The following is a 113,769-nucleotide window of genomic DNA, read 5'->3' as shown; positions in this document are numbered from 1 at the left end:
CAGCCGGGGGTGGGCGCGGAAGAACTCCAGGTTGTCCACGCCCTCCTTCTCCTCGATCGAACCGGGGTCGACCGGGAAGACCTTGGCCATGTCCACCTGGGTCCAGGAGGTCAGCCGGGGATCGCCGACGGACTTGAGGAACCGCTCCGCGCTGTAGGCGTCCACCTTTTCCATGGTGCGCAGGAAGTCCGGCGGCAGCAGGCCGCGCTCGTAGGCCGACACCGCGCCGACCCGGTCGAGCTCCTGGTTGTGCGCGGCGGGGAAGTCCACCGGCACCACCTCGGCGCCGAGCTTGCGCAGGTCCGCGGCCGCCTGCTGCCACAGGGCGCGGACCGACGGCCGGATCTCGATCGGATCGGTGCCGCCGAGGTCCTCGCCGATGTAGATCTTCGGCACGCCCAGTCGCTTGCCGCGCAACGCGTCCGGGTTGCGCAGCGAGTTGTGGTCGGCCGGGCGCACCTGCTCCACCGAGGGCAGGGCGACCGCGCGCTGGTCCCGCCAGAAGTCGGTGGCGGTCTCCTCGTCCTTGACCGCGATCGTGTTGAGCAGGGTGAGCAGGTCGTCCATGCCGCGCGTCTGCGGGACGATCACGTCCATCACCGGCCACAGTGGCCAGTTGCCGCGGATGGAGAGCAGGCCGCGGGAGGGGGTGTAGGCGACGAGTGCGTTGTTGGAGGCGGGGGAGCGGCCGGAGGAGACGGTCTCCTCGCCCATGCCGAAGACCGCGAAGTTGGCCGAGGTGGCCACCGCGGAACCGTTGGAGGAACCGGAGTTCCAGGCCGCGGCCAGGTAGTCGCGGTTGTACGGGCTCTCCGGGCGGCCGTACAGCCCGCGCTGCATGCCACCGGCGGCCATCGGGGGCATGTTCGTCTTGCCGATCAGCACCCCGCCGGCCTCGCGGATCTTGCGCACGGTGAAGGCGTCACCGCCGGCCACCAGGTCCTTGAACGCCGGTGATCCCGAGGCCACGGTGAGGCCCTTGACCATGTAGCTGTCCTTGACCGTGAACGGGATCCCGTCCAGCGGCCCCAGCACCTTGCCCGCCGCGCGCCGCTGGTCGGCGGCCGCGGCCTCGGCGAGGGCTTCCGGGTTGGCCACCACGACCGAGTTCAGCCTGATCCCGTTGGCGTCGTAGGCCTGGATGCGGTTGAGGTACATCGCGGTCAGCTCGACACTGGTCAGCGCGCCCGAGCCGAGCGCGCGCCCGATCTCGGCGATCCCGGCGTCCTGCAGCGTGAACGGCTTGGGTGGCTGGCTGGGTTCCGGCCCGGTGCAGCCGGTGGCGAGCAGGGCCAGGCCGAGACCGAGGGCGAGCAGGGCCCGGCCGCCTGGCGGCGACGACCGGGGCAGGTGATGGTGCATGGTGCGGTTCCTCCGTGGTGCAAGGCGGGCGGGCCACGAAGCACTTTTCCAGCAACATCATCGCGACGAGGTGGTCGCGCCGGGAAAACCTCCGGTGAAACTGCCGATCAGGACGGAGCGGCTGCGATCAGGCCGGTGAGCAACAGGTCCAGCGCCCGCTCGAAGTCCTGCTCGGGACGGGGCGCGCCCAGCGCGGGCAGCGCCCGGCTGAAGTGCGGCAGCTTGGCCGGATCGACCCGCCGGAGGTAGATCTCGGTGTGCCCGGTCTCGGCGGGTTCGCTGTGCGCGCGGGCGAACCCGGCGGTGGTCAGCAGCAGTGAGCCGAAGATCAGGCCGTTCAGCGCGCCCAGTGCCTGGCGCACCCCGTCATCGTCGAGACCGGCTTCGTAGAGCGCGCCGATCAGGTCGTCCATCGGTTGCAGCGCGCGCAGCGTGGTGGGGTTGGCCTGGTCGGTGACCAGGGCCAGCGGCACCACCGGATGGCGGCTGAGCACGCGGTAGAAGCTCAGCGCGGTGGCCCGGACCCGCTCGGCCCAGGGCAGGGCCGGGTCGGGGCGCTCGATCTCGGCGTACACCCGCGCGGCGATGCCGTCCAGGATGTCGGTCTTGTTCGCCACGTGGTTGTACAGCGCCATCGCCTCGACGCCGAGGGACTTGGCCAGCTTGCGCATGGACAGCCCGTCCAGGCCCTCCTTTCCGGCCAGCGCCAGGGCCGCGTCCAGGACCTTCTCCCGGTTCAACGGCTCCCTGCGCGTCATCTGGGTCTCCCTCGCTTGACAGGTTTACGGTGTACATATCATATTTACAGCGTACATATACGCCGTAAGTGGGGGTGTTCGCGCTGACTGACGTCATCGTGGTGGGGGGCGGGCCGACCGGACTGCTGCTGGCCGCTGAGCTGCGCCTGGCCGGGGCCGATCCGCTGGTGCTGGAGGCCGCCGACGGGGCCCTGCGCCGGACCCGCAGCCTGGGCCTGCGCGGACTCAACGGCCGGACCGTGCAGTCGCTGCGGCTGCGCGGACTGACCGACCGGTTGGCCGAGGTCCAGGCCGAACTGTTCGAGATGCTGGCCTTCGACGCCAAGAGCGAGGACCCGACCCGCGAGATGGTGCGCCTGCTCGCGGAGAACCGGGCCAAGGGGCACTTCAGTGGCCTGCCGCTGATCGAGGACGCGGCCGATCCCGAGGACCCGTCTGCCCAGTTCGTGCTCCAGCAACACGTGCTGGAGCGGCTGCTGGCCGATTGGTCGGCAGAGCTGGGCGTGCGGATCCGTGCCGGCTGCCCGGTGGTGGACGTGCGGCCGGAGGACGGCGGGGTCCGGGCGGTGCTGGCCGACGGGAGCTCGGTACGGGCGGCCTACCTGGTGGGCTGCGACGGCGGCCGCAGCACCGTGCGCAAGCGGGCCGGGATTGCCTTCCCCGGCACGGAAGCCACCATGACCGGCCGGACGGCGGTGGCCCAGCTCGCCGATCCCGGCGCGATCACCTCCGCCCTGCACGGCCCGCGCGGGCTGCTGAGCCTGTCGATGGTGCCGGGGGAGATCGCCACCATCGAGTTCGACGGCGGACCGGCCGACCGGGACGAGCCGGTGACCGCCGAGGAGATGGCGGCCAGCATCAGCCGGGTCAGCGGGACCGAGGTGACCATCACCGAGCTGACGGCCGCCATCCGGTACAGCGACAACACCAGGCAGGCCGAGACCTACCGGCGGGGCCCGGTGCTGCTGGCCGGGGACGCCGCGCACGTGCACTCGCCGATCGGCGGGCAGGGCCTCAACCTCGGGTTGCAGGACGCGATGAACCTCGGCTGGAAGCTCGGCCTGGTGGTGCGCGGCCTGGCACCGGAGTCGCTGCTGGACAGCTACACCGCTGAGCGGCATCCGGTGGGGGAGCGGGTGTTGCGCAACACCAGGGCCCAGGTGGCGCTGCTGCGGCCCGGCGCCCAGGTCGCCGCGCTGCGCGAGGTGCTGCGGGAGACGCTGACGATCCCGGCGGCCAAGCGCCACTTCATCGAGATGGCCAACGGGATCGACATCGACTACGCCCCCAACGCCGCGCATCCCCTCGTCGGTCGGTTCGCGCCGCGGCTCGAACAGACGGATGCCGACCCGCTGCTGGCCGAGGGCGGCGGAGTGCTGTTGGACCTGTTGGGCTGCAAGGAGATCCGGGATATCGGGGCGGGCCACGCCGACCGGGTCCGGGTGGTCGGCGCGGCCTGCCCGTCCCAGCCGGAACTGGCCGCGGTGCTGCTGCGCCCGGACGGCTACGTCGCCTGGGCCGCCTCGGACGCCGAGCTGACCGGGTTGCCCGAGGCGCTGGCGGACTGGTTCGGCCCCGCGCGCAACGGGCTCAGCCGCTGACCTGCCTCGCCTTCTCGTTGCGGGCCACCGAGGACCAGGACTTGTCCTGGCACAGCAGGCAGTCCGCGCCGAAGAAGATCTCCCGGGCGTTCGCGTCACCGGAGAGCCAGTACCGGAACCAGGCGGTCAGCACACCGGCGGCCCGGATCCGGGTCTCCCCGGGGAAAAAGTGGTCGGCTCCCTTCAATTCGGCGAACACCGCAGGCACGTGCCCGGCCCAGGAGTAGCGGCCGCGGACGTAGACCGAGGGCACGATGAGGTCGAGCTGCCCGGCCAGGAACAGGCTCGGCCCGTGCAGCGCGGGCACCGAGCCCTGCGGTCCCGGCATCAGCGGAACGGTGGTGTCCACCAACGGATCCGCGCCTGCCGCGATCGCGCCACCACCGCCCTGGGAGTGACCGGCCGCGCCCACCCTGGTCTCGTCGATCTTGCCGTGGAACACGCTGCCGGGCCGGGCGTCCTCGGCGATCAGGAAACGCGCGCCGGCCAGCATCTCCCGGCCGGAACCCGCCTGCGTGGTGTTCGCCGCCGCGACCACGAAGCCCCAGGAGGCCAGGTGCCGCAGCTGCCCGTCATAGGGTTCGGGGGAGACGCCGGTGCCGTTGCCCCAGATCACCACCAGGTGCTGGATGCCGCCGCGGCCCAGGTCGGTCGGGTAGTAGAGGGTGTGGTCGGGGCCGCCCTTGACCTTGGTGACCGCGTGCGGCCCCGGCGCCTCGAAATGACCGGGCGGGGCCGCGGCGGCCTGGACGGGGGGCCAGGAGCAGGGCCGCCGTGATGAACGCCAGCCCTGCCATCCGCCTTGGTCGGTACGCCATTGTTCCTCCTCGTGGCCGGATGCCCGACATCATCACAGCGGGCGGTTCGGCTGAGTACGGAACAGGATCCAGACTTTTCGACGGTGGGTTGTGACCGGCCACAAGGGGGCTAGCGGGGCTGCTCCGGCGGTGCGCCGGGATCGTCAGCGGCGGGGGAGCCGGGCGGTGGTGGGGCGGCTGCGGCGCGTACGCCCCCCGGCGGCGGGGTCCGTACGGCCCCTGCGGCGGGGGCGGCCAGTACCCGGGCTGCTGCGCGAACTGCACCTGCTGCCACCGCTGGTGCTCGGCCAGCCGCGCCTGCCGCGCCGTGTTGCGGTCGCCGAGCTCGACCATGTGCGCCAGGCTCAGCTCCGGCGTGTAGGACCGGTCGGCCTCCGGTCGGCGGGCCCAGAAGTGCCCGATGGTGGTGCTGCGGTTGGTCCGTTCGCCTGGCGTGTGCTGCCATTCCGCCGGTGCGGAGCGGCGCAGCACCTCGCCCCAGTACCAGCTGGCGCCCTCGCTAAAATCGTTGTGCCCCTGGAACTTCGCCATGGTCGACGTCTCCCGGAACACCGCTTCGGTGAGCGCGTCGAGCGACCCGGCGGTGAAGTCCCAGTCCTCCCCGGCGCCGTAGCGGGCGAGCCAGGCCGGGAACTCCTGCTCGCGCCGGGCCAGTCAGGCGTCGAGCTCGGCTTACGGCTCGGGGCGGGGCACGTCGAGACCGGGGGTGTAGTCCTTCTCGGGCGTCCAGCCGGGGTGGGTCTGGCGGTACTCGCGCACGGCCTCCTGCCAGGCGCGGTGGGTCCGGCGGAACTCGGTGCCGTCCCGGCGCTGGATCGCGGCGGCGACCAGGGCCAGCGGCGCGGTGTCGTCGAGGCCGAGCTCCTCTGCCGGGCGGATGACCGGCAGCCCGCTCGGCGGGGCGGCCCAGCGGCCACCGGCGACCCGGAGCAGCATCTCGCCGAGGTAGGCGACCACGCACTCCAGGAACGGCAGTTGGTCGGGATCGGCCAGCTCCTCGGTGTCCTCGATCCGGTCCAGCAGTTCGGCTTCCAGCGCGATCAGGGACTCGGGGGAGAAGTCCAGGTCAGCGCGGCTGGAGAGGAGGTCGTCGAGCACGTCGATCTTGATGTGCACGTCCTCGACCCAGTCACTGATGTCCACCGCGCCAGCCTACGGCGGGGGGTCGACGGCACGCAGTTCCGCGCTGGTGAACGGTGGTTTACGGAGTCCTTTCCGGCGCGGCCCGGTGAGCGCGGCGAGCAGCACGTGCCGGTTCACCGACCGACTGGCCGGCCGGGACAGGTCGTGCTGGAGGTCGGCGATGGGCCGGGAGTGGGCGCCGACCGCACTGATCCGGTTCCGCAACCGGTCGCGCAGCCGGCCGAGGCGGCCGGTGGCGTCCACCACCAGGTCGGCGGCCAGGGCGCCGGGCTGGCCAGGTGACATCGGCGGGCTGAGCTGGGCAAGATCGGAATTGTCGGTGGCCACCACTACGTTCTGCCGAGTCCCCGTCACGGTGGTGTGACCGGGACTCGGCAGAAGGAGATGGTGCGTTGTCCGATTGGCAGAGGTCGAGCACGGCCCGGGTGCTGGCGCCCGCCCGGCCGCGCAAACTGGCCAAGGTCCCGTTCGTCGAACTGGCCGACGGACGGGTGCAGGGGGTGGTCTCCAGCGGCTCGGACATCGGGCGGGTGTACGTCTCCTCGGTCGCGGCCGGCACGTACGCGTTCACCTGTAGCACCAACAACAACCGCCCGTGCGGCGGCGCCCGCGGCTACTTCTGCAACCACATCCTCGCCCTGATCACCGAGGCGGTCCTGCAGTACGGCGGCGAGCGGGTGGCGCGCTACCTGCGGGTTGAGCCAGGTGAGCTGACCGCGCAGGACATCGCCGCGACCATGAGCCACGCCGACCCGCCGCAGGGGGACAGCGCCGCGGCCGCGCCGGTGTTCAGCCAGTTCCTGCGGCACCTGGCCTACCTGGAGCTTGCCCCGAGCACCGCGCCGCTGCCGGAGATGCAGTGGTTCCCCGCCACCAGGGCGGTGGTGTGATGCGCGCCGACCTGCTCGCCGATCCCGTCGCCGGACTTGACGAAGCCCTGGCCGCGATCGACGCCTTCGACGGGGCGCTGGTCGCCGGGCTGCTCCGTCCGCAGCCCGCCGGTCTGACCGAGCTCGCCGACGCTCTAGCGGGTTCGCCGTTGGCGGACCGGGTCGCCGAGGCGGTGGAGAAGACCGCGGCCGGCGCGGCGGGGGAGGAGCACTTCCTCGTCCTCGCCGCGGCCCGCACCGCGCTGTTCGGCTCGGTGCACGACGCGCTGCTGGCCCGCGTCACCGAGGCCACCGGCCGCGGCCTCGACGAGGACACCGCGTCCACGCCGGGTGCGCCCGAATCGCCCAATCTGCTTGCCGCCGCCCGATCCTGGCTGGCCGACCTGGCCCGCGCCGGGTGGCAGGGCATCGACCACGACCTGGTTTCCGGTGCCGCGCCGGTGATTTCCGCGCTGCTGCCGGAACCCGGCCTGCGCCGACTGGCCGCCCTGCTGGACGGCTTCGCGGCCGAGTTGGCCGCGTCCTGCCCCGGCGCGGCCCTGGACCGGATCCCGTTGCGGCGCTGGGCCGACCTGTGGTCCCGGGCCATGCTGCTGACCCTGGCCGGCCCCGCTCCCGCCACCGGCACGGCCACCGGCCGCCTGCTGCCGCTCGGGGTCGACCTGCACGAGCACCCGACCGCCGCGCAGGCCCAGGTGCACGCGGTGTTCGAGCCCGTCAACGGACCGGCCCGGCTGGTGCGGGCCAGTGTGTCCGCGCCCAAGCCGGACACCATCATCGGCGCGGGGATCTGGCAGCTGCTACGCCCGCACCTGTCGCTGCTGACCGCGGTCAGCGAGGGCCGCGCGATGGAGCTGACCGACATGCCGCTCACCGCCGAGGGCGACCTGCTCTGGCAGGACGAGCACGCCCGGCTCGGCGAACCGGCCGACGCCTTCGCCACTGCCAGGGTCGCGTTACCCACCGCGCTCACCCCGGCGACCGCGCCGCTGGACCGGCATCCGGCCCGCATCGCCGTACCGGTTTTCCTTGAGGGCTATGCCATCGAGCGGGACGAGGACACGCTGACCCTCACCATCGCCGGGCACCGGCTGGCCGTGGACGCCGACCGCATCCCGGTCGCCGGACCGCTCACACCTGAGGCCGTCGCGACCTCCACCGCTTGCATCGGTTTGCTGCGTTGGGAATCTGGGGACTTCCGCGTGCAGCCGCTGGCCGTCGAATCCACTGTGCGCAAGAAAACCGTTGCCCTGCAAGCGGGTGCGTGGGCCGGGGGCACCACCGACAAGGCCGGGGTCAAGGCGGAGAAAGCCGCCACCGACGCCGCCGCGGTGCTGCGCGAGCGCGCCGGAAGGCTGTTGCGGAAATGACTCAGGCGCAAGAGAACCGCCGCCAGGTGCTGTACTGGCGGCTGCTGGCCAGGCTGTTCGACCAGGAGGAGCAGGCCGCGCTGGAGTCGGCCAGCCTCGCCGTGGTCGAGGACATCGGCCTGCCACCGGCCCTGCTCGATCCGCAGGCCGGGGTCGACTCCGTGGTGCAGCGGCATCCGGAACTGGCCGCGGAGTTCGACGGCCTGATGCTCGTCGACCCTGAGGCGGACCGGGACCAGGCGGCTGAGGTGCGGCGGGCGGCGCTGGTGTCCAAGGTGCTGCTCAACGTCTTCGCCACCGGCTCCGGCACGGTCAGCGCCGGGCAGCTGTCCCGCTGGCAGGCCGACGCGGCCTGGCTGGAACGCGCGCTGGGCTGCAAACCGGGGGAGCTGCGCGGTGGCCGAGCAGGTGGCCGAGGAGTCAGCCCGACCGGCACCGGGGGCGGCGGTCCCACGCCCGACCTCGGCAACCTGATCCCGGAGATCGGGCCGGAACTCGCTGCCCTGGAAGGGGACCTGGTCAAGCGGATGCACCTGCGCGAGGTGCTCGCCGACCCGGCGCTGGCCGCGCGGCTGACGCCGAGCATGTCGCTGATCGAGCAGCTGTTGCGGGACAAGGACAACCTCTCCGGGGTGGCGCTGGCCAACGCCAAGTCGCTGATCCGCCGGTTCGTCGACGAGGTCGCCGAGGTGCTGCGCACCCAGGTGGAAAAGGCCACCGTCGGCGCGCTGGACCGCTCGGTGCCGCCCAAGCGGGTCTTCCGCAACCTGGACCTGGACCGCACAATCTGGAAGAACCTGGTCAACTGGAGCCCAGACGAGGAACGGCTCTACGTCGACCGGCTCTACTACAAGCACACCGCGCGCAAGAACGCCCCGCAGCGGCTGATCGCGGTGGTCGACCAGTCCGGGTCCATGGTGGACTCGATGGTCAACTGCACCATCCTGGCCTCCATCTTCGCCGGACTGCCCAAAGTGGACGTTCACCTGATCGCCTACGACACGCAGGCGCTGGACCTCACGCCGTGGGTGCAGGACCCCTTCGAGACCTTGCTGCGCACCAACCTCGGCGGCGGCACCGACGGCACGGTCGCCATGGCGCTGGCCCAGCCGAAGATCGCCGAACCGCGCAACACCGTGGTGGTGTGGATCTCCGACTTCTACGAGTGGCAGAGCGAACCGCTGTTCGAGAGCATGGCCGCCATCCACCGCTCCGGGGCCAAGTTCATCCCGGTTGGCTCGGTCACCAGCGCGGGCCGGGGCAGCGTGAACCCGTGGTTCCGCGAGCGTTTCAAGGACCTCGGCACCCCGGTGCTCTCCGGTCACATCAGCAAGCTCGTGCACGAGCTCAAGACCTTCCTGACTTCCTGAAAGGCACGACATGTCCGACCTGTTGCGCGCCCCCGCCGAGCTCAAGTACGCCGAGGAGCTGGACTGGCTGGAGTCCATCGACGACAACCCCAAGCCGTTCGCCTGGCGGCTCTCGCCGAAGATGGTGCGGCTGTTCATCCTCGGCGCCGAGCGGGCCGACGGCCTGGACCGGGAGATCGCGCAGAAGTGGTACGGGGACCGCAGTTTTGTCGAGCGGTCCATCGTCACCCTGGCCTCCGACCGCGGCCTGCTGCTGATCGGCGATCCCGGCACAGGCAAGAGCTGGCTGGCCGAGCTGCTGGCCGCGGCGATCTCCCGGAACTCCACCCTGGTCGTGCAGGGCACGGCAGGCACCACCGAGGACCACATCAAGTACTCCTGGAACGTCTCCATGGTCATCGCCAAGGGCCAGTCCAGGCAGTCCATGATCCCCTCGCCGATCATGACCGCGATGGAGCAGGGCGCGATCGGCCGGTTCGAGGAGCTCACCCGCTCCACCAGCGACGTGCAGGACGCGCTGATCTCCATCCTGTCCGAGAAGTACATCTCGGTGCCGGAGCTGGACAGTGACAACATCGTCTTCGCCAAGCCCGGCTTCTCCATCATCGCCACCGCGAACAGCAGGGACCGGGGCGTCAACGACCTGTCCTCGGCACTCAAGCGGCGGTTCAACTTCGTCCGCATCCCGGTGGTGACCAACAAGAAGAGCGAGACCCAGATCGTCCGCTTCCGCACCGAGGAGCTGCTGCGCCGCCACCAGATCGAGCTGGACGTGCCGCCCACCCTGCTGGACGTGCTGCTGCGCAGCTTCGCCGACCTGCGCGCGGCCGCGGCCGCCGCGGGCAGCGACGACGAGAAGCTGGAGTCCGCGCTGTCCACCGCGGAGCAGATCGGCGTGCTGGAGGACGCCATCCTGCACAGCAACTTCTTCGGCGCCCAGCAGCTGACCGCCCGCACACTGGCCTCCTCGCTGGTGGGTTCGCTGGCCCGGCGCGCGCCGGAGGACCTGGCCATCCTGAACAAGTACCTGCACGGGGTGATCGAGCCGCGCAGCAAGGACGAGGGCGGGAACTGGCCGGAGTTCCTCGAAGGCGGCCGCGACGCGATCGCCACCCTGTCATGAGCGGTGCCTTCGACACCCTGCGCGGCCGGCTGAGCGAGGCCGCCGCCGCGTTCGCCGACGGACCCGCTGCGCTGGAAGGCATCCTGCTCGGCATCGTGGACGACGTGGACCGGGCGGTGCGTGAGCCGCTGGAGATCTTCCCGGTCTGCCACCACTCCCCGGCCTCGGCGGTGGCGATGGCGCGGCGACTGCGGGAGAAGCAGCCCAAGGTGGTCTACCTGGAGCTGTGTGAGGACCTGGCCCCGCTGCTCACCGAGCTGCGCAACTGCCGGCTGCCGGTGGCGGTGCAGGCGTTCGCGTCCGAAGTGGACGGTTTCCCGGCCGAGTGGTCGCCACTGTCGGTGGTCGCGCCGATCACCGAGGCATCCGCGGAGTACCAGGCGATCGCCTACGCGCTGGACACCCCTGGCGTGGAACTCGTGCTGGTGGACCGGTCCGCCGACCACGTCTTCCAGTGGGACCGACCGGAAACCCCGGCCGCCGAACCCGCCGAGGAGGAGGCCGCGCTGCACGGCGACGCGGTCGGCGTGGACATCGGCGACCTCCGGCCGCGCTTCGCCGAGCTGGAGGAGCACCTGCTGCACCACGGCAAGGTGCGGCACTGGTCGGAGTGGTGGCACCAGTACGTCGAGCTGCCGCTGGGCGACACCGACCACGACAGCTACCGGCAGGTGATGTTCCTGATCGGCAGCCTGTTCCGCCGCCTCGCACCCGGCGACCCGCACCGGGTGCGGGTGGATGAGGACCGCGAGCGGTACATGTGGACGCGGATGCGCGAGCACCTGGCCGCCAGCGGCGCCGATCCCGCCGACTGCCTCTACGTCTGCGGCGCCTTCCACGCGGCCAGCCGGGTCGCGGAGTTCGGTGTGGCGGGCAGCGACGGCTTCACGATCAGCCCGCGCAGTGCGAGCACCTGGCAGTACGGGCTGATCCCGTCCAGCAACGCGGCGATCGAGGCGCAGTTCGGGCTGGCCGCCGGTTCGGTGTCCATCGCGGCCACCGAGTGGGCGAAGAACCTCAAGCGCACCAAGGTGAAACCCTTCCAGCTGGACGGACAGTCCGGGACGAAGCGGAAGAAGCCCGCGGCCCTGCCCGCCCCGGTGGCCACGACCACGACCGCGGACCAGCTTTCCGGGTTCCTGCAACGGCCACCGGTGCTGGACGGGCTGGACGAGGCCGAGCTGCTCGGCTGGTGCGTGGAGATCGTGCGCGCCGCCCGCCGCAACGGCTACCTCGCCTCCACCGCCGACGCGATCGCGGTCTTCGAGACCTCGATCTTATTGGCCGGTATGCGCGATAGGGCGAGGCCGACGCCGTACGACTTCCAGGATGCCGCGGTCACCTGCATCGAGAAGGACGTGGTGCCGGGCAGGCGGGACGTGCGCCGCCTGGTCGAGATCATGATGGGCGGCGACCGGATCGGCCAGGTCGGTTACGAGGCCCTGCCGCCGCTGGCCCGCGATGTGCACGACCGGCTCGCGCCGCTGAACCTCAAGCTGGACCAGCGCGGGGTGCGCCGGGCGCTGCTGGACATCGCCGGGCAGCCGGAGCTGGCGCTGTGCTCGGACGTGCTGTGGATGCTGCGGTACCTGATGCCGCAGGGCGCGGCGCGGCCGATCATGGGGCAGCGGCGGCTCGGTGAGCGGCCGATCCAGGAGTCCTGGGACCTGGCGCTGGGCACCCACCAGCGGGCGCTGATCGAGCTGGGCTACGAGGGCGTCAGCATCGAGCAGGTGCTGGAACAACGCTTGCGGCGCAAGGCTTATCACCCGCAGGCCACCGCCGCCTCGGTGCTCGCGGCGGTCGAGGACGCCCTGCTGTACCTGCGCAGCGCCCGGCTGGCCGGGGAGCTGGGCGTGCGGGCGCTGGAGGTGCTGACCACCGAACGCACCGTCGACGGCGCGCCGGAGGTGCTGCGGCGGGTGCGCGGGCTGCTCGCGCACTATCGCACCAGCGAACCCGTGCTGCCGCAGTGGATCGAGGCCTTCGTCAAGGCGGGCTACGCGCACTACTGCACCCTGCTGCCCACCGCGTTCACCGACGAGGACGCCGGGGTCGGCCAGGTCGCGGCGATGCTGGGCTTCCTGTTCAGCATGGAGTCCCTGGCGCTGTCCCTCGGTTGCGACCGGACCCAGCTGGAACTGGCCATCACCCAGTCCCACCCGCAGGAGCCGTCGAAGGTGGCGCTGCTGTGGGCGGCGCAGGTCCAGCTGGGCCGCCTCTCCCGCGCGGAGCTGCGGTCCCGCTGCGACGAGCTGCTGGCCAACCCCTTGGTGCTCAACGCCTATCCGCGTTACCTCAGCGGGTTCGTGCACGCGCTGGAACCGGCGCCTGCGCTGGCCGACTTCGTGGTGGAGGCGGTGTCCAACGCCTTCGCCCGGCTGCCGGACCCGGTGCTGCTGCCCTGGCTGCCGACGCTGATCACCACCCTGCGCGCCCGCGGCGCGGAGCTGGTGCCGCTGCTCATCCGGGAGGCGGGCCGCCTGTTCCCGGGCAGGCTCGCCGCGCTGGATGAGTGGGTGCCGCCGTGGCTGGCCCCGGAACCCGTTGCGGCACAGCCCCGGCGGGCCACCCAGGGCCTCCCGCTGCTGGCCGCCCACCCGGCCACCTGTGACGCGGTGGCCGGGCTGCTGGGCTGCGACGGCGACTGGGCCGCCGCGGCTCCGGCCGGGGTGGCGCTGCTCGGCCGCTACCCGGACACCGCGCTCGCGGTGACGGAGGTGCTGGCCGGGGTCTGAGCGGCTGGTGGGGCGGGGCGTTCGGCCCGGACGGCGGCGATGCCGCCGAGGATCAGCGCTCCGCCCACCAGTTGCAGTGGCGTGAGCTCCTCGCCGAGCAGCAGCCAGGCGAACACCGAGGCCGAGACCACTTCCAGGAGTCCGACGAAGGAGGCCAGCCGCGAGCCGAGCAGGCCGGAGGCGGCGATCCCGGTCGCGTAGGCCACCGCGGTGGAGATCACCGCGACCACCAGCAGCGGCACCCACCACGGGGCGGGCGAACCCAGCAGCGGCACCTCGCCGAAGGTCGCGGTGAACGGCAGCAGACCCACCGCGCCGGTCAGCAGCAGCACGACTCCGGCCAGCAGCAGCCCGGACCCGGCCAGCGCCACCGGCGAGAGGCCCTCGCTGGGCCGGGCCGCGATCACGAAGTAGGCCGCGCAGCCGATCGCCGCGCCGAAGGCGATGAGCAGGCCGACCGGGTCCACCGCCCGCACCGCGCCAGGTCCGATCACCAGCACCAGCCCGCCGACCGCCAGCACCGAACCGGCCAGCACGCTCAGCCCCGGCCTGCGCCGGGTCAGCACCCAGGTGAGGCCGACCAGCAGCAACGGGGCCAGGAACTCCACCAGCAGCGCGGTGGCCACCGGGATGCGCTGGAGCGCGGCGAAGTAGGTGAGCTGGGTGAAGGCGACCCCCACCAGTCCCATGCCGAGCACCCGCCAGCGGGCGCGCCACAGCAGCTCCCAGCGCCCGCGCAGGGCGGCCAGGGTGAACGGCAGCAGCACCAGCCCGGCCACCAGCGCCCGCGCGGTGACCGCGGCCGCGGGTGACCAGCCCGCGCTGAGCAGGGGTTTCACGAACGGCCCCGAGGTGCCGAAGGCGACTACGGAGACTAACGCCACGGCAAGCCCCGCGGACGTCGGCGACAACTTCATGGCGCCTCCCGGCTGTGTGTCATGGGCTAACGTTGCTTCAGTCCTGACGCTAGGTCCGGGGATGTGAGGAGTCAAATTGCGTTTTGCCCCTGACACGGAGGAGTCGCTGGAGTTCGTGGTGATGCTCGGCAACACCGACCCCGGTGCCTCCCGCAGCGGCGCGGACGAGCTGGCCACCATCGAGCAGCTGGCCGAGTTGCTGGCCCGGTGCACCTACTCCGGTCGCATCGACCAGGACGAGGCCGAGCTGCGCGAGGTCCGCGCCACCAGGGACCTGCTGCGGCAGGTGTGGACACTGGGCCGGGACGAGGCGGTGGAGGTGGTCAACCGGATGCTGCGCGAGGCACGGGCGCTGCCCCGCCTGGCCCGCCACGACGGCCTGGACTGGCACATCCACGCCACCGCGCCGGACGCCCCGCTGGCCGAGCGCATCCGGGTGGAGGCCGCGATGGCGCTGGCCGACGTGATCCGGATGGACGAGATGCGCAGGCTCCGGGTGTGCGCCGCGCCGGACTGCACCGGACTGCTGCTGGACCTGTCCCGCAACGGGCTCAAGCGGTTCTGCGGGGTGCGGTGCGGCAACCGGATGAACATGATCGCGTTCCGGGAGCGCAAAGCAGGGCAGTGACGGCCTAGGGCCCCAACAGCTTCCACCACGGCACCACCGGCGCGGGCGCGGCCACGTCCACCCGCTCGCCGGGCCGGGGCACCGCCACCGCGACCTCGCGCGCCTTCGCCTCGGCCCACAGCCGGTCCACCGGCTCGGACCAGTCCTGCACGCCCAGCACGAACGTGGCCCAGTGCACCGGCACCAGCAGCCCGCCGCGCAGGTCCAGGTGCGCGGCCACGCCCTCCTCCGGCGTCATGTGGATGCCGGGCCAGTCCCGCACATACGCGCCGATCTGCACCAGGGTCGCGTCGAAGGGCCCGTGCTCCGCGCCGATCTCGGCGAAGCCGGGGAAGTAGCCGGTGTCGCCGGTGTAGAACACCCGGTGCGCGGGGCCGATCAGCGCATACGAAGCCCACAGCGTGTCGTCGCGTTTGAGCGCGCGCCCGGAGAAGTGCTGCGCCTCGGTCGCGATGATCTGCACCCCGGCCACGGTGGTGGACTCCGACCAGTCCAGCTCGATGATCCGCTCTGCCGGCACCCGCCAGCGCCGCAGGTGCGCCCCGACGCCCAGCGGCACCACGAACGGCGCGGTCTGGGTGCGCAGCAGGGCCCGCACGGTGGCCAGGTCCAGGTGGTCGTAGTGGTCGTGCGAGATGACCACCGCGTCCACTGTGGGCAGTGACTCCACCGGCGCGGGGGCCTCGTGCAGCCGTCGCGGCCCGCCGAAGGGCAGCGGCGAGACCCGTTCGCCCCACACCGGATCGAGCAGGATCAGCGCGCCGTCGAGCTCGACCAGCGAGCTGGAGTGCCCGTACCAAGTCAGGTGCACGCCCTGCCCGACCGGCGGCTCCGGCTCGACCAGCGGGACCGCGCCCGCCGGCTTGCGCCGCTGCTTGCCGAAGAACAGCTCGCGCGCCAGCCTGGCCCGCGCGCCGGGCGCGGCCGGCGCGTCCACCCGGTTGCGGAACAGGCCGTCGCGATAGTGCGGGGAGCGGGCCAGGCGATCCGCGGAGGCCCGGCCGCCCAGCTGGGCCGGTAGATCCCGCAGCGTCCACGCCAGGGCGGCGGCGAGCGCGCCGAGCAGGTATCGGGTCATGCCGCTGATTCTCCCCGGTCGAGCTGTGAGCGTTCTCAGCAGCGCGCGGCGCCCGGTGGTTGTCGGTGGTCGGCGGTAGTTTGACCACTGTGAACGCTGGGGAACGCATCCAGGAACTGGCCGACCGGATCGTCGCGCTGCGCGACGCCTACTACCGCGGCTCGCCGCTGGTGGCCGACGCCGAGTACGACGGGATCGAGGACGAGCTGCGCGCCTTGATCGAGGCGAATCCGGAGCTGGCGCCGGATCCGAACCCGCTGGAGCAGGTCGGCGCGCCCACGGTGCTGCACGCGCCGGTCCGGCACGCCCGCCCGATGCTCTCGTTGGAGAAGGCGACCAAACCGGAGCAGGTGGCCGCGTTCTTCGACCGGTTCCCCGGCCAGCCGGTGGTGGTGATGCCCAAGCTGGACGGGCTCTCGCTGTCGGTGGTCTATGAGAACGGACGGCTGGCGCGGGCGGTCACCCGTGGCGACGGCAGCACCGGCGACGACGTGACCCCACTGGTGCGCGCCCTGGTCGACGGCGTGCCCGAGCGGGTGGACGCGCCCGGCCGGGTGGAGGTGCGTGGCGAGGCGGTGATGCTGCGCTCCACCTTCGCCGCCTACAACACCGCGCACCCGGACAAGCCGCTGATCAACCCGCGCAACGCCGCCGCGGGCACCCTGCGCGCCAAGGACCCGGCCACCGTGGCCGAGCGCCGGCTGCGCTTCTTCGGCTTCGACCTGGACACCTCCGCCGGTGGCGCCGCGGTCGACCTGGAGCAGGGCCTGCGCGACCTCGGCCTGGACGGCGCGGACATGCGGCTGTGCACCGACGCCGAGCAGGCGCAGGCGGTGATCACCGAGATCGAGCAGGGCCGCAACGACCTGGACTACGACCTGGACGGCGCGGTGCTGCGGCTGGCCAACCGGGACGCCTACGGGGCCGCGGGCACCCGCTCCAGCTCCCCGCGCGGCGCGCTGGCGTTCAAGTTCGCCGCCGAGGAGAAGACCACGGTGCTGGCCGATGTGGTCTGGGACGTCGGCAAGACCGGCAAGATCGCCCCGGTCGCGGTGCTGGAGCCGGTGTTCGTCGGCGGCACCACGGTCACCCGCGCCACCCTGGCCAACCAGGAGGTGATCCGGGCCCGCGGCATCCGGATCGGCGACACCGTGCTGGTGCGCCGGGCCGGCGATGTGATCCCGTTCGTGGCAGGCGTGCTGGACGAGTCCAAGCGGACCGGCGCGGAGAAGGAGATTCTGCCGCCCCGCCTGTGCCCGTCCTGCGCGCAGCCGCTGACCGAGCAGGGCAACAGCCGGGAGTTGTTCTGCACCAACGCTTCCTGCCCCGCCCAGTCCGTACGCAGGCTCATCCACTGGGCCTCCCGCGCGGCCGCCGACATCGAGGCCGTCGGTCCGGTGTGGATCGAACGGCTGGCCGAGTCCGGTGACCTGGAGCAACCCTCGGACTTCTACACCCTGACCGCGGAACGCCTGCTGGAGTTCGACCGCATCGGCGAGGTCTCCGCCGCCCGCATGATCGACTCCATCGACAAGAGCCGCAACGTCGGCCTGCGCCGGGCCCTGATCGGCCTGGCCATCCCGATGGCCTCCGAGGGCACCGCCACCCGGTTGTGCCGCGCGGGTTTTGGCTCGCTGGAGGAGGTCGCCGACGCGGGCGAGGAACGACTGGTTGAGGTGGAGGACATCGGCCCGAAGGTGGCCGCCTCGCTCATCGAGCACCTCGCCCGGCTGCGCCCCGAGCTCGAGCGCCTGCGCGAACGCGGTGTCTCCCTGGACGTGCGCGAGGAGGACCTGCCGCCGGTGGTCGCCTCGGACGCGCCGCTGGCCGGCAAGACCGTGGTGGTCACCGGCGCGATCAGCGAGCCGCGCTCCGGGGAGAAGGTGCCCAGGCCCACTTTCCAGCGCCTGTGCGAGAAGGCGGGCGCGACCATCGCCTCCTCGGTCTCGGCCAATACCGATCTGCTGATCACCGGGGCTGACGTCGGCGCGAGCAAGCTGACCAAGGCGGAGAAGCTCGGCGTGGAAGTGGTGGACCAGAGCGAGATCTGGCGGCAGCTGATCGAGGCGGGCATCGCCTAGCGGCGGGGCCGATACCCGGGGGCGGGCGGGGCCGGTAGGGCATTTATGCCACCATTGACGCGTCAATTCTGACGGGTTTTTGTGGCCGCTGCCGTACGCCGTCCGATTGGTCGGTTCGGAGTATTTTCCGTGCGGTGTCCGCTCCTATACGGTCGGTGCTGTCGGGGGCGTTTGGTCTGCGTCATTTCGTTTTCCTCGACCCCCGTACTCGTGAGGGGACAATCCGATGAGAACAAAGTCCAGCTGGCCGAGAACGGCCAGAATGCTCGCGGCGGTGGCCGGAATGGTCGTCCTCGGCGGCATCATCGCCGCCGGGCCGGCCAACGCCGCCCCGGCGCCCGCGGCGAGCGCCGGCATCGTCGAGGCAGCCAAGTCCGCGCCCGCGAAGGCCGCGCCGGCCGGTCCGGCGTTCACCGGCTGGGTGTGCGCGGGCTCGCCGATCCCGGACAACCACGTGATCACGATGCTCAACGGCAACGGGTGCGGCGGGGGCGGTTCCTGGTACCTGGAACCGGTGCGCAACGGCATGTGGACCTGCCTGGGCTCGCCCGTGCCCACCCCGTACGTGATCACCATGCTCAGCCCGAACGGCTGCGGCGGCACCGGCCGCTACCTCGAGCTGCCGCGCAACGGGCAGTGGATCTGCCTCGGCTCGCCGCTGCCGGACGGCTACGTCATCACCATGCTCAGCGCGAACGGTTGCGGCGGCACCGGTCAGTACATCGAGCTGCCGCGCAACGGGCAGTGGACCTGTCTCGGCTCGCCCATTCCGGCGGGCTACGTCATCAGCATGCTCAGCCCGAATGGCTGCGGCGGCACCGGCCGGTACATCGAACTCGCCAGAAGTGGTATGTGGGTCTGCCTCGGTTCACCCATTCCGCCCGGTTACGTCATCACCATGACCAGTCCCAACGGCTGCGGTGGTATGGGCCAGTACATCGTGCGCGCCTGAAATTCGTGAGGAGCTGAACTGGTGAACATCAAGTCCCGCTGGTCGGCAATGTTCAGAAAACTCGCCGCGCTCACCGGCATGGTCCTGCTCGGCGGTGTGCTGGCCGCCGGACCGGCCGCCGCGGCCCCGGTCCCGGCTCCGGCGAGCCCGGCCTTCACCGGCTGGGTGTGCGCGGGTTCGGCGATCCCGGACAACCACGTGATCACGATGCTCAACGCCAACGGGTGCAGCCGGGGCGGTTCGTGGTACCTGGAGCCCGCCCGCAACGGTCAGTGGACCTGTCTGGGTTCGCCGATCCCGGTCCCGTACGTGATCACCATGCTGAACGGCAACGGCTGTGGTGGCATGGGCCGCTACATCGAACTGCCGCGCAACGGGCAGTGGACCTGCCTCGGCTCGCCCATCCCGGACGGCTACGTGATCACCATGCTGAACCCGAACGGCTGCGGCGGCATGGGGCGCTACATCGAACTGCCCCGCGACGGGCAGTGGGTCTGCCTCGGCTCGCCGATCCCGCCGGGCTACGTCATCACCATGACCAACCCCAACGGCTGCGGCGGTATGGGCCAGTACATCGTGCGCGCCCGTGCCTGACACTGGGTGAGCACACCGGGTTCGGCCCGTTCGCCCGTCGCGCGAACGGGCCGTTCCGGTGTCAGGGCTCGATCCGCACCCGGTTGCTTTCCTTGTCCGAGAGGAACAACGCCAGCTGCTCCGCCTCCTCGGCCACCGCGGTCCGGTCGGCCTTGGTGAAGCGGTCCAGCGGTGTGACCACCACGGTGTCGGTCTGCACGGTCCAGGTCGCGGCGACCCGGCCGTGCACCAGCACCACGCGGGCGCCGGCCACGGACAGGTTGCGGTGCGCGTCGTCGATGATCCGGGTGCGGTCCTGGTAGCCGAGGATCGCGTTGTCGAAGGCGGGCAGGAACCGCACCGGGGCCGGGGTTTCCGGGTCGGGCAGTGGCGCGCCGGGCAGGTCCAGCAGCTCCCGGCCCCGCTCGTCCCGGTAGCTGACCAGCTCCGGGCGCAGCGCGGCCACCGCGGCGGGCAATCCGGCCGCACCGCTCCAGGCCCGCAGGTCGGCGGTGGCCGCGGGGCCGAAGGCGGCGAGGTAGCGCCGGAGCAGGTTCTGCCCGGCCGGATCGGCCGGATCCGGGTCCAGCGGGTCGATCTCGCGGCCCACCCAGTCGGAGAGCAGCGCGTAGCGCGCGCCGCCCTTGGCCCGCCACAGCCCTCGCGGCGGGGTCTGCACCATGGTCAGCAACCCGGCGACCAGCATCTCGCCGAGCGCCCTGGTGTCCGCCGAGGGCCAGCGCGCCAGCACCGCCCTGGCCAGCTCGGGCATCGAGCGGTACGCCCCGTCGGCCATCGCCGCCCGGCCCGCGGCGGCCAGCTCGTCCAGGTCCACTCCGGCGAGCTCCCTGCGGTACACCCCGGTCACCCGCTGGCGCAGCATCGCGTTGTGCCGGGCCCGCCAGGCGAGGGTGTCCGCGGCGGTCAGCAGGTGCACGGTGCGGCGCATCAGGTGGGTGCGCACCACCTGCCGGCCGGTCAGCAGGTCGGAGAGCACGGCGGGGTCGAAGGCCCGCAGCCGCGACCACAGCCCGATGAAGGGTTCCTGCGGTTCCTGGGCCTGTAGGCCGCCCACGTGCGCGACGGCGTCCAGCACCGGCAGCTCGGCGCGGTCGAGCAACAGCTGCCGGGCCAGCGTCGCGCGGTTGAGCGCCCGGGTGTCGAGAACGGTCACCGTGCTGACCTTAATGACCGCACCGACATCGGCGGTCAGCCCACGGTGGCGCGGATGGTCTCGCGCAGCCAGCGCTGCGCCGGGTCGGCGTCCAGCCGCGCGTGCCAGCACAGTCGCACCCCGGTCCCCGGCAGCCGCGCCGGAATCGGGAACCAGTGCAGGTTCAGCGCCTCGCCGAACTGCTCGGCCAGGCGTTGCGGCACCAGGCCGACCTGGCGGCTGGCCGCGACCAGCAGCACGGCCACCGCGGCGGTCGGCACCACGGTGGCCACGTGGCGGCGCAGGCCCACGGCCGCCAGCACCTCGTCGAGCGGACCGCGGGCGAGGCCGCGGCGGGAGGCCGAGACGTGCGGATGTTCGCACAGTTGAGCCAAGGTCGGCCTGCGGACGCGGGCCAGCGGGCTGTCGGCGTGCACGATGCCGACCGCGCGTTCCCGGTACAGCAGGGCGGTGCGCAGGTCGGGCGCGGTGGCCTCCTGGTCCGCGCCGATGTCCATGTCGACCGAGCCGTCCCGGAGCGCCTCGATGCTCTCGCTGCCCTCGGTGACGAAGCGCAGCACCACCCCCGGCGCGAGGGCGGCGGTGGCCTCGACCACCGCGGTGGCCAGGGTGGCGGCCACGCCGTCGTTGATGCGGATGGTGAAGGTGCGCTTGAGCTCCCCTGGGTCGATCTCCCGGTCGGCGCTGATCAGCGCGGCAGCCTCCTCCAGCAGGGAACGCACCCTCGGCGCGGTGCGCAGCGCGAACGGGGTGGGCGCCAGGCCGCGACCGGCGCGCACCAGGATCGGGTCGCCCATGGCCCGCCGCAACCGGCCCAGCGCCCGGCTGGTCGCCGGGATGGACAGGTGCAGGCGCTCGGCGGCCGCGGTGACGCTGCCGTCCTGGAGCAGGGCGTCGAAGACGCGCAGCAGGTTGAGGTCGAGCTGGTCGGGCATGGTTTGCATGCTACGCAACTCTGGCTTGCTCAAGTTGCGTGGCGCGCAGGGATGAGCGGTCTCTAACTTCGGTGGCACAGCACATCAAGAAGAAGGAGAAAGCGATGCCCGAAGAGGCGTTCGAGCCGGGCTTGACGGCGTTCATGCTGGTGAAGACCTCGCCGGAATGGCTTGGCATGTCGGTGGAACAGCGCGTGCACGCGTTCACCACCGAGGTCCTGCCCGCGATCAACGAGCGGGCCAAGGGCGTCCGGTCGCGGTTCTTCGACACCGAGTTCTACTCGGCGCGGGTCACCGACGTGTGGCTCTGGGAGGCCCGGGACCACGAGTCGTACCAGCTGCTCATCGAGGCGCTGCGGGACACCCCGTTCTGGGACCGCTACTTCGAGGTGGTGGAGATCCTGGTCGGCGTGGAGAACGCCTACGCCAAGAACAACAACCTCGACACCTTCGCCACGGTCAACGCCTGAGCCGGGGCGGCACGGGCGCTGACCCTCAGCCGAGCACGAACGGCAGCCGCTCGGCCAGTTCGCCGAGCTCGGCCAGCTCCGCCGGGGTCGGCGCCCGCCGCCCGGTGCCCACCAGCAACGCGTCCCGGTCGCTGAACGAGGCCGGGAACCTGGCCCCGGCCAGCTGCTCCAGCATCGCCCTGGTCCGCGCCAGCCCGGCCTCGGGCGGCCCGGCCACGCCCGGCAGGTGGGCCACCAGGTCGAGGTGGTGCAGCGTCCACTCCAGCACGTACGCGCCGAGGTAGTCGCCAGCGGTGAGCACCTGGCCCTGGGTGCCGACCGGGCGGCCGGGATCGGCGAGCAGGGCCGCCCGGCCCGCGGCCGCGCCGACGTCGTCCAGGTGGAACTTGAGCAGTGCGGGGTCCTGGTAGGCCGCGGCCAGCCGGACGATCAGCGCGTCCAGCGGGTCCTCGCCGGTGGGCGGGGTGTGCCCGACCGACCAGTAGGTCACCGCGTCCCTGGTCGGCTCGGTGTCCGCGGGCGTGACCAACGTGATCAGCACGTCCTGGGCGTCGATGACCAGGTGGCACACCAGGTCCCGCACCAGCCAGCCGGCGCAGCCCGAGGGCCGGGCGAAGTCCTCGTCCGCGAGGTCGGCCACGGTCGTGCGCAGCGCCGTCCAGGAGTCCGTGAACAGATCCATGGCGGCAAGTTACCGGCGGGCCGGACCACCGTGCTCGCTCGAAAGTTTCCGAAACTTGTTGTTACGTTTGGTGGACGCTCCCTACATTCGGTCTTCCGGCCCGGAAGGAGCTGTCCTTGTACCCCTTCGCCGCCCGCCCCCGCCGGGGCAGACCCGCCGCCCTCGTACTGGCCGTGCTCGCACTCGTGCTGGCCACCTCCTCCGGAGCCGCCGCCACCCGGCCGGACCGCGCGGGCGCGCACTGGGTGCACACCTGGACCGCCATGCCGCAGCAGGCCGCCACCGCCGACCTGCCACCGCCGCCGTTCACCCAGGACGGCGTGGTGCTGGCCAACGCCACGCTGCGCCAGACCGTGCACGCCTCCCTGGGCGGCACCCGGATCCGGCTGCGGTTCTCCAACGCCTTCGGCACCGCGCCCCTGCCGATCGCCGCGGTGTCGGTGGCGCTGCCCCAGGGTGGCGCGGCCGGGGTCAGCGCTGTCCAGCCGGGCTCCGTGCGGCCGGTTACCTTCCAGGGCAAGGCGTCCACCATCGTGCAGCGCGGGGCGCAGACGGTGTCCGATCCGCTGGACTTCCCGGTGGCCGCCCAGGCGAACCTCACCGTGACCGCGTACCTGGCGCAGGGACTGCCGTCGAACTCGGTCACCGCGCACCCCGGCTCCCGCACCACCTCGCACCTGGCGCAGGGCAACGAGGTCATGGCCACCGACCTGACCCGGCCGACCGCCACCGACCGCTGGTACCTGCTCAGCGGGATCGAGGTGTGGTCGGGGGCCTCCGCCGCGGCTGTCGCGGTCGTCGGCGACTCGCTGACCGACGGGCGCGGCTCCACCCACAACCTGAACAACCGCTGGCCGGACCGGCTGCTCGCCCGGTTGCAGGCGAACCCGGCCACCGCCGCGGTCGCCGTGCTCAACCAGGCCGCGGGCGGCAACCGCGTGCTCAACCACGGCATCGGCCCCAGCGCGCTGTCCCGGCTGGACCGGGATGTGCTGGCGCACAGCGGGGTCGCCTGGCTGGTGCTGTTCGAGGGGATCAACGACATCGGCGGCTCCGCGCTCACCGAGCAGGCACAGCAACAGATGTCCGAAGAGCTGATCGCCGCCTACGACCAGATCATCATCCAGTCGCACGCCCAGGGCATCCGGGTGTACGGGGCGACCCTGCTGCCCTTCGGCGGCTCCAGCTACGACGACCCCGGCAACCTGCGGGAAGCCACCCGCCAGCGCGTCAACGACTGGGTCCGCACCAGCAACCGCTTCGACGCGGTGATCGACCTGGACCGGGCGGTCCGGGACCCGCGCGACCCGTCCACCCTGCTGCCCGCCTACGACACCGGCGACCACCTGCACCTCAACCCGGCCGGTTACCAGGCCCTGGCCAACGCCGTGCCGGAACGCCTGTTCACCGGTGTGAACGGGAGCCCGCGATGACGGCCGAAGGCGTGCAGCGCAGGGACTTCCTCCGGCTGCTCACGGCGCTCGGCGCGGCCAGCGCGCTCACCCCCGGCGTGGCCTCGGCCGGGACCGAGGAGTACGTCACCGCGCAGCGTGGTGGTGGCCGGTTCCCCTTGGTGGCAAAGGGAAAGGCCGCGACGCTGGTGGTGAGCTCGGCGGACGCGCCCGGGGTGCGCCGGGTGGCCGCCGACCTCCAGGCCGACGTCGAGCGGGTCACCGGCATCCGGCCGGAACTGGTGACCGACCGGATCCCGCCCGGCCCGGTGGTGCTGATCGGCACCATCGGCGCCAGCCCGCTGGTGGACGAACTTGTTGCGTCCCAACGGCTTGACGTCACCGGCATCGCGGGTGCGTGGGAGACCTCGCTGAGCCAGGTCGTCGGCGGCCGGCTGGTGCTCACCGGCAGCGACCAGCGCGGGGTGATCTACGGCGTCTACGAGCTGTCCCGGCGGATCGGCGTCTCGCCCTGGTACTGGTGGGCCGACGTGCCGCCGGTCCGGGCCGCCGAACTGCACGTGCGGGGCCAGCGGCAGAGCCTGGGCACGCCGGTGGTGAAGTACCGCGGGTTCTTCATCAACGACGAGAACCCGGCGCTGGGCACCTGGGCCCCGGCCTACTTCGGGCCCGGCCTGGCGCCCGGACACCCCGGTGGGTTCAACCGCCACTTCTACGCCAAGGTCTTCGAGACGATGCTGCGGCTGCGCGCCAACTACCTGTGGCCCGCGGTGTGGGGACGCGCCTTCGCCGAGGACGACCCCGGCAACCACGCCATGGCCAAGGAGTACGGCGTGGTCATGGGCACCTCGCACGAGGCGCCCATGATGCGCGGCATCGAGGAGTGGAACCGGCACGCGGTGCCCGCGGTGCGCGACCAGGACGGCAAGATCGTCACCCCTGGCCGGGATCCCTACGGCGGCACGGGGGAGTGGAGCTTCCGGCGCAACGCCGAGGCGGTCAAGGCGTACTGGGCCGAGGGCATCCGCCGGATGGTGCGCGAGGACTTCGAGGGCGTGGTCACCATCGGCATGCGCGGCAACGGTGACACCCGCCTGCCCGACGGTGACGGCATCGAGCTGATGCGGGAGATCCTGGCCGCCGAGCGGGAGATCCTGGCCCGCGAGACCGGCCGCGACGTGACCACCGTGCCGCAGGTCTGGACCCTGTACAAGGAGGTCCAGCGCTACTGGGACAAGGGTTTGCGCCCGCCCGACGACGTGACCGTGGTGTTCACCGACGACAACTGGGGCAACATCCGCAAGCACCCCGATCCCAAGCTGCCACCGCGCGCCGGCGGGTACGGGCTGTACTACCACTTCGACTACGTGGGGCTGGGGCGCAACTACAAGTGGGTGGACACCACCCTGCTGGCCAACACCTGGGAACAGCTGCACCAGGCCATGGCCTACGGCACCGACCGGCTCTGGGTGGTCAACGTCGGGGACATGAAGGGCCAGGAGCTGCCACTGCAGTTCTTCCTGGACTACGCGTGGGATCCGCACGCGTGGCCGCTGGAGCGACTGTCCACATGGGAGCGTCAGTTCGCCGGGGAGAACTTCGGCCGGGGACTGGCGGCCGCGGTGGCCGAGGTGATGCACACCTACGGGTCGTTGCAGTCCCGCCGCAAGCCGGAGCTGCTCAACCGGCGGATCACCCTGGACCCGGCCAAGGACCCGGCGACCGACCCCGACGCCGTGGTCTACGACGACCAGGCGAGCCCGTTCAGCCTGGTGCACTACCGCGAGCTGGACACCGTCACCGAGCAGTGGCAGGCCCTGGCCGCCCGCGCCGAGCGGCTCGCCGCCCGGGTGCCCGCGGCCTGCCGGGACGCCTACTTCGAGCTGGTCGGCTACCCGGTGCAGGCCTCGGCCAACCTCTACGCCCTGCGCCGCGCGGAGTTCACCAACCTGCTGCACGCCGCCCAGGGCCGGGCCTCGGCCAACGAGCTGGCCACCGTCACCGAGGCCCGCTTCGCGCAGGACCAGGCGCTGGCCGAGCGCTACAACACCGGGATCGCCGGCGGGAAGTGGCGGGGGTTCCAGACCCAGCCGCACATCGGCTACGGCGACATCGCCCGCTACGGCCCGGACGCGCCGTGGCAGCAACCGGAACGCGACCACATCGCGCTGCCGGATGAGGTCTTCCCCCCGGTGCGCAGGCTCACGTTGCCGGTCGCCGCCGAACTGGGGGTCGCCGTGGACGGCGACGAACGCTGGTGGCCCGCCGCGCCCGGAAACCCCGTGCTGCCGGAGTTCAGCCCGTTCCAGACCACGCCGGGGCAGTACCTGGACGTGTTCAACCGCGGCCGCACACCGTTCCACTGCACGGTGACCACGGGCGCGCCCTGGCTGCTGGTCGAACCCAGGGGCGGCAAGGTGACCACCGAGCTGCGGATGACCGTGCGGGTGGACTGGGCGCGGGCGCCGAAGGGCACAACCCGTTTGCCGATAACGGTTTCCGGCGCTGGGCGGCAGGTCACCGTGCAGGCCGTCATCGCCAACCCCGAGCTGCCCGCGGCCTGGCGGCGCGGCTTCATCGAGGCCGGTGGCCACGTCTCGATGGCGGCGGAGCACTGCTCGGCCAACATCGGCACCGCGGCCGCGAAGTGGCGGCGCATCCCGGACCTGGGCCGGACCGGCGCCGGGATGACCCCGTTCCCGGTCACCGCGCCGAGCCAGGCCGTGGGCGCGGGACCGCGGCTGGAATACCGGATGACGCTGTTCACCACCGGCCCCGTGAGGGTGTGGGCCTACCTGTCACCGCGGTGCAACGTGCTGCCGGGCAGCGGGCCGCGCTACGCGGTCGGCTTCGACGGGGAGCGGCCGCAGGTGGTCAACACCACCACCGCCTCCGGCAGCGACGACATGACCATGAACCGCCAGTGGGCCCGGGCCACCTCGGACAACGTGCACCGCCTCGCGACCCGGCACGTCATCGCCGAGCCGGGGCCGCACGTGCTCACGGTGTGGATGGTCGACCCGACCGTGGTGCTGCAACACCTCATCGTCGACACCGGCGGACCGCGACCGAGCTACTTCGGCCCACCCGAAAGCCTGCGCCTCTGAGCGATCAGTTCAGCATGGGTTTCCGCTTGACCAGCAGCGATGACTTTTCGAGCGGCACAGGGCGGAAGGGCTATCGGACCTTTGTCCTCGACATCCGGGCGAGATGCCAGGTCACCGCGGGAATGGCCGCTGCGGCGAGGATCGTGATGGCCGCCATCAGGTAGGCGAAGGACCGGTCGCCGGTCGCGCGCGCGTCGTCGACATCCGACGTCGGGTCGGCGGGGTCGTAGACGATCTCGATCTCCTCACCTACCGCGACCGCGGGACCGGACAGCCGCTGCCCGATCAACGCCCGCACCTGCCTGCCGTCCTGGGTGCGGAACTCCACTTCGTCGCGCTTGTGCGTGTCCACCACCTTGGCCATCGCCCGCCGGCCGCGCTCGGCCAACGCTTGGTCGTTGCTCCACACCTGGTAGGTCGCCCAAGCGAAGCCCCCGATCACGATCGCGCCGACCAACCCGAACAACCACGCCGGCGGACGCCGGGACGACAAGTTCCCCATGGGTGCGAGGTTCCTCGCCGCGCACTTCCCCAAACCCGCCATGACGCGCCGCGCCCCGGCGTTGCGCCTGCCGATAACGGACGCGCTGATCTTGGAACACCTTGCCGCACCGGCAAAGCCGACACGCGAGCTCGTTCTGAACTGACTACTAAGACCGCAGGTACGAAGCCCCGTTGAGATCCACGATCGTCCCGGACGCCCAGGCGGACTCCGGCGCGGCCAGGTGCAGCACGGTGTGCGCGATCTCCTCGGGTGTGCCGACCCGGCCGAACGGGCTCTCCCGGCGCAGCGCGTCCCCGGTCTCGCCACCGAGCTTGGCCTGCTGCCGCTCGGTGGCGACGAACCCCGGCGCCACCGAGGTCACCGCGATCCCGTGTGGTGCCAGCGCCACCGCCAGCGACTGGCCGAGGGCGTGCAACGCGGCCTTGCTCGCGCCGTAGGCCGGGTGGGCCGGTTCGCCGCGGAAGGCGCCGCGCGAACCGATGTTGACGATGCTGCCCGGCGCGCCGCGGTCGATCAGGTGCCGGGCCACCGCCCAGGACACGTTGGCCGCGCCCAGCAGGTTGACCTCGATCATCTGCCGCCAGGCGGCGACCCAGTCCGGGTAGCCGACCTCGGCGGGGTCGTGCCGGTTGGCCGCGGTGGGGGCCACGGCGGCGTTGTTGACCAGCACGTCCACCCGGCCCAGCGCGGCCACCGCGTCCGCGGCGATCCGTTGCGCGGCAACCGGATCACCGAGATCACCGGTCACCAGCGCATGCCCGTCGCCCGGCAGTGCGGCCAGGGTCGCCTCGGCGTCCTCGTGCGCCCTGGTGCTGTGCACGGCCACCCGCTCGCCCGCGCCGGCGAAGGCCACCGCCACCGCCCGGCCGATGCCCCGGGACGCCCCGGTGACCAGCACCCCTCTGCGCTCCACCACCGCGCCACCCCTCCCGAACCCGTACGCCCTCGTCCGGGAAGTACACCAGGTGCCGCCCCGGTGTTCAGGCGCGGCGCACCGTGAGCTCGTCGATCAGCGTGCCGCCCTCGGCGAGCGCCCGCACCGTCATCCGCGCCGGTGCCACCTCGACCGCCACCAGGCCGTACCCGCGGTAGCGCACCCGGGACCAGCCGACCCTGGTGCCGGTGTGGCGGTCGCTGTTCTTCTTGAAGCACTTCATCAATCGGCCTGCGCCAGGGCTGTGACTTCCCGCAGTGCGCGGGCGGTCGCCCGCTAGACTCGGGCCGGTGCTCACCATCAGCCAGCTCGCGGCCACCGCGGGCGTGACCGTGCGCGCGGTCCGGCACTACCACCAGGTCGGCCTGCTGCCCGAGCCCGAACGCGACTCCTCCGGCTACCGCCGCTACCCGGCGCAGGCGGCGGTGGACCTGATCCGGATCAAGACCCTGGCCGAGGCCGGGGTGCCGCTGGCCCGCATCGACGCGCTGCGGCACGCCCAGCCTGCCGAGTTCGCCGAGGCCGTGGCCGACCTCGACGCGGAGCTGCGGCGCAAGATGGACCAGCTCGCCGAGCACCGCCGCCGGATCGCCGCACTGGTCAGCGGCGACGGGCTGGTGCTGCCGCCGGAGGTGGTCGCCAACCTGGACCGGATGCGCGCCCTCGGGGTCAGCGAACCCACGCTGCGGCTGGAACGCGACACCTGGATCCTGTTGCAGGCACTGGACCCTGAGGCCGTGCCGGAGTGGGCGGCGGCCAAGAAGGCCAGCTTCGAGGACCCGGAGACGGTGCGCCTGTTCCTGCGCTGCGACGAGTCGCTCAGCTGGGAGCCGGATGATCCCCGGGTGGACGAGTTCATCGAGGAGCTCTACGCCTGGGAGCTCCAGCGCGGCCACGACGTCAGCGAGGCGGACCAGGCGCGGTTCGCCTTCTCCCGGGTCGCCGAGGCATCCCCGACCTGGCAGCGCATCTTCGCCGAGCTGGACCACCGCCGCAAGGCCGCGGCACAGGCGGCCCGGACATGAGGCCGGCGCTGCTGATCGTGGACATGCAGGAGGTGCTGATCCCGCTGATCTGGCGCGGGGCGGCACTGGCCGACCGGATCGCCGCGCTGGCGCGCACCGCCCGCGACCGGGGTGTGCCGGTGATCGCGTTGCGGCAGACCGGCGACCCCGGCACGCTGTTCGACCCCGAGTCGCCGGGCAGCCAGTTGAGCACGCGGCTGGGCCTTGCGCCAACGGACGTGGTGGTGCCCAAGACCGCCACGGATGCCTTCTACCGCACCGATCTCGCGGCCCTGCTCGCCGAGCGGGGCGTGGACACCGTGGTGCTGACCGGCGTGGCCACCGACTACTGCGTGGACGCCACCGCCCGGTCCGCGCTGAGCCACGGCCTGGACGTGCTGCTGGTCGGCGACGGCCACGCCCCGGCCGCCGAGGGCGACCCCGAGGCGGGGCTGAGCGCGGAGCAGATCGTCAACCGGCACAACCGGATCCTCAGCACCGGCATCCACCCCGGCGGCACGGTGCGGGTGTGCGCGGCGGCGGAGGTGTTCCGGGACTGACCAGGAGGCCGGCCGGAGCTCGCGCCGTGGACTCCCGCACCACCAGCCGGCCCGGGTGCCGCACCGCGCCGGTGGCCGGTGCGCCGCGGAGCGCGGCCAGCAGGTGCCGCACGGCGGCCGTGCCCAGCTGGGGCAGATCCAGGTCGATCGTGGTCAGCGAGGGATCGCCGTCCTCGGCGAAGATCTCCCAGTTGTCGTAACCCACCACCGCGACGTCCTCGGGCACCCGCAGGCCCAGCTCCGGCAGGACCTGGGTGACCCCGGCCGCGATCTGGTCGTTGCCGCAGAAGACCGCGTCGACGTCCTGGGTGTCCGTGACCAGCTCACGTGCGGCCTGCCTGCCCCAGCGCTGCGACCACTCGCCGTAGCGCGGTTCGCCACCGGCCAGCGGCAGCCCGTGCTCGGCCAGCACCTGGCGGACGGTGACGGCGCGCACCCGCGCGGCCTGATAGCCCTGCGGGCCGGTGATGTGCGCGATGTGCCTGCGCCGCAAGGAGATCAGGTGCTCGATGGCCAGCCGCGCCCCGCCCGCGTCGTCGGAGACCAGGCAGAGGTCGGCCGGATCGGCGCTCTGGCAGTAGGCGTACACCACGGGCACCGGGATGTCGGCGGTCACTGACGGGCGGATGTCGTTGCTGTGCCCCACGATGAGGAAACCGTCGACCTGCCGGGCCAGCAGCGTGCGGATGTGCTGCCTGCGCCGGACCGGATCGCCGCGGGCATCGCAGAGCAGCACCGACATCTCCTCGTTGGCCAGCGCGTTCTCCGCGGCCAGCAGGATCGGCATGGCGAACCGGCCGCCCAGGTCGTCGGTGAGCAGGCCGATGGCGCGGGTGGTGCCGGAGGTCAGGCTGCGGGCCAGGGCGTTGGGCTGGAAGGACAACTCGGTCGCCGCGCGCAGCACGCGGGCCCGGGTGGCCGCGGCCACCTCGTCCCGGTCGTTGATCGCCTTCGACGCGGTGGCGATCGAGACACCCGCCAGCCTGGCCACATCCGCCAGTGTCACCGCCTCCGACCGGCGCCTGCCCATCAAGATCCTTTCGACGCGGTATCGACTGCGTGTTCGACGGCCACTGCCTCGAATGGTCCATTGTCGAAATCGTTTTCGGCGTCCATGGTGCGTGATGTGGCTATGCGAGGCAACACCCACAGCGGCATCGGGCCGGTAGTCCCGTCCCGGGGCGCGCTCCGTCCACTTGGGATGGACGAGGTGCGCCTCACCGGTGGCTTCTGGGCGCAGCGCCAACAGGTCAACGGCGCGGTGACACTGGAGCACGCGCTGAACTGGATGGACAAGCTCGGCTGGACCGGCAACTTCACCACCGTGGCCGCGGGCGCGGGCTCACCGCAGCGGCGCGGGCGGGAGTTCTCCGACTCCGAGGTCTACAAGATCGTCGAAGCGATGTCCTGGGAACACGGCCGGACCGCCGCGGCCGATCTGGACACCCGGATCGAGGCGCTGACCGGGATGATCGGCGCGGCGCAGTCCCCGGACGGCTACGCGCACACCGCCTTCGGCAGGCACGGGCAGCCGCCCCGGTACAGCGATCTCGCCTGGGGCCACGAGCTCTACTGCACCGGGCACCTGCTGCAGGCCGCGGTGGCGCGCACCCGCACCGGCGGGGCCGGGCCGCTGCTGGAGATCGCGCGCCGCGCCGCCGACCACGTCTGCGCGACCTTCGGCCAGGGCGGCCTGCCCGGGGTGTGCGGACATCCGGAGATCGAGACCGCGCTGGTCGAGCTGGCCAGGGTGACCGGGGAGCAGCGCTACCTCGACCAGGCCGCGCTGTTCCTGGCCCGGCGCGGCTTCCGCAGCCTGCCCGCGCACGAGTTCGGCTGGTCCTACTTCAGCGATGACGTGCCGGTGCGCGAGGCGAGCACGCTGCGCGGGCACGCGGTGCGCGCGCTGTACCTGGCCAGCGGCGCGGTGGACGTCGCGGTGGAGACCGGTGACGAGGACCTGCTGGGCGCGGTGATCGCCCAGTTCGACCACGCCTGGGCCCGGCGCACCCACCTCACCGGCGGCATGGGCTCGCGGCACCAGGACGAGTCCTTCGGCGAGGACTTCGAGCTGCCCGCGGACCGGGCCTACGCGGAGACCTGCGCCGGGGTGGCCGCGATCATGCTGGCCTGGCGGCTGCTGCTGGCCACCGGCGAGGGCCGCTACGCCGAGGTGGTGGAACGCCTGCTGCACAACCTCATCGCGGCGGCGATCGGCGACGACGGCCGGAGCTTCTTCTACACCAACACCTTGCACCAGCGCGCGGCCGCCCGCTCAGTGCCCGGTGACGGCGAGCGGCTGGGCGTCGGCGGCGGATCGCGGGCGCCGTGGTTCGAGGTCTCCTGCTGCCTGCCCAACCTGGCGCGGCTGCTGGCCAGCCTGGCCTCCTACGTCGGCACCGCGGACCAGACCGGGCTGCGCCTGCACCAGTACACCGACTGCGAGATCTCCGCGCGGCTGGCCGACGGGCGCCAGGCCGGCCTGGAGGTGCGCACCGCCTACCCCGAGCAGGGCACCGTGACCGTGCGGGTGACGCGGACCGGCGGTGGTCCCTGGTCGATCACGTTGCGGGTGCCGGCCTGGGCGAGCGGGGCGGTGCTCGTGGTGGGCGAGGAGCGCCGCCCGGTCGAGCCGGGGGAGGTCGTGGTGCACCGGGACTTCGCGGTGGGGGAGCAGCTCCGGCTGGAACTGCCGATGCGGCCCCGCTTCACCTGGCCGGATCCGCGCATCGACGCGGTGCGCGGCTGCGTCGCGGTCGAACGCGGCCCGCTCGTGCTGTGCGCCGAGTCGCTGGGCGAGGTTGATCTCGACGCGCTGCGGGTCGACACCGGGTCCGCCCCGGTGGCCGACGGCGACGGCGCGCTGGTGCGCACCCGCTCCGGCCTGCCGGAGGACCGTTCCTGGCCCTACGGCGACCATGCCGGGCTGCCTGGCCCGCCGGCCGCGCTGCGGCTGGTTCCCTACCACCGCTGGGCCCGCCGGGGCCCGGCCACCATGCGGGTCTGGCTGCCCACGGCCTGATCCGCGCCACGTCTCAAAGGAGAGACCGTGAAAGCGATGCTGGCGGCGCTCGCGCTGGTGCTGGCCACCGCGGCCTGCGGTGCCGACGGGACGGACGCCGCGGGTGACGGGGTGACGCTCACCCTGTGGACCCGCGCGGCGACCGAGTCGGTGAGCAAGGCCTACGCCGAGGCCTACAACGCCACCCACCGCGACAAGGTCCAGGTCACCGCCTACCCGAACGAGGAGTACCCGGCCAAGCTCGCCTCGGCAGGTGGCGCGCGGGCCTTGCCGGACCTGTTCGCCGCGGACGTGGTGTTCGCGCCGCAGTACAGCGCGCAGGGCCTGTGGGCGGACATCACCGACCGGTTCGCCGCCCTGCCGCACAAGGACTCGATCGCGCCCTCGCACGTGCGGGCGGGCACTGCCGAGGGCCGCAACCACGCCCTGCCGCACACCATCGACGTGTCGGTGCTGCTCTACAACAAGGACCTCTACGCCAAGGCGGGCCTGGACCCCGAGCGGCCGCCGCGCACCCTGCGCGAGTTCGCCGAGCACGCGCACCGGATCGACCGGCTCGGCGGTGAGGTGCACGGCACCTACCTCGGCGGGAACTGCGGTGGCTGCGTGGAGTTCACGCTGTGGCCGTCGGTGTGGGCCGCCAACGGTGACGTGCTGGACGCCGAGGGCCGCACCGCCAAGGTGGACTCACCCGAGATGGCCGAGGTGTTCGCCCTCTACCGCGGGCTCTACGAGCAGGGCGTGGCCGCGCCCGCTTCCAAGGACGAGGCCGGACCGACCTGGCTCGGCGCGCTGCAGAGCGGCAAGGTCGGCATCGCGCCGGGACCGTCGGTGTGGCTGGACCCGATCGAGAGCAAGGGCACCAAGCTCGGCGTGGCGCCCATCCCCGGCCTGGCGGGCGGTGAGTCCACCTTCGTCGGCGGCGACGCCATCGGCATCGGCGCGACCAGCCGGAAAGCCGAGCAGGCCTGGGAGTTCCTGGCCTGGACGATGTCGGAGCAGGCGCAGGTGGAGGTCATCGCCAAGGGCAAGGGCGTGCCCGCACGCACCGACCTCGCGACGAACAAGTACGCCACGGCGGATCCCCGGCTGGTGACGGTGAACAACCTGGTGGCCAAGGGCCGGACGCCGTATGCCCGCAACTTCAACGCCTCCTTCAACGATCCGCAGAGCCCGTGGCTGCGCACCGTGCGCGGGGCGCTGTTCGGCGATGCCGCGCGGTCGCTGGCCGAAGGGAACTCGGCCATCACCAAGTCGCTGCGGCAGGGCTGAGATGTCCCGCCTGGCCGGAGCCCTCTACGCCACGCCGACCGCGGTCCTGGTCGGGGTGTTCTTCCTGGTGCCACTGGGGCTCCTGGGCTGGATGTCGCTGCACCGGTGGCCGCTGCTGGGCAAACCGGCGTTCAACGCGCCGGACAACTACACCGCGCTGGCCGCCGACGAGCTGCTCGGCAACGCGGCCTGGTTCACCCTGAAGTACACGGTGATCATCACGGTGCTGCTGTTCGCGGTGGCGTTCGGGCTCGCCCTGCTGGTGCAGCACCGCAGGCCGGGCGTGGGGTTCTACCGGACCGCGTTCTTCCTGCCCACGGTGCTCGGCTTCGCCAGCGCCTCGCTGCTGTTCCTCGGCCTGCTGAGCAACGAGATCGGCCCGCTGGCCCGGCTCGGCCTGGTGGCCGGGGACGTGTCGCTGACCAGTGGCAGCCCCGATTCCGCGCTGGGATCGGCGGTGCTGCTGGTGCTGTGGCGGTTCGCGGGCTTCAACATGCTCATCCTGCTCACCGGGTTGCAGGCCATCCCGGTGGAGGTCTACGAGGCCGCGCGCATCGACGGCGCCTCCGGCTGGCAGCTGTTCCGGCGGATCACCGTGCCGCTCATGCGCCCGACGATCGCGCTGGTGCTGACCATGATGACCACCGGTTCGCTGCTCGCCTTCGACCAGTTCTGGATCCTCACCAGGGGCGGGCCGGACAACAGCACCACCTCGCTGGTGATGGTGATCTACCGGGAGGCCTTCGTGCGGCTGGACCTCGGCTCAGCCGCCGGGATCTCGGTGGTGCTGCTGGCCGTGCTGCTGGTGGTGAGCGCGGTGCAGCTGCGCGTGCTGCGCAGGAGGTCCACATGAGACGGTCGAGCTGGGGCTACCACCTCACGGGCGCGAGCCTGGCGATCCTGTTCCTGTTCCCGCTGGTGTGGAGCGGCTGGGCGTCGGTGCACACCGAGACCGGCTTCGGCACCGAGAACTACCAGCGGCTGTTCACCTCGGCCAGCGGGATCAGCCCTCGGCACATCCTCAACAGCGTGCTGGTCAGCCTGCTGACCGTCGGCGGCACGCTGCTGGTCTCCACGCTGGGCGGGTACGCCTTCGGCCGGTTCCGCTTCCCCGGCCGCGACCTGCTGTTCCTGCTCACCCTGGCGATCCTCATGGTGCCATACGCCACCATCCTGATCGCGCTGTACGTGCTGCTGGGCTGGTTCGGGCTACAGGACTCGCTGATCGGGCTGAGCGTGGTGCTGGTGGTGTTCCAGCTGCCGTTCGCCACCTTCATGATGCGCAACAGCTTCGCCGCCGTGCCGGTCGAGCTGGAGGAGTCCGCGCGGGTGGACGGCTGCTCCAGCTTCGGCACGCTGGTGCGGATCATGCTGCCGGTGGTCCGGCCTGGCCTGCTCACGGTGGGCCTGTTCGCCTTCCTGTCCTCGTGGAGCGAGTTCTTCGCGCCGCTGATCCTGCTCAACTCGACCGAGAAGTTCACCGCCACGCTCGCCGTGGTCAACATGCGCACCGCGAGCCACGGCTCAATCGACTACGCCGCACTGGAAGCGGGCGTGGTGGTCATGGCGGTGCCCTGTCTGTTGCTCTTCGCCGTCCTGCAGCGCAGCTACGTGCGGGGGTTCGCCTCCGGCGCGGTGAAGGGCTGAGAATAGAAGGAGGAAAGATGATCCGGCTCTGGAAGGGTTATGTGGCCGCTGTCTTCGCGGCGGTGCTGGTGCTGACCGGGACGACCCCGGCCACCGCCGCGGACTCCTGGTCACCGCCCGCGCACCTGGTCACCCCGCTGAACCAGGTGTGGCAGCACCAGGAAAGCACTTACCCGAACCTCTACGGCTTCCGCAACTACGGCTGGGACCAGATCTTCGCCAACCGCGGCTACCTGAACTTCTGCGTGCGCTGGGACTCCCCGGCGGCGGTGACCGTGGCGCAGCGCGACGCCATCCACGCCCAGCTGGCCCGGCAGTACAAGAAGTGGATGGACGCCATGGCAGGCCACAACAACTGGCCGTACGCCAGTGTGCCGGTCAAGGTGGTGGGCTGGGCGGTGCGTGACCGCAACCAGCTGAAGTGGAACGACAACTCCGTCGACATCTACGTCAACGACATCCGCGAGAACGCGCCGCAGTGCTCGGAGGGTTGCGGGCGCTTCTTCAACCGCAACGGCAGCTACCCGCGCTGCCCCGGTGGCGTGGCGCGGCACTACGACCAGTCGCTGTGGCTCACCGCCGGGATGGGCGGGGGAGCGGGCGGCGACTGGGGCCAGCGGATGGGCAGTGAGTACTTCATGAACTCCCTCAACGCCTCCGACGTGACCATCCTGCTGCACGAGATCGGCCACACCTTCGGCCTGGACGACTTCTACGACTGGACACCCACCGGGGTCGACCGCTTCATCATGAAGGCAGGCAGCTCCGCGGTGATCACCGAGTTCGACCGCTGGATGCTGCGCGACTGGTGGCGGCACCTGAAGAACCGCTACGGCTACTGACCCCGCCCGCGTTGCCTCCCCTGCTCTGAAAGGTGATGCGCATGATCCCCCCGCCCTCCCGGCGCACGGTGCTGCGCGCGGGCGTCCTGGCCGCCGCGGCCGCGGCCCTGCCCACGCCGGCATCGGCCAGTCCCGCACCGGCCACCCCGGCAGCGGCCGCGGCCCGTCCCGACATCGGTGTCTCGGCCGAGCTCTTCCCGCTCGGCGCGGTGTCCCTGCTGCCCGGCCCGTTCCAGGCCAGCACCGCCCGCACGCACGCCTACCTGAAGTTCCTCGACCCCGACCGGCTGCTGCACACCTTCCGGCTCAACGTCGGCCTGCCCAGCTCGGCCACCCCCTGCGGCGGCTGGGAGTCCCCGGCGACGGAGCTGCGCGGCCACTCCACCGGCCACCTGCTCACCGCACTCGCCCAGGCCTATGCCAGCACCGGCGACGCCGCGTTCAAGGCCAAGGGCGAGTACCTGGTGGCGCAGCTGGCGATCTGCCAGGACCGGGCCGCGACCGCGGGCTTCAACACCGGTTACCTGTCCGCGTTCCCGGAGAGCTTCATCGACCGGGTCGAGGCCAGGCAACAGGTCTGGGCCCCCTACTACACCCTGCACAAGATCATGGCAGGCCTGCTCGACATGCACGTGCTGGCGGGCAACGCGCAGGCGCTCACCGTGCTCACCCGGAAGGCGGCCTGGGTGGGCTGGCGCAACGGCAGGCTCAGCTATCCGCAACGGCAGGCCATGCTGCGCACCGAGTTCGGCGGCATGAACGAGGTGCTGGCCAACCTGTACCAGCTCACCGGCACGCAGGCGCACCTGACCAGCGCCCAGTACTTCGACCACGCCGAGATCTTCGACCCGTTGGCGGTCAACCGTGACGCGCTCGACGGCTACCACGCCAACACCCAGATCCCCAAGGCGATCGGCGCGATCCGCGAGTACCACGCCACCGGCACCACCCGGTACCGCGACATCGCGAGCAACTTCTTCGACATCGTGGTCGGCGCGCACAGCTACGCCATCGGCGGCAACTCCAACGGCGAGTACTTCAAGGCGCCCGGCCGGATCGCCGCCGAACTCTCCGACAACACCTGCGAGTCCTGCAACTCCTACAACATGCTCAAGCTCGCCACCCAGCTGTTCCGCACCAGGCCGGGCGAGGCGCGGTACTTCGACTTCTACGAGAAGGCGCTGTACAACCACCTGCTGGGCGCGCAGGACCCCGGCTCCAGCCACGGCCACCACAGCTACTTCACCCCGCTGCGGCCCGGCGGCATCCGCACCTACAGCAACGACTACCACAACTTCACCTGCTGCCACGGCACCGGCATGGAGACCAACACCGGGCACTCCAGGCAGATCTACGCCCACGCCGGCACCACGTTGTGGGTCAACCTGTTCATCGCCGCCACCCTGCGCTGGCCCGGCCGCGGCATCACGGTGCGGCAGGACACCACCTTCCCGGAGACGCCCGGCAGCAGGCTGACCATCACCGGCTCCGGGCCGATCGACCTGCGGGTGCGGGTGCCCGCCTGGGCGACGGGCGCGCGGATCCTGGTCAACGGCGCACCGCACACCCCGGTCACCCCCGGCTCCTACGCGCGGATCAACCGCTCCTGGGCCAGTGGCGACGTGGTGGAGATCAGCCTGCCGATGGCGCTGCACCGGGAGTCCACACCGGACAACCGCGCGGTGCAGGCGGTCAAGCACGGCCCGATCGTGCTGGCAGGCGCCTACGGCAACACGAACCTGACCTCGATGCCCGCGCTCCGGCCGGCCACGATCAGGCCCGCTTCGGGCCCGCTGCGGTACACCGCGACGGCCAGCACCGGCCCGGTGACGCTGATGCCGTTCTACCAGCTGCACGGGCAGCGCTACACCGTCTACTGGCAGGTCACCGAAGGCACCACCGGTCGTTGAGGAGGACCCATGCGAGCCACCCGCCGAGCGCTGATCCTCGGCGCCGCGGTCACCGTCGCCGTCAGCACCGTGGCGACACCGGCCGCGCACGCCGCCAACCCGATCATCACCTCCGTCTACACCGCCGACCCCGCGCCACTGGTCGTCGGCAACACCCTCTACATCTACGCGGGCCGGGACGAGGCCGCGCCCGGCCAGACCAACTTCCACATGCGGGAGTGGCGGGTGCTGTCCTCCACGGACGCGGCCACCTGGACCGATCGGGGCGCCCGCGCCAACATCGGCACCTTCCGCTGGGCCGGCGCGGACGCCTGGGCCAGCGAGGTGGAACCCCGCAACGGCAAGTACTACTGGTACACCTCGGTCAACGGCAACGGTCCCGGCTGGATGAACATCGGCGTCGCGGTCGGGGACAGCCCGCTGGGGCCGTTCACCGACGCCAAGGGCGGGCCGCTGGTCAGTGACAGCACCCCCAACTCCTCCGGGCTCAACATCGACCCCACCGTCTTCACCGACGACGACGGCCAGGCCTACCTCTACTGGGGCAGCTACTGGGCGCCCAGGGCGGCCAAGCTCAAGCCGAACATGATCGAGCTCGACGGCCCGGTGGTCACCCCGCAGGGGCTGACGAACTTCTGGGAAGCGCCGTTCATGTTCAAGCGCAACGGTCTCTACCACATGATCTACGCGGCCAACGACACCAACGGCTGCGTCAGCTCGACGAACTACGCCTGCCAGCGCTACGCCACCGCCACCAGCCCGATGGGACCGTGGACCCACCGCGGCGTGGTGCTCGACCAGGTCTCCTCGACCACCAACCACGCGGGCGTGGTGCAGTTCAAGGGGCAGTGGTACATGGTCTACCACAACGCCAACGCACCCGGCGGCGGCAACTTCCGGCGCTCGGTCGCGGTGGACCTGGTGCACTTCAACGCCGACGGCACCATGCGGCGGGTCCAGCAGACCACCACCGGCCCGCCGCCGAACCCGGCAGGCCCACACCTCTCGCGGGAGGGATGATGCGCACCCGCCACGCACTCGCCGCCGTGCTGCTCGCGGCGACGCTGACCGTGCCGACCACCGCGCTGCCCGCGCACGCGGCGCAGACCATCGGCTATCCGACCTTCTCCGGACCCGCGATCCCGGCGCCACCGGTGGGGTACAACACCGGCAGCACCATGCGGGCGATCTACGACGCGGAGAGCTCCGGCACCGACTTCTGGCTGGACCGCCTGCTCGCCCGCCCCGGCAACGACCCGGCAGGCTCCTTGCTGATGACCCGCGGCCGCGGGCTGTTCATGTACACCCACGATCCCGCGGTCATCGGCTTCGGCGGCAAGGCCGCCTACTGGGACGACCTCAGCGGCCAGCACGCCTACTCGATCGCGGTGTCCCCTGGCACCTTCACCGAGCAGGTGAACAGCAGACTGCAGAAACCCAGTCACTACAAGGCCGTCTTCACCAGCGGCACGATCCGGCTGGAGCTGACCAAGTTCATCACGCACAACAACGTGGCGGTGACCAACCTGGCCATCGTCAACACCGGCGGCGCACCCGCCACCCTGCAGCTGCGCGCCACCTCGCCGTACGCGACCACGGTCGCCGGGGACGAGCTGACCGGCAGCAGGCCGGTGAAGAACAACCTGACCACCATCCAGCCACGCCTCTCCGGCGACGGGTTCGCGGCCGGCGCCGGCGGCCTGAGCAGGTCGGTGACCGTCGGCGCGGGCCAGACGGTGACCACCAAGGTCGTCATGGGGTTCCCCGCCACCGAGATCCCGGAGTCCCGCACCGAGTACCAGGCCTACCGGGGGCACTCGCCCGCGACGGCCTTCGCCACCCACGTGCGTGAGTACAACCGTTGGTGGGCCGACAACATCCCGTACATCGACGTGCCAGACGCGGCGATCAAGAAGAGCGTCTACTACCGCTGGTGGCTGATGCGGTTCAACCACCTCGACGTCGACATCCCCGGCCAGGACTACCAGTTCCCGGTCTCCATCGAGGGTGTCACAGGGTACAACAACGCGATCGCGCTGACCCAGCCGATGCACATCGACGACCTCAAGTACCTGCGCAACCCGGTCTACTCCTACGGTCCCTGGCTCTCGGCCGGGCAGACCTCGCGCGGCGGCCGGTTCATGGACAACCCCGGTGACCCGGAGAACTGGTCCAACTCCTACACCCAGTACATCTCCGAGGCGGCCTGGCGCAGCTACCAGCTGCACGGCGGCCAACCGGCCATCGCCGGGCTGCTGGCCCGCTACGCCGAGGGCGATGCCAAGGGACAGCTGTCCTTCTACGACACCAACAACAACGGCGTGATCGAGTACGACTGGGGCGCGCTCACCGGCAACGACGCGGACGCGGTGTCCTTCGACTGGCGGCCGGGCCGCCTCGACCGCGCCGAAACCGCGTACGTGTGGAGCGGAGCCATTGCCGCCCAACGGGCCTACGCGCTCATCGGCAACACCGCCAAGGCCAACGAGATGCAGGCCCTGGCCGACCGCATCCGCACCGGTGTGCTCAACACGCTGTGGAACCCCGACCGGCAACTGCTCGAACACAAGCACGTGCCCACCAACACCCACGTGCCGTGGAAGGAGATCAACAACTACTACCCGTTCTCGGTCGGCATGATGCCCAGCACCGATCAGTACAAGCAGGCGCTGCGGCTGTTCGCCAGTCCGGCCGAGTACCCGGTGTTCCCGTTCTACACCGCCAACCAGAAGGACAAGGCCGAGGCCGCGGCCGCCGGGCACCCCGGCTCGAACAACTTCTCCACCATCAACTCCACCGTGCAGTTCCGGCTCTACGCCTCGGTGCTGCGCAACTACCCGAACCAGTGGATGACCGCCGAGGACTACAAGAAGCTGTTGCACTGGAACGCCTGGGCGCAGTACGTCGGCGGCAACACGCAGTGGCCGGACGCGAACGAGTTCTGGGCCAACTGGAACGCGGGCGCCCAGCGGATCGACTACCGCTCCTGGATCCACCACAACATCCTGGGCAGCAGCAACTGGACCGTGGTGGAGGAGGTGGCCGGCCTGCGCCCGCGCACCGACGCCAAGGTCGAGCTGTGGCCGATCGGCATCGGCTGGTCGCACTTCGCGGTGAACAACCTGCGGTACCGCAACATGGACCTGAGCATCGTCTGGGACGACCCGGCCGACGGCATCACCCGCTACCCCGGGGTGCCGCAGGGGTATTCGGTCTACCTCAACGGAACCCGCGCCTTCACCGTGGACCGGCTCACCCGCGCGGTGTACGACCCGGCGACCGGCTCGGTGACGCTGCCCGCTGGCGGAAACCTCACGCACAGCACGGCGGTGGCCGGTTTGCAGGCCGCGCAGGAGGTGGTGCAGAACAGCGCGCGCATGGTCGACGTGTTCGCCAAGGCAGGCGTCGACCTGACCTCCACGCGGCCCAACCTGGCCCAGGGCGCCACCGCCTCGGCCTCGCACACCGCCGCGGACACCTCGGCAGGCGCCGCGGTGGACGGGTTCCCGATCAACGCGCCGATCTGGGGCAGCTCCGGCTCACCCAACGGCACGGACTGGTACCAGCTCGACTTCGGCCGGTCCCAGAACGTCCAGGAGGCACGGCTGTACTTCCGGGACGACCGGGCGGGCAACAAGTACCGGGCCCCCGCCTCCTACACCGTGCAGTACTGGAACGGCCAAGCCTGGGCCGATGTCTCCGGGCAGGCGAAGACACCGGAGATACCCAGGGCCAACTACAACCGGGTGCGGTTCACCCCGGTCAGCACCGACCGCCTGCGGGTGCGGCTGACCCACGCGACCGGCTTCCACACCGGTTTGACCGAGCTCAAGGTCTACGGCCCATCTACACTCTCGACCACCGGCCGTTGATGTGATGCGAGGTTGACGTGCTGCTGGACTACCGGCTCGACGAGTCGTACGAGTCCTACCAGCGGCACGTCAACCTCGCCACGGCGGACGAATGGGTGCTCGGGTCGGACTGCTTCCTCGGCGAGGTCGACTTCACCGTGGACGGCCAGGACCTCCGGGTCGGCCCGGCGCTCGTGCCGGTCCTCGCCGTGGCCAGGGGGCTCTACCTGGCGGTGGCCCAGGGGCATTCCTACGCCGAGGACTTCGAGGTGGGGCGGCTCGTCGAGTTCGCCTTCCAGAACGACGACGTGGTGCTGCGTTCCCGGTTCACCGGCGGCAGCGCCGAAGCCCGCCGCACGGTGCTGCACGTGGCGCTGCGGGAGTTCTGCGCGCGGGTCGTCCGCGAACTGGGGGAGCGGCATCCCGCGTTGCTCGGCAACAACATCGTCACCACCCTGCTGGACCGCATCCGCCGCGACGACACCGCCGCGCCGGAACTGGTGCGGGTGCTGCCCAAGGACCCGGACGGCATCGGCGACCAGGTGGCCGCCCTGCTCTGGTCGGGCGGCGGCCTGGTGGACACGTCGTTGGCCAGGGTCGACGTGGAGCTGATGCCCGCTCCCGAGCCGATCCTCGACGAGCAGCCCGACCTGTCGGACTTCAGCCGCCCGCTCTTCCTGGCCGGCGGCCCCGCGGCGGCGGCACCCGGCCTGGTTCGCCGTGCCGTGCGCCTCGCGCTCACCCTGCACGGGCTGGCTGGCCACCCGGCCGCGCGCCTGCTCGGCTGACCCCGCCCCCAGCCGGCCCGCCGCTGGCTTGGCCCTGGCCGGGCCGGGTATTCCGAGGCCATGAGCAGGATGGGACTTGCCGCGGCGGCCGTGGTGGCGGTGCTGGCCGCGGGGTGCACCGCGCAGACCGGTCAGCCGCAGGTGACCACCACCTCGGCGAGCACGGCCGTCCCGGACAGCGGCTACGCCGACCTGGTCGAGCGGGTGGCACCGTCGGTGGTCACCGTGCGCGCCGGGGAGAGCCAGGGCAGCGGGGTGGTCTTCGGCGCCGATGTCGTGGTCAGCAACCAGCACGTGGTGGGGGAGCAGCGGCAGGTCAGCGTCCGGTACGCCGACGGCAGCGAGTCCGGCGGCACCGTGCTGGCCACCGACCGGATCACCGATCTCGCGGTGGTGCGGACCGAACGGAAGAACCTGCCGGTGGCGGAGTTCCGCCGCGAGCTGCCCAGGGCGGGGGACCGGGTGCTGGCCATCGGCAGTCCGCTGGGCTTCGCCAACACCGTCACCGCCGGGATCGTCTCGGGCCTGCACCGGGAGATCCCCGGGGCGGCGGCGCAGAACCGCGCGCTGGTCGACCTGATCCAGACCGACGCCTCCATCTCGCCGGGCAACTCCGGTGGCGCGCTGGTGGACCTGGGCGGCCGGGTGGTCGGGATCAACGAGGCCTACATCCCGCCCAGCGCCGGAGCGGTGTCGCTGGGCTTCGCCATTCCCGCGGCCACCGCGGCCTCGGTGGCCGAGCAGCTGCTGGCCGACGGCACGGCCGAGCACCCCTACCTCGGGGTGTCCCTGTCTCCGCTCACCCCGGCCATCCGGGACCGCCTGAGTATCCGGGCCGAGTCCGGCGCGCTGGTCATGGCGGTGGTGGCGGGCGGTCCGGCGGCCGGCGCGGGGGTGCGTCCGGGGGATCTGATCGTGCGCATGGGGCAGAGCGAGGTGCGGGTGGTCGAGGACGTGCTCGCGGCGCTGCGCCGCACCGCGCCAGGGACCGTGGCCGAGCTGGCGGTGCTGCGGGGCGGGGAACGGCGAACCGTTCAGGTCACGGTCGGCGCACAGCCCGGTTGAGCGGAGCCGCGGGCCGACGGCTGATCGCTGCTTCCCGCTCGGCCCAGCGGTCAGCCCAGGCTTGGAAGGCGGGAAAGGCGAGGAGCAGCTCCGTTCCTTCCGTGGTGAGCCGGTATCCGTTGCCGTCCTGCTCCACGATCCAGGCCGCGCGCAACTCGGCGAGGCGCTGGTTGAGGACGGAGGAGGACATCCCGTCGCAGCGCGCCTGCAGGTCGCGGAAGGTCAGCGGGTCCTCGCGCAGCTCCCAGATGACGCGCAGCGCCCAGCGGCGGCCGAGCAGGTCGAGCAGGGCCATGATCGGCTTGCCCGTTTCGGAGCCGCGGACCGGCTGTCCCGGACGAGGGATCTGAGACACCGGCTCCTCCTTGTGCTTCTGTTTCCGAAGCGATACGGTGCGCTTCGATTACCGAAGCAGGAGGGTAGCCCATGGCCACCACCGCTCCCCGCATCCCGCCCCTCGAACCGCCCTACCAGCCGCACATCCAGGCGATGCTGGACAAGTGGATGCCGCCGGACTCGGCGATCGAGCCGCTGGCGCTGTTCCGCACGTTCGGTGTGCACGACGAACTGTTCTCCCGGATGCTGCCGCTGGGCGCGGGCATCCTCGGCCACGGCCGGGTCGAGCCCCGGCTGCGTGAGGTGGTCATCCATCGGACCTGCGCGCTCTGCGGGGCCGAGTACGAGTGGGGAGTCCACGCCGTCGTCTTCGGCAAACCCCTTGGCCTGACCGACGCGCAGCTCTTCTCCACCGTGCACGGCAACGCCGAGGACCCGGTGTGGTCGCCGCCCGAGGCGCTGGTCTTCCGCCTGGCCGACGCACTGCACACCACCGGCGGGCTCTCCGACGAGCTGTTCGCCGAGCTGGCCGCGCATTTCCCGCCGGATGAGATCCTCGAACTGGTGATCACCGCGGGCTGGTACCGCACCATCTCCACCGTCATCAACGTCGCGGGCGTCGAGCTCGAGCAGTGGGCCGCGCGCTTTCCCGAGGCGGACCAGCGGCAGGTCCTTGTTTAGCTGGGACGACGCGGGAGAACTCTGCGCGGTATGGCGCTCTCGCTGAAGCGGTCCGTGACGACCCCGCTGCTGTTCCTGTTCATCCTGGGGGACATCCTCGGCGCCGGGGTCTACGTGCTGGTGGGCAAGGTGGCCGGGCAGTCCGGCGGGGCCGTGTGGGCGCCGCTGGTGCTCGCCTGGTGCCTGGCGATGCTGACCGCGGGGTCCTATGTGGAACTGGCCACGAAGTACCCGCGGGCCGGTGGCGCGGCGCACTACGCACAGCGCGCGTTCGGGCCGTTCGCCGCGTTCCTGGTCGGTTTCTGCATGCTCGCCGCCGGGGTGGTGTCGGTGGCGGCCCTCGCGCTCGGGTTCGCCGGGGAGTACCTGAGCCAGTTCGTCACGCTGCCCACCGTGCTGGTGGCCGGGGTCTTCCTGGCCGCGCTGGGCCTGCTCAACGCCCGTGGCATCAAGGACTCCTTGCGCGCCAACATGGCCGCCACCGTGGTGGAGGTCGGCGGGCTGCTGCTCGTCATCGTGCTCGGCATCGTGGTGATCGCCAGGGGAGAGGCGGACCCGGGGCGGCTGGTGCAGTTCGGCACGGCCGAGCACGGGCCGCTGTCGGCGGTGCTGGCCGGCGCCGTGCTCGCCTACTACTCCTTCGTCGGGTTCGAGACCTCGGTCAACGTCGCGGAGGAGACCAAGGACCCGCGCCGGGCCTACCCACGCGCCCTGTTCGGCGCGCTGGCCTTCGCCGGTGTGGTGTACGTGGCGGTCGGCTCGATCGCGGCCGCGGTGGTGCCGCCCGAGGTGCTCAGCGCCTCCAGCGGCCCGCTGCTGGAGGTGGTCCGCCTGGCCGGTGGCGTGCCGCTGTGGCTGTTCGGGCTCATCGCCCTGGCGGCGGTGGCCAACGGGGCGCTGCTGACCGGGATCATGTCCTCGCGGCTGGCCTACGGCATGGCCAGGGACGGTCTGCTGCCCGCGGTGCTGGCCCGGGTGCTGCCGCGGCGGCGGACGCCGTGGGTGGCCATCGTGGCGACCACGGTGACCTCGCTGGGACTCGCGCTCACCGGTGATGTGGCCTCGCTGGCCTCGACGCTGGTGCTGTTGCTGCTGGTGGTGTTCTTCGCGGTGAACATCGCCGTGCTGGTGCTCCGGCGCGACGAGGTCGAGCACGACCACTTCCGCATCGCCTCGGTGTTCCCGGTGCTGGGCGCGGTGTCCTGCGTGCTGCTGGCCTCGCAGGTCGAGGCCGGGGTGTGGCTGCGCGGCATGCTGGTCCTGGCCGTCGGCCTGGTCCTCGCGGCCGGGGTGGCGCTGCGGGCGCGCCGCCGGGTCGGGTGACACCACATCGGCCACCCGCCGTCGCCGGCAGGTGGCCGATGGGCCTGGCGCTCAGGAGCGGAAGAACGCCCGCAGATCGTCGGCCAGGACCTCGGGGCGCTCCATCGCCGCGAAGTGCCCGCCCTCGGGAAACTCCGACCAGTGCACGATGTTGGAGTTGTCCCGCTCGGCGAAGGTGCGGATCGTGGTGAAGTCGTCGGCGAAGACCGCCACCCCGGTGCGGGAGGGGTTGACCTCCGGCTCCCGCGCGGCTTTGGCCTCCTCGAAGTAGTAGCGGCTCGCGGTGGCCTGGGTGTTGGTGAACCAGTACAGCGACACCTGGGTCAGGATCTGCTCGGTGCTGACCAGGCTGGTGCCGTTGCCGAAGTTGGTGAACAGCTCGCTGTAGGCCAGCTGCCCGACCGGCGAGTCGGCGATGGCCGCGCCGATGGTCTGCGGGCGGGTGGCGTTCATCTGGTTGTAGCCGCCCACGGACTGGAACCACTGCAGGTGCTCCAGCGCGGCGTAGTCCTTGGGCGCCAGCTTCTCGAACTCCGCCGGATCGCCGGAGGGGAAGGAGAACAGCTGCTGCACGTGCAGGCCGAGGAAGCCGTCCGGCTGCAGCAAACCGAGCTCGCGGGAGATCATCGCGCCGCTGTCGCTGCCGTGCACGCCGTAGGAGTCGTAGCCCAGGCGCCGCATCAGCGCGTCGAAGGTCTCCGCGACCTTGCGCATGGTCCAGCCGCGGCCGGTCAGCGGCATGCTGAAGCCGGTGCCGGGGATCGAGGGCACCACGACCGAGAAGGCGTCCGCGGCCTCGCCGCCGTGCGCCACCGGGTCGGTGAGCGGGCCGATCAGGTCGAGGAAGTCGGCGAAGGAGCCCGGGTAGGTGTGCAGCAGCAACAGCGGGGTCGCGCCGGCTTCCTTGGACGGCACGTGGATGAAGTGCACGGTCTGGCCGTCGATCTCGGTGAGGTGGTGCGGGAACTCGTTCATCCGGGCTTCCTGCGCACGCCAGTCGAACTCGGTCCGCCAGTGCTCGACGGTCTCCCGCAGGTAGCTGTTCGGGGTGCCGTACTCCCAGTCGTCGGTGGGCGCGGGCTGCGGCAGCCGGGTGCGGGCCAGGCGCTCGTTGAGGTCGTCCAGCTCGGCCTGGGCGATGTCGATGCGGAAGGGGCGGATCTCGGTGGCGTTCGTGGAGTTCGTCATGAGGCAGACTCTAGGTACCTATTAGGCACGTTCGGTTCCTATAGCCTGAAGTTCATGTTGGACACCTCGTCGAGGCTGCTCGCCCTGCTCGCGCTGATGCAGTCCCGGCCGCAGTGGACGGGCGCCCAGCTGGCCGAACGGCTGGCGGTCAGCGGCCGCACGATCCGCAACGACATCGAGCGGCTGCGCACCCTGGGCTACCCGGTGGAGGCCGAGCGCGGGCCCGCCGGGTTCTACCGGCTGGGCGCGGGGGCGAAGCTGCCGCCGCTGCTGCTCGACGACGAGGAGGCGGTGGCGGTCGCGATCGGCCTGCGGGCCGGCCGGGGCGTCACCGGCATCGAGGACAGCGCCGCCCGCGCCCTGAGCAAGCTCGAACAGGTGCTGCCGCACCGCCTGCGCAGGCAGGTGACCGCGCTGCACCAGGCGGTCTCCGAAGGCCCGGACAACACCGGCACCAACGTGGTCGCCCCGGTGGTGGACGCCGCGGTGCTCGCCACCATCGCCGGGGCGGTCCGGGACGCCGAACTGCTCCGCTTCGACTACTCCGCCCCGGCCCGCGCGGACGACACCCCGCGCCGCAACGACGCCTCGGCGCCCTTCGGCGACTGGCCGGTGCTGGTCGAGCCCTACCGCCTGGTGAGCTGGGAACGGCACTGGTACCTGGTCGCGCGCGGCCCCGAGACCGGCGCCTGGCACACCTACCGGGCCGACTGGATCACCCTCCGGATGGCCACCGGCCGCCGCTTCACCCCGGTCGAGTTCCCCGGCGGCGACTACGCGAGCTTCGTGCTGCGCGATGTGGCCACCGCGGGCTGGCAGGTGCACGCCCGGATCACCGTGCGCGCCCCCGCCGAGGACGTGCTGGCCCGGATCAACCCGGCCGTCGGCGTGGTCGAGGCGGTGGACGAGTCCACCTCGGTGCTGGTCACCGGCGCGGACAGCCTGGAGATGATCGCGGTCTACATCGGCATGCTGGGCCTGGACTTCCACGTCACCGAGCCACCCGAGCTGGTCGAGCACCTCCGCGTCCTGGGCCGCCGCTACGCCCGCGCCGTGGAGTAGGCCCGCGGACGTACGCTGTGGTCATGTCGGCAGGATCGCGCCGGGCGCGGGTGCGGGACGTGCACGAGCTCGCGCTGGGGATGCCCCACGTCACGGTGGTGCTGGGCACCGCGGACAACCCGGTCTACCAGGTCGGCCGGAAGTCGTTCGTGTTCTTCCGCAACCCCCGCCCCGATGCCGTCGATCCCGAGACCGGTGAACGCTACCCGGACGTGATCGTGTTCTGGGTGCCGTCCGAACACGACAAGCAGGCCCTGGTCCAAGATCAAGGATCACCGTTCTTCACCACGTCGCACTTCAACGGTCACCCGTCGGTGTTGTTGCGGGCCAGCCGGATCGGCGAGCTCACCCTGCGGGAGCTGACCGAGGTCGTGCAGGACGCCTGGCTCTCCCGCGCCTCGCCGACCAGGGCCGCCGCCTGGCTGCGCAGCCGCGCGGCGCAATGACCAGCAGCGCCTGAGCGCGCTCCGCGCTGGGCCGAAGCGAGGGCGCGCACTCCCTGTGCGGCAGAAGCGCTTCTGCGGCAAGGAGATCCGGCACCGGCGCGGCAACTGCTCGCCCAGCAGTGTGTGTTCACCTGTCGTCACCCTTAGCGCTGAGCATTGATGCTCGCCACACTCCTGGGTGTCACTCGATCTGATGGGGGTTCACTGTGGAGCGACGCAGCTTCTTATGGGTCGCCGTGGTCGGCGCCGCGGCCGCGGCTTTCGGCGGGGCGGCCTGGCGGGAGGCCTTCGCCGAGGGCGCCCAGCCCGGCCCCAGCCCCTACGGCGCGCTGTTGTCCGCTGACGCCAACGGGATCCAGCTGCCGCAGGGGTTCACCAGCCGGGTCATCGCGCGCACCGGGCAGCAGGTGGCAGGCACCGGCTACACCTGGCACCCGGCGCCGGATGGCGGGGCCTGTTTCGCCGACGGCAGCGGCTGGATCTATGTCTCCAACAGCGAGGTGCCCAGCACCGGCGGGGTGGGCGCGGTCAAGTTCGACAGCACCGGCAAGATCACCGGCGCTTACCGCACCCTGGCCAACACCAACGTCAACTGCGCCGGGGGCGCGACCCCGTGGCAGACCTGGCTCTCCTGTGAGGAGGTGGACCGCGGCTACGTCTATGAGACCGACCCGTGGGGCGTCAAGGCCGCCATCCGCCGCCCGGCGATGGGCCGGTTCAAGCACGAGGCCTGTGCCACCGACGCCGACCACGGCTACATCTACCTCACCGAGGACGTCTCCGACGGCTGCTTCTACCGCTTCAAGCCCACCACCTGGGGCGATCTGTCCAGCGGCACCCTCGAAGTGCTCAAGGGCGGCAGCTCCCAGACCAGCGGCCCGGTGACCTGGGCCCGGGTCCCGGACCCCGCGGGCTCCTCGACCGCGACCCGCAACCAGGTCAGTGGCGCGAAGCGCTTCAACGGCGGTGAGGGCTGCTACTACGCGGGCGGGACCTGCTGGTTCACCACCAAGGGGGACAACCGGGTCTGGGCCTATGACGCGAAGACCAGCTCGATCAGCCTGACCTACGACGACGACCTGGTCACCAGCGACACCGCGCCGCTGACCGGCGTGGACAACGTGACCGGGACCAGTGGCGGGGACCTCTTCGTGGCCGAGGACGGCGGCGACCTGGAGATCTGCATCATCACCAAGGCTGGGGTGGTGGCCCCGTTCCTGCGGGTCAATGGGCACAGCGATTCGGAGATCTGCGGCCCGGCGTTCAACCCGGCGGGCAACCGGCTCTACTTCTCCTCCCAGCGCGGCACCAGCGGGAGCAGCAGCGGCGGCATCACCTACGAGGTCACCGGCCCGTTCCGGGCCTGATCCGGGCCTGCCCGCCCCGCGCTGGGCCGCACGTGCGCGCGCACCCCCTGCGGGTCGAACAGCACCAGCAGCTCCACCGCCTCCCCGTCGGCGCTGCCCAGCCAGTGCGGCACGGAGGTGTCGAACTCAGCGGCCTGACCGGGCGGCAGCACCAGGTCGCGGTCGCCGACCAGCAGGCGCAACTGGCCGTTGAGCACGTACAACCACTCGAAGCCGGGATGGGTCTGCGGGGTTGGTTCGACCGGTTCCCGCCGGGCCGGGATGAGCATCTTGAACGACTGCACCCCACCCGGTCGCCGGGACAGCGGCACGAAGGTCAGGCCGAAGCGGTGGATCGGCTTGAGGTGGATGCGGGGGTCGCCGGTGCGGGGCGCGCCGACCAGGTCGTCCAGCGGCACGTCGTAGGTGCGCGCCAGCGGCAGCAGCAGTTCCAGGGTCGCCTTGCGCTGCCCGCTCTCCAGCCTGGACAGGGTGCTCTCCGAGATGCCGGTGGTCACCGCGAGGTCGGCCAGGGTGATGCCGCGGGCGTTGCGCAGCGCCCGCAGCCGCGGTCCGACCGCCTCCAGCACGTCCTCCATGTCGTCCACGGGATCAGGTTGCCAGAACGGCAAGAATCCGTGCCAGTCGATCTGGCCGCTGGCGAGACTTGGCCGCATGAACAGCACCGATCCGGTCGCCTTCTGGGACGACCTCTACGCCGCCCGACCGGCCGCCGGCGACCCGCGGCCGAACAGCACACTCGTCGACCTGACCGCCGACCTGCCGCCCGGCCTCGCACTGGACCTGGGCTGCGGCAGCGGCGGCGACTCGCTGTGGCTGGCTCGCCGGGGCTGGCAGGTCACCGCGGTCGACATCTCGGCCGTGGCGACCCAGCGACTCGCCGACCGCGCCCAGTCCCTCGGCCTCGGTGAACGGCTCACCGCCCAGAGTCACGACCTGCGCGACTCCTTCCCCAGCGGCTGCTTCGACCTCGTCTCCGCGCACTACCTGCACACCCCGTTCGACCTGGACCGGGCGAGCGTCCTGCGCACCGCGGCGCACGCGCTGCACCCTGGCGGGCGGCTGCTGGTCGTGGACCACGGCTCGACCGCGCCGTGGTCCTGGAACCAGGACCCGGACGCGCATTTCCCGTCGCCACAGGAGGTCGCGGCCGAGCTTGACCTCGATCCGGCGCAGTGGGCGGTGGCGCGAGCCGAGTCGCCGCGCCGGGTCGCCACCGGGCCGGGCGGGCGCACCGCCGAGGTCATCGACCACGTCCTGCTGCTCCGGCGGGCCGCATGACCCGACGCCGCGACCAGCCACCGCCGCGCACCGGCGGCAGTGAAGCCGAGACCCTGCGCGGGTTCCTGGACTACCTCCGCGACTCGATCGCGGCGAAGGTGCGCGGCGCGCCCGAACCGCGGGTGCGCACCGCCGGGGTGCCCTCGGGCACCAACCTGCTCGGCCTGCTCAACCACCTCACCCACGTCGAGCGCGCCACTTTCCTCGGCGCGAAGGTCACCGACTGGCAGGCCACCTTCCACGCCGCGCCGCAGGACAGCGTCGCCGAGGTGCTCGCCCGCTACCGGAAGACCGTGCAGCGCGCGAACAAGGTGCTCGACGGCTGCACCGACCTCGGCGCGCCGGTTCCGGGTGGCCGCGCCAGCGCTCGCTGGGCGCTGACCCACCTGATCGAGGAGACCGGCCGCCACGCGGGCCACGCCGACATCCTGCGCGAGCTCATCGACGGCGCCACCGGGCGCTGACCCACCGTCTACATAGGACAGAGAGCATGATTTCCACATCCAGGTTCGCCCGTGCGGCAACGACTTTCGCGCTGACCCTCCTGCTCACCGGCGCGGCCTGTGCCGCACCCGCCCCCGCCCCCGAGGTGCCCGCCTACGCCACGGTCACCCAGGCCGACCCGAAGTTCACCGGCGCCTTCCGGCACGAGTTCACCGAGGTCGACGGCGTCCGCATGCACTACGTGACCGGGGGCCGCGGCACGCCGGTGGTGCTGCTGCACGGCTGGCCGCAGACCTGGTACGGCTGGTGGCCGATCATGCCCGCGCTGGCCGAGCACCACACCGTCTACGCCGTCGACCTGCCAGGACTCGGCGACAGCACCGGCAAGCCAACCGGTTACGACAAGGCCACCCTGGCCCGCTACGTGCACACCCTGATCGCCGACCGGCTCGGCCTGCGGGACGCCCGCGTGGTCGGGCACGACCACGGCGCCGCGGTGGCCTTCCAGTACGCCGCCCAGTTCCCGGCCGACACCGCGCGGCTGGGCTACCTCGACCTGCCGCTGCCCGGACCCGGCATCGACGGGGCTGCCTACCGCTCGCTGAGCTGGCACATCGCCTTCCACTCCCAGCGGCGGGTGCCCGAGGCGGTGGTCGGCAACGACGTCCGCGAGTACCTGAAGCTGTTCTACCCCCAGGTTTCCTTTGGCGGCACGGCTTTCGGCGGCACCTCGGACCGGTCCCCGTTCACCGAGGAGGAGATCAGCGAGTACGCGCGGACCTACTCCCGGCCCGAGGCGCTCTCCGGCGGCTTCGAGCTCTATCGCGCCCTGGACAAGGACGTCCGGGACACCGTGGCGACCGCGCCGGTGCGGGTGCCGGCCCTGGTGATGGCCGCGCAGGGACAGGCGGAGGCGATCAAGGCCACGGTGGCTCCCCGGCTGACCGACATCGTGCGCGCGGTCGACGTGCCCAAAGCCGGACACTGGCTTGTTGAGGAAAACCCAGGGTTCGTCACCGAGGAGCTGTTGCGCTTCCTCAAGGGGTGATCAGTCCTCGGTCAGTCCGGCGGCGGTGCCGGGGGCGTGGTCCGCGCGCATGATCGCTTCCCGCCTATTGTCGAGCACAGCCGCCGCCCGCCCGGAGAGGAACAGCATGACCACCAACGACCCCGCCACCCGGCCCACCGAGAGCGCGGAACGGATCGAGGTGTCCCGGCTCATCCCCGCCCCCGCCGGCGCGATCTTCGCGGTCCTGACCGATCCGTTGGGGCACGTGGACATCGACGCCTCGGGCATGCTCATGGACGCCGAAGGCGAACCGGTCACCCAGGCAGGCGACCGGTTCCGGGTGCACATGGACCGGGAAGCGCTCGGCGACCTCCCCCTTGGCAAGTACCAGGTCGAAGTGATCATCACCAAGCTCGTCCCGGAGCAGGAGATCGCCTGGACCGTGGAAGCCGGGGTCCGCCCGCACCTCCGGCACATCTACGGCTACCGCCTGGCCCCCACCGAGGACGGCACCCTGGTCACCTCGTACTACGACTGGTCGGAGCTCCCCCCGGAGTGGAAGCAGCGCCTGGACTTCCCGGTGGTGCCCGGGTCCGCGCTCAAGGCCACCCTCGGCATCCTGGCGCGCGTGGTCCGCAGGCGAGCAGCCTGATGCCGATCTCCGCACGTCAGCGCGAGGTGCTGCACCGGGAGCTGCCCGGGGCGGACCTCGACGAGCTGGTGGTGCACCAGGGTCAGTTCCACGAGGTGGTCCTCGGCGCGGACCGGGTGGTGTGCTTCGCCCGCACCGCCTCGGCCGCGTCCCGGCTGCCCGCCCGCGCGGCCCGGCTGCGAACGGTGGCGGACCTGGGTCTCGGCTTCACCACCCCCGTCCCTCTGTCCGAAGTGGACGGTGACCCGGCCTGCCTGGTGCTGAGCCGGGTGCCCGGCGACCCACTGGCAGCGGATCGGCTGGCCGCGCCACCGGAGTTCGAGGCCGTGGCCGCCGGTTTTGGCGCGCTGCTGCGGGAGCTGGCCGGGGTGCGGGCCGGACTGCCGTCGGCGGGCCGCTGGCCGGAGTTCGCGGAGGGCGTCCGGGCCGAGCTGTTCCCACTGATGTCCGCGTCCGGCCGGGCCAGGGCGGAGGCGGAGCTGGCCGCGATCACCGCTCTGCCGCACCGGGTCACCGGGCTGGTGCACGGCGACCTCGGCGGCGAGAACGTGCTGTGGTGCGAACAGGATGGCCTGCCGCGACTGTCCGGGGTGGTGGACTGGGACGAGGCCGGGCTGGGGGACCAGGCGGAGGACCTGGCCGCGATCCGGGCCAGCTATGGCGAGGAGATGGCGCGTGCCGTGGTGGCGCACCTTCCTCCGGACGAGAGTCTGCTGGACCGGGCCAGGGTCATCGGCGGCACTTTTGCCTTGCAGCAGGCGCTGTCCGGGCTGCGCGATGGCGACGAGGAGGAGCTGGCGGACGGGCTGTCGGGGTATCGCTGAGCCGGTCAGCGGGGGTAGGTGTGGATCTCGGTTGCCTTCACCGAGGCCCACAGGGTGTCGCCGGGGTGCAGGCGGAGGTCGGCGACGGTGGCGGTGGTGATGTCAGCCAGCACGGCGGGGGTGCCGTCCAGTTCGATCCTCATGGTGTGCGCGTGCTGCTCGATCCCAGCGACCGTGGCCTGCCAGGTATTTCGTGGGCTGCCAACGGGTTTCTCCGGGTACAGGCTGACCGCGCTGGGCGGGAACACCACGTGCACCGGGCCGGTGGCCGGTTCGGCGACGGTGAGGGTGCCGCCCTCGTCGAGGTGGATCTCGGTGTTGTGGGCGGTGCCGCGGTAGAAGTTGAGGCCGACCAGGTGGGCGACGTAGTCGGTGCGGGGCTGGCGGACCACCGCGCGCGGACTGCCCTGCTGCACCACGCGGCCGTGTTCCAGGATGACCAGGCGGTCGGCCAGCACCATCGCGTCCAGCGGGTCGTGGGTGACCAGCAGGGTGTGGCCGGGGTAGTCGCGCAGGTGCCTGCCCAGCTCGGCGCGCACGCGCAGGCGGGTGCTCGCGTCCAGGGCGGCCAGGGGTTCGTCGAGCAGCAGCAGGGCGGGATCGGTGGCCAGGGCGCGGGCCAGGGCGACCCGCTGGGCCTGGCCGCCGGAGAGGGTGCGGGGCTTGGCTCCCGCGTGGTCGGCGAGGCCGACCTTGGCCAGCCAGTGCGCGGCCCTGGCGTTGGCCTCGGCCTTGCCCCGCCCTCGGGCGCGCAGGCCGAAGGCGACGTTGTCCAGTGCGGTCATGGTGGCGAAGAGCAGGTGGTCCTGGAACACCACGCCGATCGGGCGCAGCTCGGTGGGCAGACCGTCCCAAGTGGACTCACCGAGCCGGATCGTGCTGTCGGAGGCCAGGAGTCCGGCCAGGGCACGCAGCGCGGTGGTCTTGCCCGCGCCGTTGGGGCCGAGCAGGGCGACCACCTCGCCGGGCTCGATGGTCAGGTCCAGGTCCAGGGCGAAGGTCTCGCGGGTGACCCGCAGGCAGGCGCGCAGGGTCATGAGGCGCCACTGATCCAGCGGTCGCGCAGGCCCGCCAGCACGCCGACCGAGACCAGCAGCAACACCACGCTGAGCACGATCGCGGCGTCCGGATCGCTTTCCAGCGCCAGGTAGACCGCCAGCGGCATGGTGGTGGTCTCGCCGGGGAAGTTGCCGGCGAAGGTGATGGTGGCGCCGAACTCGCCCAGGGCGCGCGCCCAGCACAGCACGGTGCCCGCGACCACGCCGGGCATGATCGAGGGCAGGGTGACCCGGCGGAAGGTGAGCCAGCGGGAGGCGCCCAGGGTGGCGGCGGCCTCCTCGAACCGGGGATCGGCCGCGCGCAACGCGCCCTCCACCGAGATCACCAGGAACGGCATCGCCACGAACGCCTCGGCCAGCACCACGCCCGCGGTGGTGAACGGCAGCGAGATGCCGAACCACTGGTCCAGGTACTGCCCGAGCAGCCCGCGCCTGCCCAGCACCAGCAGCAGCGCCACCCCGCCGACCACCGGCGGCAGCACCAGCGGCACGGTGACCAGCGCGCGCAGGAACCCCCGGCCGGGCACCTCGCCGCGGGCCAGCAGCCAGGCCAGCGGGATGCCGAAGAGCAGGCACAGCACCGTGGCCAGGCTCGCGCAGACCACCGACAGCCGCAGCGCCTGGCCGACCTCGGGGCTGAACAGCCTGCCGGGCAAGGTGGTCCAGGGCGCGGTGACCAGCAACCCGGCCAGCGGCACCAGCAGGAACACCAGCCCGATCACCGCGGGCAGCACCAGGATGAGCGGCCGCCGTCCCCGCGCCCTGCGCGTCTTGGTCATGGGGCCGCGAAGCCGGCTTCGGCGAGCACCGCGCGGCCCTGCTCCGAGCGGACGAAGTCGACAAAAGCCTTGGCGGCCATGGTGTTGGGGGCCTTGGCCAGTGGCGCGATCGGGTAGTCGTTGACCGCCTGGGCGGCCTCGGCGAAGTCCTTGCCCTCGACCTTGCCGCCCGCGGCCCGGACGTCGGTGCGGTAGACCAGCGCGGCGTCCACCTCGCCGAGGGAGACCTTGGTCAGCACCGCCTTGACGTCCTGTTCCAGGGTGTCCGGCCGCGCGGTGGTCCCGGCCGCCTCGAACACCTTCTTCGCGGCCGCGCCGCAGGGCACCTGCTCGGCGCACAACGCGATCTTCAGCTCGGCCCTGCCGAAGTCGGCCAGCCCGGTGACCTTGGCCGGATTCCCTTGGGGCACCGCGATCTGCAGCGTGTTCCTGGCGAAGGTCACCGGCGTGGCGGTGACCGTGCCGGTGTCGGTCACCTGCTTCATGTTCGCCGGGGCGGCCGCGGCGAACACGTCGGCCGGCGCGCCCTGGTTGAGCTGCTGGGCCAGCGCCGAGCTGCCCGCGAAGTTGAACTTCACCGTGGTGCCGGGGTTGGCGGCCTCGAAGTCCTTGCCCAGCTTGGTGAAGGACTCGGTCAGCGAGGCGGCGGCGAACACGGTGAGCGTGCCGCCGGTGGGGGAGGAGCCCGGCTGCGCGGTGCCACAACCGGCCAGTGCCAGCACCACGAGCAGTGCGGTCAGTGTGCGCACTTCAGGCCTCCGGGATCTCGACGACGACGTGGGTGGACTTGATCGAGGCCACCGCGACGCTGCCGACCTCCAGGCCCAGCTCCTCCGCGGACTCCCGGCTCATCAGCGACACGATCCGGAACGGCCCTGCCTGCATGTCGACCTGCGCCATCACCCCGTCCTTGACCACCCGGGTGACGATGCCCTTCATCCGGTTGCGCGCGGAGGCGGCCACCGTGACGCCGGGCTCGGCCGACTCGGACAGCTGCTGGGCGAAGGCGGCCAGCTCGGTGCCTGCCACGCCCTTGCGGCCGTTGTCCAGCGTGATCGCGGCCAGCCGGCCCTGGTCGATCCAGCGGCGCACGGAGTCATCGCTGACGCCCAGCAGCGCGGCAGCCTCGCTGATCCGCAGATTCGGCATGAAACGGAGTCTAGAGCCGCTTCAGCGGATCCGCGATCGGCATCGCCTAGCCAAACTTCGCCCTTGACAGCCCAGGTCAGAGCGGATTGTATGACAGTCATACCGTCATTCAATCGACTCGAGGAGGTGGTCTCGTGGCCCCGACACCGGGGAGACCCGCCAGATCGCGGGCGGCCAGACGGGTGCTGCTGGCGGCGGGGTTCGGCAACTTCATGGAGTGGTTCGACTTCGCCGTCTACGGCTTCCTGGCCACGACGATCGGCAGCGTCTTCTTCCCGGCGGCCGACGCCACCGGCCGCCTGCTCGCCGCGCTCGGCGTCTTCGGCGTCGCGCTGCTCATGCGGCCGCTGGGCGGCGCGGTCTTCGGCATCGTGGGCGACCGCTACGGCAGGCGGGCGGCGCTGTCCGGTTCGGTGATCGTGATGGCGGTGTCCACCACCCTGATCGCGTTCCTGCCCGGCTACGCCACCGCCGGTGTGCTCGCGCCGGTCCTGCTCGTGCTGCTGCGCTGTGCCCAGGGGTTCTCCATCGGCGGCGAGTGGGCAGGCTCCTCGGTGTTCCTGGTGGAGCAGGCGCCGAGGCACCGGCGAGCCCTGTGGGGCAGCGTGGTGCCTGCCACCGCGGGAGCGGGCGCGCTCGCGGGGGCACTGGTCACCCTCGGGCTCTCGGTCTGGCTCTCTGGGGAGGCCATGTCCTCCTGGGGGTGGCGCGTGCCGTTCATCCTGGCCGCGCCACTGGGGGTGGCCGGGTTCTACGTCCGGACGAAGCTGGAGGACACGCCGGAGTTCCAGGCGGTGCGGCGTGCGGACTCGATCGCGGAAGCCCCGCTGCGGGAGGCCCTTCGGGAGAACCGGCGGGCCATCGCGCTGGTGTTCTTCGCCACGGCGACCGCGGCGGTCGGGTTCTACTACCTGGTCACCTCGGTGCCGAACTTCCTGACCTCCGCCAGGGTCGGGCTGAGCGAGCCGGCCGCGCTCGCGGCCACCGCGGGCGGGCTCGCGGTGTACTCGGCGCTCTGCCCGCTGGCGGGGGTGCTGGCGGACCGGTTCGGCAGGCGACCGACGATGCTCCTCGGCGCGGCCGGGCTCGTCGTGGTCGCGGTGCCCGCCTTCCTGCTGATGGCCACCGGCAGCGTCCCCGCGGTGCTGCTCGGCATGGCCGTGCTCGGTCTGTTCGAGGCCATGGTGAACGTGACCATGGTGGTGCTGCTGATCGAACTGTTCCCGGCGCGCACCCGGATGAGCGGCTGCACCACCGGCTTCAACCTGGCCGGGGCGCTGCTCGGCAGCCCGGCTCCCGCGGTCGTGGCCTGGCTGGCCGCCGGGTTCGACTTCGCGGGCAGCGGCGCGCTGTACCTGGTGGCGGTGGCGCTGATGACCTTCCTCGCGCTGGTCCGGATGCTGCCGGAGACCCGTGGCCGCGACCTCGCCGACCACCAGGCGGCCTCCGCATCCGTTCCCGTGCCAGCCATGGATCGCAAGACAGGAGCACCGGCATGACCATCGACAACGACACCGCGCTCGACGTGGGCTCGCGGGTACGGCGGGAGGTGCTCGGCGATGCCCACGTGGAGCGCTCGCTGGCCAAGGCGACCGCGTTCTCCCGGCCCTTGCAAGAGCTCGTCACCGAGTACTGCTGGGGGACCGTCTGGGCCCGGCCTGGCCTGCCCCGTGGCACCCGCAGCCTGCTCACGCTGGTGATGCTCACCGCGCTCGGCCGCGGCCAGGAACTGCGGCTGCACGTCAGGGGCGCGTTGAACAACGGCGTCACCCCTGGCGAGATCCGGGAGGCGTTGCTGCAGGCCGCGATCTACTGCGGAGTGCCGGCCGCGCTGGAAGCGTTCCGCGGGGCGGAGGAAGTGTTCGCCGCCGAAGGTGTGGACCTGTCCGGCCCCACCGTGCACAACGACTGAAACCACAAGGGAGACAAGACATGACGACAGATATCGAGCTACTGCGCGATCGCTCCTATGTGGACGGTCGATGGGTCGGCGCGGCCTCCGGGGCCGAGTTCGAGGTGCGGAACCCGGCCACCGGGGAGGTGGTCGGCCGCGTTCCCTCGATGTCCGGGGCGGAGACCGCCCAGGCGATCGAGGCGGCCGACCGGGCGCGCGGCGGCTGGGCCGCGCGGACCGCGGAGGACCGGGCCGACGTGCTGCTGCGGTGGCGCGAACTGGTGCTGCGGCACCAGGACGAGCTGGCCCGGCTGCTCACCCTTGAGCAGGGCAAGCCGTTGGCCGAGGCGCGCGGGGAGATCGCCTACGCCGCCTCGTTCCTGCGCCTCTACGCCGAGGAGGCGCGCAGGCTCAACGGCGAGACCATTCCGGCCAAGACCGCCGACACCCGGATCGTGGTGCTGCGCGAGCCCATCGGCGTGGTCGCCTGCATCACCCCGTGGAACTTCCCCGCGGCCATGATCACCCGCAAGGCCGCGCCCGCGCTCGCCGCCGGGTGCACCGTCGTGCTCAAGCCGGCCGAGGACACGCCACTGTCCGCGCTGGCACTGGCCGCGCTGGCCGAGGAGGCCGGGATGCCTGCCGGGGTGCTGAACATCCTGACCGGCGACCCGAAGGAGATCGGCGCGGTGCTGTGTGCCAGCCCCGTGGTGCGGGCGCTCTCCTTCACCGGCTCCACCCAGGTCGGCAGGCTGCTCGCCGCGCAGTGCGCGCCGACGCTGAAGAAGCTGACGCTGGAGCTCGGCGGCAACGCGCCGTTCCTGGTCTTCGACGACGCGGACCTGGACGCGGCGGTGGCGGGCGCGATCGTGGCCAAGTTCCGCCAGACCGGGCAGAGTTGCGTTGGCGTGAACCGGTTCCTGATCCAGGACAGCGTCTATGACGCCTTCGTCGAGCGGTTCGTCGAGCGCGTGCGCGGGCTGCGCGTCGGCGAAGGCACCATCGACGGAGTCACCATCGGTCCGCTGATCAACGAGGCCGCTGTGGCGAAGGTGCACGCGCACGTGCTGGACGCGCTGGGCAAGGGCGCCACACTGCTCACCGGCGGCACGGCCCCGGAGGGCGGCACCTTCTACCCGCCGACGGTGCTGGGCGAGGCCAACACCGACATGCTGCTGGCGCACGAGGAGACCTTCGGCCCGGTGGCGGCGCTGTTCCGGTTCAGCGAGGAGCGCCAGGCCGTCGAACTGGCCAACAGCACCGAGTACGGGCTGGCGGCCTACTTCTACAGCCAGAACCTGGCCCGGGTGTGGCGGGTGGCCGAGCGGATCGAGGCGGGCATGGTCGGGATCAACACCGGGTTCCTCTCCGTGGAGGTCGCGCCCTTCGGCGGCACCAAGCAGTCCGGCCTCGGCCGGGAGGGCTCCCGGCACGGCATCGAGGAGTTCACCGAGCTGAAGTACCTGGCCTTCGGCGGGTTGCGGTGAGCACCGCGCGGCTGTCGCTGCCCTGGGGCGGGCACCTCGCCTACCGGATGACCGGGTCCGGGCCGCCGCTGCTGTTGCTGCACCCGGTCGGCCTGGACGGATCCTGGTGGTGCGACTACTCGGCCGCGTTCGCCGACCGCTACCAGGTCATCGCCGTCGACCTCCGTGGTCACGGCCGGTCCAGCCCGATCGACGGACCGGTCACCCTGGACCAGCTCGCCGCCGACGTCTCGTTCCTGCTCGCCGAGGTGGCCACCAGCCGCGCGCAGGTCATCGGGGTGTCCCTGGGCGGCATGGTCGCCCAGCACCTGGCGCTGCGCGACCCGGGATCGGTGGCCGCGCTGGTGCTGTGCGCCACCGCCGGAGGCTTCCCCCAGGACCTGCGGCCGGCCCTCCGGGACCGGGGCCGGCTCGACCACCAGGGCATGTCCGGGGTCATCCCGGCCACCCTGCGACGGTGGTTCTCACCCGCGGGCCGGGCCGCCGCGATCGGCCGGAGCTGCGAGCGCACCCTCAGCGCGGCCGACCCGGCGAGCTGGACCGCGGCCTGGGCGGCGATCGCGGAGCTGGACACGCTCTCCCGGCTGCCGCAGGTGGCCGCACCGGCACTGGTGATCACCGGGGCGCAGGACACCGCGACTCCGCCCGCGGCGGCGCGGGAACTGGTGGCGGCACTGCCGTCCGCGCGGCTGAGCGTCGTCGAGCAGGCGTGGCATCTGGGCGTGTTCGAGCGGCCGGATCCGTTCCTGGCCGCGTTCACCGCGTTTCTCGACGAGGTCCGGGGGAGGTGTGCGCGTGCCTAGTATCGTCAGCCGAATGGCAGACCCGCGGGGTTCCTCAGTCGGCGCGTTCTCGATGCGCGTGAACCGGGTCGCCGCGCCGGTTCGCGAACAGGTGCTCGACCAGCTGCGCCAGGCGATCGTGGAGATGCGCCTGGAACCGGGGAAGCGGCTGGTGGAACGGGAGCTGATCGAGCAGACCGGGGTCTCCCGCACCACGATCCGCGAGGTGCTGCGCCAGCTCTCCGCCGAGGGCCTGGTGGAGACGATCCCGCACCGGGGAACCGTGGTGGCCTCGGTGTCCCGCGAGCGGGCCGTCGAGCTGTACGAGGTGCGCGCCGCGCTGGAAGGCATGGCCGCCCGCGCGTTCGCCGAGCGCGCGAGTGAGCAGCAGGTGGCCGAGCTGCGGCGGGCCTTCGAGGAGATCGAGTCCTGTTTCGCCGCGGGCGAGCTGGGCGCGCCCATGCTGGCGGCGAAGGCGCGGTTCTACGACACCCTGCTGGCCGGCTCGGGCAACGAGACGATCCGGGAGATCGTCGAAGGCCTCCAGGCCAGGGTGACGGTGCTGCGGACGATGTCGCTGGGACAGCCCGGCCGGGCGGTGCACAGCGTCGCCGAGATCCGGGAGATCGTCGAAGCGGCCGAGGCCCGGGACGCCGAGCGGGCGGCGACCGCCTGCGCCCACCACGTCCGGCAGGCCGCACACGCGGTGCTGGCGGGGATGGACGCGGCCGCCGCCTCCGCCTGACCAACTTCGCACGGTCCCGGGGCGAACCCTTGCGACCATCAATTGTATGACGATCATACGAAGGAGCTGTCATGCCGTACGCCGACGTCAACGGGACGAGGCTGTACTACCAGGACGTGGGCACGGGCGAGCCGATGATCCTGATCCCGGGGCTGGGCCTGGACCACACCTACTACGCACTCGGCGTGCCCGCGCTCTCCGCCGAACTGCGCACGATCGCGGTGGACCTGCGCGGGGTGGGCCGCTCGACGAAGGATGAGGACGTCGAGTACTCCGTGCGGCTGTGGGCGGAGGACATCGCCCTGCTGATCGAGCACCTCGGCCTGGCCGGCGCGCACGTGCTGGGCACCTCGCTGGGCGGTTCGATCGCGCTGGCCCTGGCCGCCCGCCACCCCGCCAAGGTCCGTTCGCTCATCGCGGTCGGCGCGTTCTCCGAGCTGAACCTGTCGGTGGAGCTCAACTACTCGCTGCGCAAGCGCCTGATCGCCAAGCTCGGCATGAGCGAGGACGTGGCCGACTTCATCGCGTTGTGGATCATGACCCCAGGCTTCCTGGAGTCCGAGGCGGGCCGCGAGGTCGCCGCGAACATCCGGGCCGGGGTGCGCGAGAACTCCCCGGAGATCTACCGCGCCTTCCTGGACGCGATCCTGGCCCTCGGCAGGCGCGAACCCGGCGGGGCGGTGCCGCCGCTGACCGCGGCGCTGAGCTCGATCACCGCGCCCACCCTGGTGGCCTGCGCGGACAACGACCACTTCATCCCGGCCGAGCTGAGCGCCCTGATCCACCGGGCCATTCCGCACTCGAAGTTCGTGGAGGTCTCCGGCGGCGGGCACATCCCGTTCATCGAGGCCCCTGACCGCATCACCCGGGAGGTCCTCGACTTCGTCCGCGCGCTCGGCAACGCCTGATCGGCGTGGGGCTCGGCAGCGGTGCGCTGCCACCGGGCCGAGCCCCTCGTCTAGGCTCGCGGGCATGCTGGACACGCAGTACGAAGACCTGCTCCGCCAGGTACTCGACACGGGCGCGCGCAAGCAGGACCGCACCGGCACGGGCACCCGGTCGATCTTCGGTCACCAGCTGCGCTACCGCCTGGCCGACGGTTTTCCGCTGATCACCACGAAGAAGGTGCACTTCCGCTCGATCGCCTACGAGCTGCTGTGGTTCCTGCGCGGCGAGGCCAACGTCACCTGGCTGCAAGAACACGGCGTGACCATCTGGGACGAGTGGGCCGCGCCGGACGGCGACCTCGGCCCGGTCTACGGGGTGCAGTGGCGGTCCTGGCCGACCCCCGACGGCGGGCACGTCGACCAGATCAGCGAGGTGCTGCGCACGCTGCGGGAGAACCCGGACTCCCGGCGAATCATCGTCTCCGCCTGGAACGTGGCCGACATCCCGCGGATGGCGCTGCCGCCCTGCCATGCGTTCTTCCAGTTCTACGTCGCCGACGGCAAGCTCTCCTGCCAGCTCTACCAGCGCAGCGCGGACCTCTTCCTCGGCGTGCCGTTCAACATCGCCAGCTACGCGCTGCTCACGCACATGATCGCCGAGCAGGTGGGCCTGGGCGTCGGCGACTTCATCTGGACCGGTGGGGACTGCCACATCTATGACAACCACGAGGAGCAGGTGCGCACCCAGTTGGCCCGCCAGGCGCGGCCGTTCCCCAGTCTGAGCCTCAAACCGGCGGACAGCCTGTTCGACTACACCTACGAGCACATCGCCCTCGACGGTTACCACCCGCACCCCGGCATCAAGGCACCGGTGGCGGTGTGATCGGGCTGGTCTGGGCGCAGTCGGCCAACGGCGTCATCGGCCGCGACGGCACGCTGCCGTGGCACCTGCCGGAGGACCTCAAGCACTTCCGCACGCTGACCGCGGGCGCGACCGTGCTGATGGGCCGCCGCACCTGGGAGTCGCTGCCGCCGCGGTTCCGCCCGCTGCCGGGCAGGCGCAACCTGGTGCTCTCGCGCACCCCGCAGGAGAACGTGGAGACCTTCCCCGACCTGGCGACGGCGCTGGCCTCGGTCACCGGGGACGTGTGGGTGATCGGCGGCGCGGCGGTGTACCGGGCGGCGCTGCCGTTGGCCGACCGGATCGTGGTCACCGAGATCCGCGAGTCCTTCGAAGGGGACACGCACGCGCCGGGGGTGGGCCGCGCGCCGGACGCCGCAGGGGACTGGCAGGAGTCGGCGACCGGGCTGCACTACCGCTTCCTGACCTGGGACACCGCGGCCCTCGTTTCTGGCAGCATCACCAGCGGGTAGGCCAACAGCCGAGCCACTGTCGACGCGCCGGAACGGAGCACTTGGTGAAGGTCCACCTCAGCCGCACGCCCTCGCTGGCCGTCGCGCTGATCGTCCTGCTCTGCGGCGGACTGCTCACCGCGCCGGCCTCGGCCACCACCGATCCGCTGCCCTACCCCGCTCGCGACGGCTACCGGATCAAGTCCATCCAGCCGGACTCCTGGGCCGACAAGGACACCATCGCGGGCAACAACACCGGCGGGGTGGCGCTCAACCTGGTCTGGGCGGAGTGGGAACCGAGCCGGAAACCGGCGCCCTGCGCCGAGGGCGAGGAGCTCTTCGACAACCACTGCTTCCGCGTCCCGGCCGAGGTGGACAGCGCGATCAAGGACTGGTCCGCGCGCGGGCTGGTGGTCACCGGCGTCACCTACGGGACCCCGGCGTGGGCCCGCTACGCCAAGCCGTGCTCCCCGGCCGAACCGGGATTCGAGGTGCACTGCACGCCGAACCAGGCCGCCGACTACGCCCGGTTCGCCGGCATGCTGGCCCGCCGGTACAGCGGGCTGCGCGGGCACGGGCGGGTGGCCGACTTCGTGGTGCTCAACGAGGTGAACACCAACACCTGGTTCGACATCGGCTGCGGCCAGGGCGTGCCCTGCGACCGGCAGCGGTGGCTGGAGGAGATCAGCGAGCTGTACGTGGCCGCCTACGACCGGGTCGTCGCCGAGCAGCCGCACGCGAAGGTGCTGATCTCGCTGGACAACCGGTTCGGCGCGGAGCTGGAAAGCCCCTCGGCGCGGGAACCGGTGCTGGCCGGGCAGAACGTGCTGCGAGCGCTGGCCGCGCGGGCCGGGGCACGGCAGTGGCGGGTCGCCTTCCACCCGTACCCCAAGGACCTGCGGCGACCGGAGATCAGCGCGGACGACTTCCCGTACGTCACCTACGGAAACCTCGGCGTGCTGGCCGGCTGGCTGGCCGCGGAGTTCCCCGGCAGCGTCGCGGCCACCGACATCCAGCTCACCGAGAGCGGGATCAACTCCAGCGCGCCGTCCACCCCGGAGCGGCAGGCCATCGCGGTCTGCGACTCCTTCCGCGCGGTGCTGGGCACCCCCGGCGTGACCAGCCACGTCTACCACCGGATGCGCGACCACCCCGACGAGACCGGGGCCGGGCTCGCGCTGGGGCTGTGGCAGGACAACGGCGCGCCCAAACCGGCGTGGACGACCTGGGCGCTGGCCAACCGCGCCGACCTCGGCCGGGGCGGGCTGTCCTGCGGGTTCGAGCAGCTGCCGCACACCAGGCTGGTGCGCGGGTTCAACCCGGCCCGCGGCCACTGGGCCACCTCCCGGCTGCTGCCGCCCGGCTTCACCGCCCAGCAGTCCTGGTTGCTGCTGCGCGAGCCCGCGGCCGGGACCGCGGTGCTCTACGAGTGCGGGGTGGGCGGGCACAACCTGCTCACCGTCGATCCGCGCTGCGAGGGGCTGCCGCCGCTGGGTCCGGTCGGGTCGGTGCACACCGCCCCCGCGCCGGGCCGGACCGCGCTCTACCGCTGCCTGGTGCCGCGGACCGGCGACCACTTCGTGGCCGCCGATCCGCGGTGCGAGGGTCACCGGGCCGAGGCGCTGCTCGGCTACACGGCGGCCTGAGCTCGGCTCAGCCTGCCGGGACGGGCAGCGGCATGCCGGGCACGTTCTGGTCCGCCGGGACCACGCCGTCGACCAGGTAGGCGTTGACGATCTTGTCCACGGCCGGGTTGCCCCTGCCGTAGACGCCGTGGTCACCCTCGCCGGTCACGGTCAGCAGCCGGGAGTTCGCGAAGCCCGCGCGCGCCCGGCGCGCGCCCTCGATCGCGGTGGACCCGTCGTGCTCGGCGTGCACGATCAGCACCGGCGGCACGCCCTTGCCGTCCAGCTTGGGCAGCGGGTGCGACGGCTTGCCCCAGAACGCGCACGACTGGAAGCCCATCCAGCCGCTGTGCAGGGTCTGGCCGCGGTCGAGGAACTGCTGCGAGCGGCGGATGATCGACTCGCGGTCACCGGTCCACGGACCGTCGTTGCACAGCGTGTTGAACAGCGTGGCCAGCAGCGCGTCCGGCGCCTCGGCCCGCTGCCTGGCCACGCCTTCCTTGAGCCCGTCCCGCGCCTCCGCTTTGGCCTGCTCCGGCGTGCCCGGCTCGGTCAGCGTGCGCAGCCGGAGGAGGTCCTCGGCCAGCGCGGTGAACCGGGCCTTGGACTTGAGCTCACCGATGGTGCGCAGGTCCAGCTCGGTCGGACCGACCTTGATGCCGTCGATGACCACCGGCTTGCGGCGCAGCGCCTGCCGGATCCGCTCGTAGTTCTGGCGGGCCGCCTCGGCGGTGGCGCCGAAGTGGTACTTGCCGTCGTAGCGGGCGATCCAGGGCAGGAAGTCCTGCCGCCAGCGCCGCTCGAAGGACATCGGCTGCCAGTCGAAGGACTGCTGCCAGCTCGCGGTGAACTCGGTCGCGGAGTCCAGCACGAACCGGCCGACCCGGTTCGGGAACCGCTGGGCGTAGTGCGCGCCCAGCCAGGTGCCCGCGGAGTAGCCGATCCAGTTGATCTTGTCCCGGCGCAGCAGCACCCGCAGCAGGTCCAGGTCCTTGGTCATCTGGAAGGTGTTGATGAACGGGCCCAGCTCGCCGGAGGCCTTCTGACAGTCGGCCGCTTGGCGCCGGACCGTGTCCACGACCAGGTCCAGGTTGGCCGGGTTCCGGTCGCGCGCGTCCGGGATCAGCTCGGAGCCGATCGCGCCGCCGCAGCTGACGTTGGTGCTCTTGCCGGTGCCCCTGGTGTCGATGCCGATGACCTCCTGGTGCTCCCGCAGCTTGCTCTGCCCGCGGAAGTTCCCGGGCAGCGTGCGGCCGGGCCCGCCGGGGCCGCCGGGGTTGGTCAGCACCGAGGCGGTGGCCTTCCCGGTGGCGGCGAGCCGGCTGATCGCGATGGTCAGCTCCGGCCGCTGGTGCGGGCGCTCCCAGTCCCTCGGCGTGCGGTAGGTGGCGCACTCCAGCCCCGGCACCGGCGAGGGCAGCTCCTCGGCGGTGCACAGGTGCCAGTCCAGCGCCTGTTTGGCGTAGCGGGCCGGGATGTGCGTGGTGTTGAGCGCCTCGGCCGGGTCGGCCAGCGCCGGGGACATCCCGGCGACGAGCCCACCCGCGAGCACCGGGACGACCACGGCGGCGAGCGATCGCCTGCGCATGTTGTTCCCCCTCTTCGGGTCGATCCTGCGGTCACCGAAGAGTCCAAACCGTGCCGTCGCGGCACAGTCAAGTCCTCTGGCTGACCGGTTCCGGCGGCGAGGGGCACAGCGCCAACGGTCGTCGAACGCATTCGACTACGGCGGCAGCGGTGTGTTGCCACGGTTCCTCTTGCGTGCCAAGTTGGAAAACGCTTTCCTATCACGCGAACGCCCCAGCGCCGGGAGGTTCCATGATCAACCGTCGGACAGTGTTGTTCACCGCCGCGGCCGCCGCCGCGGGCAGTGCCCTGCGCGTGGGCACGGCGCAGGCCGCCACCACCGTGCCCGTCGACCCTGGCGCCGACCACGGGCGCTGGGAAGGCTGGGGCACCTCGCTTGCCTGGTGGGCCAACGTCTTCGGCGACCGCGAGGACTTCGCCGACCTGTGGTTCACCACCAAGTCCGTGAACTACCGGGGCGTCGCGCTGCCCGGCCTTGGCCTGAACATCGCCCGCTACAACCTCGGCGCGTGCAGCTGGAACACCGTCGACGGGGCGAAGATGGCGGTCTCGCCCAACATCCCCCGGTTCAAGCAGATCGAGGGGTTCTGGCAGGACTGGCGCAACGAGGACCCGGCGTCCTCGGCCTGGAAGTGGTCGGCGGATGCCAAGCAGCGCGCGGCGCTGGTCATGGCGACCCAGCGCGGCGCGGTCAGCGAGCTGTTCGCCAACTCGCCGATGTGGTGGATGTGCGCCAACCACAACCCGTCCGGGTCGGCAGGCGGTGGCAACAACCTCCAGTCCTGGAACCACCGCCAGCACGCCGCCCACCTCGCCGAGGTGGCCCGGCGCGCCAGGGACAGCTGGGGCGTGCGCTTCGCCACCGTCGAGCCGTTCAACGAACCGTCCTCGGACTGGTGGAAGGCGGACGGCAAGCAGGAGGGCTGCCACATCGACGCCACCACCCAGCGCAGCGTGCTGCGGCACCTGCGCGCGGAGCTGGACCGGCGCGGCCTGTCCGCCACCCGGATCGCCGCCTCCGACGAGACCAGCTACGACCTGGCCCGCACCACCTGGAACAGCTTCGACGCCGCCACCAAGGCGCTGGTCGACCAGGTCAACGTGCACGGCTACCAGGGCGCGGGCGGCCGCCGCGACCTGCTGGGCCGGGAGGTGCGCGCGGCGGGGAAGGTGCTGTGGAACTCCGAGAGCGGTGAACGCGACGGCACCGGCCTGACCATGGCGCGCAACCTGTGCCTGGACTTCCGCCACCTGCACCCGACCGCCTGGTGCTACTGGCAGGTGATGGACCCGACCCCGGACTGGGCGCTGATCGCCTACGATCCGAACACCCTGCAGCCCGGCGCGGTGCAGACCAAGCTCTACGTGCTGGCCCAGTTCACCCGGCACATCCGGCCAGGGATGCGGATCATCGGCGCGGCCGCCGACAACGCCGTGGCCGCCTACGACCCCGCCGCCCGCCGCCTCGTCCTGGTGGCCGTCAACCCCGGCGCGGCCCAGACGATCACCTTCGACCTGTCCCGGTTCCGCACGCTCCCGACGGGGACGATCCCGCGTTGGTCCACGCAGACCTCCGGCGGCGGCGACAAGTACACGCACCGGACGGACGCCCGCCTGGACGGCAAGCTCCTGCGCTCGGCCTTCGCCGCCGGGGCGGTGCAGACCTTCCAGCTCGACGGGGTGGTGGTCTGACACCCGGCACGCGGTCGGCGTCGTGGGCGGCGAGGCCGACCGCGTGCCGCGGTTGCCGTCAGCGAGCGGACCGGCAGACGATGCAGGCCGACAAGAAGCTGTACGCGGTGAAACCGATGTCACCGGACTCGGTGTTCCGTCGCGCCGGACGCGATCGGCCGGTGCAGTTGTGGCCGGCGTAGAAGTAGCCCTCCTCGCCGCCGAAGAAGGAGTAGGACCGCGGCAGATACGCTGCGTCGAATCCGGTGCATCCAGGACGGACGTTCCGCCAAACGCCCGGATTGCCGGCGTAGTTGCGGCCGGACCACGTGCAGTTGTAACCAATGGAGCAGCGGGCTGCGGCACCGTCCGAGCCCGGTTCAGTCTCGGTCGAGGCCGCACTGACTCCCTGCGAGAGCAGCAGGGCCGCGACCGACCGCCTCAGCCCCAGCGCCTGCTCGCCGCCTCGTCGATGAACCGCACCGCCCCGCGCAGGTCGTGCACCCGCCGCGCGTGCTCCGGGATCTCGACCTCCGCCCACCCGGGACCCGCCAGCACTAGCACCGTCTGCCGGTCCTCGGTCAGCTCCCGCACCGGGGTGGCCAGCGCGGTCGTCGGCTGGTGCGACCACACCACGGTCACCAGTGGACGTAACCGCCGTACCGCGCCCAGCAGCGCGGCCGGGGGCACCCGGGCGCCGAGCATGCGGGAGCTGCGGCGCAGGCCGGCCAGTGCGGCGGCGAGGGCGTCCAGGGGCAGGGTGTGGTGTTCGTCGGGGGCGGCGGAGAGCAGGGCGCACAGCGTGCCCTGTTCGGGGAGGTGGGTGAGCTCGCGCAGGACGTGCTCGATGCTGTCGCTGATCACGTGCTCGATCTCCACGCCGCTGCCGGACTCGGCCACCCGCTGGCCGAGCTCGACCAGCACCGGCGTGCACACCCGTTCCCAGGCCGCGATCACGCCGAACTCGGCGATCGCGGTGCGGGTGAGGTGGCGCAGCGCGGGCGCGTCCATGCGCAGTGCGGCCGCGTGCAGTCCGCGCACGGCCGACTCGGTGGTCAGCTCGGGCGGCGCGGGGAACACCGGCCCGGCCGCTGGGTCCGGCTCGGCGAGCGCGGTGGCCGCCGCCGCGGCCGCGGCCATGCCCTGGCCGGTCAGCTCGACCATGCGGCGGAGCCTGCGCACGTCCTCCTCGGTGTAGCGGCGGTGCTTGCCCGGCTGGTGCGCGCCGGGGCCCAGGCCGTAGCGGCGTTCCCAGGTGCGCAGGGTGATCGCGGAGACGCCCAGTCGCTGGGCCACCGCTTTCGGCGTCCACTCACCCGAGGACGGCTTCTCCCCAGGTCCGACCATGCCGGGACGCTCCCCTCATCTTCGCCGCTGCTGGGTGATCAGCTCGCGCAGCTCATTCTCTCCAAGGCCGCCCCAGACCCCGAACACCTCCTCGGTCTCCAGCGCGTGCCGCCTGCACTCCGGCACCACCGGGCAGGCGGCGCAGACGGCCTTGGCCGCCTGCTCGCGGGCCGTTCGGCTGACGCCGCGGGCGTTGAACGGGTGGAAGAACAGCGCCGCGTCACGGCCGCGGCAGGCGGCGCGCAACTGCCAGTCCCACTCCTCGGCGACCGGTTTGGGCAATCGGCTCAGTTCGGACATCACCGGCTCCTTCCTGGCTGAGGGTTCCGGCCCCACCCTAGAACCGATCCGCAACCGATTCAACTCGAAGGGCGGCGCTCGGCCGTGCCGGTGATGTTGCGGGCCATGCCGCCGAAGACCACCGCGTGGAAGGGCGCGACCGACTTCCAGTACAGGTGCCCGGCGAGGCCGTGCGGTTCGAAGATCGCCCGCTGCCGGTACACCGAGCCGCCGGAGTCCGCCGGGGTCACCGACAGTTCCAGCCAGGCCCGGCCGGGCACCCGCAGCTCCGCGCGCAGCCGCAGCAGGCGCGGGCGCTCCAGGTGCTCCACCCGCCACCAGTCCAGGGCCTCGCCGGCACGCAGGCGGCGCGGGTCGCGGCGGCCCCTGCGCAGGCCGGCGCCACCGGCCAGGCGGTCGATCCAGCCGCGCACCGACCAGGCCAGCGGGAAGGAGTACCAGCCGTGCTCGCCGCCGATGGCCTCGATCACCCGCCACACCGTCTCCGCCTCGGCGGGGGTGTGCCGTTCGCGGACGTCCAGGTAACGGGTGCCGCCGGACCACTCCGGATCGGTGGGCAGCGGGTCGGCCGGGTCGCCCGCGTCCGACCAGCGGGTCGGCACGTCGGCGTCCCTGATCCGGGCCAGCGCCAGCTCGATGGCCCGCTCGTAGCGGGTCAGACCGCCGGGGGGATCGGGGATGTGCGCGGCGATGTCCTTGTCCTGCTGGACGACCTCGTGCACCAGCGACTCGATCAGCGGCACCGCGATGCTGTTGGGCACCGGCGTCACCAGGTTCACCCACTGCGCGGACAGCCACGGGGTGAGCACCGGCACCGGCAGCACGACCCGGCGCGGCAGCCGGGCCACCACCGCGTACCGGCGCATCATCGCCAGGTAGGTGAGCACGTCCGGGCCCGCGATGTCGAAGCCCCGGCTCACCTCCGGCGGCAGCTCCGCGGCGCGCACCAGGTAGTGCAGCACGTCGCGGACCGCGATCGGCTGGATCCGGTTGCGCACCCAGCGCGGGGTGACCATGGCGGGCAGCCGTTCGGTGAGGTGGCGCAGCATCTCGAAGCTGGCCGAGCCGGAGCCCAGGATGATCGCCGCGCGCAGCACCGCGGTGGGCACCCCGGAGGCGAGCAGGATCTCCCCGACCTCCGCCCGCGAGGCCAGGTGCGGCGACAGCCGTTCCCCGGCTGGGGTGATCCCGCCCAGGTAGACGATCCGGCGCACCCCCGCCTCGGCGGCGGCGCGCGCGACCGTGCGGGCGGCTTCGCGGTCCAGGGCCACGAAGTCGCGGCGGTTCAGCGAGTGCACCAGGTAGTAGACGACCTCCTGGCCCCGCATGGCCTCATCGACCGAGCCCGGATCGAGGACGTCGCCCGGCACGATCTCCGCCGAGTCCCGCCAGGGCACCTCGGCCAGCTTGCCGGGGTCGCGGGCCACCGCCCGCACCTGGTGCCCGGCGCGCAGCAGCTCGGGCACCAGCCTGCCGCCGAGGTAGCCGGTGGCGCCGAAGACGACACAACGCATGCTTCTCACCGGCTCAGTTCAGTCGCCAGATGGCGAAGTTCAGCGCCCCGGCGAAGCTCACCCAGGCCCAGTACGGCAGCAGCAGCACCGCCGCGGTCCGGTGCAGCGGGAAGAAGCGCCACACCGTCACGCCGATGGCCACCCACATCAGCACCAGCTCGGCGAAGGCCAGGCCGTACAGCCGCGCGCCGAAGAAGATCGGGGTCCAGGCCGCGTTGAGCGCCAGCTGCACGCCGTAGGCCGCGAGGGCGGAGCGGGTCGCCGGTCCACTGGTGTGCCGCCAGAGCAGCCAGCCGGAGATCGCGATCATCGCGTAGAGCACCGTCCACACCGGACCGAACAGCCAGGACGGCGGGGCCCAGGACGGCTGGCGCAGGGCCAGGTAGTCGGCCGAGGTGCTTGTGCCGGCCAGCGCGCCCAGCCCGGCGGCGAGCACGACCGAGACGGCGAAGACCGCGCCCGCGCCGAGCTGGCGGGGCACGGTCGGGTGGGTGGCAGTGGCCATGGTTCCTCCGGGCTGAATCGAATGTGAATCGATTCTAGGGTGGCGGCAGGAAGTGGACAACCGGAAGACCGGCCGCCGTGCGGCACGATCTCTAGACTGGGCGGGGTGTTCGACTCGGCCGACTTCGACCTGGCGCCGTATGCGAACCCCGGCTCGCCGAAGTCCGTCCGTCGCGAGTACTGCAGCTGGGGCGATGCGGGCTGGCGGTCGATGCTCGTGCAGAGCTTCGAGCACGCCCCCGAGGCCGAGTGCCTGCCGCTGCCCGGCGTGGCCGACCTGCACCTGGTGCTGTGCGTGGCCGGGGACGTGGACCTCCAGGTGCGCGCCGACGGCAAGCCGGTCCGCCGCCGCTGGCTGCCGGGCAGCCTGGAGCTGATGGTCCCCGGCCTGTCCAGTGTGCGCAGCTATCGCTCCAGGTCGGCGATGCGCACCGTCCAGGTGCACATCCCGTCCGCGACCGTGCGCCGCGTCGCCGCTCAGCTCGGCGGCGCGGAACCGGACTTCGAGGCGTTCTCGGCCGCGCTGACCGCGGGCGACCCGCTGGTCGAGCACCTGGTCCGCGCCCTGCCCGCGGCCCAGGAGGCCAACGACCTCTACGCCGAGTCCGCCGCGGCCTTCCTGGTCACCCACCTGCTCACCCAGGGCCGTCGGCCGCGCCGGCCCGGCCCCGAGCACGCCGCGGTCCGCGCGGCCGCGGCGATCATGCGGGACCGGCTGGCCGAGCCGCTGCGGGTGGCCGACATCGCCGCCCAGGTGCACCTGAGCGTCTTCCACTTCATCCGGGTGTTCCGGGAGGCGACCGGCGAGACCCCGCACCGGCACCTGACCCGGCTGCGGATCGAGCAGGCCCAGCGACTGCTCACCGGCACCAGCCTGACCATCGACCAGATCGCCGAACGCTGCGGCTTCGCCAGCCCCGGCGCGCTGTCCGCGGCCTTCCTCGGCCAGGTCGGCCTCCGGCCCTCGGTGTACCGCAAGATCTGACCGATACCGCGCAATCCGCCGCATGTCCTGCGGACCGGGCCCGACCTAGTTTCGAGCCGTGCAGAAATACCACGCGACCGCCACCACCCCCGCACCCCCGGCCGTGGTCTGGCGACTGCTGCTGGACGCCCGCAGCTGGCCAGCATGGTCCACTGTGGACAGTCTGGTGCCGGAACGCTCCAGCGGTCTCGACCGCAACGGCAGGGACCCGGTCGGCGCGGTCCGCGCCTTCCGCACCGGGCGGACGGTGACCGGCGAACGCATCACCGGGCTGACCGAGGAGAAGCAGCTGACCTACCAGGACGCCTTCAACTGGGTCCTGCGCGACTACCGCGCGGTCATCGACCTCTCCCTGGCCCCCGGCGGCGGCACCATCATCACCTGGCACGGCACCTACACCGCGCGGTGGGGCCTGCGGTGGATGATGCGGCGGGTGATGAGCCAGACCATGCAGCGGATGGCCGACGGCCTGGCCGAGTACGCGGCCGGCCAGCCGCTGAGCTCGAAGGACCTGTAGCCGGAGCGCTCAGCCGGGCCGGGCGGCCAGCAGTTCGGCGAGGTCGTCCAGGGCGGCGGCGCGGCCTTCGGTCAGGTGCACCCCCGCGGTGTTGAGCACCACCTCGTCCACCCCGGCCGCCCGGTACTCCGCCAGTCCCTCGGCGATCTCGGCGACCGTGCCGGTCAGGAAGACCCCGGCGCGCACCAGCGCGCGGGCGCTCAGCGCGACCTGCGCCGGGTGCACGCGCAGCCCGGCCCGCCGCAGCATGTCGGTGTAGTGCGGCGCGGCCAGGTGCTCGCGCGAGCCGTTCAGCGCGAGCAGGTGCGGATCGCGGCCGGGCCGGGCCACCGCGACCTGCACCACCGTCACCACCCTCGGCACCGGCCTGCCCGCCGCCCCGGCCGCGGCGCGCAGTTCCGGCAGCAGCACCTCGCGCAGGTAGCACGGCGGGGTGAGCCAGGTGATCGCGACCTCGGCCAGCTCCCCGGCCACCCTGGCCATGCCGGGTCGCAGCACGCCGAGGCCAAGGGAGACAGCGGGATGCGCGAACTCGGGCAGCCCGCCCAGCATGGTGTCGTAGCGGCCCTCGTGCTGCACGGGTTTGCCGTCCAGCAGGCCGCGCAGGATGGTGAGCTGGTCGCGGGCCGCGGTCAGCGGACTGCCGTAGGGCCGCCCGCGCAGCGAGGCCACCAGCTCCGGCGTGCCGGTGCCCAGGCCCAGCACCAGGTCGTGCCCGGTGAGCCTGGCCAGCGACCGGGCCTGTAACGCCGCCTCGTAGGGATGCCGCAGCGCGGTGAGGGTGACGCTGGTGCCCACCGGCACCCGCAGCCCGCGCCCGGCCAGGTAGGCGAAGCCCTGGAAGGTCTCCAGCGCCAGCGACTGGCCCTGCCACAGCCGGTGCGCCCCGCGGTCCCTGACCAGCTCGGCATAGGCGGGCAGGTGCTCGGGCTCGTGCGGCATCACCGGCACCATCAGCGAGACCTTCATGCCGGGCCGACCGCCTCGGCGTCCGGCTCCGGCTGGTACCCGGCGGCCTGCAGGTTGAACAGGTAGGCGTAGTGCCCGTCCCGGCGCATCAGCTCCGCGTGCGTGCCCTGCTCGATCAGCCTGCCGCCCTCGATCACGATGATCCGGTCGGCGATCCGGACGGTGGAGAAGCGGTGCGCCACCAGCAGGCTGGTCGAGGTGCGCGCGATGGTGCGGAACCGGCCGAAGATCTCCGCCTCGGCCTCGGCGTCGATGGCCGCGGTCGGCTCGTCCAGCACCACCACCGGCGCGCCCCGCATGAACGCCCTGGCCAGCGCGACCTTCTGCCACTGCCCGCCGGAGAGCTGGCTGCCCTCGGCGAAGTGGCGGCCCAGCATGGCGTCGTAGCCGCCGCCGAGCCCCTCGACCACGGTGTCCGCGCCGCTGGCGATGGCGGCCTTGCGGACCCGGTCGGTGTCCTGGAGGTGTTCCACCGCGCCAAAACCGATGTTGTGCCGCACGCTCATCTCGTAGCGGATGTAGTCCTGGAAGATGACGCCCATGTTGCGGCGCAGGTCATCCAGGTCGTACTCCTGGATCGGCACCCCGTCGATGAGGATCTGCCCGGCGGTGGGTTCGTAGAGCCGGGTCAGCAGCTTCACCAGGGTGGTCTTGCCCGCGCCGTTCTGCCCCACCAGCGCCACGCACTCGCCCGCGGGCATGGTGAAGCTGACCCGGTCCAGCACGCGTTCGCTGGTGCCGGGGTAGGTGAAGCTGACCTCGCGGAACTCGATGCCCCGGCTCAGCCGCGCGGGGAAGGGCCTGCTGCCACCGCCGATCTGCCGCTCCGGCAGGTCGAAGAGCTCGAACAGGTTGCTGACGAACAGCTTGTTCTGGAACAGCATCGCCAGCCCGACCAGCAGCGCCTGCCCGGAGGCCTGCACCACGCCGATGGCCTGGAGGTAGCCTGCCAGCTGGCCGATCTGGCCGGAGCCCATGGTGGTCAGCATCGCGTAGATCAGCGCCGCGCCGGAGGCCAGCACGCTGATCAGGCCGAGCAGCCCGAAGGCGACCGACTGCCTGCGGTTGATCGAGCGGTCCACCTTGAGGAAGCGGTGCACGAGCTCCCGGTACCGGCCGATGAAGAAGTCGCCGAGCTGGAACAGCCGGACTTCCTTGAAGGAGTGGTCGGTGGTGGTGAGGTACTGGAAGTACAACAGCCGCCGCCGGTCCGCGGCCCGCTCGTACTCGATCTCGTACATCTTCTTGCCGTACCACATCTGCGCCAGCGCGGAGGGCACCGGCGCCAGCAGGATCAGCAGCGCGATCCACGGGTGCCAGGAGAACAGCACCGCGGAGACCGACACGATGGTGATCAGCTCGCGGGCGGTGGAAAGCGTGTCGGCGAACAGTTGGTGGATGTTGGAGCCGCTGCTCTCCTGGAAGGCCCGTTGCAGCTTGTCGTAGGAGTCGGCGTTCTCGTAGTCCTGCAGGTCCATCCGGGTGCCCTTGCACATCACCTGCTCACCGACCGCGGTGGCCAGGTGCAGCCGCAGCACCGCGTCCAGGTACTGGTGCCACACCCCGGACAGGTGCGCGGCCACGCTGACCGCCACGATCAGCAGGCCCACGAACAACACCTGCCCGGTGAGGCCCTCGGTGCTGCCGGTGGTGACCGCGTCGGCCACCGACTGCACCGCGCTCGCGGTGAGCTGGAGCTGCACCGCGGGCACCACCGACACCGCCACGGTGACCAGGATCAGCGCGCTCACCCGCACCGGGCTCAACCGCCACAGCATCGCCGCGATGCGCAGCCAGTCGTTGTCCCGCAACCTCTTCGCCATCTCAGGAATCCCCTCGCAGGTGTGCCGGACGGCCGCCGACGGCGCGCAGGACGTGCCGCCACAGCGCGTAGCATTCCGACTCCCTGGGCAGGTCCACCGGCATCAACCGGTTGATCTGCATGTGCGCCAGGCTGCCGAGCACGCTGAACTCGTTGCCCCACAACGTCTCCGCCGCGACCGCGGTGCGGACCGCCTGTGCCGCCGCAGCCACCGCCCCGGCCTGTGGGGCGAGCAGGCCGTTGATCAGCTCGTGGTGCGCGCGGCCTTCCTCGTGCGGCCGGAAGTCCCACGGCAGCAGCAGTTCACCGAGGTAGTCGCGGTTGGCCTGGAACTCCTTGCGCACCGCCTCGGACTCGGCCACCGGCGGGATCAGCGCCGGGCGCTCCTGCGGGGCCAGGCCCCACTGCCGGTACAGCGCGTCCACCGTGGCGATCGCGACGAACTCCGGGCGCAGCTTGGGTTCCTCCTGTTGCAGCAGCGCGACCAGCTCGACGGTGGTGTCGCTGTTGACCGTGAACAGGTCCTCCACCGGCTCGAAGGTCCGCGGCCCGCCGTAGCGCTCGATCTCCGGCAGGTAGGTCGCGACCGCGGTGTCGAAGGCCAGGTCCGCCTCGACCAGCCCGCGACCCCAGGCCATCAGCTGGCGCAGCACCTCGGTGGCCGCGCCCGCTTCGGCGGCCCGGCAGCGGATGCGCAGGTGTGGCTGCGGATCGGCGTAGCGGAGGTAGAACCAGCGGTCGATCAGGCCCTGTTCGCGCAGCGCGGCGATGTGCGCGCGCAGCGGTCCGGCGATGATCTCGTCGTGCCTGCTGAAGGCGGAGTACAGCTTGAGGTAGGCCCATTCCTCGCCGGGCAGGTGCCGCCGCCGCAGGCTGCGGCTGGCGCCGACCTCGGCGATGGTCTCCAGCCTGCCGGAGAGCGGCACCGGGCTGCGCGCGGTGTCCTCGGCGGAGTGCGCCACCAGCGGCACCACGATCTCCTCCAGGTACCGCGCACCGTCCACATCGGACAGCCACAGGTCGTCGAAGGCGGGCAGCATCTCGTGCAGCACCGCCGGGCCGTGCTCGCCGCCGAGCTGCCCGGCCAGCTCGTCCAGGCCGAGCGGGTGCTCCAGGTCCAGCAGCAGCCGGTTGTCCTCATCGACCAGGTAGACGTAGCGCGGCACCCGCCACCGCTGCCGCCAGGCGGCGAACGCGGCGCCGAAGTCGCCGGTGAGGTCCGTGGCGCGCAGGGTCCACTGCGCGGGCCGCAGCACCACGCTGCCCCGGGTGACCCTGGGCAGGAAGGACAGGTTCTCCAAGGGGCCCCAACGGAATCCGGTGGGCATGGCGTAGCCGTCCTGGGAGACCTCCAGCACGAACCGGGCCGCGTTGGGCGCCAGGTGCGGGCCGAGCATGTGCCCCTGGGTGACCACGACCTCGCGGCCCAGGGTCCGCGACCACAGGTAGAACCGGTTCCCGGCCACGCCCACGTGCAGGTCGGCCAGGCTGATGGTGCGCTCGGGCCGCGCCGAGGGGGTGGCGTTGACCGGCACCTCGTACTCGTGCAGCAGCGGCCGGAACGCCACGTTCGCCGCCCGCCCCGAGGTGGGCAGGAAGCACAGCTCCGCGTGCACCGCCTCGGGTTGCAGCGCGCGCACCCGCCGCGCGTGCTCGCCAAGGTGGCCCAGCGCGTCCTCGCCGAGCAGGTCGAAGAAGCGCCCGGTGGTGCGCCCGCCGTAGGCCAGGCTGAGCTCGCGCAGCACCAGCCGCCACTGCCCGTCGTCGATCCGGCCGTCCGGGTCGGTGAGCTGGAGCTGCGCGTAGGCGTCCAGGGCCGGGTAGAGGCCGAGCGGGGGCTTGGCCTCGGCCGGGGCGATCCGGTCCAGCCAGGCGTCGGTGAGCTCCACCGAGGTCTCGCCGGCGCACCAGGCCTGGCTGGCGAACTCGGTCAGCAGCAGGTCGTAGTCCGCTGTGGACGGTTCGGGGGTGTTGTTCGGCACCGGGTGCGAGCGCGGCGGTTCGAGGTAGTTGTACGGCGCGTCCAGGCCGGTGTCCGGGCTGAGCACCTCCAGCACCGGGACCAGGGCGTGGTCGCCGTAGCGCTCGGTGAAGGCCTCCCGGTACTGCACCAGGTGGTGGTTGTGGCCGGGCAGCGCGGCGGCCAGGCGCATCAGGCAGTCCACCGCGTCGGCCACGGCCGCGCCGACCGCGTGACTGAGCCCGGCCCCGCGCAGGTCCAGCGCGGAGTCCAGCTGGAAGGTGTCACTCTGGTGGCCGGGCACCAGTGCCTGCTGGGCGGCCCGCAGCTCGCGCAACGGCTCGGTGCCCGGCTCGGCGGAGGCCCGGTGCACCAACTCGATGATCTCGCGCAGCGCCTCGGTGGCCGGCCCGGCCGCCTCGATCCCGGTGAGCCGCTTGGCCACGTGCTGTTCCGGGAACGGGCTGGACTGCGGCGGGCGCAGGTCGCTGATGAGGAAGTTGAGCTCCCGCAACTGTTCCACCAGCCCGGCGACCCGGTCCCTCGGCACCTCGGGGAACCCCTGGGCCAGCTCGTCGACGAGCTGTTCGGCCGGGGTCGGGGTGGCGGCCATGCGCAGCACCGCGGTGACCGCGGCGGTGGCCCGCACCCGCACGCTGCGGTTGTCCGCCCGGCCGTAGATGTCGGCGTAGGGCAGCACCAGCCGGTCGCCACGCAGGTGCGCGCCGGCGTTGCGGACCAGCCGCAGGTGCGGGCGCAGCGCCGGGTCCTGTTCGAGATCTTTGATCAGCGCCAGCAGCCAGCCCATGTCGGCACGCACCCGGCCCCGGTGCACCGCGGGCGCGCCGAGCTCCAGCGTGGTCCGCTCGGCGAACTCACCGAGCGCGATCCCGGAGAAGGCGCCGAAGGGGGTGGGCCGGGTGGACATCCTGGTCAGGTAGCGCAGCAGCCGGGAGTGCACCCGCTTGCTCTTCTTGCCGCCGCCGTCGGCGTCCAGCCGGTCCAGCGCGTCCACCAGGTCGTTGCTGGCCACGGCCAGCGCGCGGCGCACCAGCGGGGTCTGGGCCAGCGCGCGCAGCCGGGCCAGGGCCTCGGCACGGCGCCGCTCGTCGTCACCCTCGCCGGCCAGCAGCTCGCGGAAGGTCTCCGCGGGCAGGGCGGGCGTGCGGATCAGGTAGAACTCGCTCACGCGGTAACGGGACTCGATCATCGGGCACTCACCTCGTGAGGAAGGCGCGGAACCAGGACGGACGGCGCGGCGCGGTCGCGGCGAGCAGGGCCAGCGCGATCCCGGTCGAACCGGAGAGCAGGGAAGGGCTGTCCACGAAGACGTCGCGCTCCTCCTCGTCGCGGAAGAGCAGCGGCAGCTCCGGATCGGCCTGCGCCACCAGCAGCTCCACCAGCCGGGACGCCTCGGCGGCGGCCGGCGCGCTGCCGTGCGCGGCGAACTCCAGGCACAGCACCAGCACCCCGGCCAGGCCGTGGCAGAAGGTGGGGGAGAAGCTCGGGCGCTCGGGCAGGCGGCGCAGCACGGCCTCGAAGGAGGACACGGCCAGCGCGCGCAGCGACTCCTCGCCCAGCGCCTCGGCCACCGGGAGCAGCGCGACGGCCACCCCCGCGGTGCCGTAGCACCAGGCGATCTGGTCCAGTGGCGCACTGGGCCGGAGCTCGGCGCCGGACTCGTCGATGGGCACCTCGCTCGGCCACACCGGGCCGTGGCCGTCGGCACGCCGGATCGCCAGCACCCACTCCAGCACCCCGCGCAGCGCGGCCTCCTGACCCGGCCGCCGGTAGCCCGCCAGCCAGGCGGTGGCCAGCGCGGCCAGTGGGCCGGGGATGCCGTGCGCCAGGCCCACGTTGAGGTGGCCGTGCGGATGGTCGCGCTCGCCCCGGCAGAGCTCGGGGCTGATCAGCCAGCGGCGGGTCAGCGACAGGTCGCGCGGCGGCTCGCCGAGCCACACCAGGTAGTCGAGGAGCCGCTCGGCCGCCGCGCGCACGGCGGGGCTGGGCGAGTCGATGCCGCACAGGTAGGACAGGGTGCCCGCGGCGCCGCTGACCATGTCGTAGTCGGAGTCGCTGACCCCGCGCTCGACCGTGGGCAGCGGCAGGTCCATGACCTGCGCGGCCAGCTTCTCGTGCAGCCGGTCCAGGCTCGGGCCGAACCGCTCCTCGGCGTGCGTGCAGGCGGCCAGGGCCAGCGCCAGGCCGCTGGTGCCCGAGAGCAGCCCAGGCTCGGCCAGCGGGGTGCCCGCGGTCCCGGCGACCGCCTCGCGGATGTAGGTGAACGCGGTGTCCAGCGCGGCGCGGCGGTCCGGTCCGTCCGGCTCCGCCTCGGCGGCGAGCACGTGCAGCAGCGCGAGGCCGGCGTGCCCGTGCGCGAAGCCGGGATAGGACCAGCCGTTGGGGTGGACTGCCTGCTCGGCCGCGGCCATCACCAGGTCGATGACCGTCTCGGGGTCGGCGCTGCGGCGCGCGACCTCCAGCGCGGTCGCGGTGGCCCGGCGCGCCAGCGCGCCCGGCAGCGAGCCGTGCCAGGCGGACGTCGGGGCGCTCGGGCCTGCCGAGGCGTGTTCGGACAACTGGCGCACGAATGCCCCCTTTTCTTGTGGCGAATGCGGTATTTTGCCGAGCGGGTGCTGCCGTGTCTTCCACACACGGCAGCACCCTCTTGCTCAGCGCATGCGGCCCGCGGTGCAGAGCGGGGTGCAGGTCCGGCTGCACTGGCACGTGGTCTTGGAACAGACCGGGGTGCGCGAGCAGGTCAGCCTGCTGATGATGGACAGCGGCCCGGCCGCGCCGTCGGCACCCGCGGGAGTGGTGATTCTGACGTCCAGATCAAATGCGTCCATGTTCGCCTTTTCCTTTCGGAGAATTCACCGGCCGGAATGGACCGGTGCGGATTGACTGCGATTTCGCATCGCCGTGGCCAACGTAAGTCGCGGCGCGTACACGGTGCTGACGGTCGCGTACACAGCGCTGTCAGAGCGCTGTCACCGGGCTGGCCGTCCAGTTCAAGCCCCTTGTTCCGCCAGGGGCTGCACGATCCGTGTTCCTGCGGCTACCGTGGGCGCGACCGCGGTCACGATCTGGGGAGTGGCTGTGCCGTCTTGGGGGTGGGCTGTGGGGCCGCAGCAACACGAGTTGCGCTTTGGCGTGCTGGGACCGGTGGCGGCCTGGCGCGGCGTGCACCAGATCGACCTGGGCTGGCCGCGGCAGCAGGCCGTGCTGGCGGTGCTGCTGCTGGAGCTGAACCGCCCGGTGCCGGTGTGCACGCTGATCGACGCGGTGTGGGGCGAGGCGCCGCCGCAGGGCGTGCGCAACACCGTGCAGACCAACATCAGCCGGTTGCGCCGGGCGCTGCGCGCGGACCCCTCGGCCGACCGGGACGACCTGGTGGTGCGCACCGACGGCGGCTACCTGCTGCGCGCCGAGGCCTCCCAGGTGGACGCGCTGGCCTTCGAGCAGGAGCTGGCCGCGGCCAGGGAGCACCGGCGGGCCGGCAACCTGGCCGCCGCGACCACCTCGGTGGAGTCGGCCCTGCGGCGCTGGCGCGGGGACCCGTGCAGCGGCCTGGAGGGCTCGTACCTGCACACCAGGCGGCTGCGGCTGGCCGAGTGCAGGCTGATCGCGCAGGAGCTGTGGGCCGAGCTGCTGCTGGCCCGCGGTGAGCCCGCGGCGGTGGTGGCCGAGCTGACCGCGCTGGTAAGCGCTCACCCGCTGCGCGAACGCCCGCGCGAGCTGCTGATGCTCGCGCTGTGCCGCTCGGGCAGGCGGGCCGAGGCGCTCTCGGCCTACCAGGACGCGCGCACCACGCTGGCCGACCGGCTCGGCATCGACCCCGGGACCGGGCTGCGCGAGCTGTACCAGCGGATCCTGGCCGAGGACCCGGCACCCCCGCCCGCGCCCACCGCGATCAGGGTCGCGCCCGCCCCGCCACCCGCGGCCGCTCCGGTGACGCCCGCGCAGCTGCCTGCCGCGGTGCGCGCCTTCACCGGCCGGGACGCCGAGCTGGGGCAGCTCGTCGTGGCCGCCTCCGGCGCGGCCGACCCGGACCGGCAGGACAGCGAGATCGTCGCCATCGACGGGATGCCGGGGGTGGGCAAGACCGCGCTGGCCGTGCACGCCGCCCGCGCGGTGGCCGAGCACTTCCCGGACGGCCAGATCTACCTGCGGCTGGGCGCCTTCAGCGCGGACCGGCCGCCGGTGGCTCCCGAGGACGCGCTGGCCGACCTGCTGCGCGCGGTGGGCGTGCCCGGCGCGGAGATCCCCGACGGGCTGCCGGCCCGCGCCGCGCTGTGGCAGGCCAGCCTGCGGGAGAAGCGGCTGCTGCTGGTGCTCGACGACGCCACCGGCCACGAACAGCTCCGCCCGCTGCTGCCCGGTCCTGGCCGCTGCCTGGTGCTGATCACCAGCCGCCGCAGGCTGACCGCGCTGGAATGCCTGCGGACCGTGGAGCTGCACCCGCTACCCGCCGAGGAGGCCCGCGCCCTGTTCCTGCGCCTGGCCGGCCGGCCGGAGCAGGAGCCCGACCCGGTGGCGCTGGCCGAGCTCACCGCGCTGTGCGGGCGGCTGCCGCTGGCGATCACGTTGCTGGCCGGGCGGTTGCGGCACCGTCCACGGTGGACACTGCGCTACCTGGTGGACCTGCTGGCCTCCTCGCGGATGACGCTGGGGGAGCTGCACGCGGAGAACGTCACGCTGACCGCGGCGTTCGAGCTGTCCTACCGCAACCTCACCGAGGGGCAGCAGCGGCTGTTCCGGTCGCTGGCCCTGTTGCCGGGCAACGAGATCGAGGTGCACGCCACCGCGGCACTGGCCGGACTGGAGGTGCCGGAGACCCGCCAGGAGCTCGAACAGCTCTACGACGACCACCTGCTCACCGAGTCCGAGCCCGGCCGGTACCTGCTGCACGACCTGGTCAAGGAGTACGCGCTCACCCTGGCCGAACAGGACGACCCGGCGCCGAGGGCAGCCGCGGCGGGCCGGCTGCTGGAGTACTACCTGGACGCCACCGCGCTGATCAGCACCAGGGTGTTCGCGGACGCGCCGATGGCGGTGCCCGCGCTGGCCTGCCGGTTCGCCCACGACCCCGCGGTGGACACCGAGTCCGGCGCGCTGGCCTGGCTGGACCGGGAAGCCGACAACCTCCTCGCCTGCCTCACCTGTCCCTCGGCCGGCGCGCACCCCGCGCTGGTCGTCTCGCTCACCACCGCCCTGCACCCGTACCTGCGCAGCCGCGGCCACTGGCACCGGTCGATCAGCCTGCACCAGGCGGCGCTGGCCCTGGCCGAGGACACCGGCGACGAACCCGCCCGCGCCGCCGTCCTGCACCACCTCGGCACGCTGCGGCGCCTGACCGGCGACCACCCCGGCGCGCGCCGGGACCTCGGCGACGCGCTGCTCCGCTACCGCGCGCTCGGCCACCTGCGCGGCGAGGCCGGCGTGCTCACCGAGCTCGGCGTGCTGGACACCACCACCGGCGCGCCCGACACCGCGACCACCCACCTGCGCGATGCCCAGAGCCGCTACCGCCTGCTGGGCAACCCGCTCGGCCAGGCGCACATCCAGCTGCACCTGGGCATCCTGCGCCACCAGCTCGGCGACCTGCCCGGCGCCGCCGCCCACCTGTGCAACGCCCGGCACCGCTACCGGCTGCTGGCCAACCCGCTCGGTCAGGCGCACGTGCTGGCCGCGATCGGCCACCTGGGCACCGAGGCCGGTGAGTTCCCGGTGGCGCTGGCCGCGCTGACCGAGGCGCTGGCGGGCTACCGCGCGCTCGGCGACCAGCTCGGCCAGGCCAGCACGCTGAGCCACCTCGGCGACTGCCACCGCCAAGCCGGTGATCCCGTTGCCGCACAACGCCATCTCGACCAGGCGCTGACCTCCTTCGCCGGGGTCGACGAGCCACTCGGCCACGCCATCGCCCGGCACCGCCTGGCCACCCTGCACCTGAGCACCGGAGGGCACACCGAGGCCCTGCGCGAGTTCCGCCAGGCCCTCGACCTGGGCCGCCGCCTCGGCGCCCGCGCCGTGATCGCGGCCGCCCTGACCGGCATGGGCCGCTGCCTGGTCCACCTCGGCGACCCCGGGCGCGGCGCGGACCACCTCCGCCAGGCGGTGGCCCTGCTCACCGAGCTGGGCTCACCGGAGGCGGCGGAGGTGACCCGCGCGCTGTCCGCGCTGCCGGCGGCCAGCTGAGCTCAGCCCAGCCGACGGTGCAGGATCACTTGCAGCAGGCCGCGGCCTGGACCGTGGGCGGGACGTCCTCGCCGAAGGCGGCCGAGTCCTCCTTGACCACGTAGACCTCCCACGGCTCCCGGCCCGGCCCGTGCACCCACACCTTGTCCTGCACCGCGTAGCAACAGGTGGTGTCGTTCTCCACCGCGGTGAACAGGCCCAGGGAGGCCAGCCGTTCGGTGGCCCGGTCGACCTGCTCGCTGGTCTCGACCTCCACGCCGAGGTGGTCCAGCGCGGTCTCCTGGTCCGGCTCGCCTTCCAGCAGCACCAGCTTCAGCGGCGGCTCGGCGATGGCGAAGTTGGCGTAGCCGGGGCGGAGCTTGGCCGGTTCGACGCCGAAGAGCTTGGTGTAGAAGGCGATCGAGGCGTCCAGGTCGGACACTCGCAGGGCCAGCTGGACACGGGACATGACGTCTCCTTGGATAGATGTTCATCTAATCAAGCAGGGCCCACATTGCCGTCTGGATAGAGGTCTGTCAAGATAGAGATATGTCGAAACAGCTGCCGGTGATCGCACAGGAGACGCTGTGCTGCTCGCCGCTGATGCGCGAGCCGCTGACCGAGAGCCAGTCGGCGGAGCTGGCCAGGGTGTTCAAGGCCCTCGGCGACCCGGTGCGGCTGCGCCTGCTCTCGCTGATCGCCTCCCATGCCGGCGGTGAGGCCTGCGTCTGCGACCTGACCGACGCCTTCGAGCTGACCGGGCCGACCATCTCCCACCACCTGAAGGTGTTGCGGGAGGCCGGGGTCATCGACGGCGAGCGGCGCGGGACCTGGATCTACTACCGGGTGCGGCCGAGCATGTTGCAGACCCTGTCCGCGGTCCTGATGACCCCGGCCCAGGCCGCCACCGCGTGAGCGCCGCCGACGGACCCGGCGTGCCGGGCAAACTGTCCACTGTGGACCGGTTCCTGCCGGTGTGGATCCTGGCCGCGATGCTGCTCGGTCTCGGCGCGGGGCGTGCCCTGCCCGGACTGGGCGCGGCGATCGACGCGGTGCAGGTCGACGGCATCTCGCTGCCCATCGCGCTCGGGCTGCTGGTGATGATGTACCCGGTGCTGGCCAAGGTCCGCTACGACCGGCTGGACACCGTCACCGGCGACCGGCGGCTGCTGCTGCTTTCCTTGCTGCTCAACTGGATCCTCGGCCCGGCGCTGATGTTCACGCTGGCCTGGCTGATGCTCCCGGACCTGCCCGAGTACCGCACCGGGCTGATCATCGTGGGCCTGGCCAGGTGCATCGCGATGGTCATCATCTGGAACGACCTGGCCTGCGGGGACCGCGAGGCCGCCGCGGTGCTGGTCGCGCTGAACTCGGTGTTCCAGGTGATCGCCTTCGGTGTGCTCGGCTGGTTCTACCTGACCGTGCTGCCCGGCTGGCTCGGTCTGCCGCAAGCGGATCTGGCGGTCTCCGGCTGGGCCATCGCCCGGTCAGTGCTGATCTTCCTCGGCATCCCGCTGCTGGCCGGGTACCTGACCCGCCGCCTCGGCGAGCGCGCCAAGGGCCGGGACTGGTACGAGAACCGGTTCCTGCCGCGCATCGGCCCGCTCGCGCTGTACGGGCTGCTGTTCACCATCGTGGTGCTCTTCGCCTTGCAGGGCGGGCAGATCACCAGCCGGCCGTGGGACGTGGCCCGGATCGCGCTGCCGCTGCTGGCCTACTTCCTGCTCATGTGGTTCGGCTCGTTCGCCATCGGCAAGGCGGCCGGACTGTCCTACGAACGCACCACCACACTGGCGTTCACCGCGGCCGGCAACAACTTCGAGCTCGCCATCGCGGTGGCGATCGCCACCTTCGGCATCACCAGCGGCCAGGCCCTGGCCGGGGTGGTCGGCCCGCTGATCGAGGTGCCGGTGCTGGTCGCGCTGGTCTACGCCGCCCTGCGCGCCCGCCGTCACTTCACCGCCGAAGACCCGCGCACCACCGTCAAGAACTAGGAGCTGTCGTGTCCGACCTGCCCGAGGTGCTCTTCGTCTGCGTGCACAACGCGGGCCGCTCCCAGATGGCGGCCGCCCTGCTGCACCACCACGCCCAGGGCCGGGTCACGGTCCGCTCCGCGGGCTCGGCTCCGGCCGACTCGGTCAACCCGGCGGTGGTCGAGGCCATGGCCGAGCTCGGCCTTGACCTCTCCGGCGAGTTCCCCAAACCGCTGACCGAGCAGGCCGTCCGGGCCGCCGACGTGGTGATCACCATGGGCTGCGGCGACGCCTGCCCGGTCTTCCCCGGCAAGCGCTACCTGGACTGGGCGCTGGCCGACCCGGCTGGCAAGGGCGTCGAGCACGTCCGGCCGATCCGCGACGAGATCGACCGCCGCGTCACCGCGCTGCTGGCCGAGCTGACCTCGCCTGCCGCCTGACCCCGGTCACCGCTGCCACTCGACGACCAACCGGGCCAGCTCCGCGGGCTGGTCCTCCGGGACGAAGGTGCCGGAGTCGTCCACGGTGACCAGCCGCGCGTCCGGCAGGATCGCGGCGAGCCGGTCGAAGAGCGGGGGCTTGAAGATCCGGTCGTCGGCCGCGCGGACCAGCAGCACCGGCTTGTCGAACCGGGGCAGCGCCTTGGCCGCGGCCAGGGTGTGCCGGTGGTGGATGCCGGTGATGAACCGCTTGGCGTCGCGGCGGATCGCGGCGCTGTCGCGGATGGGCCGCAGGTAGGAGTCGAGGACCTCGGCGGGGATGCCGTGCTTGCTCAGCCAGCCGAACGCGGTCGGCAGCCGCCGCAGGACCGGCAGCTGGAGCAGTCGGCTGGCCATCCAGATCGCGCCGGGCAGCCGGGCCAGGGTGGGCAGCCGGGTGAAGGGCTGGGGCAGGAAGACCTCGAACGCGTCGCACGGCGTCAGCACCACCCGGCCGATCCGCTCCGGGTGGTTGGCCATCAGGATCTGGGTGAGCGCGCCACCGGTGTCGTTGGCCACGATGGTGACCTCGGTCAGGTCGAGCGCGTCCAGGAACTCCGCGATCAGCCTGGCCACGCCGGGCGGCGTCAGGTCGGCCTCAGCCGGCATCGGCACCCGGTGCGCGCCCAGCGGCAGGTCCGGTGCGAGACAACGGAAACCGGCCTCCGCGACGGCGGGCACGACCTTGCGCCACAGGTTGGCGTTGACCAGCAGGCCGTGCACGAACAGCACCGGCCTGCCGTCGCCGCGCTCGGTGTAGGCGAGCTGGCCGCTGGGCAGGGTGACGGTCTTGCTGGTGCCAAGAGCGGGATCGGGCATGGCGACCTCCTGAGGTGTCGACCTCATCTTGGCGAACCGGGCAGCGGTTCCTCGACGCAGCCCGCCAGTTCGGCCATGGCCGCCCGCCGTCCCGCGTCGACCGCGGCGCGCAGCAGGTGCGGACGGCGCTCGGTGCGGCCGATGCGCGCGCTGCCCAGCGGCGGCCGGATCTGCAGGGTCGCGGGGTGCGAGGCCAGCAGGCGTTCCTCCTCCGCCCGGATGAGGTTGCCGCGCAGCCAGGGATCGAGGGCTCCTGGGGCGTGCCGGGCGAACCAGCGCGAGGCCACCAGGCGCTCACCGAGGGAGGGCGGTGCGGAGGTCTCGTCCGCGCGCCGGGTGCGCAGCGCGAGGATGTGCGTGGCCCCCTGCGCGAGCGCGGTGCGCACCGGGATGGCCTCGCTCAGCCCGGCGTCGACCAGCGACCGCCCGTCGAACTCGACCGGTTCGCCCGCGAGGATGGGCATCGCGGTGGAGGCGCGCAGCGCGGCCTGGATGCCGGCCTGGTCGCGGAGCCGCGGGTGCAGGTCGACGGCCTGGCCGGTGCGCGCGTCGGTGGCGATCGGGTGGAACTCCACCGGGTTGTCCAGGATCTCCTGGAACCCCATCGGCATGATCTGGGTGTACACGGTGTGCACCAGGAACCGGGTGTCCACCACGGGCCGCAGGCGCAGCGCCCGCCGGAGGCTGATGGTGGTGCCCATGACCACCGGGTCCCACCAGGCGTGCATGGTGCTTTCCGCGCGGCCGCACAGCAGCCAGGCCGCGTTGAGCGCACCGGCTGAGCTGCCGTAGACGGCGTCGAACATCGGCAGCAGGCCCAGTTGTTCGATGGGCACGGTCATGCCGCTGGAGTATGCGCCGCGCGAGCTGCCGCCCTCGATCAGGAGCGCCAGGCGGGCGTTGTCCTCGCGGTGGCCGGGAGTGCTGCCCTGGCGCTTGCGGTCGCGGAGCAGCTGCAGAACGGTGTGGGTCACCCTTCCTTTGTAGAGCGTGGCGCTCCGCTGAGCGGAACCACCGCAACCAGGACCGCCAGCGCCGCGAACCCGTAGCCCAGCGTGGCGACCGTCGCCACCCCCGCCACCAGCAGCGGCCCCCCGGCATCGCCCAGTTCCCGCCCCACCTCCGCCGCGCCCATCGTCTGCCCCATACGTTCCTCGGGCGTGGCCGCGGCCAGGGCGGCGAAGCCGAGCGGGGTGACCAGGCCGGTGCCGGCGCCGATCAGCGCGGCGGCCAGCAACACGCCGAGCAGACCGGGCAGGATCGCCGCGGCCAACCCAGCCGCGGTGAGGAGCAGTCCGGCGCGCAGTCCGGTGCGGGTGCTCAGGCGGCCGGCGTCCAGGGCCCGGCCCGCGGTGGGCTGGACGATCGCGGCGGTGGCGGCCAGCACGGAGACCGCGGCGCCGGTGGCGATGGCGCCGAGACCGGCCGCCGCGCCGGAGACCGGCAGGAAGCCGACGCCCACGGAGAGCGCGGCGGTGGCCGCGGCCAGGGCGGCGACCGGGGCGAGGAAGCAGCGGTCGGTCAGACGGCGGGCGAGGTCCGCGACGGTCTGCCGTTGGCGGGGCAGCGGGGGCACGGCGGGCACGGTGATGGCGGCCCACACCGCGACGGCCGCGCCGCAGGCCGCCATCACCGTGAACAGCAGCCACAGGCCCCCCGCCCAGGCCAGCACGCCGCCGAGCAGCGGGCCGAGGGTGTAGCCGATGGACTTGTAGAAGCCGTAACTGCCGAAGGCGCGGCCGCGCCTGGCCGCCGGGTTCAGCCGGGCGACCATCGCCGAGGCCGAGGGGGAGAAGGCCGAGGCCGCCGCGCCCTGACCGAGGCGGGCGGCCCACAGCCAGCCGGGGCTGTCCGCGACCGCGTACAGGCCGGAGGCCACGGCGAAGGCGATCAGGCCGCCCAGCAGCACCGGCTTGCCGCCGATCCGGTCGGCCAGCGAGCCGAACACCGGCTTGAGCACCACCTCCGCGCCGTCGTAGAGGGCGAGCAGACCGCCCAGCACCAGCAGGGAGGTGACCGCGTCCTCGGCCGAGCCGCCCAGGTTGGCCGCGATGCCGTGCGCGCCGAAGGCGGTGGTGAACCCGGCGGCGTACAACGGCCACATGGCCCGGTCGGAGTTCGGCACGAGCTGGAACCTAGTGTCCTGAGTCGAAGCCGTCAGCGTTGAAGTTGTGGATCACATCCCGGACCCGGTCCGCGCCGGTGAACGTCACCTCGGCGGTCTTCGCCACGGGTATGCCCTGTGCGGACAACAGCGCCAGCTGCGCCCGGCGCCAGGTCACCACCGACCCGGTGCCCTACGGATGATCCGCAGCAGCCGCCTGCCCTCGCCGTCATCGATCCCACGCACGCGCTCTGCCACACCGGCACAGCCTGCCGGACGCGCGCGCCGCCGAAGTGGAATCCGGACGGCACCTCACCGCAGCACAGCACAAGGGGCGCTGATGCGGCGCTAGCCGAGATCTAGAACCTCATCGTCCGCGTGCGTGCCGAACTCGGCGACGCGCACCTCCGCGATGCGCTCGTACCGGCTGATCCGGTCGGTCCACTCCGCGTCGACGCCGAACGCCACCTGCGCGAAGCCCACCCGCCCGACGGCCTCGGCCAGGCCCGGGTCGCCAGGCGCCAGCAGCCGCACCGGCGTGTCAAGCGCCACGGTGTGCGGCGGCACGAAGTACTCGTCCGGCAAAACGGTGCGCGCATGGACGAGCGCGCCGACAGCGACAACCGAACCGGCCCCCAACCGTGCGCTCTGCAGGATCGTCGCCGCGGTCGCCACGTAGACGCACCTGCCGACCGCACAACCCAGCAGCGTGGCATGCGGCCCCACGAAGACGTGATCGTCGACAAGCACCGGCTGATCGCCGGCGACCGCAGACCCGCGCAACACGGCGTTCTCGCAGATCACCGCCGCCTCCCCGACCTCGATCCGAGACCCCTCGGCATCGAGCACCGCGCCGTACATCACCCGCGCCCTCGGCCCCACGCGGACATCACCGACGAGCGTGGCCGTCGGGGCGACGTAGGCGGTGGGATGGACCCGCGGCTCATGCCCGCGGTGCCGGATGCGGATTCCCTGCGCTACAGCGATCATGAGCGGATTCTCGGCCGACCGACCGCGAGCATGCTGGCGGATTTCAGACGTCGCGTTCGAGGAGACCTGTGCCATCCTCGATCCGAGGCACTACAAGGCCAACGTTGGCTCATACGGCACTGGCTTGACGCGGTGGCGGCATCCCGTCCGCCTGGGGAACTGAGGAGCACTGATGTCCACCACGATGACCGGAGCTTCCGTTCGCCCCTTGGTGACCGCGGCCGCGGGCTGCTGACGCCGCGCGGATAGCAGCACAGTCAGCACACCTCCCGGTCGCCGGGGCGAGGTGACACGTGTCGCCGGCCCTTGGCGCCCTCTGGCGTCTCCGTTCGCCTTTCCGGGAGTTCCGCTGTGTCCGCCGATCAGACCGTCGACCGCAATGTCCGCCTGCTGAGCTGGTTCAACTTCTTCGGTGACTTCCGCCTGTACGGGCCGATCATGGTCATCTACTTCGCGCAGGTCACCGGCTCCTACACCGCCGCCGCCAGCCTCCTGGCGGTGAAGATGCTGTCCTCGGCCGCGTTCGAGGTCCCGGCCGGGGTGCTCTCCGACCGCCTCGGCCGGCGCGGCACCATGATCGCCGGCGCCGTGATCATGGTGGCCGCCCACCTCGGGTACGCCGGTGCTTCCGGCTACGGCCTCCTGCTGGCCGCTGTGGTGCTGGAGGGACTGGCGACCGCGCTGTGGAGCGGCAACAACGAGGCCCTGCTCTACGACACGTTGCTGGAAGTCGGCCGGGAGCAGGAGTTCCCTCGGCACTCGGGCCGGGTGAACTCGATGTTCCAGATCGCGCTCGCCCTGGCGGCGCCCCTGGGTGGCGTGGTCGCCGGCGTGTGGTCGCTGCGTGCGGTGGTCGTGCTGTCGGTCCTGCCGCAGGTGCTGTGCCTGCTCGTCGCCTTGGGGATCCGGGAACCGCGGGTGCGCGGACCGCTGGCCTCGAACGCGCTGGCGCACCTCGGCTCGGCCCTGCGCGGCATCCGCCGCAGTCCGGTGCTCCGCCGGTTGACCCTGGTGTCGGCGCTTCGTCACAGCGGCGAAAGCGCGGCCCAGCTGTCGCCTGCTTTTGTGGCGGGGCTGTGGCCGCTCTGGGCGCTGGGCCTGTGGCGCACCTTCGGCCATGGCGTGGCCTTCGTCGGCTTCCGCGTCAGTGGCTGGGTGATCGGCCGGGTGGGCGCGGCCCGCACGCTGCTCTTCGGGGAGCTGTTCGACCACGTGGCGAACTTCGTGGCGCTGATCAAGCCGACGGTGTTCTCGCCCGTGCTGCTCGGGTCACCGGCCTACGGCATGTCGACCATCGCCCAGCAGACGTTGCTGCAGCGCGAGTTCACCGACCGGGAACGCGCGACGATGGGTTCGCTGGCCTCGCTGCTCGGCAGCGTGCTCTACGCGTTCGTCGCACTGGGAGCCGGTCTGGTGGCAGATCGTTGGGGCATCGTCGCGGCGCTGCTCGCGATCCAGGCGGTGGTGCTGATCGCACTTCCGCTCGCCTGGTGGCAGGCACGGTGACCCGCTCCGGGCTGGGCGGCTGACCCGGCTTCCTCTTGCCGCCCGCCCAGCCCGGAGCGCGACTAGCCGATCACCACCGGCCGCGGGGCGACAGCTCGCCGGTGGAGTGCGCCAGCACCTGCTGCGTGTCCGCCCGCATCCGGTGCCCGTTGGCCGGGGCGCCGCCGTCGATCACGGCAGCCGTGTCCCAGGCCCGGCAGGCTCGTCCTGCCGGTGTCGCGATTGTGCTGACCCTTGTTGTGTTCACATGCAACCCCTCACACCCTGGTCTCCCGGATGGACCTGGGCGGCTCAGGTCTACCTCTGCCGGAGTTGTCTGGTGTCGGGGCGGCTGCCGTACAAACAACTCCCGTACTTCCCTGGACGGCGGGTTACGCGCAGGTCACGGACTTTCCGGTACCGGGGTGCGCTTGGTGGGGAAGCCGAGGCGGACCGGGACGCCGCAGTGCTCGAGCAGCTCCACCGGCTCGTCGGCGAAGCGCAGGAACGAGGCGCCGAGGGAGCGGTGGGCGGGCCATTCGCCGGGCGGGGTGAGGCCCGCGTTGGCCAGCATCTTGCCGATCAGCGGGTCGAAGGGGTGCCAGGCGCCGTCGACCTTGATGTCCAGCCAGCTGTGCCCGGTGGAGTAGGGCTTGGCCAGCAGCAGGCCGAAGGAGGTGCGCGCCTCGACGCCCAGGCGGGCGGCCTCGGCGGCGAGGTAGCGGGCGGCCAGGTCGCAGTCGGCCAGGCGGGTGCGGCGGACGAAGTCCAGGTCCTCGCGCAGGTCCAGGGAGGGGACCAGGTAGTGCTCGACCTTGCTGAGCAGCTCGATCAGCTGCCGGGGCGCTCCGGTGAGCTCGATGCTCTCGCCCTGGGCGCGGTGCCGGATGGTGAACACCGGCCTGGCCGGGTCGGTGGGGTGCTCGGTGATCAGCGGGGCCAGGCCGGGGTGGATCCGGTAGGGCGCGCCGGGGTCGAGGCAGCCGCCGGTGCAGGTGGGGATGAGGCGGACCGCGTAGTCGACCGGGACGCCCGCGGTGCCGTGCCGCAGGGCCGCGACCCAGCCGCGCATGCCCATGAACCGCGGTGAGGGCAGGCGCAGGGTGACCGCGATGCTGGCCAGGTCGTGGTTGTCGTAGCGCGGGCCGTCAGGGGTGTCGGCGCGGGGGAGGCCCTCGGCGGTCAGCTCGGCCAGCAGGTCCGGCGGGATCTGGTGGACCTTGGTGGCGGTCTCCGGGGTCTCGGTGAAGCTGCGGTGGTGTTCGGGGATGCGGCGGGCGCGGGCCACGATCTCGCGCACGGGAGTGCTCACCGCGGTCTCCTTTCCGGTCAGGGCAGTTCGGTGACCGAGGCGAGCGCGGCCAGTTGGGTGTGCAGCTGTCGGCGGCTGATCTTGCCGCGGGGGGTGCGCGGGATGTCCTCGACGGCGAGGAAGGTCCTGGGCAGCTTCTGCGTGGACAGCAGCCCCATCAGGTGCTTGCGCAGCTGGGACCTGGTGACCCCTGGACTGGCCGTGAGCACCAGGCCGACGGTGGCGCCGAGCAGCTCGTCCGGCACCGGGTAGGCGACCGCCTCGGTCACCCCCGGGCAGGACTGGGCGGCGGTCTCCACCTCGTAGGCGAGCACGTTCTCCCCGCCGCAGTTGATCACGTCGTCCAACCTGCCCAGCACCGTCAGCTCGCCGTTGGCCGCGCGTACGCCCAGGTCGGCGGTGGGCAGCCAGCCCTCGACTGTGCGCGCCCCGGCGGAGATGATCGCGCCCCTGGCCCAGATCTCGCCGGGCTCGCCGGTGACCACCCGCCCCTGCTCGTCGCGGACCTCGATCTCGCACAGCGTGGGGTGGCCGACCGTGCCGGGGGTGGCGACCTCCGGCGGCAGGCCCTGGGAGGCCAGCTCGCCGGGCGCCTCGGTCATCACGTAGGCGCTGACCACCGGCACGCCGAAGTGCTCGGCCAGCGCGACCTGCCGCCGCGCGCCGAGAGCCGCCGCGCTGCCCCGGAGCAGGCGCAGCTCGGGCAGGCTGATCCGGCCCGACTCGCTCAGCCGCTGCAACTGGCTGAGCACCGCGGGCACGCTGGCGCACCAGGTCGGGCGGTCCCGTTCGGTGACCTCGGCCAGCGCGGCCACGTCGCGCACCCCGCCCACGGTGACCCGGCCGCCGCGCAGCAGCGGGGCGAGCACCGTGGTGACAAAACCCAGGGTGTGGTTGAGCGGGCTCAGCGCCAGGCCGGTGTCGGCGGGACAGAGGCGGAGCCGGTCGGCCACACCACCGGCGGCGGTGACGATCTGGGCCGGGGTGAAGCCGATGTGCTTGGGACGGCCGGTGGTGCCGGAGGTGAAGAAGCCGATGCCCGGCGCGCCCGCCTCGCCCGCACCGGGTTCGACGGTGACCGTCTCGCGCGCGAGCAGCGCGCCGATCTCCGCGCACGCGGCCTGCCGCTGCTTCGCCCACTGCCACAGGCCGGCCGCGCCCGGGTCGGTGAGCACCAGGTCGGGCCAGGTGGTCTCGGCCAGGCGGTCGTACTCCGGCGGCTTGAGCGCGGCGCTGACCAGCAGGCAGGAGTGCCCGTCGGCCAGGGTGAGCGCGGCGGGCAGCAGCAGGGCCGGGTCGTCGGTGGCCAGCCAGATCCGTTGCGGCGCGGCCGAACCGGGGATCCGGACCGCGTCAGCCAGCCGCTCGGCCAGCCCGATCAGCTCCATTGTGGACAGTGCGTCCCGGCCGGGCGAGCGCAGCACGCCCTCGGGGTGCAGTGCGGCGGCGAGTGTCGGTGTCATCGGTGTCCTTCGTGGTCAGTCCAGCACCCGGCGGCGGAAACCGGCCAGTCCGATGGGGGCGAGCACACAGAGAAAGAGCGTCAGCACGGTCAGGCACAGCCACACCGGCAGGTGCTCGACGTCTGCCAGGGAGGCGGCCCGCGCGGCCTCGCTGACATAGGTGAGCGGGTTGAACAGCGAGACCGTCTGCAACCACGGCAGCGTGGACAGGGCAGGCCACGGATACTGGCTGGCCCCGGTGAACAGCAGCGGCGGCAGCAGCACCGCGAACAACAGGTTGATCTTCTCCGGCGGCACCCAGGTGCCCAGCACCAGGCCGAGCGTGGACCCGGTCAGCGCGCCCAGCGCGATCACCAGCACCAGCAGCGGCACACCCTCCGGGCGCACCGGCACCGAGTCCAGCACCAGCCAGCCCACCGGGTACACCGCGGCGGCGGCCAGCACCCCGCGCAGCATGCCGAAGACCACCTTCTCCAGCGCCACCAAGCCGAGCGGGAAGGGAGCAAGCAGCCGGTCCTCGATCTCCTTGAACGCGGCGAAGTCGATGGCCAGCGGCAGCCCGGTGCCCTGCACGCCGGTGAGCACCGCGGTGAAGGCGACCATGCCGGGGAAGAGCAGGTTGGCGTAGCCGGGGGAGGCGAAACCGACCGCGGTGATGACGTGGCCGAAGACCAGCAGCATGAACAGCGGTTGCAGCAGCACCTGCGCCAGGAAGCTCCACAGGTCGCGGCCGGTGACGTAGAGGTCGCGCAGCAGCACCGCGCCGAAGGTGCGGGTGTAGTCCAGGGCCCGGCTCATCGCAGGGACCGCCCGGTCAGGCGCAGGAACACGTCCTCCAGGGTGGGTTTGCCCACGTGCACATCGGCCAGCGCCACCCCGCGCGCGGCCAGCAGTGTGTCCACTGTGGACAGAAGCCCTGGCGTGCCGGTGTCGGCGATCAGGCGGAGTCGCAGCCGCTGGTGCTCAGGGCGCAGCTCGGCCTGTTCGACTTCGCGCACGCCACCGAGCCCGGCGGCGGCCTGGCGCAGTTCGGCCAGCTCGGCCTGGCCGAAGCCGGGACCCGGCGTGCCCGCCACCTCCAGCACGGTGTCGTCGGTGACCGTGCGGGTCAGCGCGGCCGGGGTGTCCATGGCGATCAGCCTGCCGTGGTCGATGATGCCGACCCGGTCGGCCAGCTCGGCCGCCTCCACCATGTCGTGCGTGGTGAGCAGCACGGTCACCCCTCGGGCGCGCAGCTCGCGCACGCGCTGCCAGATGAACTGCCGGGCCGCCGGGTCCAGACCGGTGCTCGGCTCGTCCAGCACCAGCACCGCCGGATCGTGCATCAGCGCGCGGGCGATCTTCACCCGCTGCGCCTGCCCGCCGGAGAGCCGTTGCGGCCGTTCCCCGGCGTGCCCGGCCAGGCCGAACTCGGTGAGCAGCTGCCGGGCCAGCTCGCCGCGGCGGGCCGCTGGCAGCCGGTGGTAGCGGGCGTGGAAGAGCAGGTTCTGCTCGATGGAGATGGCCCGGTCCAGGTTGTTGTGCTGCGGCACCACGCCCAGCACCCGTCGCGCCTCCACCGGGCGGGCGCGCACGTCCACTCCGGCGATGCGGATCTCGCCCTCGGTGGGCACCACCCTGGTGGTGATCGCGCCGATCGTGGTGCTCTTGCCCGCGCCGTTGGGGCCGAGCAGCCCGAACACCTCGCCCTCGGCGATGCGGAAGCTCAGCCCGGCCACCGCCGGGACCTCCCGCCGGGGATAGCGTTTGACCAGGCCCTCGACCAGCACGGCCGGTGTGGTGCTGCGGATCATCAGGACAGCCTGCCACCACTGTGCGCCAGCCGCTGCCGGTCCACCTTGCCGGTGGAGGTGCGCGGGATGGCCGGGATCACGTGCACCGCGTCCGGCACCATGTAGCCGGGCAGCCGTTCCCGGCAGGCGGCGTAGACCTGCTCCGCGCCCGCCTCGCCCAGCAGCACCAGGAACGCCTCGATCCGGGTGCTGCCCGCCGCGTCCGGCACCGCGACCACCGCGCACTCGTCTACAAAGGACTGTCCATTGAGGACTGACTCGATCTCGCCGAGCTCGACCCGGTAGCCGTTCTTCTTGATCTGGCCGTCGCGGCGGCCGATGAAGGTGAAGCTGCCGGTGTCGTCGGCGCGGACCAGGTCGCCGGTGCGGAAGACCAGGTCGCCGTCGGCGCCGGTGAGCGGGTTGGGCACCAGCTTCTCCGCGCTGCGGGCCGGATCGCCCCAGTAGCCGCGCATCACGGTGGCCCCGCGCACGTACAGCTCGCCGACCTCGCCGGGCGGCACCGGTTGCCCGTCGGGTCCGGCGGCCCAGGCGCGGGTGTTGGCGATGGCGCGGCCGATCGGGATCTCGGTGGCCCCCTGCGGCGGCGGGCCGTCCAGCTCGTGCCAGGTGCACACGTTGGTCTCGGTCGGCCCGTACAGGTTGGCGAAACGCTTGCCGGGCAACAGTTCCATCAGCGCGCGCAGCCGGTCCACCGGGAACACCTCACCGGCGAAGAGCACCAGGCGCAGTGCGGGCAGCGCGCCGGGGGACAGGCCGGCGCGGGTGGCCAGCGCGCTGAGCACGGCGGGCACCGAGTACCAGACCGAGATGCGCTGTTCGGCGATGAACTGGGCCAGCCGCACCGGGAACATCGACAGCCGGGGCGGCACCAGCACCACCGCGGCCCCGGCCTTGGCCGCGGCGAAGAGGTCCAGGATGGACAGGTCGAAGTGGAACGGGGCGTGGCTGGAGAGCCGGTCGGCCGCGGTGATGGCGAACTCCGCCACCGCCCAGTCCACGAAGGCCATCGCGTTGCGGTGGCTGAGCATCACGCCCTTGGGCGCGCCGGTGGAGCCGGAGGTGTAGATCAGGTAGGCCAGGTCGCCCTCGGTGGCGGGCGCGGGCCCGGTGTGCGGCTCCGCGGTGACCGCCTCGGCCAGCGGGAGCACCCTGGCCCCGGGGATGGTGCCGAGCCGCGGCTCGTCGGCCAGCACCGCGGTGAGCCCGCCGTCGGCGACCACGGTGGCCAGCCGGGCCGGGGGCGCCTGCGGGTCGAGGCAGACGTAGGTCGCGCCGGCCCGCAGCACCGCGTAGATCGCGGCGACGGTGTCCACGGACTTCTCCGCGTGGATGCCCACCCGGTCACCCGGCCGCACCCCGGCGGCGTGCAGCGCGCCCCTGATCCGGTCGGCGCGTTCGCTCAGGGTGGCGTAGCTGTGCTCGCCGCCGCCGTCGACCACCGCGACCGCCTGCGGGGTGGCCGCGACCGAGGCGTCCAGGTAGTGGTGCAGCAGGTAGTCCACCTCAGCTGCCCTCCTTCTCCCGGACGTAGCGGACGATCGCGGCCAGGTCCTCGAAGTTCTCCGGCAGGATGTCCTCGTCCTCCACCACGATGGCGAACTGGCGCTCCAGGTGCGCGACCAGCTCCATCAGCGTCATGGAGTCCAGCACCCCGTTGTCCAGCAACGGATAGCTCTCGGTCAGCGGCACGTCCGGGCCGGGCCAGCGGCGGCTCTTGAGCACGAACTCCCGGACCGAGGTCTCGATCACCGTCTGCGCGGTCACAGTCCCACCTTCTTGGCTACCAGGTTCATCAGCGTCTCCGAGGTGCCCGAGTACAACCGGCTGCCCACCGCGTCCAGCAGCTCCTGGCCAAGGCCGGACTCGGCCAGGAAGCCGGAGCCGCCCCGGATCTGCAGCGCGTCCAGGCTGGAGGCCACGTAGGACTCGCTGACCGCGAGCTTGGCCAGCGCGCCGTGCAGCCGGGGGTCGTCCCGGTGGTCCAGCGCCCAGGCGGCCCTGCGCACCAGCAGCCGCGCGGACTCCAGCCGCAGCCGCATGGCGGCGACCTTGTGCGAGACCGCCTGGAACTCCCCGATGGGGTGGCCGAACTGCTCGCGCTCCTTGGCGAAGGCCACCGTCTCGGCCAGCTGCCGGGCCATCGCGCCGACCACGCAGGCCAGGATCAGGGTGCGCTCCCAGTCCATCGAGGACAGGAACACCGCCGCGCCGCCACCGGGTTTGCCCAGCAGCGCGTCCGCCGCCAGCACGCAGTCGTCCAGGAACACCTGGGCCATCGGCGAACCGTGCAGCCCGAGCTTGCGCTCGTCGGGGCCGACACTGAGGCCAGGGGTGTCCCGGGGCACCAGGAACGCGGTGAGCCCGGCGAAGCCGCGGTTGCGGTCGGTGCTGGCGAAGACCACGAACAGCCCGGCCACCGGCGCGTTGGTGACGAACAGCTTCGAGCCGGTCAGCCGCCACTTGTCGCCGTCGCGGACCGCGCTGGTGCGCAGGGCGAAGGCGTCGGAGCCGGAGCCGGGTTCGGTCATGCCGTGCGCGGCGATCAGCTCGCCCCCGCACAGCGCGGGCAGGTAGCGCTGCTTCTGCTCAGCGGAGCCGAAGCGGGCGATCGGGTGCTGGGCGGCCCACATCTGGGCGTTCAGCGAGAACATCAGCCCGCTGTCCCGGCAACCCTGGCCCAGGGCCTCCATGGCCAGCGCGGCGGTGAGCGCGTCCGCGCCGCCACCGCCGTACTCGGCAGGCACGGTCAGACCGAGCAGGCCGGCCTCGGCACAGCGCCGCCAGGCCTCCTGGTCGAACCGGACCACGCCGTCTTCCCCGGCGCGCGGCGGCGGCAGGGCGGTGGCGAGGTCGCTGATCACCGCGCAGTACTCCCGCTGGTCCGCGGTGGGCGCGAAGTCCATGCCGCTCACCCCTTCCGGAACTCGGTGATGGCGGCCAGCACCTGCGCGCGCACCGCGGCGCGGGCGGCGGCGCTGGCGATGCCGTGCAGCTTGCCCGGCTCCACCCGCACCGACAGCGCGGGCAGCTCGCTGCGGTAGCCGGGCCCGAAGCGGCCGGTCATGGCGGTGTCGAAGCGGGGCCAGTCCAGGTCCTGCTCGCCGTAGACCACGAACATCGGCACGCCGGCCTCGACCGCAGGGGCCAGCTCGGCCAGGAACGCGGCGGTTTCCCTTGCCTCGCGGTCGGTCTCGGCCTCCGTGGCGGCGGTCAGCGGCGGGAACAGCAGCACCAGCCCGTCGACCTGGAGCCCTCGGTTGACCGCGGCCAGCGCGCCGCGCGCGCCGAAGCACTCGGCCACCAGCACGATCCGGGACACGCCCCGCTCGCGCAGACAGGCCGCGGCGGTCTCGGCGGCCAGGGCCTGCGGGGAGTCGAAGTCGAAGGCGGCCGAGACGGTGCTCTCGCCCGCGCCCTGCTGGTCGATCCGCAGCGCGTGGTGCCCGGTGGCGGCCAGCTCGCGGGCCAGCGCGGTGCTCAGCCTGGCGTTGCCGAAGGCGGCGATTCCCGCGCCCTGCACGAAGATGACCCCGGTGCCGTCAGGCTCGGCCACCGGTTCGGTGAGCACGGCGAAAAGCCGGTCCTGGCCCGCGTCCAGGAACAGCGGGCGCTCGTGGTCGGTGCTCGCCTCAGCCATCGGCGCACCTCTCGCTCAGCCAGTCGGCGCAGCGCGCCACCAGCGCGGGACTGGGCTCGGACTGCTCGCCGACCAGCCACCAGTCCACCGGCGCGGACAGGTCCTCGATCTCGACACCCTCGGCGGCCAGTTCGTGCACCGGGGCGTTCTGCCCGGCCGCGCCGCCGACGGTGACCAGCAGCGCGCGCACACCGGCGAGTTCTTGCCCGAGCCGACGCTCGCGCAGGCTGGCGTGGCAGCGGGCGGTGACCGGGTAGCCGAGCACGTCCACCGTCTCGCCCTCGGCCAGCGCGGCGAAGAGTTCCTTGCTGCTGCGGCGATCCCGGTCCTTGAGCACCAGCTCCCGCATGAACCGGGTGCGGAAGGCCTGCTTGAAGTAGTGGTCCGGTTCGGCGAAGGGCGCCAGGCCCAGCACCGCCGCGCCGGTGCGCGCGGCCACCGCGGCCGCCGGGTAGCAGCCGAGGCGGCTGCCGGCGAGGGCGAAGGGCGCGGAGCCGGTGTGCACGGACACCGCCGCGGCCACCCGTTCGGTGTCGGCGATCATCGTGGCCAGGTCCAGCTCACCGTCGGCCCCGTCGCTGTGCCCGGTGCCGCGGTAGTGGAAACGGGCGGTCACGATGCCGCGCGCGGCCAGCTCGCGGGCCAGCGCCAGCTCGGTGCGGGCGATGGCCAGCGCGTCGGTGAGCAGCGGCGGGCACAGCACCACCCCGCCGCGCGGCCTGCTGCCGCGTGGCAGGTGCAGGACGGTGAACACCCGGTCCCGCGCCGGGCCGAGGAAGGTCACCCGCTGCACGTCCCGCTCGTGCGCCAGGTCCACGGTCATACCGGCTGCCCCGCCTGCCTGCTCTGCTGGAACAGCGCGGTCAGCTTGCCCCGCTTCGCCTTTCCGGTGGCCGTGCGCGGGATCTCGGGCAGCACCGCCACGTGCGCGGGCGCGAACTTCCCGTCCACCGCCCGCAGCTTGTCCACAATGGACAGTGTGCGATCGTCGTCCTCCGCCCCGGCGACGAAGACCACGATCTCGTCCCAGGAACCGGCGCTGGGCACCCCGACCACGGCGAAGTCGGCCTCGCGGGGCAGCAGCGGGGCCAGCTCGTCCTCGATCACGTGCGGCGCGGTGCGCCCGGTCTCCAGGAACAGCAGCTCCTTCAACCGGCCCACCAGGTGGATCTCCCCGTCCGGGGCCAGGTAGCCCAGGTCGCCGGTGAACACCCAGCCGTCCGGGTGGATGTCGTCCAGGCCCTCGCCCTCGCGCAGGTAGCGCAGCGGCGGCACACCCTGGCGGCGCACCGCGATCTCGCCGACCTCACCAGCGGGCAGCGACTTCCCGTTGTCCACCACGCGGATCTCGGTGCCGGGCAGGGGACGGCCGATGGAGTCCGGGCGCTCCGGGTCGAACACCTTGAGCCCCAGCGCCGAACCGGCCTCGGTGAGCCCGTACAGGCACACCACCCTGGCCTTGGGGAAGGTCTCCATGGCCAGGCAGCCGACCTGCTTGGGCACCACCCCGCCGACGGTCTTGATCACCCGCACCTGGGCCGCCCACTCCGGGCCGATCAGCTCGGTGTGCAGCAGCAGCGCGCGCAGCGAGTGCGGGGTCATGTGCAGCTCCACCGCGCCGGTGCGCGCACAGGCCTCGATCAGCTCGGGCGGGCTGGCCGCCCACACGCTGGTGACCCCGCGGGCCAGGTGGTGCAGGGCCACCCCGTGCACCCCGGCGGAGGCGGCGGCGGGCACCCCGCCGTGCGCGACCACCTTGGTCTGGCGCACCTCGCGGGAGGTGCTCATCGGCAGCGTCTCCAGCCACTGCTGGTGGGTGGAGGCCACCGGCTTCCAGGCCCCGGTGGTGCCGGAGGTGAACACCACGTCCAGCTCGCCGTTGGCCGCGAGCACCGGCGCCAGCTCCACCGCGGGGCCGGTCGCCTCTGCCAGTAGTTCGGCCACGCCCAGCACGCCGGCGCGGGCCTGCGGCGCGAGCACGTGCCGGGCGCCCAGCTCGGCGGCCGGGGCGAACTCCGGTTCCGGGGCCAGCACCGGCACCGCGCCCAGCCAGACCACGGCCAGGTAGGCGTGCAGGAACTCCGCCCAGCCCAGCTCCTTGGTCTCGATGGTCACCCGGTCGTCGCGGCCGATGCCGTGCTCGCGCAGCCGCAGCGCGGCCCGCCGCACCGCGGCCAGCAGCGCCCGCGCCGAGACGTCCGGCCAGCCCGGCTGCACCAGCAGGGTCCGGTCCGGGAAGGCGGCCGCGATGTCAAGAAGAAGTTTTGGCAAGCCTGCCGGTTGCTCAGCCATGATTGACAGCTTCGCTTTCCGCTGCTTTAGCCTCGGTGACCAATGACGCCCAGTGGTCGGCGAGTTCACCGAGAGTTTCCGATTCAAAAAAGAGCGACAGCTCCACGCCGCAACCACGAGTGGCGATCAGCCGGTCGTTGATGATGGCCGCGGTGAGTGAATCCCCACGCACATCGAGAAAGTGGTCATCCGGCTGGACTTTGTCGCCCAGGATCTCCGCGACGGTGTCGAGAAGTTCCTGGCGATAGCTGTCCAACGTGTCGACGGTCGACAAGACAGTCCCCTCCGCAGTGCGACTAGCTGGGAAGATGGCAGGAGTGGCGGGTAGCCGCCAGCACTTGTCGGGTGTTGCCGGAATTCGCGCACCTGGCGGTTAACTCGCCACCCAGACGGCTCAGCTGCGCGGGTCGTTCCGGTAACGACACCCCCTACGTCATTCGTACCATCGGCCCCGTCCTTGGTCAAACCAGATGTTTTTGTACACTTGCCGCACGGGCAGGTGAAGGATAATTCGCCGGGCCGGTTCGGCCACAGCCATCCGCTACGGCAACATTTGGATCGTGGAAGTCCGGCACAACGGCCCGCACCGCGGCAGGCAGCCGGGATCCGGAACGGAGACACGTGAACGAGAGCACCCCCGCAGGCAGGTCCGGGCCGTTGAGCCACGGACAGCAGTGGCACTGGCTGGAACGGCACCTGCCGCACGAGCGCCACTCCTTCTCGCTGCCGCTGCTGGACTCCTGCCGCCTGCCGGCCGGGGTGTCCACGGCGGAGGTCCGCGCCGCGCTGCGCACGCTGGTGCGCAGGCACGAGGCGTTGCGCACCACCGTCTCCCTGGACCGGCCGGAGCAGTTCGTCGGCGATCCGGACGAGCACCCGATCGAGCTGACCGAACTCGCCGCGGACGGACTCGACGAGGCCGCCCTGCACCGGGTGGTGCAGCTGGTGCGCTGCACGGTGCCCGGCGAGGAGGTCCCCGCCTTCACCGGCACGCCGGCGGAGACCGCGGTGCACCAGGCGCTCTCGGCGTTCATCGGCACCGGGTTCGAGGTCACCACCGAGTGGCCGTGGCGGGCCATGGTGCTGCTGCGGGACAGGTCGCCGGTGGTGCTGGCGCTGTTCATGAGCCACCTCGCCGCCGACGGCTGGGCCATGGCGGTGCTGCTGGAGGAACTGGTGGACCTGTTGCGCGGCAAGGAGTTGCCGCCTGCCCGGCACCACCCGCTGGACCAGGTCGCCGCGGAGGCCACGCCGCGCGCGCTGGCCGAGGCGCAGCGCTCGCACGAGCACTGGCTGGAGGTGGTGCGCGCGCACCCGCAGCACCTGCTGCCCGCCTTCTGCGCCGAGCAGGGCGGCGAGGCCAGGCACGCGGCGCGGCTGCGCTCGGCCGGCCTGCTCGCCGACTGCCAGGTGGTGGCCACCCGGCACGGGGTGAGCCTGCCGGTGGTGGTGCTGGCCGCCTGGGCCTTCCTGATCGCCGAACGCACCGGGGCGGACCGGTTCTGCCTGGACGTGATCGTCTCCAACCGGACCACCGCGCGCACCCGCACCAGCATCGGCCCGTACTCGGCCCCGGTGATGGTGCCGGTGCGCGCCGAGGCCGGGCTGACCTTCGACGAACTGGTCCGCCAGGTCTCCGAGGAGACCCTGCGCGGCTACCGGTTCAGCCGCTACGACCCCGGCGCGCTGCACATGGCCGTGCAGCGGCACGCGGCGCGCACCGGCGTGCAGCCGTTCTCGCTGCTGGACTTCAACTACCTGTCCTACTTCCCGGACACCGAGGTGGCCACCGGCGAGGACGAGCTCAGCGGTCACACCACCCCCGGCGCCTGCGGCTCGGTGTTCCTGGACATCGAGCCCGATGACGGCATGCTGCGGGTGGACCTCAACACCGGCGACCACCTGCTCACCCTGGACGACGCGCGGAACCTGTTGCGGCGCATGCGCGAACTGCTGCGCGCGGCCGCCGCGGGGGAGGACCTCGCGGTGCCCGCCGAGCGGACCGGGGTGCCCAAGGAAGGCTGGGTCGCCCTGCCGGCGGGCTGGGTGGACCTGGGCCTGACCACCGAGGTGCTGGCCGCCTGCCCGGGGGTCGAGTCGGTCGAACTGTCCATTGTGGACGACAAGGTGCGTGCCGAGGTGGTCGCCGAGGCCGGGCACACCCCGGCCACGCTGCGCCGGTTCGTGCTGGACCAGCTCAGCGAGCTGCCCGGCCTGCTCGCCCCGCACTGGTTCACCCTGCGCGCCGAAGCGGGCGGCCCGGTGCTGGCCGAGGGCGACGGGCAGGACCAGCCCCCTCAGCCACCGGCGGATCCGGCGGAGCTGGCGCTGGCCGGGGCGCTGACCGCGGTGCTGCCGGAGATCAACCCGGACCTGGGCCGCAGCCTGGCCGAGCTGGGCGCGCCGATGCTGGCCGCGCCGCTGGTGCTGGCCGAGCTGGCCCGGCGCGGCTACACCGGGCTGCTGGCCGACGAGCTGCTCGGCACCGAGTCCCTGGGCAGCCTGGCCGCCCGGCTGGAGCCGGTGGACTGAGCAGGACGGCACAACGCTGCCGGACCGGTCAGCCGACCGGTCCGGCCGCGATGCGCTCAGCACGGGATCAGGCCTCCGGCCCGGTAGGCTCCAGCACCGAGGCGGCGGCGAACTGGGTGGCCGCCAGCTGGCGGTACAGGTCGTCGTCGCTGATCAGCTCGCGGTGCGTGCCGCTGGCCCGCACCTTTCCGGCGTCCAGCACCAGGATCTGGCTCGCACTGGCCACAGTGGACAGACGGTGCGCGATCACCAGCACCGTGGTGGTGCCCGCGATGTCGGCGACCACCTCGCGCAGCGCCGCCTCGTTCACCGAGTCCAGCTGCGAGGTCGCCTCGTCCAGCAGCAGCAGCCTGGGGTAGCGCAGCAGCGCCCGCGCGATCGCGATCCGCTGCCGCTCGCCGCCGGAGAGCGTGGTGCCCCGGTGGCCGACCGCGGTGTCCAGGCCCTCCGGCAGCCGCCGCAGCAGGCTGTCCAGCCGGGTGAGCTCCAGCACCTGGCGGATCTGCTCGTCGGTGGCCTCCGGCGCGGCGAAGCGCAGGTTGTCCCGCAGCGTGCCGTGCAGCACCGGGGCGTCCTGCTCCACGTAGCCGATGGTGCGGCGCAGCTCGTGCAGCGGCCAGTCCCGGACATCCCTGCCGTCGATGGTCACCGAGCCGCGGTCGGCCTCGTAGAACCGTTCCAGCAGCGCGAACACCGTCGACTTGCCCGCGCCGGAGGAGCCGACCAGCGCGGTCATGCTGCCGGCAGGCGCCACGAAGCTCAGGTCGTTGTGCACCAGCTCGGTGTCCTCGCGGTAGCGGAAGCTCACCCCGGCGAACTCCACCGTCGCCGCGCCCGGCTCACCCTGCGGCGCGGTCACCGTCACCGGCGCGGGCTCCTCCACCTTCAGCTGCTCGACGTCCCGGACCCGGTGCACCGCGGCCAGGCCCACCTGCAGCTGGGTGGCGCCCACGGTCAGCCAGTCGATCGGCCGGTTCAGGTAGTACAGGTAGAGCAGGAAGGCCACCAGCGAGCTGATCGGCAGGTCGCCGGAGAGCACCCGCGCGCCGCCCACGCCGAGCACGGCCAGGAAGGCCAGCTGGATGGCCAGGCCCGCGGTCATGGTGGCCACCGCGTGCCAGGCGGCCACGGTGTACCCGGCCCGCCGGGCGAGGTCCACGTGCCCGGCGATCAGGTCGGTCTCCCGCGCCTCCGCGCCACTGGCCTTGACCGTGCGGAAGGCGCCGAGGGTGCGCTCCAGGTCGGAGCCGATCTCGCCGAGCGCGGCCTGCGCCTGCCCGGTGGCCCTGCCGATGCGCGGCAGCACCAGCGCCTCGCACACCATCATCATCAGCACCACGCCCGCGGTGACCAGCAGCAGCACCAGGTCCATGAAGACCATCACCACCAGCGCGCCAATCAGCAGCAGCACGCCGTTGACCGTGTTGGCCAGTGACTCCGCGGAGACCTGGCGCAGCAGCGTGGTGTCGGAGGTGACCCTGGCCATCAGGTCGCCCGGCCGGTTCTGGTCCAGCTCGCGCACCCGCAGCCGCATGATCCGGCCGACCAGGCCTACCCGGACGCCGCGCACCACGTTCTCCCCGGTGCGCTCCAGCAGGTAGGTGCCGCCCGCGTGCAGCGCGGCGGCGAGCACGAACAGCACGGCCATCAGCAGCACCGGCCCGGTCAGGTCACCACCGGCGCTGAGGGTGTCCAGCACCTCCTTGGTGGCCAGCGGGGCGGCCAGGCCGAGGATGCCGCCGAGGAAGCTGACCACGCCGCCGGCGATGAGCGTCCCGCGGTACGGCCGGACATAGCCGAAAAGGGTGCGCAGGGCGGACAGCGGTTTCTCCGGCCCTGCCGCGGCTGGGGCTGAATGCACGTGAGTTCCTCTCCGGACGATCAGGATGAAGTGGGGAGTGGCGAGCGGCCCCCCGCGGACACTACCGGCACCGCGAACCGATGTCGGCTCAATTCGAAAACCGGCGGAGTGCCAATCGGGGAAACTTGGAAATCAATGAACCGGCCTTGACATCGAGGCCGGTTGTGCAAGCCTGGATGGGCGAGAACGATTCCTGGGGGCATTGGGCTGACGACACTCCGCTCGTGGCTGTCCGGCACCCGAAGAACTTTGACTGGAGCGGCATCTGCATGTATCAGACTGCCCTGGTCACCGGTGCGTCCAGCGGTATTGGCGAAAGCTTCGCCCGAATACTCGCGGCACGCGGCGCTGACCTTGTCGTGGTGGCCCGCCGGACCGAACGGCTGGCCGCGCTGGCGAGTGAGCTGACCCACGAATTCAATATCCGGGTCGAGGTGCTCGCCGCCGATCTCGGGCGGCCCGAGGGAATAGCCAAGGTGTGCGCCCGGCTGGCCGATCCGGCGAACCCGGTGGACCTGGTGGTCAACAACGCCGGCGCCCCTGGGACCAGCGCGCCCCTGCACGAGTGCGAGGCCGAGGACGAGGAGCTGACCACGGTGGTCAACTCCCTCGCCCCGCTGCGGTTGATGCACGCGGTGCTGCCGGGCATGGTGGCCCGTGGGCGCGGGGGGATCGTGAACGTGGTCTCCAGCGCGGCGCTGCTGCCGTACTTCCTCACCAGCGCCAGCTACGGCGCCAGCAAGGCCTACCTGCTCTCCCTCAGCGAGGCGGTCGCGATGCAGGTCAAGCCGCACGGGGTGCGGGTGACCGCGGTGCTGCCCGGCTACGTGCGCACCGAGATGACCGAGGACACCGAGGACGTGCCGAACTTCCTCTGGATTCCCAAGGAGAAGATCGTCGGCGACGCGCTCAAGGCGCTGACCGCCGGCCGGTCCATGGTGGTGCCCGGCGCCTTTTACCGCGTGGTGGACGTGATGTTCCGGTTGATGCCGCGCCCGCTGGCGCGGGTGCTGGCCAAGCTGTTGGTGTGAGGAAGGGTGATGGAGATGGTGTGGGACGCCCGGTTCGAGGCCCTGCTGCGTGACGCGCTGGACGGCCTGCCCGAGGACGCGCCGCTGACCGGGCAGGCCGAGCTGGCCGCGCTGGGCCTGAGCTCGATCAGGGCGATGGCCCTGCTGGTCGCGCTGGAACGCGAGTTCGACGTGGAGTTCGACGTCGAGGAGCTGGACGCGGACATGTTCACCAGCCCGGACAGCCTGTGGCACGCGCTGTCCGGGCTGATGAGCACTGCTAGTCACTGAGTCCGCCCGCGGTGGCGGCCAGCGCTGATCCGTACAGCAGCTGGTCCGCCTCCGCCAGCGAGCCGAGCACCGCCTCCGCGCCGGGGAAGGCCGACCCCCTGGTCACCGGCCCCGGCACGGCCAGGCAGCGGATACCGGCCGCCACCGCGGCCAGCACGCCGACCAGCGAGTCCTCCAGCGCCACCGCCTCCGCGGGCGCCACCCCCAGCCGGGCCAGCGCCTCCAGGTAGACCTCCGGGCTGGGTTTCGGCCGGGTCACCATGTCCCGGCAGACCACCACCTCCAGCGCCTCCCACAGCCCCAGCCTGCGCAGCTGCGGCTCCACCCAGGAGGACGGCGAGCTGGAGGCCACCGCCAGGCGCACCTGCCCGCGGCGGGCCATGATCGCGGCCACCCCCGGCATCGCGGGCATCCGCTGCACCGTGTCCCGGTGCCGCGGATGCACCCTGGCCAGCACCGCGGCCGGATCCACCGCCCCGCCGGGCAGGCCGGCCAGCAGCGCCTCGCGCGCGCCGACCTGGCCGACCAGCTCCCGGTAGGCGTGCTCGTCCAGGCTCAGCCCGTGCCGGGCGTACTCGGCCCGCCAGGCCTCGCGCAGGCTGCTCTCGGTGTCCAGGATCAGCCCGTCGAAGTCCAGGATGATCACCTTCGGCGGCATCAGGCACCTGCCCGCGCATAGCCGGTGACCTGCTCGGACAACACCGCCAGCGGGGCCGGGTCGGTGCCGAAGAACGGGGCGAGCAGCGCGTGCTGGGACAGGAACGGCTTGCCGCGCAGCTGCCCGAAGAGCAGGTCGGTGAGGAAGATGACGGTGCCCTCCAGGATCGGCTCGTAGTCCAGGCTCAGCCAGGCGCCGAGTTCGATCCCGGCCCGTTCGCGCAGCTGGGCGCCGGTCCGGGCGTTGGCGATGAGCAGCTCGGCGGAGAGCTCGGCTGGCTGGTCCCGCTCGGCGAGCACGCCCAGCACCGCGGCGAGGGTGTGCCCGGACATGAGCACGTCGTCGAGCACCCTGACCCGCTCCGCGCGCAGACTCGTCAGCAGCTCGGCCTCCGGTACCACCGCCTGCGTGGTCTGGCCGCGCTCGTTGAGCACCCGCCGCGGCCGGACCGCGACCACCTGGTCCGATCCGGCCCGCAGCGGGGCCAGCTCATGCAGCAGCGCGGGCCGCGCGCCGACCAGCACGCAGGCCTGGCCCTCGGGCACCTCGCGCTGCCGCTCCCACCAGGCGCGGAAGTCGGTGTAGGAGACGTAGCCGGTGCGGGCGGGGTTGGTCAGGGCCAGCCTTTCCACCGCCGCCCGCACGTGCTCGTCCGCGGCCACCTCGGCGCTGAGGTGGCCGAACAGCGGCAGATCGTTGACCAGGTGCAGGATCACGAGGAGGCCCGCACCGGGGTGAGGTCCAGGCGCAGCCGCTCCAGCCGCGGCTCGAAGACGTCCTCGAAGTCGACGTTGCGGTGCTTGTAGCACTGGAAGCAGGCGCTGTACCTGGGGTCCTCGGTCTGGTGGCCGGAGGCGTGCCATTCGCGCAGGCTGCGCCACGGGTCGCCGTTCCAGATGCGGTGGAACTCGCCCTTGGTGATGTCGCCCATGCAGGAGAACTTCATCATCGGGCCGATCAGGTGGTCGCAGTAGCCGACGCTGCCGTCGTAGCCGACCGCGGCGTAGGACCACGGGTGGATGCAGAACGGCACCTCCTTCTTCAGCCCGACCGAGCGGCCGAAGGTGGTGCCCGCGTACAGCCGCACGCCCAGCTCACCGGCCCGCCTGCTGGCACGGCCGACCCAGAGGTCCACCTCGTCCTCCATGCCGACCAGCGCCTTGGGGTCGCCGGGGCCGAGGGTGACCTCGTTGAGCACGATCTGCGGCACGCCGACCTCGGCGGCGTACTCGACCAGCTCCACCAGGCTGTCCAGGGTGACCCGCTGCACGGTGGCCACCAGGCGCAGCGCCTCGGCCGAGCCGTGCCGCTCGATCATCCCGGCCACCAGGCGGCGCAGGTTCTTGTCGATGACCTTCATGTTCGCCCCGGAGCGGGCCTGGTCGACGACCTCCTGGCGGACCGCGTCCAACGAGATGTCGATCATCGCGTTGTTTTCCACCAGCAGGTCGAACAGGCGGGGCCGGTTCAGCGAGAGGTTGGTGACGATGCGGCAGCGCGCCTGGTAACGGATGACCGTTTCCAGGATTTCCTCGAAGTCCGGCGCGAGCAGGCTTTCTCCCCAGCCCCGGACGTCGACCATCTCGGCCGCCGGGAACAGCAGGTCCGCGGTGCGCCGGAAGATTTCCCGGTCCATCTCCTTCTCGGCATAGCGAATCGACCGGGAACGGCACATGGAGCATTTCAGGTTGCAGCCCTGGGTGAGCTCGACCATCACGTACCGGGGCATGCTGTGCAGCTCGGCGCGGCCCAGCCGGATCTCCTCCAGGTTGAGCGCCGCGTTCTCCTTCTTCAGCGCCAGGTAGTCCACGACGGTGGTGTCCGACATTGTTCTCCTCGAATTCATGACTCAGGGCTGGCTGTCCCGGCCGGTTCTGTGCGGAACACGCCGGTTAGACTGCGCCCGTGACCGATCAGGATGGGGTGCAGCCGGAGTTGACGCGGATTTTGTTCTCGGCGTCGCAGGAATACTTCATGCCCGCCTCGCGCGGCCTGCGCGAGCTGGCGCCGGAGGGCAAGGTCGAGCGGCTCGGCCCCGACCTCGGCTGCCTGAGCACCACGGCTTCGCTGGCCGAGATCGCGCAGGCGGCCAGGGACAAGCCGGTGGTGTTCGTGCGGCACCTCACCGAGGAGCTGCGCCGCCTGCCCGCCGCCGCGGCCGGGCTGGACGTGGTGGCCGCGGCCGCCCGCGAACTGCTGGCCGACCGGCTGGCGCCGGGCGCGGAGATCGCGGTGCAGGCCTGGGCCAGCGGGCAGCGGCCGGTGGCCTACGGCTCGCAGGAGCTCTACGCCGCGCTGGCCGAGGAGCTGACCGGGCTGGGCCACCAGGTGTGCCGCTCGGGCGCGCCGCTGGTGCTCTCCGCGGTGATCTCCGACGCGGACGTCTCCCTCGGCCTGGCCGCCCCCGAGCACGCGCTCAGCGACTGGGCCGGCGGCCGGGTGCGGCTGGCCAAGCCGAAGGGCCAGATCTCCCGGGCGGAGTTCAAGCTGGAGGAGCTGTTCAAGCTCGTCGACCTGCCGCTGCCCCAGGGCGGCGCCGCGGTGGACCTGGGCGCCAGCCCCGGCGGCTGGACCCGGATCCTGCGCGAGCGCGGCCTGGAGGTCTGGGCGGTCGACCCCGGCGACCTGGACCCGAGCCTGCTGGCCGATCCGCTGGTGCACCACGAGCGGACCACGGCCGGGCGGTTCTTCGAGCGCACCCGCACCCGGTTCGCCTTGGCGGTCAACGACATGCGGATGGACGCGGTGCTCTCCGCCGAG

Annotated in this window: 108 protein-coding genes (2 of these 108 cut by a window edge); 57 read left to right on the top strand and 51 right to left on the bottom strand. The window is 72.2% G+C overall.

The features are described from left to right. Nucleotides 1–1,362, bottom strand: partial view of an amidase gene (locus M8C13_RS16640; RefSeq protein ID WP_252481504.1) — the 5' portion only. It extends 756 nt beyond the left edge of the window; the window shows 1,362 of its 2,118 coding nt (coding positions 1–1,362); its start codon is at nt 1,360–1,362; the stop codon falls past the left edge of the window. A gap of 107 nt (nt 1,363–1,469) precedes the next feature. Next, a complete protein-coding gene (locus M8C13_RS16635; RefSeq protein WP_252481503.1) occupies nt 1,470–2,120 on the bottom strand; it encodes a TetR/AcrR family transcriptional regulator C-terminal domain-containing protein in 651 nt (216 codons plus the stop codon). Nucleotides 2,121–2,188: 68 nt separating this feature from the next. Between M8C13_RS16635 and M8C13_RS16630 the strand changes: the two genes are divergently transcribed. Further along, nucleotides 2,189–3,721, top strand: a complete 1,533-nt coding sequence (locus M8C13_RS16630; RefSeq protein ID WP_252481502.1) for an FAD-dependent monooxygenase — start codon at nt 2,189–2,191, stop codon at nt 3,719–3,721. On the opposite strand, the gene M8C13_RS16625 is transcribed toward M8C13_RS16630, so the two are convergent. The 3 genes from M8C13_RS16625 to M8C13_RS16615 form a co-directional block, all read right to left on the bottom strand. After that, complete coding sequence (locus M8C13_RS16625; protein ID WP_252481501.1) at nt 3,711–4,340, bottom strand: acetylxylan esterase; 630 nt, start codon at nt 4,338–4,340, stop codon at nt 3,711–3,713. The two genes, M8C13_RS16630 and M8C13_RS16625, sit on opposite strands and share 11 nt — an antisense overlap. Before the next feature lie 871 nt (nt 4,341–5,211). Then, a complete protein-coding gene (locus M8C13_RS16620) occupies nt 5,212–5,682 on the bottom strand; it encodes a hypothetical protein (RefSeq protein WP_252481500.1) in 471 nt (156 codons plus the stop codon). Nucleotides 5,683–5,691: 9 nt separating this feature from the next. Continuing rightward, a complete protein-coding gene (locus M8C13_RS16615) occupies nt 5,692–6,009 on the bottom strand; it encodes a hypothetical protein (RefSeq protein WP_252481499.1) in 318 nt (105 codons plus the stop codon). A 65-nt stretch (nt 6,010–6,074) separates the two neighbouring features. Here M8C13_RS16615 and M8C13_RS16610 point away from each other — a divergent pair, with 65 nt between their 5' ends. Genes M8C13_RS16610 through M8C13_RS16590 form a run of 5 tightly spaced genes read left to right on the top strand, consistent with a single transcriptional unit; the run spans nt 6,075 to nt 13,173 of the window. Then, nucleotides 6,075–6,572 (top strand): hypothetical protein, encoded by a 498-nt coding sequence (locus tag M8C13_RS16610; protein ID WP_252481498.1) that lies wholly within the window; start codon nt 6,075–6,077, stop codon nt 6,570–6,572. Further along, a complete protein-coding gene (locus M8C13_RS16605; RefSeq protein ID WP_252481497.1) occupies nt 6,572–7,942 on the top strand; it encodes a hypothetical protein in 1,371 nt (456 codons plus the stop codon). Before M8C13_RS16610 ends, M8C13_RS16605 begins: the two co-directional genes overlap by 1 nt. Continuing rightward, a complete protein-coding gene (locus M8C13_RS16600; RefSeq protein WP_252481496.1) occupies nt 7,939–9,312 on the top strand; it encodes a VWA domain-containing protein in 1,374 nt (457 codons plus the stop codon). Before M8C13_RS16605 ends, M8C13_RS16600 begins: the two co-directional genes overlap by 4 nt. A gap of 10 nt (nt 9,313–9,322) precedes the next feature. Then, nucleotides 9,323–10,435: an AAA family ATPase gene (locus M8C13_RS16595; RefSeq protein WP_252481495.1), complete on the top strand. Its 1,113-nt coding sequence runs from the start codon at nt 9,323–9,325 to the stop codon at nt 10,433–10,435. Next, nucleotides 10,432–13,173, top strand: a complete 2,742-nt coding sequence (locus M8C13_RS16590; RefSeq protein ID WP_252481494.1) for a DUF5682 family protein — start codon at nt 10,432–10,434, stop codon at nt 13,171–13,173. The genes M8C13_RS16595 and M8C13_RS16590 overlap by 4 nt, the downstream gene beginning before the upstream one ends. On the opposite strand, the gene M8C13_RS16585 is transcribed toward M8C13_RS16590, so the two are convergent. Then, a complete protein-coding gene (locus tag M8C13_RS16585; protein WP_252481493.1) occupies nt 13,125–14,057 on the bottom strand; it encodes a DMT family transporter in 933 nt (310 codons plus the stop codon). The genes M8C13_RS16590 and M8C13_RS16585 overlap by 49 nt on opposite strands. A gap of 109 nt (nt 14,058–14,166) precedes the next feature. On the opposite strand from M8C13_RS16585, the gene M8C13_RS16580 reads away from it, so the two are divergent. Then, entirely contained in the window at nt 14,167–14,718 is a 552-nt protein-coding gene (locus M8C13_RS16580; protein ID WP_252481492.1) for a CGNR zinc finger domain-containing protein, read from the top strand. Between the two features lie 4 nt (nt 14,719–14,722). Here M8C13_RS16580 and M8C13_RS16575 read toward each other — a convergent pair whose 3' ends face one another. After that, nucleotides 14,723–15,796 carry an MBL fold metallo-hydrolase gene (locus M8C13_RS16575; protein WP_252481491.1) on the bottom strand — a complete coding sequence of 358 codons (1,074 nt, stop codon included), beginning with the start codon at nt 15,794–15,796 and terminating at the stop codon, nt 14,723–14,725. Nucleotides 15,797–15,885: 89 nt separating this feature from the next. Here M8C13_RS16575 and ligA point away from each other — a divergent pair, with 89 nt between their 5' ends. From ligA to M8C13_RS16560, 3 genes are all read left to right on the top strand, one after another. Further along, complete coding sequence (gene ligA / locus M8C13_RS16570; protein ID WP_252481490.1) at nt 15,886–17,877, top strand: NAD-dependent DNA ligase LigA; 1,992 nt, start codon at nt 15,886–15,888, stop codon at nt 17,875–17,877. A gap of 226 nt (nt 17,878–18,103) precedes the next feature. Beyond that, entirely contained in the window at nt 18,104–18,829 is a 726-nt protein-coding gene (locus M8C13_RS16565) for a hypothetical protein (protein WP_252481489.1), read from the top strand. A 21-nt stretch (nt 18,830–18,850) separates the two neighbouring features. Further along, entirely contained in the window at nt 18,851–19,423 is a 573-nt protein-coding gene (locus tag M8C13_RS16560) for a hypothetical protein (RefSeq protein ID WP_252481488.1), read from the top strand. 61 nt (nt 19,424–19,484) lie between these two features. Here the strand turns inward: M8C13_RS16560 and M8C13_RS16555 are convergent, their stop codons facing one another. Continuing rightward, on the bottom strand, nt 19,485–20,576 hold the full coding sequence (locus M8C13_RS16555) for a winged helix DNA-binding domain-containing protein (protein WP_252481487.1): 1,092 nt from the start codon (nt 20,574–20,576) through the stop codon (nt 19,485–19,487). A gap of 35 nt (nt 20,577–20,611) precedes the next feature. After that, nucleotides 20,612–21,511, bottom strand: coding sequence for a LysR family transcriptional regulator (locus tag M8C13_RS16550; protein WP_252481486.1), 900 nt, complete (start codon nt 21,509–21,511; stop codon nt 20,612–20,614). 104 nt (nt 21,512–21,615) lie between these two features. Here M8C13_RS16550 and M8C13_RS16545 point away from each other — a divergent pair, with 104 nt between their 5' ends. Then, the gene (locus M8C13_RS16545) at nt 21,616–21,981 is read left to right on the top strand and encodes a darcynin family protein (protein ID WP_252481485.1); all 366 of its coding nucleotides are present in this window, start codon (nt 21,616–21,618) and stop codon (nt 21,979–21,981) included. A 25-nt stretch (nt 21,982–22,006) separates the two neighbouring features. Here the strand turns inward: M8C13_RS16545 and M8C13_RS16540 are convergent, their stop codons facing one another. After that, nucleotides 22,007–22,663 (bottom strand): maleylpyruvate isomerase N-terminal domain-containing protein, encoded by a 657-nt coding sequence (locus tag M8C13_RS16540; protein WP_252481484.1) that lies wholly within the window; start codon nt 22,661–22,663, stop codon nt 22,007–22,009. Between the two features lie 116 nt (nt 22,664–22,779). On the opposite strand from M8C13_RS16540, the gene M8C13_RS16535 reads away from it, so the two are divergent. Continuing rightward, nucleotides 22,780–24,096, top strand: a complete 1,317-nt coding sequence (locus M8C13_RS16535) for an SGNH/GDSL hydrolase family protein (RefSeq protein WP_252481483.1) — start codon at nt 22,780–22,782, stop codon at nt 24,094–24,096. After that, complete coding sequence (locus M8C13_RS16530) at nt 24,093–27,182, top strand: glycosyl hydrolase 115 family protein (protein ID WP_252481482.1); 3,090 nt, start codon at nt 24,093–24,095, stop codon at nt 27,180–27,182. Before M8C13_RS16535 ends, M8C13_RS16530 begins: the two co-directional genes overlap by 4 nt. 70 nt (nt 27,183–27,252) lie before the next feature. On the opposite strand, the gene M8C13_RS16525 is transcribed toward M8C13_RS16530, so the two are convergent. The 3 genes from M8C13_RS16525 to M8C13_RS16515 all read right to left on the bottom strand — a co-directional run bounded on the left by M8C13_RS16525 (nt 27,253) and on the right by M8C13_RS16515 (nt 28,844). Further along, nucleotides 27,253–27,639 carry a DUF3592 domain-containing protein gene (locus tag M8C13_RS16525; RefSeq protein ID WP_252481481.1) on the bottom strand — a complete coding sequence of 129 codons (387 nt, stop codon included), beginning with the start codon at nt 27,637–27,639 and terminating at the stop codon, nt 27,253–27,255. Between the two features lie 193 nt (nt 27,640–27,832). Beyond that, on the bottom strand, nt 27,833–28,603 hold the full coding sequence (locus M8C13_RS16520) for an SDR family NAD(P)-dependent oxidoreductase (protein ID WP_252481480.1): 771 nt from the start codon (nt 28,601–28,603) through the stop codon (nt 27,833–27,835). Between the two features lie 64 nt (nt 28,604–28,667). Then, nucleotides 28,668–28,844: a hypothetical protein gene (locus M8C13_RS16515; protein ID WP_252481479.1), complete on the bottom strand. Its 177-nt coding sequence runs from the start codon at nt 28,842–28,844 to the stop codon at nt 28,668–28,670. A 67-nt stretch (nt 28,845–28,911) separates the two neighbouring features. On the opposite strand from M8C13_RS16515, the gene M8C13_RS16510 reads away from it, so the two are divergent. Both M8C13_RS16510 and M8C13_RS16505 read left to right on the top strand, forming a co-directional pair. Further along, complete coding sequence (locus M8C13_RS16510) at nt 28,912–29,646, top strand: MerR family transcriptional regulator (RefSeq protein WP_252481478.1); 735 nt, start codon at nt 28,912–28,914, stop codon at nt 29,644–29,646. Further along, the gene (locus tag M8C13_RS16505) at nt 29,643–30,185 is read left to right on the top strand and encodes an isochorismatase family cysteine hydrolase (RefSeq protein WP_252481477.1); all 543 of its coding nucleotides are present in this window, start codon (nt 29,643–29,645) and stop codon (nt 30,183–30,185) included. Before M8C13_RS16510 ends, M8C13_RS16505 begins: the two co-directional genes overlap by 4 nt. On the opposite strand, the gene M8C13_RS16500 is transcribed toward M8C13_RS16505, so the two are convergent. After that, entirely contained in the window at nt 30,118–31,215 is a 1,098-nt protein-coding gene (locus M8C13_RS16500; RefSeq protein ID WP_252481476.1) for a LacI family DNA-binding transcriptional regulator, read from the bottom strand. The two genes, M8C13_RS16505 and M8C13_RS16500, sit on opposite strands and share 68 nt — an antisense overlap. A gap of 171 nt (nt 31,216–31,386) precedes the next feature. Here M8C13_RS16500 and M8C13_RS16495 point away from each other — a divergent pair, with 171 nt between their 5' ends. Genes M8C13_RS16495 through M8C13_RS16450 form a run of 10 tightly spaced genes read left to right on the top strand, consistent with a single transcriptional unit; the run spans nt 31,387 to nt 44,582 of the window. Next, nucleotides 31,387–33,207, top strand: a complete 1,821-nt coding sequence (locus M8C13_RS16495) for a glycoside hydrolase family 127 protein (protein ID WP_252481475.1) — start codon at nt 31,387–31,389, stop codon at nt 33,205–33,207. A gap of 36 nt (nt 33,208–33,243) precedes the next feature. Then, nucleotides 33,244–34,479, top strand: a complete 1,236-nt coding sequence (locus M8C13_RS16490; RefSeq protein ID WP_252481516.1) for a sugar ABC transporter substrate-binding protein — start codon at nt 33,244–33,246, stop codon at nt 34,477–34,479. A 1-nt stretch (nt 34,480) separates the two neighbouring features. Continuing rightward, entirely contained in the window at nt 34,481–35,332 is an 852-nt protein-coding gene (locus M8C13_RS16485; RefSeq protein WP_252481474.1) for a carbohydrate ABC transporter permease, read from the top strand. Then, complete coding sequence (locus M8C13_RS16480; RefSeq protein WP_252481473.1) at nt 35,329–36,126, top strand: carbohydrate ABC transporter permease; 798 nt, start codon at nt 35,329–35,331, stop codon at nt 36,124–36,126. The genes M8C13_RS16485 and M8C13_RS16480 overlap by 4 nt, the downstream gene beginning before the upstream one ends. Before the next feature lie 17 nt (nt 36,127–36,143). After that, nucleotides 36,144–36,968: a hypothetical protein gene (locus M8C13_RS16475; protein WP_252481472.1), complete on the top strand. Its 825-nt coding sequence runs from the start codon at nt 36,144–36,146 to the stop codon at nt 36,966–36,968. Nucleotides 36,969–37,009: 41 nt separating this feature from the next. Further along, complete coding sequence (locus M8C13_RS16470) at nt 37,010–38,878, top strand: glycoside hydrolase family 127 protein (protein WP_252481471.1); 1,869 nt, start codon at nt 37,010–37,012, stop codon at nt 38,876–38,878. 9 nt (nt 38,879–38,887) lie between these two features. Next, on the top strand, nt 38,888–39,898 hold the full coding sequence (locus tag M8C13_RS16465) for a glycoside hydrolase family 43 protein (RefSeq protein WP_252481470.1): 1,011 nt from the start codon (nt 38,888–38,890) through the stop codon (nt 39,896–39,898). Further along, on the top strand, nt 39,898–42,750 hold the full coding sequence (locus tag M8C13_RS16460) for a discoidin domain-containing protein (RefSeq protein ID WP_252481469.1): 2,853 nt from the start codon (nt 39,898–39,900) through the stop codon (nt 42,748–42,750). Before M8C13_RS16465 ends, M8C13_RS16460 begins: the two co-directional genes overlap by 1 nt. 17 nt (nt 42,751–42,767) lie before the next feature. Next, on the top strand, nt 42,768–43,517 hold the full coding sequence (locus tag M8C13_RS16455; RefSeq protein WP_252481468.1) for a hypothetical protein: 750 nt from the start codon (nt 42,768–42,770) through the stop codon (nt 43,515–43,517). 60 nt (nt 43,518–43,577) lie between these two features. Then, nucleotides 43,578–44,582, top strand: a complete 1,005-nt coding sequence (locus tag M8C13_RS16450) for a S1C family serine protease (protein ID WP_252481467.1) — start codon at nt 43,578–43,580, stop codon at nt 44,580–44,582. On the opposite strand, the gene M8C13_RS16445 is transcribed toward M8C13_RS16450, so the two are convergent. Beyond that, nucleotides 44,557–44,937, bottom strand: a complete 381-nt coding sequence (locus M8C13_RS16445) for a helix-turn-helix domain-containing protein (protein WP_252481466.1) — start codon at nt 44,935–44,937, stop codon at nt 44,557–44,559. The two genes, M8C13_RS16450 and M8C13_RS16445, sit on opposite strands and share 26 nt — an antisense overlap. Before the next feature lie 71 nt (nt 44,938–45,008). Here M8C13_RS16445 and M8C13_RS16440 point away from each other — a divergent pair, with 71 nt between their 5' ends. Beyond that, nucleotides 45,009–45,599: a carboxymuconolactone decarboxylase family protein gene (locus tag M8C13_RS16440; protein ID WP_252481465.1), complete on the top strand. Its 591-nt coding sequence runs from the start codon at nt 45,009–45,011 to the stop codon at nt 45,597–45,599. A 54-nt stretch (nt 45,600–45,653) separates the two neighbouring features. Beyond that, nucleotides 45,654–46,922 (top strand): APC family permease, encoded by a 1,269-nt coding sequence (locus M8C13_RS16435; protein ID WP_252481464.1) that lies wholly within the window; start codon nt 45,654–45,656, stop codon nt 46,920–46,922. 51 nt (nt 46,923–46,973) lie between these two features. Here M8C13_RS16435 and M8C13_RS16430 read toward each other — a convergent pair whose 3' ends face one another. Further along, the gene (locus tag M8C13_RS16430; RefSeq protein WP_252481463.1) at nt 46,974–48,110 is read right to left on the bottom strand and encodes an epoxide hydrolase family protein; all 1,137 of its coding nucleotides are present in this window, start codon (nt 48,108–48,110) and stop codon (nt 46,974–46,976) included. Nucleotides 48,111–48,164: 54 nt separating this feature from the next. On the opposite strand from M8C13_RS16430, the gene M8C13_RS16425 reads away from it, so the two are divergent. From M8C13_RS16425 to M8C13_RS16415, 3 genes are all read left to right on the top strand, one after another. Next, entirely contained in the window at nt 48,165–49,172 is a 1,008-nt protein-coding gene (locus M8C13_RS16425; RefSeq protein WP_252481462.1) for a YafY family protein, read from the top strand. A 23-nt stretch (nt 49,173–49,195) separates the two neighbouring features. Then, nucleotides 49,196–49,618, top strand: a complete 423-nt coding sequence (locus M8C13_RS16420; RefSeq protein WP_252481461.1) for an MmcQ/YjbR family DNA-binding protein — start codon at nt 49,196–49,198, stop codon at nt 49,616–49,618. Between the two features lie 206 nt (nt 49,619–49,824). Beyond that, on the top strand, nt 49,825–50,985 hold the full coding sequence (locus M8C13_RS16415) for an alkaline phosphatase PhoX (protein WP_252481460.1): 1,161 nt from the start codon (nt 49,825–49,827) through the stop codon (nt 50,983–50,985). On the opposite strand, the gene M8C13_RS16410 is transcribed toward M8C13_RS16415, so the two are convergent. Continuing rightward, nucleotides 50,955–51,563 (bottom strand): XRE family transcriptional regulator, encoded by a 609-nt coding sequence (locus M8C13_RS16410; protein WP_256509185.1) that lies wholly within the window; start codon nt 51,561–51,563, stop codon nt 50,955–50,957. The two genes, M8C13_RS16415 and M8C13_RS16410, sit on opposite strands and share 31 nt — an antisense overlap. 76 nt (nt 51,564–51,639) lie before the next feature. Between M8C13_RS16410 and M8C13_RS16405 the strand changes: the two genes are divergently transcribed. From M8C13_RS16405 to M8C13_RS16385, 5 genes are all read left to right on the top strand, one after another. Beyond that, nucleotides 51,640–52,266 (top strand): bifunctional 2-polyprenyl-6-hydroxyphenol methylase/3-demethylubiquinol 3-O-methyltransferase UbiG, encoded by a 627-nt coding sequence (locus M8C13_RS16405; protein WP_252481458.1) that lies wholly within the window; start codon nt 51,640–51,642, stop codon nt 52,264–52,266. Further along, nucleotides 52,263–52,730, top strand: a complete 468-nt coding sequence (locus M8C13_RS16400; protein ID WP_252481457.1) for a DinB family protein — start codon at nt 52,263–52,265, stop codon at nt 52,728–52,730. The genes M8C13_RS16405 and M8C13_RS16400 overlap by 4 nt, the downstream gene beginning before the upstream one ends. 26 nt (nt 52,731–52,756) lie before the next feature. Continuing rightward, entirely contained in the window at nt 52,757–53,758 is a 1,002-nt protein-coding gene (locus M8C13_RS16395) for an alpha/beta fold hydrolase (RefSeq protein WP_252481456.1), read from the top strand. A 106-nt stretch (nt 53,759–53,864) separates the two neighbouring features. Then, on the top strand, nt 53,865–54,371 hold the full coding sequence (locus M8C13_RS16390) for an SRPBCC family protein (protein WP_252481455.1): 507 nt from the start codon (nt 53,865–53,867) through the stop codon (nt 54,369–54,371). Continuing rightward, a complete protein-coding gene (locus M8C13_RS16385; protein ID WP_252481454.1) occupies nt 54,371–55,195 on the top strand; it encodes a phosphotransferase family protein in 825 nt (274 codons plus the stop codon). Before M8C13_RS16390 ends, M8C13_RS16385 begins: the two co-directional genes overlap by 1 nt. A gap of 5 nt (nt 55,196–55,200) precedes the next feature. Here M8C13_RS16385 and M8C13_RS16380 read toward each other — a convergent pair whose 3' ends face one another. Genes M8C13_RS16380 through M8C13_RS16365 form a run of 4 tightly spaced genes read right to left on the bottom strand, consistent with a single transcriptional unit; the run spans nt 55,201 to nt 58,181 of the window. Then, nucleotides 55,201–56,232, bottom strand: coding sequence for an ABC transporter ATP-binding protein (locus tag M8C13_RS16380; RefSeq protein WP_252481453.1), 1,032 nt, complete (start codon nt 56,230–56,232; stop codon nt 55,201–55,203). Continuing rightward, complete coding sequence (gene modB / locus M8C13_RS16375; protein WP_252481452.1) at nt 56,229–57,032, bottom strand: molybdate ABC transporter permease subunit; 804 nt, start codon at nt 57,030–57,032, stop codon at nt 56,229–56,231. The genes M8C13_RS16380 and modB overlap by 4 nt, the downstream gene beginning before the upstream one ends. After that, nucleotides 57,029–57,781: a molybdate ABC transporter substrate-binding protein gene (gene modA / locus M8C13_RS16370; RefSeq protein ID WP_252481451.1), complete on the bottom strand. Its 753-nt coding sequence runs from the start codon at nt 57,779–57,781 to the stop codon at nt 57,029–57,031. The genes modB and modA overlap by 4 nt, the downstream gene beginning before the upstream one ends. Nucleotide 57,782: 1 nt before the next feature. After that, nucleotides 57,783–58,181, bottom strand: a complete 399-nt coding sequence (locus tag M8C13_RS16365; protein ID WP_252481450.1) for a molybdopterin-binding protein — start codon at nt 58,179–58,181, stop codon at nt 57,783–57,785. 134 nt (nt 58,182–58,315) lie between these two features. On the opposite strand from M8C13_RS16365, the gene M8C13_RS16360 reads away from it, so the two are divergent. The 9 genes from M8C13_RS16360 (at nt 58,316) to M8C13_RS16320 (ending at nt 66,975) form a co-directional block, all read left to right on the top strand. Continuing rightward, entirely contained in the window at nt 58,316–59,680 is a 1,365-nt protein-coding gene (locus tag M8C13_RS16360; RefSeq protein ID WP_252481449.1) for an MFS transporter, read from the top strand. 2 nt (nt 59,681–59,682) lie between these two features. Beyond that, a complete protein-coding gene (pcaC, locus tag M8C13_RS16355) occupies nt 59,683–60,093 on the top strand; it encodes a 4-carboxymuconolactone decarboxylase (RefSeq protein ID WP_374213085.1) in 411 nt (136 codons plus the stop codon). 20 nt (nt 60,094–60,113) lie between these two features. Beyond that, on the top strand, nt 60,114–61,562 hold the full coding sequence (locus tag M8C13_RS16350) for an NAD-dependent succinate-semialdehyde dehydrogenase (protein ID WP_252481447.1): 1,449 nt from the start codon (nt 60,114–60,116) through the stop codon (nt 61,560–61,562). Beyond that, on the top strand, nt 61,559–62,365 hold the full coding sequence (locus tag M8C13_RS16345) for an alpha/beta fold hydrolase (RefSeq protein WP_252481446.1): 807 nt from the start codon (nt 61,559–61,561) through the stop codon (nt 62,363–62,365). Before M8C13_RS16350 ends, M8C13_RS16345 begins: the two co-directional genes overlap by 4 nt. A gap of 13 nt (nt 62,366–62,378) precedes the next feature. Then, nucleotides 62,379–63,089: a GntR family transcriptional regulator gene (locus M8C13_RS16340; protein ID WP_252481445.1), complete on the top strand. Its 711-nt coding sequence runs from the start codon at nt 62,379–62,381 to the stop codon at nt 63,087–63,089. A 71-nt stretch (nt 63,090–63,160) separates the two neighbouring features. Then, nucleotides 63,161–63,997, top strand: coding sequence for an alpha/beta fold hydrolase (locus M8C13_RS16335; protein WP_252481444.1), 837 nt, complete (start codon nt 63,161–63,163; stop codon nt 63,995–63,997). Nucleotides 63,998–64,061: 64 nt separating this feature from the next. Beyond that, nucleotides 64,062–64,859, top strand: coding sequence for a thymidylate synthase (locus tag M8C13_RS16330; protein WP_252481443.1), 798 nt, complete (start codon nt 64,062–64,064; stop codon nt 64,857–64,859). Further along, complete coding sequence (locus M8C13_RS16325) at nt 64,856–65,350, top strand: dihydrofolate reductase (RefSeq protein ID WP_252481442.1); 495 nt, start codon at nt 64,856–64,858, stop codon at nt 65,348–65,350. The genes M8C13_RS16330 and M8C13_RS16325 overlap by 4 nt, the downstream gene beginning before the upstream one ends. Before the next feature lie 44 nt (nt 65,351–65,394). Continuing rightward, nucleotides 65,395–66,975 carry a DUF5722 domain-containing protein gene (locus M8C13_RS16320; protein WP_252481441.1) on the top strand — a complete coding sequence of 527 codons (1,581 nt, stop codon included), beginning with the start codon at nt 65,395–65,397 and terminating at the stop codon, nt 66,973–66,975. Nucleotides 66,976–66,982: 7 nt separating this feature from the next. Here the strand turns inward: M8C13_RS16320 and M8C13_RS16315 are convergent, their stop codons facing one another. Then, on the bottom strand, nt 66,983–68,542 hold the full coding sequence (locus M8C13_RS16315; RefSeq protein ID WP_252481440.1) for an alpha/beta hydrolase: 1,560 nt from the start codon (nt 68,540–68,542) through the stop codon (nt 66,983–66,985). A 230-nt stretch (nt 68,543–68,772) separates the two neighbouring features. Here M8C13_RS16315 and M8C13_RS16310 point away from each other — a divergent pair, with 230 nt between their 5' ends. Continuing rightward, nucleotides 68,773–70,233: a glycoside hydrolase gene (locus M8C13_RS16310; protein ID WP_252481439.1), complete on the top strand. Its 1,461-nt coding sequence runs from the start codon at nt 68,773–68,775 to the stop codon at nt 70,231–70,233. A gap of 420 nt (nt 70,234–70,653) precedes the next feature. Here M8C13_RS16310 and M8C13_RS16305 read toward each other — a convergent pair whose 3' ends face one another. Genes M8C13_RS16305 through M8C13_RS16290 form a run of 4 tightly spaced genes read right to left on the bottom strand, consistent with a single transcriptional unit; the run spans nt 70,654 to nt 73,878 of the window. Beyond that, nucleotides 70,654–71,559, bottom strand: coding sequence for a MerR family transcriptional regulator (locus M8C13_RS16305; protein WP_252481438.1), 906 nt, complete (start codon nt 71,557–71,559; stop codon nt 70,654–70,656). A 15-nt stretch (nt 71,560–71,574) separates the two neighbouring features. Continuing rightward, a complete protein-coding gene (locus tag M8C13_RS16300; protein WP_252481437.1) occupies nt 71,575–71,859 on the bottom strand; it encodes a WhiB family transcriptional regulator in 285 nt (94 codons plus the stop codon). Nucleotides 71,860–71,918: 59 nt separating this feature from the next. After that, nucleotides 71,919–73,373, bottom strand: a complete 1,455-nt coding sequence (locus M8C13_RS16295) for an SDR family oxidoreductase (RefSeq protein ID WP_252481515.1) — start codon at nt 73,371–73,373, stop codon at nt 71,919–71,921. Between the two features lie 13 nt (nt 73,374–73,386). After that, nucleotides 73,387–73,878, bottom strand: a complete 492-nt coding sequence (locus tag M8C13_RS16290; RefSeq protein ID WP_252481436.1) for a TspO/MBR family protein — start codon at nt 73,876–73,878, stop codon at nt 73,387–73,389. Between the two features lie 105 nt (nt 73,879–73,983). Here M8C13_RS16290 and M8C13_RS16285 point away from each other — a divergent pair, with 105 nt between their 5' ends. Both M8C13_RS16285 and M8C13_RS16280 read left to right on the top strand, forming a co-directional pair. Next, nucleotides 73,984–74,862 (top strand): helix-turn-helix domain-containing protein, encoded by an 879-nt coding sequence (locus tag M8C13_RS16285; protein ID WP_252481435.1) that lies wholly within the window; start codon nt 73,984–73,986, stop codon nt 74,860–74,862. Nucleotides 74,863–74,920: 58 nt separating this feature from the next. Next, nucleotides 74,921–75,379 (top strand): SRPBCC family protein, encoded by a 459-nt coding sequence (locus M8C13_RS16280; RefSeq protein ID WP_252481434.1) that lies wholly within the window; start codon nt 74,921–74,923, stop codon nt 75,377–75,379. A gap of 9 nt (nt 75,380–75,388) precedes the next feature. Here M8C13_RS16280 and M8C13_RS16275 read toward each other — a convergent pair whose 3' ends face one another. From M8C13_RS16275 to M8C13_RS16260, 4 genes are read right to left on the bottom strand one after another with little or no spacing between them, the layout of a single operon-like run. Continuing rightward, on the bottom strand, nt 75,389–76,348 hold the full coding sequence (locus tag M8C13_RS16275) for an LLM class flavin-dependent oxidoreductase (RefSeq protein WP_252481433.1): 960 nt from the start codon (nt 76,346–76,348) through the stop codon (nt 75,389–75,391). Beyond that, nucleotides 76,345–78,171 (bottom strand): ABC transporter ATP-binding protein, encoded by a 1,827-nt coding sequence (locus M8C13_RS16270; protein WP_252481432.1) that lies wholly within the window; start codon nt 78,169–78,171, stop codon nt 76,345–76,347. The genes M8C13_RS16275 and M8C13_RS16270 overlap by 4 nt, the downstream gene beginning before the upstream one ends. Before the next feature lies 1 nt (nt 78,172). Further along, nucleotides 78,173–81,340 (bottom strand): lantibiotic dehydratase, encoded by a 3,168-nt coding sequence (locus M8C13_RS16265; RefSeq protein ID WP_252481431.1) that lies wholly within the window; start codon nt 81,338–81,340, stop codon nt 78,173–78,175. A gap of 7 nt (nt 81,341–81,347) precedes the next feature. Continuing rightward, the gene (locus M8C13_RS16260; RefSeq protein ID WP_252481430.1) at nt 81,348–82,718 is read right to left on the bottom strand and encodes a lanthionine synthetase C family protein; all 1,371 of its coding nucleotides are present in this window, start codon (nt 82,716–82,718) and stop codon (nt 81,348–81,350) included. Nucleotides 82,719–82,833: 115 nt separating this feature from the next. On the opposite strand from M8C13_RS16260, the gene M8C13_RS16255 reads away from it, so the two are divergent. Both M8C13_RS16255 and M8C13_RS16250 read left to right on the top strand, forming a co-directional pair. Continuing rightward, on the top strand, nt 82,834–83,034 hold the full coding sequence (locus M8C13_RS16255; protein WP_252481429.1) for a hypothetical protein: 201 nt from the start codon (nt 82,834–82,836) through the stop codon (nt 83,032–83,034). Nucleotides 83,035–83,250: 216 nt separating this feature from the next. Then, a complete protein-coding gene (locus tag M8C13_RS16250; protein ID WP_252481428.1) occupies nt 83,251–86,328 on the top strand; it encodes an AfsR/SARP family transcriptional regulator in 3,078 nt (1,025 codons plus the stop codon). Nucleotides 86,329–86,353: 25 nt separating this feature from the next. Here M8C13_RS16250 and M8C13_RS16245 read toward each other — a convergent pair whose 3' ends face one another. Next, a complete protein-coding gene (locus M8C13_RS16245; protein ID WP_252481427.1) occupies nt 86,354–86,776 on the bottom strand; it encodes an ArsI/CadI family heavy metal resistance metalloenzyme in 423 nt (140 codons plus the stop codon). A gap of 80 nt (nt 86,777–86,856) precedes the next feature. Here M8C13_RS16245 and M8C13_RS16240 point away from each other — a divergent pair, with 80 nt between their 5' ends. The 3 genes from M8C13_RS16240 to M8C13_RS16230 are packed head-to-tail and all read left to right on the top strand — an operon-like array spanning nt 86,857 to nt 88,720. Beyond that, nucleotides 86,857–87,222 (top strand): helix-turn-helix transcriptional regulator, encoded by a 366-nt coding sequence (locus M8C13_RS16240; protein WP_252481426.1) that lies wholly within the window; start codon nt 86,857–86,859, stop codon nt 87,220–87,222. Continuing rightward, entirely contained in the window at nt 87,219–88,301 is a 1,083-nt protein-coding gene (arsB, locus tag M8C13_RS16235) for an ACR3 family arsenite efflux transporter (protein ID WP_308202808.1), read from the top strand. The genes M8C13_RS16240 and arsB overlap by 4 nt, the downstream gene beginning before the upstream one ends. Before the next feature lie 8 nt (nt 88,302–88,309). Next, on the top strand, nt 88,310–88,720 hold the full coding sequence (locus M8C13_RS16230; RefSeq protein WP_252481425.1) for an arsenate reductase ArsC: 411 nt from the start codon (nt 88,310–88,312) through the stop codon (nt 88,718–88,720). Between the two features lie 6 nt (nt 88,721–88,726). On the opposite strand, the gene M8C13_RS16225 is transcribed toward M8C13_RS16230, so the two are convergent. The 5 genes from M8C13_RS16225 to M8C13_RS16205 form a co-directional block, all read right to left on the bottom strand. After that, complete coding sequence (locus tag M8C13_RS16225) at nt 88,727–89,578, bottom strand: alpha/beta fold hydrolase (RefSeq protein ID WP_252481424.1); 852 nt, start codon at nt 89,576–89,578, stop codon at nt 88,727–88,729. Between the two features lie 23 nt (nt 89,579–89,601). Then, a complete protein-coding gene (locus M8C13_RS16220) occupies nt 89,602–90,552 on the bottom strand; it encodes a patatin family protein (protein WP_252481423.1) in 951 nt (316 codons plus the stop codon). After that, the gene (locus M8C13_RS16215) at nt 90,549–91,703 is read right to left on the bottom strand and encodes an MFS transporter (RefSeq protein ID WP_308202807.1); all 1,155 of its coding nucleotides are present in this window, start codon (nt 91,701–91,703) and stop codon (nt 90,549–90,551) included. The genes M8C13_RS16220 and M8C13_RS16215 overlap by 4 nt, the downstream gene beginning before the upstream one ends. Before the next feature lie 10 nt (nt 91,704–91,713). Beyond that, a complete protein-coding gene (locus M8C13_RS16210; RefSeq protein WP_252481422.1) occupies nt 91,714–91,860 on the bottom strand; it encodes a helix-turn-helix domain-containing protein in 147 nt (48 codons plus the stop codon). A 170-nt stretch (nt 91,861–92,030) separates the two neighbouring features. After that, entirely contained in the window at nt 92,031–92,672 is a 642-nt protein-coding gene (locus tag M8C13_RS16205) for a gamma carbonic anhydrase family protein (RefSeq protein WP_252481421.1), read from the bottom strand. A 351-nt stretch (nt 92,673–93,023) separates the two neighbouring features. Here M8C13_RS16205 and M8C13_RS16200 point away from each other — a divergent pair, with 351 nt between their 5' ends. After that, on the top strand, nt 93,024–94,178 hold the full coding sequence (locus tag M8C13_RS16200) for an MFS transporter (protein ID WP_252481420.1): 1,155 nt from the start codon (nt 93,024–93,026) through the stop codon (nt 94,176–94,178). Between the two features lie 382 nt (nt 94,179–94,560). On the opposite strand, the gene M8C13_RS16195 is transcribed toward M8C13_RS16200, so the two are convergent. From M8C13_RS16195 to M8C13_RS16145, 11 genes are read right to left on the bottom strand one after another with little or no spacing between them, the layout of a single operon-like run. Beyond that, the gene (locus M8C13_RS16195) at nt 94,561–95,469 is read right to left on the bottom strand and encodes a hypothetical protein (RefSeq protein WP_252481419.1); all 909 of its coding nucleotides are present in this window, start codon (nt 95,467–95,469) and stop codon (nt 94,561–94,563) included. Nucleotides 95,470–95,486: 17 nt separating this feature from the next. Then, the gene (locus M8C13_RS16190) at nt 95,487–96,932 is read right to left on the bottom strand and encodes a class I adenylate-forming enzyme family protein (protein WP_252481418.1); all 1,446 of its coding nucleotides are present in this window, start codon (nt 96,930–96,932) and stop codon (nt 95,487–95,489) included. Between the two features lie 15 nt (nt 96,933–96,947). Further along, entirely contained in the window at nt 96,948–97,730 is a 783-nt protein-coding gene (locus M8C13_RS16185) for an ABC transporter permease (protein ID WP_252481417.1), read from the bottom strand. Then, nucleotides 97,727–98,725 carry an ABC transporter ATP-binding protein gene (locus M8C13_RS16180; RefSeq protein WP_252481416.1) on the bottom strand — a complete coding sequence of 333 codons (999 nt, stop codon included), beginning with the start codon at nt 98,723–98,725 and terminating at the stop codon, nt 97,727–97,729. The genes M8C13_RS16185 and M8C13_RS16180 overlap by 4 nt, the downstream gene beginning before the upstream one ends. Next, complete coding sequence (locus M8C13_RS16175; protein WP_252481415.1) at nt 98,725–100,230, bottom strand: amino acid adenylation domain-containing protein; 1,506 nt, start codon at nt 100,228–100,230, stop codon at nt 98,725–98,727. Before M8C13_RS16175 ends, M8C13_RS16180 begins: the two co-directional genes overlap by 1 nt. A gap of 1 nt (nt 100,231) precedes the next feature. Beyond that, complete coding sequence (locus M8C13_RS45445; protein WP_252481414.1) at nt 100,232–100,492, bottom strand: acyl carrier protein; 261 nt, start codon at nt 100,490–100,492, stop codon at nt 100,232–100,234. Beyond that, nucleotides 100,489–101,631, bottom strand: a complete 1,143-nt coding sequence (locus M8C13_RS16165; RefSeq protein WP_252481413.1) for an acyl-CoA dehydrogenase family protein — start codon at nt 101,629–101,631, stop codon at nt 100,489–100,491. The genes M8C13_RS45445 and M8C13_RS16165 overlap by 4 nt, the downstream gene beginning before the upstream one ends. A gap of 5 nt (nt 101,632–101,636) precedes the next feature. After that, nucleotides 101,637–102,365 (bottom strand): alpha/beta hydrolase, encoded by a 729-nt coding sequence (locus tag M8C13_RS16160; protein ID WP_252481412.1) that lies wholly within the window; start codon nt 102,363–102,365, stop codon nt 101,637–101,639. After that, complete coding sequence (locus M8C13_RS16155) at nt 102,358–103,188, bottom strand: serine aminopeptidase domain-containing protein (protein WP_252481411.1); 831 nt, start codon at nt 103,186–103,188, stop codon at nt 102,358–102,360. Before M8C13_RS16155 ends, M8C13_RS16160 begins: the two co-directional genes overlap by 8 nt. Then, on the bottom strand, nt 103,185–104,657 hold the full coding sequence (locus M8C13_RS16150; RefSeq protein ID WP_252481410.1) for a class I adenylate-forming enzyme family protein: 1,473 nt from the start codon (nt 104,655–104,657) through the stop codon (nt 103,185–103,187). Before M8C13_RS16150 ends, M8C13_RS16155 begins: the two co-directional genes overlap by 4 nt. Continuing rightward, nucleotides 104,650–104,931, bottom strand: coding sequence for an acyl carrier protein (locus M8C13_RS16145; RefSeq protein WP_252481409.1), 282 nt, complete (start codon nt 104,929–104,931; stop codon nt 104,650–104,652). Before M8C13_RS16145 ends, M8C13_RS16150 begins: the two co-directional genes overlap by 8 nt. Nucleotides 104,932–105,278: 347 nt before the next feature. On the opposite strand from M8C13_RS16145, the gene M8C13_RS16140 reads away from it, so the two are divergent. Then, entirely contained in the window at nt 105,279–107,189 is a 1,911-nt protein-coding gene (locus M8C13_RS16140; RefSeq protein ID WP_252481408.1) for a condensation domain-containing protein, read from the top strand. Nucleotides 107,190–107,256: 67 nt separating this feature from the next. Here the strand turns inward: M8C13_RS16140 and M8C13_RS16135 are convergent, their stop codons facing one another. Beyond that, a complete protein-coding gene (locus M8C13_RS16135; RefSeq protein ID WP_252481407.1) occupies nt 107,257–109,050 on the bottom strand; it encodes an ABC transporter ATP-binding protein in 1,794 nt (597 codons plus the stop codon). Nucleotides 109,051–109,130: 80 nt separating this feature from the next. On the opposite strand from M8C13_RS16135, the gene M8C13_RS16130 reads away from it, so the two are divergent. Both M8C13_RS16130 and M8C13_RS16125 read left to right on the top strand, forming a co-directional pair. After that, on the top strand, nt 109,131–110,081 hold the full coding sequence (locus M8C13_RS16130; RefSeq protein ID WP_308202806.1) for an SDR family oxidoreductase: 951 nt from the start codon (nt 109,131–109,133) through the stop codon (nt 110,079–110,081). A 9-nt stretch (nt 110,082–110,090) separates the two neighbouring features. After that, nucleotides 110,091–110,351, top strand: coding sequence for a phosphopantetheine-binding protein (locus M8C13_RS16125; RefSeq protein ID WP_252481405.1), 261 nt, complete (start codon nt 110,091–110,093; stop codon nt 110,349–110,351). Here the strand turns inward: M8C13_RS16125 and M8C13_RS16120 are convergent. From M8C13_RS16120 to M8C13_RS16110, 3 genes are read right to left on the bottom strand one after another with little or no spacing between them, the layout of a single operon-like run. Further along, nucleotides 110,341–111,009 (bottom strand): HAD family phosphatase, encoded by a 669-nt coding sequence (locus tag M8C13_RS16120; protein WP_252481404.1) that lies wholly within the window; start codon nt 111,007–111,009, stop codon nt 110,341–110,343. The genes M8C13_RS16125 and M8C13_RS16120 overlap by 11 nt on opposite strands. Continuing rightward, nucleotides 111,009–111,725, bottom strand: a complete 717-nt coding sequence (locus M8C13_RS16115; protein WP_252481403.1) for a hypothetical protein — start codon at nt 111,723–111,725, stop codon at nt 111,009–111,011. The genes M8C13_RS16120 and M8C13_RS16115 overlap by 1 nt, the downstream gene beginning before the upstream one ends. Further along, nucleotides 111,722–112,837: a radical SAM protein gene (locus M8C13_RS16110; protein WP_252481402.1), complete on the bottom strand. Its 1,116-nt coding sequence runs from the start codon at nt 112,835–112,837 to the stop codon at nt 111,722–111,724. Before M8C13_RS16110 ends, M8C13_RS16115 begins: the two co-directional genes overlap by 4 nt. A gap of 77 nt (nt 112,838–112,914) precedes the next feature. On the opposite strand from M8C13_RS16110, the gene M8C13_RS16105 reads away from it, so the two are divergent. After that, a protein-coding gene (locus M8C13_RS16105; protein ID WP_252481401.1) for an SAM-dependent methyltransferase crosses the window boundary here: on the top strand, nt 112,915–113,769 show its 5' portion. The gene runs 195 nt beyond the window's last position; only the first 855 of its 1,050 coding nucleotides appear in the window; it begins with the start codon at nt 112,915–112,917; its stop codon lies beyond the right edge, outside the window.

Origin of the sequence: Crossiella sp. SN42, assembly GCF_023897065.1 — a bacterium.
Classification (GTDB): domain Bacteria; phylum Actinomycetota; class Actinomycetes; order Mycobacteriales; family Pseudonocardiaceae; genus Crossiella.
Note: the sequence above shows the minus strand (reverse complement) of the source record. Positions and strands in the feature narration are given on the sequence as shown.

Bases quoted from the DNA above. Each gene is read 5' to 3' on its own strand.
- M8C13_RS16635 (WP_252481503.1), bottom strand. From the start codon at position 2,120: ATGACGCGCAGGGAGCCGTTGAACCGGGAGAAGGTCCTGGACGCGGCC.
- M8C13_RS16605 (WP_252481497.1), top strand. From the start codon at position 6,572: ATGCGCGCCGACCTGCTCGCCGATCCCGTCGCCGGACTTGACGAAGCC.
- M8C13_RS16600 (WP_252481496.1), top strand. From the start codon at position 7,939: ATGACTCAGGCGCAAGAGAACCGCCGCCAGGTGCTGTACTGGCGGCTG.
- M8C13_RS16595 (WP_252481495.1), top strand. From the start codon at position 9,323: ATGTCCGACCTGTTGCGCGCCCCCGCCGAGCTCAAGTACGCCGAGGAG.
- M8C13_RS16590 (WP_252481494.1), top strand. From the start codon at position 10,432: ATGAGCGGTGCCTTCGACACCCTGCGCGGCCGGCTGAGCGAGGCCGCC.
- M8C13_RS16575 (WP_252481491.1), bottom strand. From the start codon at position 15,796: ATGACCCGATACCTGCTCGGCGCGCTCGCCGCCGCCCTGGCGTGGACG.
- M8C13_RS16565 (WP_252481489.1), top strand. From the start codon at position 18,104: ATGAGAACAAAGTCCAGCTGGCCGAGAACGGCCAGAATGCTCGCGGCG.
- M8C13_RS16550 (WP_252481486.1), bottom strand. From the start codon at position 21,511: ATGCCCGACCAGCTCGACCTCAACCTGCTGCGCGTCTTCGACGCCCTG.
- M8C13_RS16545 (WP_252481485.1), top strand. From the start codon at position 21,616: ATGCCCGAAGAGGCGTTCGAGCCGGGCTTGACGGCGTTCATGCTGGTG.
- M8C13_RS16540 (WP_252481484.1), bottom strand. From the start codon at position 22,663: ATGGATCTGTTCACGGACTCCTGGACGGCGCTGCGCACGACCGTGGCC.
- M8C13_RS16530 (WP_252481482.1), top strand. From the start codon at position 24,093: ATGACGGCCGAAGGCGTGCAGCGCAGGGACTTCCTCCGGCTGCTCACG.
- M8C13_RS16515 (WP_252481479.1), bottom strand. From the start codon at position 28,844: ATGAAGTGCTTCAAGAAGAACAGCGACCGCCACACCGGCACCAGGGTC.
- M8C13_RS16505 (WP_252481477.1), top strand. From the start codon at position 29,643: ATGAGGCCGGCGCTGCTGATCGTGGACATGCAGGAGGTGCTGATCCCG.
- M8C13_RS16500 (WP_252481476.1), bottom strand. From the start codon at position 31,215: ATGGGCAGGCGCCGGTCGGAGGCGGTGACACTGGCGGATGTGGCCAGG.
- M8C13_RS16495 (WP_252481475.1), top strand. From the start codon at position 31,387: ATGGACGAGGTGCGCCTCACCGGTGGCTTCTGGGCGCAGCGCCAACAG.
- M8C13_RS16490 (WP_252481516.1), top strand. From the start codon at position 33,244: ATGCTGGCGGCGCTCGCGCTGGTGCTGGCCACCGCGGCCTGCGGTGCC.
- M8C13_RS16485 (WP_252481474.1), top strand. From the start codon at position 34,481: ATGTCCCGCCTGGCCGGAGCCCTCTACGCCACGCCGACCGCGGTCCTG.
- M8C13_RS16480 (WP_252481473.1), top strand. From the start codon at position 35,329: ATGAGACGGTCGAGCTGGGGCTACCACCTCACGGGCGCGAGCCTGGCG.
- M8C13_RS16475 (WP_252481472.1), top strand. From the start codon at position 36,144: ATGATCCGGCTCTGGAAGGGTTATGTGGCCGCTGTCTTCGCGGCGGTG.
- M8C13_RS16470 (WP_252481471.1), top strand. From the start codon at position 37,010: ATGATCCCCCCGCCCTCCCGGCGCACGGTGCTGCGCGCGGGCGTCCTG.
- M8C13_RS16465 (WP_252481470.1), top strand. From the start codon at position 38,888: ATGCGAGCCACCCGCCGAGCGCTGATCCTCGGCGCCGCGGTCACCGTC.
- M8C13_RS16460 (WP_252481469.1), top strand. From the start codon at position 39,898: ATGCGCACCCGCCACGCACTCGCCGCCGTGCTGCTCGCGGCGACGCTG.
- M8C13_RS16450 (WP_252481467.1), top strand. From the start codon at position 43,578: ATGAGCAGGATGGGACTTGCCGCGGCGGCCGTGGTGGCGGTGCTGGCC.
- M8C13_RS16440 (WP_252481465.1), top strand. From the start codon at position 45,009: ATGGCCACCACCGCTCCCCGCATCCCGCCCCTCGAACCGCCCTACCAG.
- M8C13_RS16430 (WP_252481463.1), bottom strand. From the start codon at position 48,110: ATGACGAACTCCACGAACGCCACCGAGATCCGCCCCTTCCGCATCGAC.
- M8C13_RS16425 (WP_252481462.1), top strand. From the start codon at position 48,165: ATGTTGGACACCTCGTCGAGGCTGCTCGCCCTGCTCGCGCTGATGCAG.
- M8C13_RS16420 (WP_252481461.1), top strand. From the start codon at position 49,196: ATGTCGGCAGGATCGCGCCGGGCGCGGGTGCGGGACGTGCACGAGCTC.
- M8C13_RS16410 (WP_256509185.1), bottom strand. From the start codon at position 51,563: ATGGAGGACGTGCTGGAGGCGGTCGGACCGCGGCTGCGGGCGCTGCGC.
- M8C13_RS16405 (WP_252481458.1), top strand. From the start codon at position 51,640: ATGAACAGCACCGATCCGGTCGCCTTCTGGGACGACCTCTACGCCGCC.
- M8C13_RS16400 (WP_252481457.1), top strand. From the start codon at position 52,263: ATGACCCGACGCCGCGACCAGCCACCGCCGCGCACCGGCGGCAGTGAA.
- M8C13_RS16395 (WP_252481456.1), top strand. From the start codon at position 52,757: ATGATTTCCACATCCAGGTTCGCCCGTGCGGCAACGACTTTCGCGCTG.
- M8C13_RS16390 (WP_252481455.1), top strand. From the start codon at position 53,865: ATGACCACCAACGACCCCGCCACCCGGCCCACCGAGAGCGCGGAACGG.
- M8C13_RS16385 (WP_252481454.1), top strand. From the start codon at position 54,371: ATGCCGATCTCCGCACGTCAGCGCGAGGTGCTGCACCGGGAGCTGCCC.
- M8C13_RS16380 (WP_252481453.1), bottom strand. From the start codon at position 56,232: ATGACCCTGCGCGCCTGCCTGCGGGTCACCCGCGAGACCTTCGCCCTG.
- modB (WP_252481452.1), bottom strand. From the start codon at position 57,032: ATGACCAAGACGCGCAGGGCGCGGGGACGGCGGCCGCTCATCCTGGTG.
- M8C13_RS16365 (WP_252481450.1), bottom strand. From the start codon at position 58,181: ATGCCGAATCTGCGGATCAGCGAGGCTGCCGCGCTGCTGGGCGTCAGC.
- M8C13_RS16350 (WP_252481447.1), top strand. From the start codon at position 60,114: ATGACGACAGATATCGAGCTACTGCGCGATCGCTCCTATGTGGACGGT.
- M8C13_RS16340 (WP_252481445.1), top strand. From the start codon at position 62,379: ATGGCAGACCCGCGGGGTTCCTCAGTCGGCGCGTTCTCGATGCGCGTG.
- M8C13_RS16335 (WP_252481444.1), top strand. From the start codon at position 63,161: ATGCCGTACGCCGACGTCAACGGGACGAGGCTGTACTACCAGGACGTG.
- M8C13_RS16330 (WP_252481443.1), top strand. From the start codon at position 64,062: ATGCTGGACACGCAGTACGAAGACCTGCTCCGCCAGGTACTCGACACG.
- M8C13_RS16315 (WP_252481440.1), bottom strand. From the start codon at position 68,542: ATGCGCAGGCGATCGCTCGCCGCCGTGGTCGTCCCGGTGCTCGCGGGT.
- M8C13_RS16310 (WP_252481439.1), top strand. From the start codon at position 68,773: ATGATCAACCGTCGGACAGTGTTGTTCACCGCCGCGGCCGCCGCCGCG.
- M8C13_RS16305 (WP_252481438.1), bottom strand. From the start codon at position 71,559: ATGGTCGGACCTGGGGAGAAGCCGTCCTCGGGTGAGTGGACGCCGAAA.
- M8C13_RS16300 (WP_252481437.1), bottom strand. From the start codon at position 71,859: ATGTCCGAACTGAGCCGATTGCCCAAACCGGTCGCCGAGGAGTGGGAC.
- M8C13_RS16295 (WP_252481515.1), bottom strand. From the start codon at position 73,373: ATGCGTTGTGTCGTCTTCGGCGCCACCGGCTACCTCGGCGGCAGGCTG.
- M8C13_RS16290 (WP_252481436.1), bottom strand. From the start codon at position 73,878: ATGGCCACTGCCACCCACCCGACCGTGCCCCGCCAGCTCGGCGCGGGC.
- M8C13_RS16275 (WP_252481433.1), bottom strand. From the start codon at position 76,348: ATGAAGGTCTCGCTGATGGTGCCGGTGATGCCGCACGAGCCCGAGCAC.
- M8C13_RS16270 (WP_252481432.1), bottom strand. From the start codon at position 78,171: ATGGCGAAGAGGTTGCGGGACAACGACTGGCTGCGCATCGCGGCGATG.
- M8C13_RS16265 (WP_252481431.1), bottom strand. From the start codon at position 81,340: ATGATCGAGTCCCGTTACCGCGTGAGCGAGTTCTACCTGATCCGCACG.
- M8C13_RS16245 (WP_252481427.1), bottom strand. From the start codon at position 86,776: ATGTCCCGTGTCCAGCTGGCCCTGCGAGTGTCCGACCTGGACGCCTCG.
- M8C13_RS16240 (WP_252481426.1), top strand. From the start codon at position 86,857: ATGTCGAAACAGCTGCCGGTGATCGCACAGGAGACGCTGTGCTGCTCG.
- M8C13_RS16225 (WP_252481424.1), bottom strand. From the start codon at position 89,578: ATGCCCGATCCCGCTCTTGGCACCAGCAAGACCGTCACCCTGCCCAGC.
- M8C13_RS16205 (WP_252481421.1), bottom strand. From the start codon at position 92,672: ATGATCGCTGTAGCGCAGGGAATCCGCATCCGGCACCGCGGGCATGAG.
- M8C13_RS16190 (WP_252481418.1), bottom strand. From the start codon at position 96,932: ATGACACCGACACTCGCCGCCGCACTGCACCCCGAGGGCGTGCTGCGC.
- M8C13_RS16185 (WP_252481417.1), bottom strand. From the start codon at position 97,730: ATGAGCCGGGCCCTGGACTACACCCGCACCTTCGGCGCGGTGCTGCTG.
- M8C13_RS16180 (WP_252481416.1), bottom strand. From the start codon at position 98,725: ATGATCCGCAGCACCACACCGGCCGTGCTGGTCGAGGGCCTGGTCAAA.
- M8C13_RS16165 (WP_252481413.1), bottom strand. From the start codon at position 101,631: ATGGACTTCGCGCCCACCGCGGACCAGCGGGAGTACTGCGCGGTGATC.
- M8C13_RS16160 (WP_252481412.1), bottom strand. From the start codon at position 102,365: ATGGCTGAGGCGAGCACCGACCACGAGCGCCCGCTGTTCCTGGACGCG.
- M8C13_RS16155 (WP_252481411.1), bottom strand. From the start codon at position 103,188: ATGACCGTGGACCTGGCGCACGAGCGGGACGTGCAGCGGGTGACCTTC.
- M8C13_RS16150 (WP_252481410.1), bottom strand. From the start codon at position 104,657: ATGGCTGAGCAACCGGCAGGCTTGCCAAAACTTCTTCTTGACATCGCG.
- M8C13_RS16130 (WP_308202806.1), top strand. From the start codon at position 109,131: ATGTCGGCTCAATTCGAAAACCGGCGGAGTGCCAATCGGGGAAACTTG.
- M8C13_RS16125 (WP_252481405.1), top strand. From the start codon at position 110,091: ATGGAGATGGTGTGGGACGCCCGGTTCGAGGCCCTGCTGCGTGACGCG.
- M8C13_RS16120 (WP_252481404.1), bottom strand. From the start codon at position 111,009: ATGCCGCCGAAGGTGATCATCCTGGACTTCGACGGGCTGATCCTGGAC.
- M8C13_RS16110 (WP_252481402.1), bottom strand. From the start codon at position 112,837: ATGTCGGACACCACCGTCGTGGACTACCTGGCGCTGAAGAAGGAGAAC.